At 59.7% G+C, this 112392-nt stretch carries 119 protein-coding genes, 8 pseudogenes and 1 riboswitch (2 of these 128 running past the window's edge); of the genes and pseudogenes, 65 read left to right on the top strand and 62 right to left on the bottom strand.

Annotated features, from left to right (window positions below):
• Positions 1-267, top strand: partial view of a plasmid replication protein RepC gene (gene repC / locus AC1RKJ_RS22870; RefSeq protein WP_492793307.1) — the end only. Its footprint begins 966 nt before the window's first position; the window shows 267 of its 1233 coding nt (coding positions 967-1233); its start codon lies off the left edge, out of view; its stop codon occupies positions 265-267.
• 368 nt (positions 268-635) lie between these two features.
• A complete protein-coding gene (locus tag AC1RKJ_RS22865; RefSeq protein WP_198533589.1) occupies positions 636-1217 on the top strand; it encodes a single-stranded DNA-binding protein in 582 nt (193 codons plus the stop codon).
• A gap of 72 nt (positions 1218-1289) precedes the next feature.
• Here the strand turns inward: AC1RKJ_RS22865 and AC1RKJ_RS22860 are convergent, their stop codons facing one another.
• Both AC1RKJ_RS22860 and AC1RKJ_RS22855 read right to left on the bottom strand, forming a co-directional pair.
• Complete coding sequence (locus tag AC1RKJ_RS22860) at positions 1290-1661, bottom strand: helix-turn-helix domain-containing protein (RefSeq protein ID WP_042002421.1); 372 nt, start codon at positions 1659-1661, stop codon at positions 1290-1292.
• Positions 1662-1771: 110 nt separating this feature from the next.
• Positions 1772-2083 carry a helix-turn-helix domain-containing protein gene (locus AC1RKJ_RS22855; RefSeq protein WP_078864249.1) on the bottom strand — a complete coding sequence of 104 codons (312 nt, stop codon included), beginning with the start codon at positions 2081-2083 and terminating at the stop codon, positions 1772-1774.
• A gap of 329 nt (positions 2084-2412) precedes the next feature.
• Here AC1RKJ_RS22855 and repC (AC1RKJ_RS22850) point away from each other — a divergent pair, with 329 nt between their 5' ends.
• Entirely contained in the window at positions 2413-3645 is a 1233-nt protein-coding gene (gene repC, locus AC1RKJ_RS22850) for a plasmid replication protein RepC (RefSeq protein ID WP_078864251.1), read from the top strand.
• Positions 3646-3725: 80 nt separating this feature from the next.
• Here the strand turns inward: repC (AC1RKJ_RS22850) and AC1RKJ_RS22845 are convergent, their stop codons facing one another.
• The 3 genes from AC1RKJ_RS22845 to AC1RKJ_RS22835 form a co-directional block, all read right to left on the bottom strand.
• Entirely contained in the window at positions 3726-4139 is a 414-nt protein-coding gene (locus AC1RKJ_RS22845; RefSeq protein ID WP_078864248.1) for a hypothetical protein, read from the bottom strand.
• Positions 4136-4837: a ParA family protein gene (locus AC1RKJ_RS22840; RefSeq protein WP_042002420.1), complete on the bottom strand. Its 702-nt coding sequence runs from the start codon at positions 4835-4837 to the stop codon at positions 4136-4138. The genes AC1RKJ_RS22845 and AC1RKJ_RS22840 overlap by 4 nt, the downstream gene beginning before the upstream one ends.
• Positions 4838-4909: 72 nt before the next feature.
• Positions 4910-5188, bottom strand: a complete 279-nt coding sequence (locus tag AC1RKJ_RS22835; RefSeq protein ID WP_157874603.1) for a hypothetical protein — start codon at positions 5186-5188, stop codon at positions 4910-4912.
• Positions 5189-5436: 248 nt separating this feature from the next.
• Between AC1RKJ_RS22835 and AC1RKJ_RS22830 the strand changes: the two genes are divergently transcribed.
• Both AC1RKJ_RS22830 and AC1RKJ_RS22825 read left to right on the top strand, forming a co-directional pair.
• Positions 5437-5862 (top strand): hypothetical protein, encoded by a 426-nt coding sequence (locus AC1RKJ_RS22830; RefSeq protein WP_042002419.1) that lies wholly within the window; start codon positions 5437-5439, stop codon positions 5860-5862.
• Positions 5859-8204, top strand: a complete 2346-nt coding sequence (locus AC1RKJ_RS22825; RefSeq protein WP_042002418.1) for a relaxase/mobilization nuclease domain-containing protein — start codon at positions 5859-5861, stop codon at positions 8202-8204. Before AC1RKJ_RS22830 ends, AC1RKJ_RS22825 begins: the two co-directional genes overlap by 4 nt.
• 111 nt (positions 8205-8315) lie before the next feature.
• Here the strand turns inward: AC1RKJ_RS22825 and AC1RKJ_RS22820 are convergent, their stop codons facing one another.
• Entirely contained in the window at positions 8316-9050 is a 735-nt protein-coding gene (locus AC1RKJ_RS22820; protein ID WP_056302060.1) for a helix-turn-helix transcriptional regulator, read from the bottom strand.
• 250 nt (positions 9051-9300) lie between these two features.
• Here AC1RKJ_RS22820 and AC1RKJ_RS22815 point away from each other — a divergent pair, with 250 nt between their 5' ends.
• The 6 genes from AC1RKJ_RS22815 (at position 9301) to AC1RKJ_RS22790 (ending at position 13811) form a co-directional block, all read left to right on the top strand.
• Complete coding sequence (locus tag AC1RKJ_RS22815) at positions 9301-9960, top strand: response regulator (RefSeq protein ID WP_042002417.1); 660 nt, start codon at positions 9301-9303, stop codon at positions 9958-9960.
• Positions 9957-11270, top strand: a complete 1314-nt coding sequence (locus tag AC1RKJ_RS22810) for an ATP-binding protein (protein WP_042002416.1) — start codon at positions 9957-9959, stop codon at positions 11268-11270. The genes AC1RKJ_RS22815 and AC1RKJ_RS22810 overlap by 4 nt, the downstream gene beginning before the upstream one ends.
• A 133-nt stretch (positions 11271-11403) precedes the next feature.
• Entirely contained in the window at positions 11404-11721 is a 318-nt protein-coding gene (locus AC1RKJ_RS22805) for a PepSY domain-containing protein (protein WP_042002415.1), read from the top strand.
• A 79-nt stretch (positions 11722-11800) separates the two neighbouring features.
• On the top strand, positions 11801-12559 hold the full coding sequence (locus tag AC1RKJ_RS22800; protein WP_042002414.1) for a COG4705 family protein: 759 nt from the start codon (positions 11801-11803) through the stop codon (positions 12557-12559).
• Between the two features lie 165 nt (positions 12560-12724).
• Positions 12725-13519: a COG4705 family protein gene (locus AC1RKJ_RS22795; RefSeq protein ID WP_042002413.1), complete on the top strand. Its 795-nt coding sequence runs from the start codon at positions 12725-12727 to the stop codon at positions 13517-13519.
• Positions 13520-13559: 40 nt separating this feature from the next.
• Positions 13560-13811: a PilZ domain-containing protein gene (locus tag AC1RKJ_RS22790; protein ID WP_078864246.1), complete on the top strand. Its 252-nt coding sequence runs from the start codon at positions 13560-13562 to the stop codon at positions 13809-13811.
• Positions 13812-13901: 90 nt separating this feature from the next.
• Here AC1RKJ_RS22790 and AC1RKJ_RS22785 read toward each other — a convergent pair whose 3' ends face one another.
• Both AC1RKJ_RS22785 and AC1RKJ_RS22780 read right to left on the bottom strand, forming a co-directional pair.
• Positions 13902-14105: a hypothetical protein gene (locus tag AC1RKJ_RS22785; protein WP_042002412.1), complete on the bottom strand. Its 204-nt coding sequence runs from the start codon at positions 14103-14105 to the stop codon at positions 13902-13904.
• 9 nt (positions 14106-14114) lie between these two features.
• Positions 14115-14876 carry a TMEM165/GDT1 family protein gene (locus AC1RKJ_RS22780; protein ID WP_078864245.1) on the bottom strand — a complete coding sequence of 254 codons (762 nt, stop codon included), beginning with the start codon at positions 14874-14876 and terminating at the stop codon, positions 14115-14117.
• A 297-nt stretch (positions 14877-15173) separates the two neighbouring features.
• Between AC1RKJ_RS22780 and AC1RKJ_RS22775 the strand changes: the two genes are divergently transcribed.
• Positions 15174-15788, top strand: coding sequence for an undecaprenyl-diphosphatase (locus tag AC1RKJ_RS22775; protein ID WP_042002411.1), 615 nt, complete (start codon positions 15174-15176; stop codon positions 15786-15788).
• Positions 15789-15891: 103 nt separating this feature from the next.
• Here AC1RKJ_RS22775 and AC1RKJ_RS22770 read toward each other — a convergent pair whose 3' ends face one another.
• The 18 genes and pseudogenes from AC1RKJ_RS22770 to mbfA all read right to left on the bottom strand — a co-directional run bounded on the left by AC1RKJ_RS22770 (position 15892) and on the right by mbfA (position 31911).
• A complete protein-coding gene (locus AC1RKJ_RS22770; protein WP_078864244.1) occupies positions 15892-16557 on the bottom strand; it encodes a tyrosine-protein phosphatase in 666 nt (221 codons plus the stop codon).
• Positions 16554-16730 carry a hypothetical protein gene (locus AC1RKJ_RS22765; RefSeq protein WP_157874602.1) on the bottom strand — a complete coding sequence of 59 codons (177 nt, stop codon included), beginning with the start codon at positions 16728-16730 and terminating at the stop codon, positions 16554-16556. Before AC1RKJ_RS22765 ends, AC1RKJ_RS22770 begins: the two co-directional genes overlap by 4 nt.
• Positions 16727-17359 (bottom strand): 2,3-bisphosphoglycerate-dependent phosphoglycerate mutase, encoded by a 633-nt coding sequence (locus AC1RKJ_RS22760; protein ID WP_492793316.1) that lies wholly within the window; start codon positions 17357-17359, stop codon positions 16727-16729. The genes AC1RKJ_RS22765 and AC1RKJ_RS22760 overlap by 4 nt, the downstream gene beginning before the upstream one ends.
• Before the next feature lie 96 nt (positions 17360-17455).
• Positions 17456-17836, bottom strand: a complete 381-nt coding sequence (gene crcB, locus AC1RKJ_RS22755) for a fluoride efflux transporter CrcB (protein ID WP_042002410.1) — start codon at positions 17834-17836, stop codon at positions 17456-17458.
• A gap of 4 nt (positions 17837-17840) precedes the next feature.
• Complete coding sequence (locus AC1RKJ_RS22750) at positions 17841-18047, bottom strand: hypothetical protein (RefSeq protein WP_042002409.1); 207 nt, start codon at positions 18045-18047, stop codon at positions 17841-17843.
• 91 nt (positions 18048-18138) lie between these two features.
• Positions 18139-18202: riboswitch (Fluoride riboswitch) on the bottom strand.
• 370 nt (positions 18203-18572) lie between these two features.
• Positions 18573-21776, bottom strand: coding sequence for an efflux RND transporter permease subunit (locus AC1RKJ_RS22745; protein ID WP_492793306.1), 3204 nt, complete (start codon positions 21774-21776; stop codon positions 18573-18575).
• Positions 21773-22885 carry a multidrug transporter gene (locus AC1RKJ_RS22740; protein WP_492793305.1) on the bottom strand — a complete coding sequence of 371 codons (1113 nt, stop codon included), beginning with the start codon at positions 22883-22885 and terminating at the stop codon, positions 21773-21775. The genes AC1RKJ_RS22745 and AC1RKJ_RS22740 overlap by 4 nt, the downstream gene beginning before the upstream one ends.
• Positions 22863-24131, bottom strand: a complete 1269-nt coding sequence (locus AC1RKJ_RS22735; RefSeq protein ID WP_492793303.1) for an MFS transporter — start codon at positions 24129-24131, stop codon at positions 22863-22865. The genes AC1RKJ_RS22740 and AC1RKJ_RS22735 overlap by 23 nt, the downstream gene beginning before the upstream one ends.
• Complete coding sequence (locus AC1RKJ_RS22730) at positions 24124-24684, bottom strand: Chromate resistance protein ChrB (RefSeq protein ID WP_492793302.1); 561 nt, start codon at positions 24682-24684, stop codon at positions 24124-24126. The genes AC1RKJ_RS22735 and AC1RKJ_RS22730 overlap by 8 nt, the downstream gene beginning before the upstream one ends.
• A gap of 453 nt (positions 24685-25137) precedes the next feature.
• Positions 25138-25449, bottom strand: a pseudogene (locus AC1RKJ_RS22725) (FtsX-like permease family protein); the annotation flags it as partial.
• Between the two features lie 577 nt (positions 25450-26026).
• A complete protein-coding gene (locus AC1RKJ_RS22720; protein ID WP_100049829.1) occupies positions 26027-26821 on the bottom strand; it encodes a COG4705 family protein in 795 nt (264 codons plus the stop codon).
• A gap of 145 nt (positions 26822-26966) precedes the next feature.
• Entirely contained in the window at positions 26967-27113 is a 147-nt protein-coding gene (locus tag AC1RKJ_RS22715; protein WP_492793301.1) for a hypothetical protein, read from the bottom strand.
• Positions 27114-27505: 392 nt separating this feature from the next.
• Entirely contained in the window at positions 27506-27760 is a 255-nt protein-coding gene (locus AC1RKJ_RS22710; protein WP_492793300.1) for a PilZ domain-containing protein, read from the bottom strand.
• Positions 27750-28349 (bottom strand): phosphatase PAP2 family protein, encoded by a 600-nt coding sequence (locus AC1RKJ_RS22705; protein WP_492793299.1) that lies wholly within the window; start codon positions 28347-28349, stop codon positions 27750-27752. Before AC1RKJ_RS22705 ends, AC1RKJ_RS22710 begins: the two co-directional genes overlap by 11 nt.
• Before the next feature lie 122 nt (positions 28350-28471).
• Positions 28472-29185 (bottom strand): sensor histidine kinase, encoded by a 714-nt coding sequence (locus AC1RKJ_RS22700; protein ID WP_492793298.1) that lies wholly within the window; start codon positions 29183-29185, stop codon positions 28472-28474.
• A 16-nt stretch (positions 29186-29201) separates the two neighbouring features.
• A complete protein-coding gene (locus tag AC1RKJ_RS22695; RefSeq protein ID WP_492793297.1) occupies positions 29202-29624 on the bottom strand; it encodes a hypothetical protein in 423 nt (140 codons plus the stop codon).
• Positions 29625-29779: 155 nt separating this feature from the next.
• Positions 29780-30444 (bottom strand): annotated as a pseudogene (locus tag AC1RKJ_RS22690) (response regulator transcription factor).
• A gap of 495 nt (positions 30445-30939) precedes the next feature.
• Positions 30940-31911 (bottom strand): iron exporter MbfA, encoded by a 972-nt coding sequence (gene mbfA / locus AC1RKJ_RS22685; protein ID WP_492793296.1) that lies wholly within the window; start codon positions 31909-31911, stop codon positions 30940-30942.
• A 178-nt stretch (positions 31912-32089) separates the two neighbouring features.
• Here mbfA and AC1RKJ_RS22680 point away from each other — a divergent pair, with 178 nt between their 5' ends.
• The 4 genes and pseudogenes from AC1RKJ_RS22680 (at position 32090) to AC1RKJ_RS22665 (ending at position 34239) form a co-directional block, all read left to right on the top strand.
• On the top strand, positions 32090-32404 hold the full coding sequence (locus AC1RKJ_RS22680; RefSeq protein ID WP_492793295.1) for a ferritin family protein: 315 nt from the start codon (positions 32090-32092) through the stop codon (positions 32402-32404).
• Between the two features lie 41 nt (positions 32405-32445).
• On the top strand, positions 32446-32979 hold the full coding sequence (locus AC1RKJ_RS22675) for a cytochrome b (RefSeq protein WP_100554911.1): 534 nt from the start codon (positions 32446-32448) through the stop codon (positions 32977-32979).
• Positions 32980-33155: 176 nt separating this feature from the next.
• A pseudogene (locus tag AC1RKJ_RS22670) lies at positions 33156-33904 on the top strand (COG4705 family protein).
• A gap of 116 nt (positions 33905-34020) precedes the next feature.
• A complete protein-coding gene (locus AC1RKJ_RS22665) occupies positions 34021-34239 on the top strand; it encodes a metal-sensitive transcriptional regulator (RefSeq protein ID WP_244626182.1) in 219 nt (72 codons plus the stop codon).
• Positions 34240-34369: 130 nt separating this feature from the next.
• Here the strand turns inward: AC1RKJ_RS22665 and AC1RKJ_RS22660 are convergent, their stop codons facing one another.
• Positions 34370-35872, bottom strand: a complete 1503-nt coding sequence (locus AC1RKJ_RS22660) for a multicopper oxidase family protein (RefSeq protein WP_492793294.1) — start codon at positions 35870-35872, stop codon at positions 34370-34372.
• Positions 35873-36190: 318 nt separating this feature from the next.
• Here AC1RKJ_RS22660 and AC1RKJ_RS22655 point away from each other — a divergent pair, with 318 nt between their 5' ends.
• The 10 genes from AC1RKJ_RS22655 to AC1RKJ_RS22610 all read left to right on the top strand — a co-directional run bounded on the left by AC1RKJ_RS22655 (position 36191) and on the right by AC1RKJ_RS22610 (position 43737).
• Positions 36191-36517 (top strand): ArsR/SmtB family transcription factor, encoded by a 327-nt coding sequence (locus tag AC1RKJ_RS22655; RefSeq protein ID WP_492793293.1) that lies wholly within the window; start codon positions 36191-36193, stop codon positions 36515-36517.
• Positions 36514-37035 carry a rhodanese family protein gene (locus AC1RKJ_RS22650; protein ID WP_492793292.1) on the top strand — a complete coding sequence of 174 codons (522 nt, stop codon included), beginning with the start codon at positions 36514-36516 and terminating at the stop codon, positions 37033-37035. The genes AC1RKJ_RS22655 and AC1RKJ_RS22650 overlap by 4 nt, the downstream gene beginning before the upstream one ends.
• A 19-nt stretch (positions 37036-37054) precedes the next feature.
• The gene (locus AC1RKJ_RS22645; RefSeq protein ID WP_492793291.1) at positions 37055-37855 is read left to right on the top strand and encodes a sulfite exporter TauE/SafE family protein; all 801 of its coding nucleotides are present in this window, start codon (positions 37055-37057) and stop codon (positions 37853-37855) included.
• Between the two features lie 31 nt (positions 37856-37886).
• Entirely contained in the window at positions 37887-38807 is a 921-nt protein-coding gene (locus AC1RKJ_RS22640; RefSeq protein ID WP_100554905.1) for an MBL fold metallo-hydrolase, read from the top strand.
• Entirely contained in the window at positions 38797-39186 is a 390-nt protein-coding gene (locus AC1RKJ_RS22635) for a rhodanese-like domain-containing protein (protein WP_100554904.1), read from the top strand. The genes AC1RKJ_RS22640 and AC1RKJ_RS22635 overlap by 11 nt, the downstream gene beginning before the upstream one ends.
• 220 nt (positions 39187-39406) lie before the next feature.
• A complete protein-coding gene (locus tag AC1RKJ_RS22630; RefSeq protein WP_492793290.1) occupies positions 39407-39892 on the top strand; it encodes a DoxX family protein in 486 nt (161 codons plus the stop codon).
• A gap of 188 nt (positions 39893-40080) precedes the next feature.
• On the top strand, positions 40081-40491 hold the full coding sequence (locus AC1RKJ_RS22625; RefSeq protein ID WP_100554902.1) for a DUF302 domain-containing protein: 411 nt from the start codon (positions 40081-40083) through the stop codon (positions 40489-40491).
• A gap of 10 nt (positions 40492-40501) precedes the next feature.
• Entirely contained in the window at positions 40502-41950 is a 1449-nt protein-coding gene (locus AC1RKJ_RS22620; protein ID WP_492793289.1) for a bifunctional metallophosphatase/5'-nucleotidase, read from the top strand.
• 159 nt (positions 41951-42109) lie between these two features.
• Positions 42110-42760: a c-type cytochrome gene (locus AC1RKJ_RS22615; RefSeq protein WP_100554900.1), complete on the top strand. Its 651-nt coding sequence runs from the start codon at positions 42110-42112 to the stop codon at positions 42758-42760.
• Positions 42757-43737, top strand: a complete 981-nt coding sequence (locus tag AC1RKJ_RS22610) for a c-type cytochrome (protein ID WP_100554899.1) — start codon at positions 42757-42759, stop codon at positions 43735-43737. Before AC1RKJ_RS22615 ends, AC1RKJ_RS22610 begins: the two co-directional genes overlap by 4 nt.
• Here the strand turns inward: AC1RKJ_RS22610 and AC1RKJ_RS22605 are convergent.
• The gene (locus tag AC1RKJ_RS22605) at positions 43644-44645 is read right to left on the bottom strand and encodes a type IV secretory system conjugative DNA transfer family protein (protein WP_492793315.1); all 1002 of its coding nucleotides are present in this window, start codon (positions 44643-44645) and stop codon (positions 43644-43646) included. The two genes, AC1RKJ_RS22610 and AC1RKJ_RS22605, sit on opposite strands and share 94 nt — an antisense overlap.
• A 9-nt stretch (positions 44646-44654) precedes the next feature.
• A pseudogene (locus AC1RKJ_RS22600) lies at positions 44655-44861 on the bottom strand (ATPase, T2SS/T4P/T4SS family); the annotation flags it as partial.
• Here AC1RKJ_RS22600 and AC1RKJ_RS22595 point away from each other — a divergent pair.
• Positions 44851-45219: a c-type cytochrome gene (locus tag AC1RKJ_RS22595; protein ID WP_492793288.1), complete on the top strand. Its 369-nt coding sequence runs from the start codon at positions 44851-44853 to the stop codon at positions 45217-45219. The pseudogene AC1RKJ_RS22600 and the gene AC1RKJ_RS22595 overlap by 11 nt on opposite strands.
• A gap of 290 nt (positions 45220-45509) precedes the next feature.
• Here the strand turns inward: AC1RKJ_RS22595 and AC1RKJ_RS22590 are convergent, their stop codons facing one another.
• From AC1RKJ_RS22590 to AC1RKJ_RS22575, 4 genes are read right to left on the bottom strand one after another with little or no spacing between them, the layout of a single operon-like run.
• Positions 45510-46835, bottom strand: a complete 1326-nt coding sequence (locus tag AC1RKJ_RS22590; protein WP_492793287.1) for a cation diffusion facilitator family transporter — start codon at positions 46833-46835, stop codon at positions 45510-45512.
• Between the two features lie 17 nt (positions 46836-46852).
• Positions 46853-50092, bottom strand: a complete 3240-nt coding sequence (locus AC1RKJ_RS22585; RefSeq protein ID WP_492793286.1) for an efflux RND transporter permease subunit — start codon at positions 50090-50092, stop codon at positions 46853-46855.
• 3 nt (positions 50093-50095) lie between these two features.
• A complete protein-coding gene (locus AC1RKJ_RS22580) occupies positions 50096-51313 on the bottom strand; it encodes an efflux RND transporter periplasmic adaptor subunit (protein WP_492793285.1) in 1218 nt (405 codons plus the stop codon).
• Positions 51314-51347: 34 nt separating this feature from the next.
• Positions 51348-51626, bottom strand: a complete 279-nt coding sequence (locus tag AC1RKJ_RS22575; protein WP_492793284.1) for a metal-sensing transcriptional repressor — start codon at positions 51624-51626, stop codon at positions 51348-51350.
• 72 nt (positions 51627-51698) lie between these two features.
• Between AC1RKJ_RS22575 and AC1RKJ_RS22570 the strand changes: the two are divergent.
• Positions 51699-51977, top strand: a pseudogene (locus AC1RKJ_RS22570) (metal/formaldehyde-sensitive transcriptional repressor).
• Between the two features lie 9 nt (positions 51978-51986).
• A complete protein-coding gene (dmeF, locus tag AC1RKJ_RS22565) occupies positions 51987-53264 on the top strand; it encodes a CDF family Co(II)/Ni(II) efflux transporter DmeF (protein ID WP_492793283.1) in 1278 nt (425 codons plus the stop codon).
• Positions 53265-54126: 862 nt separating this feature from the next.
• Here the strand turns inward: dmeF and AC1RKJ_RS22560 are convergent.
• Complete coding sequence (locus AC1RKJ_RS22560; protein WP_492793282.1) at positions 54127-55473, bottom strand: ATP-binding protein; 1347 nt, start codon at positions 55471-55473, stop codon at positions 54127-54129.
• A complete protein-coding gene (locus tag AC1RKJ_RS22555; RefSeq protein WP_492793281.1) occupies positions 55470-56135 on the bottom strand; it encodes a response regulator in 666 nt (221 codons plus the stop codon). The genes AC1RKJ_RS22560 and AC1RKJ_RS22555 overlap by 4 nt, the downstream gene beginning before the upstream one ends.
• A 101-nt stretch (positions 56136-56236) precedes the next feature.
• On the opposite strand from AC1RKJ_RS22555, the gene dsbD reads away from it, so the two are divergent.
• The 4 genes from dsbD to AC1RKJ_RS22535 are packed head-to-tail and all read left to right on the top strand — an operon-like array spanning position 56237 to position 59712.
• A complete protein-coding gene (gene dsbD / locus AC1RKJ_RS22550; RefSeq protein WP_492793280.1) occupies positions 56237-58063 on the top strand; it encodes a protein-disulfide reductase DsbD in 1827 nt (608 codons plus the stop codon).
• A gap of 27 nt (positions 58064-58090) precedes the next feature.
• Entirely contained in the window at positions 58091-58729 is a 639-nt protein-coding gene (locus tag AC1RKJ_RS22545; RefSeq protein ID WP_492793279.1) for a DsbA family protein, read from the top strand.
• Positions 58730-59416 (top strand): L,D-transpeptidase, encoded by a 687-nt coding sequence (locus AC1RKJ_RS22540; protein WP_492793278.1) that lies wholly within the window; start codon positions 58730-58732, stop codon positions 59414-59416.
• 47 nt (positions 59417-59463) lie between these two features.
• Positions 59464-59712, top strand: a complete 249-nt coding sequence (locus AC1RKJ_RS22535; RefSeq protein ID WP_492793277.1) for a hypothetical protein — start codon at positions 59464-59466, stop codon at positions 59710-59712.
• 148 nt (positions 59713-59860) lie between these two features.
• On the opposite strand, the pseudogene AC1RKJ_RS22530 reads toward AC1RKJ_RS22535, so the two are convergent.
• A pseudogene (locus tag AC1RKJ_RS22530) lies at positions 59861-60287 on the bottom strand (iron exporter MbfA); the annotation flags it as partial.
• Here AC1RKJ_RS22530 and AC1RKJ_RS22525 point away from each other — a divergent pair.
• Positions 60279-60587, top strand: coding sequence for a cytochrome b (locus AC1RKJ_RS22525; RefSeq protein ID WP_492793276.1), 309 nt, complete (start codon positions 60279-60281; stop codon positions 60585-60587). The pseudogene AC1RKJ_RS22530 and the gene AC1RKJ_RS22525 sit on opposite strands and share 9 nt — an antisense overlap.
• Before the next feature lie 314 nt (positions 60588-60901).
• On the opposite strand, the pseudogene AC1RKJ_RS22520 reads toward AC1RKJ_RS22525, so the two are convergent.
• A pseudogene (locus AC1RKJ_RS22520) lies at positions 60902-61084 on the bottom strand (heavy metal-binding domain-containing protein); the annotation flags it as partial.
• Between the two features lie 39 nt (positions 61085-61123).
• Here AC1RKJ_RS22520 and AC1RKJ_RS22515 point away from each other — a divergent pair.
• The 14 genes from AC1RKJ_RS22515 (at position 61124) to AC1RKJ_RS22450 (ending at position 73312) form a co-directional block, all read left to right on the top strand.
• Entirely contained in the window at positions 61124-61351 is a 228-nt protein-coding gene (locus tag AC1RKJ_RS22515; RefSeq protein WP_181206986.1) for a metal-sensitive transcriptional regulator, read from the top strand.
• 134 nt (positions 61352-61485) lie between these two features.
• A complete protein-coding gene (locus tag AC1RKJ_RS22510; RefSeq protein ID WP_492793275.1) occupies positions 61486-61965 on the top strand; it encodes a hypothetical protein in 480 nt (159 codons plus the stop codon).
• A 78-nt stretch (positions 61966-62043) separates the two neighbouring features.
• Positions 62044-62337, top strand: coding sequence for a hypothetical protein (locus AC1RKJ_RS22505; protein ID WP_492793274.1), 294 nt, complete (start codon positions 62044-62046; stop codon positions 62335-62337).
• Between the two features lie 9 nt (positions 62338-62346).
• Positions 62347-63813, top strand: a complete 1467-nt coding sequence (locus tag AC1RKJ_RS22500) for a TolC family protein (RefSeq protein ID WP_492793273.1) — start codon at positions 62347-62349, stop codon at positions 63811-63813.
• A gap of 11 nt (positions 63814-63824) precedes the next feature.
• Positions 63825-65204 carry a multicopper oxidase family protein gene (locus tag AC1RKJ_RS22495; protein WP_492793272.1) on the top strand — a complete coding sequence of 460 codons (1380 nt, stop codon included), beginning with the start codon at positions 63825-63827 and terminating at the stop codon, positions 65202-65204.
• A 47-nt stretch (positions 65205-65251) separates the two neighbouring features.
• Entirely contained in the window at positions 65252-65734 is a 483-nt protein-coding gene (locus tag AC1RKJ_RS22490) for a cupredoxin domain-containing protein (RefSeq protein WP_492793271.1), read from the top strand.
• Positions 65735-65766: 32 nt separating this feature from the next.
• The gene (locus AC1RKJ_RS22485) at positions 65767-66840 is read left to right on the top strand and encodes a lipid II:glycine glycyltransferase FemX (protein WP_492793270.1); all 1074 of its coding nucleotides are present in this window, start codon (positions 65767-65769) and stop codon (positions 66838-66840) included.
• A 12-nt stretch (positions 66841-66852) separates the two neighbouring features.
• Positions 66853-67158 (top strand): copper-binding protein, encoded by a 306-nt coding sequence (locus AC1RKJ_RS22480; RefSeq protein WP_492793269.1) that lies wholly within the window; start codon positions 66853-66855, stop codon positions 67156-67158.
• A 66-nt stretch (positions 67159-67224) separates the two neighbouring features.
• Positions 67225-68205: an FkbM family methyltransferase gene (locus AC1RKJ_RS22475; protein ID WP_492793268.1), complete on the top strand. Its 981-nt coding sequence runs from the start codon at positions 67225-67227 to the stop codon at positions 68203-68205.
• Positions 68202-69407 (top strand): OpgC family protein, encoded by a 1206-nt coding sequence (locus tag AC1RKJ_RS22470; RefSeq protein WP_244468599.1) that lies wholly within the window; start codon positions 68202-68204, stop codon positions 69405-69407. The genes AC1RKJ_RS22475 and AC1RKJ_RS22470 overlap by 4 nt, the downstream gene beginning before the upstream one ends.
• 170 nt (positions 69408-69577) lie before the next feature.
• Entirely contained in the window at positions 69578-71449 is a 1872-nt protein-coding gene (locus tag AC1RKJ_RS22465; RefSeq protein WP_043855043.1) for a DUF4396 domain-containing protein, read from the top strand.
• 29 nt (positions 71450-71478) lie between these two features.
• A complete protein-coding gene (gene copC / locus AC1RKJ_RS22460) occupies positions 71479-71841 on the top strand; it encodes a copper homeostasis periplasmic binding protein CopC (protein WP_043855042.1) in 363 nt (120 codons plus the stop codon).
• Positions 71841-72779, top strand: a complete 939-nt coding sequence (copD, locus tag AC1RKJ_RS22455; RefSeq protein WP_492793267.1) for a copper homeostasis membrane protein CopD — start codon at positions 71841-71843, stop codon at positions 72777-72779. Before copC ends, copD begins: the two co-directional genes overlap by 1 nt.
• A gap of 59 nt (positions 72780-72838) precedes the next feature.
• Positions 72839-73312, top strand: a complete 474-nt coding sequence (locus tag AC1RKJ_RS22450) for a DUF411 domain-containing protein (protein WP_043855048.1) — start codon at positions 72839-72841, stop codon at positions 73310-73312.
• Positions 73313-73509: 197 nt separating this feature from the next.
• Here the strand turns inward: AC1RKJ_RS22450 and AC1RKJ_RS22445 are convergent, their stop codons facing one another.
• From AC1RKJ_RS22445 to AC1RKJ_RS22400, 10 genes are all read right to left on the bottom strand, one after another.
• Positions 73510-73953, bottom strand: a complete 444-nt coding sequence (locus tag AC1RKJ_RS22445) for a DUF411 domain-containing protein (RefSeq protein ID WP_043855047.1) — start codon at positions 73951-73953, stop codon at positions 73510-73512.
• 23 nt (positions 73954-73976) lie between these two features.
• Positions 73977-75404: a multicopper oxidase family protein gene (locus tag AC1RKJ_RS22440; RefSeq protein WP_043855040.1), complete on the bottom strand. Its 1428-nt coding sequence runs from the start codon at positions 75402-75404 to the stop codon at positions 73977-73979.
• A gap of 118 nt (positions 75405-75522) precedes the next feature.
• A complete protein-coding gene (locus AC1RKJ_RS22435) occupies positions 75523-75915 on the bottom strand; it encodes a copper-binding protein (protein ID WP_298276172.1) in 393 nt (130 codons plus the stop codon).
• 131 nt (positions 75916-76046) lie between these two features.
• Positions 76047-79244, bottom strand: coding sequence for an efflux RND transporter permease subunit (locus tag AC1RKJ_RS22430; RefSeq protein WP_298276175.1), 3198 nt, complete (start codon positions 79242-79244; stop codon positions 76047-76049).
• Positions 79241-80626, bottom strand: a complete 1386-nt coding sequence (locus AC1RKJ_RS22425; RefSeq protein WP_043855037.1) for an efflux RND transporter periplasmic adaptor subunit — start codon at positions 80624-80626, stop codon at positions 79241-79243. Before AC1RKJ_RS22425 ends, AC1RKJ_RS22430 begins: the two co-directional genes overlap by 4 nt.
• Positions 80627-81035: 409 nt before the next feature.
• Positions 81036-81305, bottom strand: a complete 270-nt coding sequence (locus AC1RKJ_RS22420; protein ID WP_043855036.1) for a hypothetical protein — start codon at positions 81303-81305, stop codon at positions 81036-81038.
• A gap of 653 nt (positions 81306-81958) precedes the next feature.
• On the bottom strand, positions 81959-82600 hold the full coding sequence (locus tag AC1RKJ_RS22415) for an NrsF family protein (protein WP_043855035.1): 642 nt from the start codon (positions 82598-82600) through the stop codon (positions 81959-81961).
• Positions 82597-83151, bottom strand: coding sequence for a sigma-70 family RNA polymerase sigma factor (locus AC1RKJ_RS22410; RefSeq protein ID WP_043855034.1), 555 nt, complete (start codon positions 83149-83151; stop codon positions 82597-82599). Before AC1RKJ_RS22410 ends, AC1RKJ_RS22415 begins: the two co-directional genes overlap by 4 nt.
• Positions 83152-84177: 1026 nt before the next feature.
• Positions 84178-85425, bottom strand: a complete 1248-nt coding sequence (locus AC1RKJ_RS22405) for a porin (protein ID WP_492793314.1) — start codon at positions 85423-85425, stop codon at positions 84178-84180.
• A gap of 84 nt (positions 85426-85509) precedes the next feature.
• Positions 85510-85911 carry an SPW repeat protein gene (locus AC1RKJ_RS22400; protein WP_043855032.1) on the bottom strand — a complete coding sequence of 134 codons (402 nt, stop codon included), beginning with the start codon at positions 85909-85911 and terminating at the stop codon, positions 85510-85512.
• Between the two features lie 532 nt (positions 85912-86443).
• On the opposite strand from AC1RKJ_RS22400, the gene AC1RKJ_RS22395 reads away from it, so the two are divergent.
• From AC1RKJ_RS22395 to AC1RKJ_RS22380, 4 genes are all read left to right on the top strand, one after another.
• Positions 86444-87094 (top strand): methyltransferase family protein, encoded by a 651-nt coding sequence (locus tag AC1RKJ_RS22395; RefSeq protein ID WP_011505149.1) that lies wholly within the window; start codon positions 86444-86446, stop codon positions 87092-87094.
• A 109-nt stretch (positions 87095-87203) separates the two neighbouring features.
• Positions 87204-87554 (top strand): transposase, encoded by a 351-nt coding sequence (locus AC1RKJ_RS22390; RefSeq protein WP_043855031.1) that lies wholly within the window; start codon positions 87204-87206, stop codon positions 87552-87554.
• Positions 87503-88345, top strand: coding sequence for an IS3 family transposase (locus AC1RKJ_RS22385; protein WP_152648147.1), 843 nt, complete (start codon positions 87503-87505; stop codon positions 88343-88345). Before AC1RKJ_RS22390 ends, AC1RKJ_RS22385 begins: the two co-directional genes overlap by 52 nt.
• 129 nt (positions 88346-88474) lie before the next feature.
• A complete protein-coding gene (locus AC1RKJ_RS22380; protein WP_200894372.1) occupies positions 88475-88777 on the top strand; it encodes a hypothetical protein in 303 nt (100 codons plus the stop codon).
• 226 nt (positions 88778-89003) lie between these two features.
• On the opposite strand, the gene AC1RKJ_RS22375 is transcribed toward AC1RKJ_RS22380, so the two are convergent.
• The 10 genes from AC1RKJ_RS22375 to AC1RKJ_RS22330 form a co-directional block, all read right to left on the bottom strand.
• A complete protein-coding gene (locus AC1RKJ_RS22375) occupies positions 89004-90311 on the bottom strand; it encodes an OpgC domain-containing protein (protein ID WP_200894371.1) in 1308 nt (435 codons plus the stop codon).
• 780 nt (positions 90312-91091) lie between these two features.
• Entirely contained in the window at positions 91092-91409 is a 318-nt protein-coding gene (gene merP / locus AC1RKJ_RS22370) for a mercury resistance system periplasmic binding protein MerP (protein WP_492793266.1), read from the bottom strand.
• On the bottom strand, positions 91388-91663 hold the full coding sequence (locus AC1RKJ_RS22365) for a mercuric transporter MerT family protein (protein ID WP_244468597.1): 276 nt from the start codon (positions 91661-91663) through the stop codon (positions 91388-91390). The genes merP and AC1RKJ_RS22365 overlap by 22 nt, the downstream gene beginning before the upstream one ends.
• 114 nt (positions 91664-91777) lie before the next feature.
• Positions 91778-92476, bottom strand: coding sequence for a cytochrome c biogenesis CcdA family protein (locus AC1RKJ_RS22360; protein ID WP_298272459.1), 699 nt, complete (start codon positions 92474-92476; stop codon positions 91778-91780).
• The gene (locus tag AC1RKJ_RS22355) at positions 92473-92733 is read right to left on the bottom strand and encodes a thioredoxin family protein (protein WP_043854958.1); all 261 of its coding nucleotides are present in this window, start codon (positions 92731-92733) and stop codon (positions 92473-92475) included. Before AC1RKJ_RS22355 ends, AC1RKJ_RS22360 begins: the two co-directional genes overlap by 4 nt.
• A 3-nt stretch (positions 92734-92736) precedes the next feature.
• Complete coding sequence (locus AC1RKJ_RS22350) at positions 92737-93156, bottom strand: heavy metal-responsive transcriptional regulator (RefSeq protein ID WP_043854959.1); 420 nt, start codon at positions 93154-93156, stop codon at positions 92737-92739.
• Between the two features lie 117 nt (positions 93157-93273).
• Positions 93274-94524, bottom strand: a complete 1251-nt coding sequence (locus tag AC1RKJ_RS22345) for an MFS transporter (RefSeq protein WP_292619072.1) — start codon at positions 94522-94524, stop codon at positions 93274-93276.
• Position 94525: 1 nt separating this feature from the next.
• Entirely contained in the window at positions 94526-96979 is a 2454-nt protein-coding gene (locus tag AC1RKJ_RS22340; RefSeq protein ID WP_043854961.1) for a heavy metal translocating P-type ATPase, read from the bottom strand.
• Between the two features lie 67 nt (positions 96980-97046).
• The gene (locus AC1RKJ_RS22335; RefSeq protein ID WP_043854962.1) at positions 97047-97262 is read right to left on the bottom strand and encodes a heavy-metal-associated domain-containing protein; all 216 of its coding nucleotides are present in this window, start codon (positions 97260-97262) and stop codon (positions 97047-97049) included.
• A 391-nt stretch (positions 97263-97653) separates the two neighbouring features.
• A complete protein-coding gene (locus tag AC1RKJ_RS22330; RefSeq protein ID WP_052506854.1) occupies positions 97654-98124 on the bottom strand; it encodes a MerR family transcriptional regulator in 471 nt (156 codons plus the stop codon).
• A gap of 93 nt (positions 98125-98217) precedes the next feature.
• Between AC1RKJ_RS22330 and AC1RKJ_RS22325 the strand changes: the two genes are divergently transcribed.
• From AC1RKJ_RS22325 to merA, 3 genes are all read left to right on the top strand, one after another.
• Complete coding sequence (locus tag AC1RKJ_RS22325; RefSeq protein WP_043854963.1) at positions 98218-98619, top strand: mercuric transporter MerT family protein; 402 nt, start codon at positions 98218-98220, stop codon at positions 98617-98619.
• 17 nt (positions 98620-98636) lie between these two features.
• The gene (locus AC1RKJ_RS22320; protein ID WP_043854964.1) at positions 98637-98924 is read left to right on the top strand and encodes a cation transporter; all 288 of its coding nucleotides are present in this window, start codon (positions 98637-98639) and stop codon (positions 98922-98924) included.
• A 107-nt stretch (positions 98925-99031) separates the two neighbouring features.
• Positions 99032-100471, top strand: coding sequence for a mercury(II) reductase (gene merA / locus AC1RKJ_RS22315; protein WP_292619071.1), 1440 nt, complete (start codon positions 99032-99034; stop codon positions 100469-100471).
• A gap of 39 nt (positions 100472-100510) precedes the next feature.
• Here merA and arsH read toward each other — a convergent pair whose 3' ends face one another.
• From arsH to AC1RKJ_RS22290, 5 genes are read right to left on the bottom strand one after another with little or no spacing between them, the layout of a single operon-like run.
• A complete protein-coding gene (gene arsH / locus AC1RKJ_RS22310; protein ID WP_043854969.1) occupies positions 100511-101221 on the bottom strand; it encodes an arsenical resistance protein ArsH in 711 nt (236 codons plus the stop codon).
• Between the two features lies 1 nt (position 101222).
• The gene (gene arsC / locus AC1RKJ_RS22305) at positions 101223-101627 is read right to left on the bottom strand and encodes an arsenate reductase (glutaredoxin) (RefSeq protein ID WP_043854970.1); all 405 of its coding nucleotides are present in this window, start codon (positions 101625-101627) and stop codon (positions 101223-101225) included.
• Positions 101624-102679, bottom strand: a complete 1056-nt coding sequence (gene arsB, locus AC1RKJ_RS22300) for an ACR3 family arsenite efflux transporter (protein WP_043854971.1) — start codon at positions 102677-102679, stop codon at positions 101624-101626. The genes arsC and arsB overlap by 4 nt, the downstream gene beginning before the upstream one ends.
• 1 nt (position 102680) lies before the next feature.
• Positions 102681-103208, bottom strand: coding sequence for an arsenate reductase ArsC (locus AC1RKJ_RS22295; RefSeq protein WP_043854972.1), 528 nt, complete (start codon positions 103206-103208; stop codon positions 102681-102683).
• A complete protein-coding gene (locus AC1RKJ_RS22290) occupies positions 103201-103566 on the bottom strand; it encodes an ArsR/SmtB family transcription factor (RefSeq protein ID WP_043854973.1) in 366 nt (121 codons plus the stop codon). The genes AC1RKJ_RS22295 and AC1RKJ_RS22290 overlap by 8 nt, the downstream gene beginning before the upstream one ends.
• Before the next feature lie 40 nt (positions 103567-103606).
• On the opposite strand from AC1RKJ_RS22290, the pseudogene AC1RKJ_RS22285 reads away from it, so the two are divergent.
• The 10 genes and pseudogenes from AC1RKJ_RS22285 to AC1RKJ_RS22240 all read left to right on the top strand — a co-directional run.
• Positions 103607-103940, top strand: a pseudogene (locus AC1RKJ_RS22285) (TSUP family transporter); the annotation flags it as partial.
• 280 nt (positions 103941-104220) lie between these two features.
• A complete protein-coding gene (locus tag AC1RKJ_RS22280; protein ID WP_052506855.1) occupies positions 104221-104418 on the top strand; it encodes a DUF302 domain-containing protein in 198 nt (65 codons plus the stop codon).
• Between the two features lie 239 nt (positions 104419-104657).
• Complete coding sequence (locus tag AC1RKJ_RS22275; RefSeq protein WP_244468584.1) at positions 104658-105008, top strand: hypothetical protein; 351 nt, start codon at positions 104658-104660, stop codon at positions 105006-105008.
• Between the two features lie 58 nt (positions 105009-105066).
• The gene (gene ihpA, locus AC1RKJ_RS22270; RefSeq protein WP_043854975.1) at positions 105067-106338 is read left to right on the top strand and encodes a divalent metal ion exporter subunit IhpA; all 1272 of its coding nucleotides are present in this window, start codon (positions 105067-105069) and stop codon (positions 106336-106338) included.
• A complete protein-coding gene (ihpB, locus tag AC1RKJ_RS22265) occupies positions 106335-107282 on the top strand; it encodes a divalent metal ion exporter adaptor subunit IhpB (protein WP_292619070.1) in 948 nt (315 codons plus the stop codon). The genes ihpA and ihpB overlap by 4 nt, the downstream gene beginning before the upstream one ends.
• The gene (locus AC1RKJ_RS22260) at positions 107272-107634 is read left to right on the top strand and encodes a P-II family nitrogen regulator (protein WP_043854955.1); all 363 of its coding nucleotides are present in this window, start codon (positions 107272-107274) and stop codon (positions 107632-107634) included. Before ihpB ends, AC1RKJ_RS22260 begins: the two co-directional genes overlap by 11 nt.
• Positions 107627-110836, top strand: coding sequence for an efflux RND transporter permease subunit (locus AC1RKJ_RS22255; protein WP_292619067.1), 3210 nt, complete (start codon positions 107627-107629; stop codon positions 110834-110836). The genes AC1RKJ_RS22260 and AC1RKJ_RS22255 overlap by 8 nt, the downstream gene beginning before the upstream one ends.
• A complete protein-coding gene (locus tag AC1RKJ_RS22250) occupies positions 110833-111204 on the top strand; it encodes a hypothetical protein (RefSeq protein WP_043854953.1) in 372 nt (123 codons plus the stop codon). Before AC1RKJ_RS22255 ends, AC1RKJ_RS22250 begins: the two co-directional genes overlap by 4 nt.
• A gap of 143 nt (positions 111205-111347) precedes the next feature.
• Positions 111348-111680: a hypothetical protein gene (locus tag AC1RKJ_RS22245; RefSeq protein ID WP_043854956.1), complete on the top strand. Its 333-nt coding sequence runs from the start codon at positions 111348-111350 to the stop codon at positions 111678-111680.
• Between the two features lie 48 nt (positions 111681-111728).
• A protein-coding gene (locus tag AC1RKJ_RS22240) for a heavy metal translocating P-type ATPase (protein ID WP_292619063.1) crosses the window boundary here: on the top strand, positions 111729-112392 show its beginning. It continues 1523 nt past the right edge of the window; 664 of the gene's 2187 nt are visible here — the first part of the coding sequence; the start codon lies at positions 111729-111731; its stop codon lies beyond the right edge, outside the window.

Genomic DNA, 112392 nt, shown 5'->3' with positions numbered 1-112392 from the left:
AACTGGCGGGATTTGCTCGCGACCGCCGCAGTGGTTCGATCGATGCTGGGGATCAGTCCGAGCGCCTGGGAAGAGGCGCAAACTGTGCTGGGCGAGACGCCGGCTGCGATTGTCGTCGCGTGCATCCTGCAGCGCGGCGCTGCGATCAGATCCGCCGGCGGCTATCTCCGCGGACTGACCCGGAAAGCGGAGGCCGGAGAATTTTCGCTCGGCCCGATTTTGATGTCGCAGATCAATTCGCGTCTCAACGAAAAGCGCCGGGCGTGACGCGATGACGGCCTCATCTCCACATCCTCGTTTTGCCCTGCGTTCTCGAGCTTGGACCATGGGCGCACCTGACTGCGAACGGTTGATCGAGCGACCCGCGTGTCGCAGAAAACTGAAACTGCGCGGCCGTTCCACACTGCTCGATCTCTCTGCCGCGGGCCGTGCGCGTCCTGGGAATCGCCAAGACGATCGTACTCGTCAGGACAGGTCGGCGCTTCCGAAATGTCGTCCGTCGGCAAATGTGCGAAACGCCGCGATGCCCACATGGCCGTCCTTTTGGTTGCGCCGACCGAAGATCCGGGCACTGGCGGCGATGGCAGGTCGTTCTCCCGTTCGGGCTGTTGCTCCGGTTGCATGGCTGGATTCCTATGGCCGTCGACGGCACGTCGGCCCCTGGAGCCAAGAATTTTCCCCTGCCGGTTTCCCCCGCAAGCGGGGACCCCGACCGGCATTCCTCGCGCATGCGCCTGCGGCGCCAAAATTCGTGGCTCCGGCCGGGGCGCAGCGCTGCGCTTGCCCTCCGCTCGCCTCTGGCGGCTCCGGCTCTGTTTCGTCTTCCCGGCCATGAACGGATCGCCATCGCAACGGGGCACAGCCCCACAGAAGAGAGAAAGACAATGCGCAATATCGCCGAATTCACCCTCATCGGTCGGGTCGGAACCATCAAGCAAGTCGGCAAGACCCTTCGCGTCAGCATCTGCGCCAACTACCCATTCAAGGGCGACAAAGGCCAGTGGAGGGACGACGCGCACTGGAACGAGGTCACAATCTTCACGAAGGCGATCCAGTCCTACGTGAGCGAGCACGTCAGCAAGGGCGATCTGGTCCATGTGCGCGGACGGCTTCGGCAGAGCAGCTTCGAACGCGATGGCCAACGGGTCTACACGGTCGATCTCATCGCTCACGAGCTCGGCCGATTGGCGCAAGCCAGCGAACGCGCCGCGGCATAGCGAATACCGGGGAGGCTTCGGCCTCCCCGCCGCTCCTACCTGAAGGCCGGCGCCCGACGCGAATCCGGTCCGCTACGAAGGAAGTTTTCGCGATCGTGTCTGCCGCGCGAGACCGCGGTCGGCCCGATTTTTCTTGCCGATTGCGGAGACCAGCTCGTCGTAGTTGACGCCGCTTTTCTTAAGAGCGCGGCGCGCATCCGCGGCCTCGAAACCTAAGAGCTCGAGCACGCTCATGTTCAGGCTCGAGGCAATCCGCTCCATCGTCCTCAGCGTTGGATTCCCGATGCCGCGCACGATTGTGTAGTAGGTGCCGCGCGCCAACCCCGTCTTTGGCAGGAAGGCTTCCATGCCGCCGTTTTCGATCTCGAGCTGTTGCAGGCGGATCGCCAGCATCTCATTCAGGATCGAATGATCGACGGGCAGCGGCTTGCGAACAGGCGGCATCGTTTGACTGGCTTTCGGGTCCACGCGAGGAAACGACGGGGAACATACACGAATCCCGAGGTCCAGTATATTGGACGTTGGAAACTGTACAGGCAAGTCTTTGAAACGACTCACGTTGCCGCGTGTCTATCCCTGATGTCCGGGCGCCGGGCTCCGGCCGAATTGGTCAATTGGCGCAGCAGTCGCAAGGGATCGACCCCCGCCCGCTCAGCGATGAGCTCGATGTAATCGAGGCTAGGATTCGCCGCCGACGTCATCAAGTGAAAGTAGCTTGATCGCGGAATGCCGAGCTGCTCCGCGAATTCCCGCCGGCTCAGCCCCGATTCCAGCCTGAGCGCTTCCAATCCTGCCTGGAACGCACTCCGCAAGGTGCTGCCTTGCGCTGCGTGAGCTGCCTTTCGGCGGCAACGCTTGTCGCTCATCGCTGATTCCTCGCGCATTTCCAACGCAAACCGTTCCGTCGATCCGCCAAGCCTACACGTTGGACGGCAGACCAACATTCAATATAATAGACGGATTCGATTCAACCAAGATTCGATTCAACCAAGAGAGGTGCGTTCGGACAAAGAAAAACCCGGCAGAGCCGGGTCTCTCGTGAGGATGAGCGGGCTGGCGATGCCAATCGCCAACAATGCCCCTAACGCATGAAGGCATTTTAGCCCGCGCCATCCGACAGTTCAAGAGGACTCGCGTTTTTACGCCACGGTCTTTGTTTGCCCCGCGCTCTCCCAACGAGAGGACGCGAATGGAGATGCTTGACCAAAATCCGATCACGCCGTTTGGACGGCGACCGCTATCGCTCAGCACCGTAAAGGTGCAGCGCGACGTCAGAGATTGTCCCCACGGCAAGCCCGTACACAAATGGCAGGTGTTCCGAAACATCTGCGAGGCACGGACATCGCTGCCGGTTTCTGACCGCACACTCGCGGTTCTCAATGCGCTGCTCTCATTTCATCCTGACACGGTGTTGACCGCCGGCGCCGCCGATCTCGTCGTATTCCCGTCAAATCGTCTTCTCGCGTTACGCGCCCACGGAATGGCCGCCTCGACGTTGCGCCGCCACCTTGCAGCGCTGGTCGATCACGGGCTCGTTCTCCGACGCGATAGTCCGAACGGCAAACGCTACGCACGCAAGGCGAGCTCCGGCGATATCGAGCAGGCCTTTGGCTTCGATCTTGGGCCGATCGTGGCCCGGTCCGATGAATTCGCCGCTCTGGCCGAGGCCGCGATCGCCAAACGCCAGGCGCTTGGCATTCTTCGCGAACAGATGACCTTGGCGCGGCGTGACATCGCCAAGATGATTGCAACTGGTGTGGAGCAGGGCGTCGCCGCCGATTGGGCCTCCTATCATCGGACGTTCCGAGAGATCCTGACCCGGCTTCCTCGCGTCCCGAAATGTGAGATTCTTGAGCCCATCGTTGTCGAACTGGTGAGCTTGGCAAAAGCGATCGTCAAAGCTCTCGAACAACATCTTGATCCGATCGAGCCCGTCCCGCCAACTTCACCGGCCGATCGGACTCAGAACTCAAGCCCGGAGGAGCCTAGTTCATCCGAACCTGACCCGGCACCGGGCGCCCATGAGATGGCTGACCCCAGCAACGCTCGAACCGCCAGCGCAATCCCTATTCGCATGGTGGTCGAACTCTGTCCCGACATCGTCGACTATGCGCGCGGTGGCATCCGCACCCCGCAGGATCTCATTGCGACCGCATCCACCGTTCGTTCCATGCTCGGCATTAGTCCAAGCGCCTGGGAGGAAGCCCGCATCGCAATGGGCGATGGACAAGCCAGTGTAGTGCTCTCGGCCATTCTGCAACGGGGCAACGCCATCAAGAATCCAGGAGGCTATCTCCGAATCCTGGCCCGGCGCGCCGCAGCGGGCAAATTCTCGGTCTGGCCGATGCTCATGGCGCTTCGGCGGCAAGGGCAAGCTGCCCGTGACAGAGACCCACCCTCATCTTCCTTCCCGGACGACTTTTCGTAAAGGTGATCCTGCTTGTGTCGCTTCCCTCATTTGGTGCGTCGCGTGGCCGCGAACATGCGGCCTCAGCGCGGACATCTCTGTCAGGTTTCGCGCGACGGCGGCAAGCGGCCGATCCGTTTGAGGTGGTCGTAGACAATGCGGTCGATGATTCGAAGCGGATGTGTTCGCTCCTCGGCGGCCATTTGACGGACCACAAGGTCGATCGCATCGGGGAAGCGCAACGCGTAAGGTCGCGATGAGGATCGCTCGCCATAGGCATCGAATGGATTTCGATCGCGGGCTTTCTGAGGGCGCGACGGCGTGCGTGCGGACGCGCTATCCGTCGACGTCGAATGCGCTACTGGCGCGGCGACCTGATCTTCATACGCAGGCGTCACGACGACCGGCTTTGCCGCGGGGGTATCGGTCGGCGCCGTGTTTACGCGATGAGCGCGGAACGCGTCGCGGGGCAGGGGAGGACGATCGGGTTTCTCTGCAGAGGCGGGATCCGTCATGCGGCGCTGTCGCCCTCGCCGGCACCCTGGCTTGCCGCGAGCAATTCGCGGACGACCTGATCGGCGTTGTAACGGGCCTTGCGGACCGATTCGTCCTTGTTGCTCATCTGGTACAACGTGCCGTGTCCACTTGTCATGGTGCGATAGGTGACGCGCCGGTACAGGGCATTGGCGCAGACGGGAACTTTTTCTGCATCGAAATAGGCGACGACCTCCTTGAGGGGGCGGGTGTTTCTGTCGAGGCTGTCATATTCGTTGAACAGAACGCGATGCTGGCTCATCGGCAGCGTTGAACTGGCCGCATGCTGTTCGAGATTGCGGATGGTGCGCACGACCTGCGAGGCATCGAAGGTGTGCACCTTGCAAGGCAAGACGACGAGATCAGCTCGCAGTGTCGCCTGAATCAGGACGTCGCCATAATAGCCGGGGGTGTCGATCACGACGACGTCGTAGCCGTCCAGACGATCGATCGCCGGGGCGAGGGCCTTTTCATCAGGCGCGCGCACGAGGTCCACGCCCTGCGGGCTCAAGCCCCGCGCGATCGATGACGCATGCCATTGGTAAGACGACCCCTGCGGATCGGCATCGACGATGGCGGCCGAATAGCCGTGCTTGGCGAACTCGCCGGCGAGGATGATCGCGACGGTCGTCTTGCCGCTCCCACCCTTCGGGTTTGCCACGGCGAAAATGCTTGGCACTTGGACCTCCGTTCGGCGCTTCGCTAATTAGTGTGTGGAACGACAACATACAAAATAATGAACGTTCGGCAATCACGCATTATCTCTTTTCGGTAGATCGCGATTGCCGCCTTGCCGCAAGGCGCTGATGGGCCAATCGGGCATTTCGCAAATGCGGTGCTGCGTCATTGTCGCGATATCGGAAGCGGTTGTTACGGTATTGATGGGTTCGCATTCTGCGGGATTGCGATCTTGTCCAGTCGCGGTGTTTCCGTGTTTGGGTGGTTCGGCAATCGCGACATGAGACAACGCGGCAGTGCCATATTGCGGTATTGCCGCAATCGGGAGCTTATGGAAGGCACTGCGCGCCATAAGGTTGGAGAGTTCCTTCGGACAGCTCTTTCAGACGCGTGCGCCCTTCGTGCCCTGAGCATCTAACATTCAGTGTATTAGATATTGGTTGACAAGATACCGGTTTGTGGGCCAAACCGGGAAACGGCTGCTGAGCGCAGCCGAAGGCGCTTTGGCGCGACGCCGGCGTCCTGAGAGAACGCTCGGCGTATTCGGCTCCGGTCTGACGACCGACGAGCCGCTCAACCGGGAAGAGGGTGGGGACGCCGATGGCTGGCTCCGCAGGACTGAGACGCAAGCCGAGGCTTCGGACCGAGCTGTCCGAAACGGATGAGCAGCGTCTACAGGAGGCCGTCGCGTTGTTCGGCTTGCCGAAAGCCGAGGTGGTGCGTCGGCTGATCCGCGCCTCCGTCCAAGCAGGCCCCGCTTTGTCGACCGAAAACACGCGCGCTGTTGTGGAGTTGGCGAGCCAGGTGCGCATGGTCGGCCGCAATCTCGCGCAAGTCGTCAAGGCGATTCACCGCGGCCAAGCCGTTCGCATCGAAGACACCGAGCCGGTGTGGCGAGGGCTGCACGAGGTCATCGCGGCGATCAACGACGAGCTGACCGAGATGACGGTCGCCTACGGGTCGAAACTACGTCGCGAGGCCAAGCTCGCGCTGCCGGCGGAGATCTCAGGCGAGGAATTGACTTGAGCCGTGCCGCACAGATCGTCTGGTGGCTTGAACAGGTCGAGGCGGCGCGTCGGGCAGTCGCGGAGGCGCGCGCGGAACGTCGGCGGCCGCGTCAGCCGGGCGGGTTGGACGATAACGTCGGCGCACGGCAAGTACACGTCGCGCCGCTTCCCAAGATGCCGCCGGCACAAGATATCATTCGCGGCGCGACAATCACGGGCGAGCGGGATGAGGAGCGGGCTCGCTCGATCCCGGCCGCGAGCGGAGGTGCCGGCGCAGGCCCTGGGGCCTCACCTTCGCGTGGGGCGCGGGGCCCGATCTCCGGAGGAAGCAGCGCCGGTGCTGGAGCCGGAGTGAACTCGACCGGGGGAGGGCAGGGCGGTCCCCTTGGTCGAGCCCGGCAGCTCGCTGCCGGCTACCAGCCTGCCGTCATCAAGGTGGTTTCTTATGCGCGCGGTGCCGCGCGCGCCACGGCGACCGGCCAGTATGTGCAGCGCGAGGATGTTACGCTTGAGACCCATGACGGGCGGCTGTTGACGGACCGGGAGGCCGTGGCCGAGGAGATGAAGGCCTGGTCGACCGACTTTTCGAAGCGCGCGGAAAGCCAAGACGTCGGCGCATTCCGTCTCAAGGTTGCAGGTGTTGCAGATAACACCGAAGGCCGAGCGATTTACGAGAAGGCGATCGCGTCCGCGTTCTCCGGACATCGCCACGCGACCCGCATCGATGTCGACGATAAGGGACAGCTCGAGGCGCACGTTGTCGCGGCCATGGCCGGGAGCGGCAAGGAGCGGTTCCGCATTCGAGAGGCTCAGGCCGCCGATCAGGAATACGACGCCAGACCACGCCGTCTCGATTCCGTTTCAGATGCCGCGGTTCGTGCCAGGATCGCAGCGGCCACAGGCATTGATGCGGAGACTGTGGTCATTCGGCCCGGGGCGACGAGCCATGGCCGCGATGGCGTCACCTACAGGCTCAACAAGCTGATTGAGCGGGGTCCGGCGACCGACGATCGCGGGAAGAGCCTGTCCAACGTGGCGGATGCGCGGATTTCCGCCCGCGAATGGGGGCTGTCGCTTCGATCGCAATCCGCGCGCGATACCATGCACATGATCATTTCGGCGAAGGCCGGAACTGATGTGGCGGCCTTGATCGACGCAGCGCGCGCCTTCCTGCACGACCGCTTTGCCGATCACAAATTCATGTTTGGCGTTCACACGGATAAGGAATCTTCCGGGCACATCCACGCTCACGCCGTCATCACCGTGAAGAACGAATCCGGCCAGAAGATCCATCCCAATCGGGACACTTTTGCGGAGTGGCGCGAGGTCTACGCAAAGCATGCGCAGGCGCAGGGCCTGAAGATTGTCGCCACCTCGGCGAAAGAGCGAGCCTCGTCGCAAAGTTATGGCCCGAAGGACAAAGCGATCGTCGACGCCGCCGATCGGCCACGCCCGGCACGCGCAGCCCGCGATCGCGCCTACGCCGCGGATCCCGCCAATCAGCGTCTCATCGACAATGCCCGGCAGCGGATCCGGACGGCGAAAACCAACCCTATCCGCCTGCCGATGTCAGCGCCCGACCGCAAAGTCGTGAACGAGAGTATCGTCGCCTGGAAGGCTGTTGCGGTGGAGCAGCCATCAAACAGGATGGCAAAGGATATGCTCGAACGGCTGTTGATGGCGCAGACCGTTGGGGCCATCCTTCACACAATCGGCAAGCGTGTGGAGTTTTTGACCAGGGAGAGCGAGATGCCAATTACATCGGAGCAGATGGTCCAGGATTTACGCATCATGAATGATGCGGTCTCCCGGACTAGCGATCTCTTAGATGGAGAGACGAAGCCGCAATTTCGCGAAACGTCGGGGCGCTACCTGGAAACGCTCGCCAATCGTATTGATCTGCAACGCCTGCAGGAGCGTGGCGTACAGCAACTCAGCCCGGCGGACGTCGAGGCTGTAGTTGGCGCGAACGCCGATCGGCTCATCGAGCACGCCCAGGAAATCCGCGTCAAGGAAGAACGGGAAGCGACATCTGCGGAGCGTCTCGCGAATCGTGCAATCGACGTCGAGCGGGGGCAGGAGGCGCGAGGGAGTATTGATCCTACTTCGCAAGAGGAATTGAAAGCGGAAAGGGCCATCGTTGTTGGCTCGCAACAATCCGCGGCGCGTGAAGCTCGAGAGGCGGCCGCGGCGGTCGAGGCAGCGCAGGCGATCGCGGAACATCCGGCGCAGCCGCTGCCAATATCCCTGATCCAGACCGATGCCTTGGCGAAGCTTCGCGCGGAGCAGGAAAAAATCGTGCGTGAGCTCGAAGCCGAAAAGCCAAGCTTGCAATCAATCAAGGGCCAAAGGCGAAGTTGAGGGGCGAATATTACCAGCGATCTCTAAAAGGAATCGCAAATATGATTGCTACGCGTTTGAACGCGCTCGCTGAGGGTGACTGAAATGTTCCTGGAGTTTGCGACGGAGATCCTAGCCCAAAATCTTTAGACGCATGGCGATTGCGATCGCATGTGTCTTGTTAACAGCATCAAGTTTCTCGCGAGCGGAAGCGATGTGTTTCGCTACCGTCGGTCGAGAAATGCCGAGAATGACCGAGATTTCCCAATCGGTTTTTCCCTCCCCAGCCCAGAGAAGACAGTCAAATTCACGAGGTGAAAGCTTATTGCTGCGCGTTGATCTCGGACGACGCAAACACAACCAATGCCCGATGGCAAAATTTGCAAGAAACGTAAGGGCTGATCGGTCGTTACTGCTGAGATCGTCCTTTGCTCCGCCGAAGGACAATGCGGCTGACCGCTGATCAAGCGTCGTGACCGGGATCACGAAGCCTTCGACTAACCCGAAGTCGGCAGCTTCCCCTCCGATTATCCGCGCGTTGTCTGGCTCCGAACACGACTTGTAACTTTCAGCCCAGGAAAAGGCATTTCGATCCTTTTGAAGGCGACCAACGATCGGGTCGCGCGGAAGATAATTTTGAGCGACGTATCTGGTCGCCCAGGCTTTGGGAAAATGTTGCACCATAGAGCGGGTTCGAATCTCGGTCCTTGAATTTTGCATATCAGCTGGTGGTACGATTCCACCAAATACTGAAGCAAACCCGTAACTATTGGCGATACTTATAAGACAATCTTGAAGGGCGCTTTGGTCGACCGCTTGCTCTATCAGCGAGATAACTTCCCAGGTGCTCCAAAATAAGTCTGTCATTCTCAGGCCCCCCGCGACTGATCATGTTCCGAGTAGATCCGTCTCGCAAAAGGCGGATGAGAGGGTCTCCCGCGACGCGCGAGATTCTAAGTGCAGAAGTGGTTCGGTATAGCGGTCAGGCGGCGCCATTATCAAACCAAGAAAAATGTTACTGGAATTCGGCGAAAGAGGAGTGTGATATTTTGTGTTTATCGCCAGCTATAGAACCTGGTTCTCGTGTGTACGGTGCCTGTAGGTTCGGGGTTTAGCGATGCGCGTTCTGCTTTTGGAAGATGATGCGATGATCGGCGAGGGCCTTTCCCGGACGCTTGCGGAGGAAGGCATGTCGGTGGATTGGGTGCGCGCCGGCGGAGAGGCGGAAGCCGCGCTCGCCGATGGCGGACATGCGATTGTGCTGCTCGACCTCGGGCTGCCGGGCGCTGAAGGTTTCGATCTTTTGAAGGCGGCGCGGAGCCGGGGGTTCGATACACCTGTGCTGATCATCACGGCGCGCGACGGGCTTGATTCTCGGGTGGCCGGGCTCGATCTCGGCGCGGACGACTATCTCGTCAAACCGTTCGAGACACGGGAGTTGCTCGCCAGAATGCGGGCAGTCCTCCGCCGCCGGGCGGGCAGAGCGACATCCTATTTGGTGGCCGGCGCGATTGAGCTCAACACCGAGACTCATGAGTTGTCGCATGCTGGCATCGGGCAAGTTCTGCCTGCCCGCGAGTACGCTTTGATGCACGCCTTGATGGAGCGCCCGGGTCGTATTCTTTCCCGCGCACAGGTGGAAGAGCGTATTTACGGCTGGGGAGAAGAGGTGGAAAGCAACGCGGTCGATGCCCTGATCTACTCCATTCGACGCAAATTCGGGAAGAACATCATCTTCAATGTGAGGGGGGCGGGCTGGATGGTACAAAAATCATGACGACGGTATCGCTCCGGCGAGCAACCCTTGTCTCGATGACCGTCCTTCTGGCCTTGGTCGGCGCCGCCGCGATGTTGCTCGCCTACAAGCTTGCACGTGACGAAGCTGCTGATTTTCTTGACGGACAGTTACGCCAGGTCGCACTCAACGCCGGCTTGGGTCTTCCCGATGCTGACGCGCCGCCGGCCAGCGATCAGGATCCGGAAGATCAGATTGCGGTAACGATCTGGAAGCGCGGCGTCGTTGCCCACACCACGCTTCGCGGCGTCGAAATCGCGCGGCCGAGGAAGCCCGGCTTTGAAAATGTCGTCATCGCAGGCGAGCCCTGGCGGGTCTATTCGACGGACAACGACACCTGGACCGTGCAGGTCGCGCAGCGCGACACGGTTCGTCAGGAATTTGCCCGAAGTGCCGCCGTGGGGGCCGCGGCGCCCATTCTGATCGTCATACCGCTGTCCTGGCTCGTCGTCGGTTGGGCGCTGAACCGGATGCTTGGACGGCTGGACACTCTGGCGCGGGATATTGCGAATCGAAGCGCGGTGGCGGCCGCAGCCATTCCCCTCACCGGAATTCCGATCGAAGTGGCGCCCTTGGTCGAAAGCATGAACGGCCTGATCGTGCGCCTGCGCGCCGCCGTGGAAGCGCAGAAGCGATTTCTCTCCGACGCGGCGCATGAACTCCGCACCCCGCTCGCCGCGATGCAAATCCAGGTTGATAACCTCAAGATCAACAGTTCCGGCTCGGTCGGAGCGGAATTCGAAGCTGGCAAGGCGGCACTTGCGCAGGGCGTAAGGCGCGCGAGCGCCCTCGTCGGTCAACTGCTGCGGCTGGCTCGCCTTGATGAGCCCGTAGCACCCCTCAGCGAAACGGTTGAGGTGGGTCCGCTGCTGCTTGACTGCGTCGGCGATCATGTGGTGCTGGCCGAACACAAGGGCATCGATCTCGGGGCCCAGATGGAGACGTCCGCGACGCTGCATGGTTCGGTCGAGGAATTGCGCGTTCTGTTCGCAAATCTGATCGATAACGCCGTGCGGTACACGCCATCTGGCGGGCAGGTGGACATTTCCCTGACTCTGCGCGACGGGCGAAGCGTTGTCGAGGTTCTGGATACGGGTACCGGTTTGCCGCCCGGCGCCATTTCCCGCATCTTCGATCGGTTCTATCGCGCGTCGCCGCCGGACGTCGAGGGAACCGGTCTGGGGCTGGCGATCGCGCGGCGAATTGCCGAGCGCAATGGTCTTGTCCTGACCGTCGAGAACCGCCCCGACGGGGCAGCCGGCGTTCTCGCGCGTGTCACATTACCGGCATAGCGCCCTTTTCTCTTCTCGCCGCACCCAGGCTCATTCTGTCCTCAGTCTCCGGGGCCATGGTCACCTCATCGGAGCGGGCCGTCGCCGACGCGTCGCGCATCCGTCCGCAAGCGGGGGCGAATCGGAGAGACACATGATCAGGACTACCCCGTACCGCCTGGGCGCCTTGGGCGCCGCAGGTATCTTGCTGGCGCTCATGGTGCCAGCGCTGGCCTACACCGGTCAAAAGCTTGCCGGTCAAGCGAAGGTCACCATCACGCAGGCCCGGGAAACCGCCCTCAAGGCCCATCCCGGGAAAGTCACCGACGAAGAGCTTGAGCGCGAATCCGGAGGCAGCGGCCTGCGTTATTCGTTCGACATCAAGAACGGCTCGCGGACGCAGGAAGTCGGCGTCGATGCCGCGAGCGGCAAGGTGCTCGAAAACAAGACAGAAGGTCCCCATCCGGACTGACCCGCAGCATGGTCCCACGAACAAACCCGGTGCGTCCTCGCACGCGCCGGGTGGCCGGCTACATAACGGAAATGCAATCATGACCCCAGCCCAGAAATTCGCATTGAGCAAAGTCCCTGAAGTCACGCTCGGCTTCTGGATCATCAAAATTCTTGCCACAACGCTCGGCGAAACCGGCGGTGACACCGTCACCATGACGCTGAACTGGGGTTATTTGGCGGGGACAGCCTTGTTCGCGGTGCTGCTCATCGCCTTCGTGATAGCACAGATCGTAGCGAAACGCTTTCACCCCTTTCTTTACTGGGCGACCATCGTGGCCTCGACCACCTTCGGCACCACGATGGCCGACTTCGCCGACCGGTCGCTCGGGATCGGTTATACCGGCGGCTCATCGCTGCTGTTTCTCTGTCTCGTGAGCGTCCTCGGGCTTTGGTACTGGTCGGAAGGAACCGTCTCCGTCAATACCGTCTCCACGCCGAAGGTCGAGGCGTTTTACTGGGGAGCGATCACGTTCTCGCAAACCCTCGGGACTGCGCTCGGCGACTGGCTGGCCGACACCGGCGGCCTTGGCTATGAAGGGGGCGCTCTCGTCTTCGCGGCCGGGCTGGCCGTCGTTGTCGCACTCTATTATCGCACAAACGTGTCGCGGGTGCTGCTGTTCTGGGCGGCCTTCATTCTGACCCGTCCGCTCGGCGCGACGGTTGGCGACTTTCTCGATAAACCGGTCGCTGCCGGGGGTCTCAGTCTCAGCAGACCGCTCGCATCGGCCGTGATCGCAGCCTTCATCCTTGCGTGCCTGATCCTGTTGCCGCAGCGCGCGGGCAAGCATCCGGCGTGACGCTACTGCGTCGGCTCTCAAGCGATGGCGATCCTCATGAGCGTTCGCAAATTTTCAAGCCTGGCGCGTCGAGCGATGCAGGATCCGTAGCCGTCTGAGAACGGCTCCCACGTTCAATTTGTCAATTTGTCGTTCAATCTGCATCGTCGTTTCGGAGAAAGCCGCATGGACAGAATCTTCAGCACAGAAGCCAGCAAGGTGCCGGCAATCACGCTTGGATTCTGGGTCGTCAAGATATTCGCGACCACTCTGGGCGAGGTGGGCGGCAACGCGGTGACGTTGACGTTGGGTCTCGGTTATCTGATCGGCACCGCAATCTTTGCCACCGTATTGATTGTGGCCGTGGGTGCTCAGATAAGGGCGATGCGATTTCAGCCCTTCCTGTACTGGGCAGCCATCACGGCGACCACGCTCGCCGGAACGACGCTTGCCGATTTGGTCGATCGTTCGCTCGGCATTGGCTATCTTGGCGGCTCCCTGTCGCTCTTCACGATGGTCATGGCGACATTGGGCTTGTGGTATTGGTCGCTCGGCTCCGTCTCCGTCGAAACCGTTACGTCGCCCAAAGTCGAAGCGTTCTACTGGGCGACCATCATGTTCTCGCAGACCCTCGGCACGGCGCTCGGCGACTGGATGGCCGATGACACCGGGCTCGGTTACAACGGCAGCGCGCTTGTGATTGCCCTCGTCTTGGCAATCGTCGCCGTTCTTTATTTCTTCACGAAAATGTCCCGCACCACGTTGTTCTGGGCGGCTTTCATCCTGACGCGTCCGCTGGGCGCCACAATCGCCAACTCGCTTGACAAGCCGGTCGCCGCCGGGGGGCTTGCTGTCGGCGACTTTTCCGCCTCGGCAGCCCTCATCGTCGTCATCGCCGTTTGTATTCTCGTCATTCCGCAGCGGCCGGGGCGGCATCCCGGCGCATATTCGCGAGTCCCCGAAATTCGCGCACTCGATTGATAGCGGAATAGAAGCCCGACGTCACCGAAGGAGTTCTGGAATGGAGGAGCATCGTTCCACACCGCGCCGCCGGGTCTTGAAGGCTGCGACAATCTCGTTCCATGGAGGCGCGATCAGTTGCACGGTTCGGAATCTTTCCGAGTACGGCGCCTTGCTCGACGTGACGTCACCGATCGGAATTCCCGACGTCTTTTCGCTGGTAATGGACAGCGGCCCGCAGCATTGCCGGGTGATCTGGCGCAAGGAGAAGCGTATCGGCGTTCGCTTCACTGGGGCGAATAGCGAAAAATAGGAAAGACCATGTACGCTCGATCGCTTCGCGACGTGCCCGAAAGGCGCTCATCAGACGGTCGATATAATCGATCATGCCGTGACGAAATCCCTAGGCCCTATGCCGCCGGACACTCTCGGCGAGAATTGCAGCAAGACCGGCGAACAGGATTGCGCCACCCCAGGCCGAACCGGCCGTCAGCCGTGGCAGCACAAGCCACGCGATGCCAAGCCAAGCAACGATTGTGATAGCGAAGCTGCCGTCATCCACGAACAAACCGAAAAGCTCTCGAATGATCGTCCTGAACCAGCGCATGCGGAACTCCTATCGTTTCGCGGTGCCGCGCGCGCCCGAGCGCATCCGGCAAAGCGGGGTTGCGATCGATGCGACGATCAGGAAGCCAGCGACGAGACCGAGGATCGACCAATCCTGACCGGGCCATCGAAGTCCCATGCCTTCGCCGACCCAGAAAGTGCCAAACGCGGAGAGCAACACCCCGACCATAAACTTCAGCGTATTCTCGGGAATGGACGCCAAGGGCTTGTGAACGACAAAGCCAAGCAGCACGACGACAAGCAGCGCGGCGAGCGCCCCCATGCTCGCTGGAACAAGCAAGCCCACGCCGCCGGAACCGACAGCGATAACGATGAAAACCACCTCAATGCCCTCGAGCATCGTGATCTTAAAGGCCGTTGCGATAGCCACCTTGTCCCATCCCCGCCCACGCTTCCCAAACTTGCGCAGCGATTCCGTTTGCCTGGAATAGATCGCGTCCTCATCATGCAAAGGAATAACGCCGGCGGAACGCAGAATCGCCTTGCGGAGCCATCGCATTCCGAAGAGGAGCAGAAGCACTCCGACCGCGAGTTGGAGCACATCCAGCGGAATACGCGTGAGCGCTGGACCGATAGCTATCACGATAGCCAGCAGCACGCCAAGCGCGGTCCCGCTCCCAATCAATGCAGCGCTCCAGCCGCGAACGGCGCCAACCGCCAGCACGACGGTCAGAGCCTCGACGCACTCAACGAGCGAGGCCAGGAATGCCGCTATTACCGATGGCCAAACATGCGCCCAATCCACGATCACGTTGATTCTTCCAGTGAGAATTCGCGGACAGCGCCCGAACGCGATCCGATGAAAAACGAACGCAAGGACGCTGAGTTGTATCTTATCTATTTCGGTCGGTAGGTGCTTCGAGAACGATGCCGATGCTTGGCAACTTCGGAAATTGTGATGACTTGTCTTTCCGAAGAATGGCCGGTCGGCGTCGAAAGTGCCAAGATTGGCATCGATTTCGCTCTGGTCTCAGCCGGCACTCCATCTCGGACAAGATGACTTGAACCTTCCTCCCGCGCCCATGCCGGCGCATTCCTGAGAGGCGCAATGGAAACCTGGAATACCGCACTTTTTCTGGCCCTCAATGCCCCGGCTTCAGCGAATGTCGTAACGATAGCGTTCGCCAAGGTAGCCGCGGAATATCTCGTTTATGTGGCTGCCGTTTTGGCGGTCTGCTTGTGGGTGCGGGGATCGCGCGACCAACGCGATGCGTTGATTTCGATCGGGACCGGACTCCTGACCGCGTTTGCACTGAGCTGGACCATTAGCCTTCTCTGGTATCATCCACGCCCCTTCGCGATAGGCTTGGGCCATACCCTTCTGGCCCACTCGCCCGACAGCTCGTTTCCGAGCGATCACACTACATTCCTTTGGATCTTCGGCTTCGGTCTCCTCGTCACGCGAGTACAGCGCGGGTGGGGATGGGCACTGGTCCTCGCTGGTCTTGCGACGGCCTGGGCTCGAATCTACGTGGGCGTTCACTTTCCCCTCGATATGGCCGGATCCGCCATTGTCGCGGCCACAGGTGCTGTCGTGGCAAGGGTCGTTCACCTGCACGTTACAGCCCATCTCTTGCCGCTGATCGAGAGGCCTTACGAATACCTGCTTCAGGCGTTGCGTTTGCCCCGGGCGATTTTCCCCCGCGGCCTCTCGGATCGATGAAGCGGCTCGAGGTGATGCCCGTCAATGCGTACCAGCCGTTCGTAATCTCGATCTCAGCATCATCTTGCTTCGCTTCATGTTTTCTGCCTCGGCCTCGATTACATCACTCAGGTTTCGGCAAGCCACCGGCCGAAAGCCGCCCGTATGTTCGGTCCATGGCGATCGATCGGCTTCCGAGCCAGGGAAAATGCCCGTAGCGGAACGAGATTTGATGAGCTGCAATATCGGCAGGGCGCCTTTCGACAAACCGCTCAAACAAGGCTGCCGCCAGTCCAGTCCGATCGGAGCCGCTTTGACAGTGGATCAATATCGGTCGTGGCGCGGTACGCATCGTCTCCATCAGTTTAGCGATCGTCGCATCCGCCGGATCCTGTAGGGCCGACATTCGAACATCCGCGTGAGACGCTCCATGTGCGGTCGTAACCGCCACTTCGTTGTCGTACCACCAGGACCCGCTATTTGCGCCGCGCAGATTGATCACCGATTTGATGCCGTAAGCGTCCATCACATCGGCCAACTTCTGCCCGTTCAACTGTGCGGAGCGGTAAAGCACCCCGGGTTCGACGACGTGAACATTGCCGACCAGTTGAAGGCCGATGGCCCAACCGCCGGCAAGCCCGGCGCAAACGAGAAGCGCATTCGTCGTATAGGTCAGGCCGCGGCCAACCGGATGAAATTTCAAAAACTGGTTCGATGCCGCAATGCAAGCGAGACAGGACGTCCCGATATTCGTTTGGCGCGCCCACTTGTGCGACTTTCCCTCGATCATTGGGAGTTTCCGATATACGCCATCGGAGGCGCCGCGCGATCGAACTCGGCCTCCTGATTACGAACCCATGCGACGGCGTCGAGTCGCCGACCGATGGCGGTCGCGTTCTTCTCGATTGCATCGAGGGCGAAGCATTGGATCGGCATTGCCGATACGAATGTGGGAAATGTCATGTTTCACCTGATGCCAGTGAGACTTGCCTTTGCGCGACGGTCGTATCGGCAGCGAGGCGATAAAGATGAATATCGCCCGTCGCGAACTCGACCGAGGTGACAGATTCGGGCGATAGCCTGTCGAGAACCATGACCAGCGAGCGCAGGCTGTTTCCATGGGCGACAACTAACGTCCTGTCGCCACGCATGACTGCGGGCAAGATCGTTTGGATGAAGAATGGCAATATTCGTGCGGACGTATCCTTCAGGCTCTCTCCGCCCGGCGGCGCTACATCATAGGAGCGGCGCCACAGATGAACTTGATCGTCGCCCCAACGCGTTCGAGCCTCATCCTTGTTCAGACCGGTGAGATCGCCGTAGTCTCGCTCGTTGAGTGCGGCATTGCGACACTGCCGTACATTGGCTTGCCCCATGTTCTCCAGGATGATCGAACACGATTGCCATGCCCGTCGAAGCCTTGAAGTGAAGGCGATATCGAACCGAACATCCAACGCTTGCAACCGTTGCGCAACACCGCTGGCTTCGGCAATTCCCCGTTCCGTCAGACCGAGATCGCGCGAGCCAGTGAAGATGCTCTTCAGATTTCCCTCGCTTTGGCCGTGCCGGACGAGGACGAGACGCCGGTCGATCGATGGCTGCGTAGCAGGATTGTCAAAGGACATGCGCGCTCCTTTGCGTCGGCCAAACGGCGTCCCTCGCGACATGCCTTTGCCGATGTAACCCTTTCAAGAAATTAAACTCCGCGTCGCCCAGAGTCCGATGAACAACGCCGTAGCAGACGCCAACACCGAAGCCAGAACGTAAAAGGCGAGGACCACCAACTCGCCGCGCTCATAAAGCAGGGCGACGTCGAGCGAGAACGACGAAAAGGTAGTGAAGCCGCCAAGAATGCCGGTCGCGAGAAACAACCGCCAGTGCTGGGAGGCGCTTCCGCTCGCCATGAAATAGCCGGCGATCAAACCCATCGCCAGCGACCCCACGATGTTGACGATCAATGTGCCGTAGGGAAAATTCAGATCGAAGACGCGAGCGGACCAGACGTTGACTCCATGTCGGAAAGCACCGCCGATGCCAGCGCCAAGGAACACGATCAGATACGCTTGCATCGCGCTATCTTCGATTCTTCGCGCGCGACCGCGCTTCGAAGATAGCGGTGACTAGTCCGAGGACAAGCAGGCCGCCGACGAGGTCGTAGGCCACGCCCAATCCGAACGCGAGAAAACAGACCGCGGCGACGGCAGCAAGAATTGACGCGGCAAAGCCATCGCCCGCGATCAATTTAAGCCATTCGCGCAATTGCCTGGTAAGAATGTCCATGCGGCTGCCCTTGCAATCATCGAAGGGCAACAAAAAACCCGCCTATGGCGGGTTAAACAAAGCTCCCGCCATGACGGAGCTTTGCAGCCCCATCCCAGCAGGAGTCATCAGCCCACGACGGGCGGGTATCGGGGGACTCCATCCCCATCTGTACTCCAACACTAGTCGCTCCGACCAAATCGGTCAACGATCGATCCGAGTTCGATGCTCGACGCGCCGTCCGGCCATCGTCCCAGTGAAAGCATAAAGTTCCTAGAAGAGCGGTCGACGCTCCACGCCGCCGTCGCACGGGTTTGCGAAGGGTCGGAGGATGGGTGTGATGACCGAAACGTGACCTCGTTCGGATCGCGTCGATATTGTCGTTATATTCAGAGGACGGGTAGCCGCCGGAATGTTTGGCCTTTTCATCCGGCTCGACGTGGCTCGACAATGCATCGATCGCGCTCATTGCGGGGGTCGAGAGCACCAGATGGCCGATGAGTTCGCTCGTTCCGGAAACATTCGGCTGCGGGTACTGGTAAGATATTAGCTCGAGTTTTGTTTCGCCAATTCAGGCGAACCGCCGCCGAGTTCATCGACGGCCGACTCGAACCGCCCGAAGCGCAGGGCTAGGGTGGGTAAGACAAGCAAATTCAGGGTCATCGAGGTCAGCAGGCCTCCCAGGATCACGAGCGCCATGGGGCCTTCTATCTCACGGCCTGGATCTCCCATTCCGATCACGAGAGGCAGGAGACCGAGCGCAGTAACGAGCGAGGTCATCAGGATCGGCGTCAGCCGGTCGCCGGCGCCTTTGATTGCAGCTTCGAGACCCCAAAGCATGCCGTCAGTTTCGACCAGATGCTCATAGTGGGAGATCATCATGATCGAGTTGCGCAGCGTGATTCCGAACAGTGTCACGAAACCAACCATCGAACCGAGTGAGAGTACGCCTCCGGTCGCAAATACCGCCAGCACGCCACCAACGAGCGCGAAGGGCAGATTGACGAGAACGAGCAGCAGGTTTCGCCAGTTGCGCGTTACGATCGACAGCAGCAGCACCACGCCGATTGCGGCGATCGACGAATGAATCAGCAGGTCGCGCCGGGATTGCGCCTGCGCCTGCGCCGAACCGGCGAATTCCACGTAGACCCCGCTCGGGAGTTCTACGTTGGCAGAGACCGCGGCCTGAGCATCCCGCACGAACGAGGCGACGTCACGGCCGGCAACGTTCGCCGTCACCGTTTGGAGACGTCGGCCACCGAGATGAGATACCTGATAGCGCCCGGCGGTTTCGTATATGTCCGCGATTTGCTTGAGAAGCACATAGCTGCCGCTCGGGGCGCGTAGCGCGAGGTCACCGACCTTGGTGATACTATTGCGGCTCTCGGCGTCAAGCACCGTGATGACGTTGAAAACCCGGTTGCCATCATAGCTCTGGCCCACAACATCGCCCTGATAGGCGGTGCGGACCAAATCGAGGACGTCCACCGCATCGAAGCCCCAGCGCTCCACGTCCTTTTTCCGGAGTCGAATGGTCAACTGCGGCATGCCAGGCGGCGATTGCAATTGCACGTCCGTCGCACCCTGGATACCCCCAACGGTACGCGCGACGTCCCGTGCCGCGCGATCGAGCGTGTCGAGATCGTCGCCGAAGATGTTGACGACGACGGCAGCCGTGTAGCCTGACAAGGTTTCCTCTACGCGCTCGGTCAGGAATGGCGTGACCGCGAAATTGACTCCCGCGAACCCTCGGAGCGCCTTGCGTACGTCGGCCTGCGCTCCTTCCGTCTGGTCGCCCGATAATCCGGATTTGAGGTCGACTTCGAACTCGCTTTCATGCGTGCCCGCGGTGTCGTCGGCTTTCTCGGCGCGGCCGATGTGCTGGGCGACCGAGCGCACCATCGGTAGCGCGGTCAAAGCCTTGGTCACAAGCGCACCGAGGCGCTCGGATTCGGCGATCGAAGTGCCGGGCACAGCCGACATGTGAAGAATGAAATGCCCTTCCTGGAGTTCGGGCAGGAAGGCGCTACCGAAGAACGGAAGGGCGGCACAACCGGCCACGGTAAAAACCAGAGCGGCGGCGATCGCCATCCGCGGATGGATGGCGATGCCGCCTAAAATTCGCTCATAACGCCCGCGCGTCCAGCGAACGACGGGCGGCTCTCTATCATGGGCGACCGCACCCGCGCCTTCGCCCCCTCGTCCGCGGCCGGCGAGCAGCAGCATCGAGAGCGCCGGCGTCACCGTCAGCGCCACGACAAGCGATGCGAGAATGGCGAAGATATAGGCCATGCCGAGCGGCGCAAAGAACCGGCCGGAGAGACCCGGCAATGTCAGCACGGGCAAGAAGACAAGGATAACCGCGAAGGTCGCATAAAGGACAGCGCCGCGCACTTCGAGCGAGGCGTCGAGTACGACCCGGCCCACCGGCCGAGGTTCCGGCAAACGCCTGTTCTCGCGTAAACGTCGGACGATGTTCTCAACGCCGATCACCGCATCATCAACGACTTCGCCGATGGCGATCGCGAGCCCGCCCAAGGTCATTGTGTTCAGGCTCTGCCCCAAAGCGTCGAGGACAATGACGGCGGCAAGCAGTGACAGCGGGATCGCTGTGCAGGCGATCGCTGCGCTGCGTAGATCGAACAGGAACAGAAACAGCACCACAATGACGAGGATGCCACCAAGAACCAGCGAGTCCCGGACATTGTTGGTGGCCGTATCGATGAAGTTGGCCGGACGAAAAAGATCGCCGTGAAATTTAATACCGGCCTTCTCCAGCCTCGGCCGCAAGCTCGCCAGCGCCTCTTCGACGCGCTGGGTCACCTCGACCGTATTGGCCCCGTATTGCCCCGAGACATTCAGCATTACGCCGGGTTGGCCCATAATCGTCGCGCCGCCGATCGGCGGCTCCGGCGCATAGACCACCTCGGCGACGTCGCCGAGAAGCACGCTCGAAGCGCCCTGGTTCAGCAGAACAGTGTGAGCAACATCCTCCGCCTGGAGTGACTGGCCCTCGGTCTGGAAGACGATGCGTTGATTGGTTGTGTCGATAAAGCCCGCACCGCGCACGCCGGTCGCCTTCTTCGCCGCGGTCAGAACGTCGGTGAGGGTGAGATTATAGCGAATGAGCTGGTCCGGATGTACCTGAACCTGAAGCGAACGAAGATCGCCGCCGAACACCGCGACCTTGGCGACGCCCGGCACGGCGAGAAGCCGCAGGCGCAGCGTCCAATCGGCGATAGTGCGTAAATCCATCAGCGAGTGCGTGTCGGAGGTGAGCCCGGCGACAAGGATGGTACTCGTCGAAGAGGTCAGCGGCGTCATTCCCGGCGGCCCCGTCCCCGCCGGGAGCTGTTGTGCGGCGACCGCCAGACGCTCGGCCACCACTTGCCGATCCCGATAGATGTCACTTCCGGGCGCGAAGATAACCGTGATGACGGAGAGCCCCTGGATCGAGGTGGACCGCAACGATTGCACGCCGGGGACACCATTGATGGCATTCTCGATCGGCTGGGTGACGAGAACCTCGATCTGTTCTGGCGTAAGGCCGGGCGCCTCGGTCTGGATGCCGACCTGGGGCGGTGCGAACTCCGGGAAGACGTCGTATTTAGCGCGAACAACCGAGAGGACGCCGTAGCCGAGCAGCACCAAGGCCATAGCCACGACGATGCCGCGGAAGCGGATCGCGAAGCCGATGACATTCGCTTGCAAGCCCGACGGCGTTGAGGGACCGGGGGTTGCCTGCGTCATTTGTTGTCCTCGCCGACCTGGATCTGCGCGCGGAATTCTTCGGACAACAAGATCTGCGCCCCCTGTGCCACAATCTCCGGAGTGGGTTGTGGGAGGCTCTTGACGGAAACGATGAAGCCGCCTCCGGGCGCGGGCACATCGGTTGGAATTTCGTGGCGGGTGAACGTGTCCGCGCCGGTGCGCAAATAGACCCAGGCGCGCCCCGTCCACCACACGACGGCGGAGGCCGGAATTTCGATTCCGTCGATGGGAGCACCGGCGGGCAAGAATGCAAGGACGTTCATGCCCGGCAACAGATTACTCGCGGCATCCGCGGAATAATAAAAACTCAGACCTTGGATCTTCGGGTCCGTTTGCGTGGCGGGCGAGATGAATTGGACTTGATGGCGCGTGGCGCTTGCACCGAATTGGACCATCGCGTTCGGTGCCCGGGTTATGAATTTGTCTGGAGGTAGCGTGATCTGAAGCAGGAAAGTCTGGCGCTCGATTAGCGCGGTCACCAATGGGTCGCCCTCGACGAGCGCCTTGCCAATCACCGTTCCCCACTCTTCCAGTGCCGTCGCCCTTAGCGTCCTGACCTGAACCTCTGTTGTAGCGACGCCAGCTTGATCGGCGCGGAACGTGGCCTCGGCCGTCTGGAGTTGTGCCAGGGTCGTGACCTTGTCCCTGGAAAGCGCCTGCGCACGCTCGAAGGCCGCCTTCGATGCAACGATCCTGGCTTGGGCGCTCTGAAGCTGAGCGACGGCACTCACATAACTGTTGTCCAGCGTGACCAGCTTGTCGAGGTCAAGCACGGTCCCGTAGGCGCGGACCTGATCCTGGTACTGGGTCGACTTTGGTTTGGTGACTTCAATCCCGTTCTGCTGGCGCGTTGCGGCGTCGAGCGTCACGACGGGTTGATCGCGGCCGTTATCCGACACGCGCAAGGGAGCTTTGACCGGACGTTCTCGCTCGGCTTCCAACACCGCTTCGCCTCGTCCGGCGAGGAACCCCCAAACGACAAGCGCGCCAAGCGCTCCGACCGCCGCCAGGATAACCAAAAGCCGAACGACACGACGTCCAGGTCCACCGGGGTTCTTGTGCTCATCACCGGTCATGCTCATATCCATCGACATTTTCCGATTGCTCTACGTTGATGAGGTGCTCGCTGAAATCCTTCCGGAATTGCTTTCGTAAGCCGAGCAGACCGGCCAAAGCGATGGCGGTAAACGCTGCGCCGGCCAGGAAGGTCGCGACCGGTCCGTAGACATCCCACAGCGCTCCGGCGACCACGCTGGCGATGAGCAGGGCAATTCCGCTTGCGAGGTTGAAAACTCCAAACGCGGTTCCGCGCAGATCGGCAGGCGCGGTGTCGGCCACCAGCGTTGCAAGCAGCCCTTGCGTTAGGCCCATGTGCAGGCCCCAAAACATCACGCCGAGCAGAAGGATGGACACCGATGTCGTGAGTGCCAGAAGCAGATCAGCGATCACGAGTGCGGCGACGCCGACGATCAGGACGCCCTGACGCCCGAACCGATCCGACAGTACGCCCGCCGGATAAGCCGCGAACGCGTAAGCGATGTTCATAACGACCATGACGACCGGCACGATCGCAATGGCGAGGCCTACGTTCAGCGCTCTGAGAACCAGAAAGGCTTCGCTGAACCGAGCCAGTGTCAGCACTACCGCAACCGCCACCACGGCCCAGAATGGCCGCGAGAGCCGTCTGGCATCGGCGAAGTGCGGCTTGGGTCTTGCAGCAACGCCACCAACACGTTCCGGCTCCTTCACGGCGAACGCCATCAGGCCAAACGCGATGAACGCCGGGATGACCGCGATCCAGAACACCGCGGCGTAATTGTCGCCGGTGAAAAGCATAAGCCCGATTGCGGCCAGCGGGCCGAGGAAGGCCCCGATCGTGTCGAGGGACTGTCTTAAACCGAAGCTTGCTCCTCTCAACGGAGCGGGCGCGAGATCGGCCACCAGCGCGTCGCGCGGCGCCCCGCGAATTCCCTTGCCCACCCGGTCAAGGAAGCGAGCGGTCACGACCCATTCAATCGTCGTTGCGAGCGGGAAGATCGGCTTGGTGAGGGCGGCAAGACCGTAGCCGATAACGGCCAGCAGCTTGCGGCGACCCAGCCAATCTGACAGCGCGCCGGAGAAAATTTTAGTGATCATCGCCGTCGCTTCGGCAACACCCTCGATGAGCCCGACCATGAGCGTCGAGGCTCCAAGCACGGTGACGAGATAGACCGGCAGGAGAGCGTGGATCATCTCGGATGAGAGGTCCATGAACATCGAGACGAACCCAAGCGCCCAGATTCCGCGCGGCAGGTCTCGAACTAACGTGGAGGCGGCAAGAACCCGGTCAGCCATCCCGCGGTCTCCCTCGCTTCTTGAGAGGGGGATTCGGAGTCGCGGTATCCGACGAACCAGTGCGGTCATCAGCCGCGTCTACAATGCCCTCTTGCGCATAGACCGCGTCGGCGAAGGTTCGCAAAGCGGTGCCACAGGTCTCGAGCGTTTCATTCGCCTGCTGCATTCGGGCGTCGGGGAAAAAGTCGCGCGCCTTGATCTTGGAGAGCCAGGTAGAAAGCTTGTCGAGGTCATCCTCAATCTCCTCAAGCTCTGCAAACGTGAACTTCCGGCGCCGGGTCTCCTTTTCGATCTCGGCAAGAAATTCGCCGGACCGCTCGGCAAACTCGTCGTATTCGCGTGCTCGGTCAGCCTGAAACCGGGCAACGATGGCGCGCTCTTCTTCGTCGCTGGTTGCAGCGGTCGCAAAAACGGTGGCGCTGCCGCCTTGCGCGCGAACCATCTCGACGAGTTGCGCATAGAGCAGTTTGTGCTCGTCCGTGACCGTTAGAATCCAGGCCCCGTTCAGCACGCTGGCGGCTCCGGCGGCACGAAGACGGCGCCACAGTGCCACGCGCCCGCTGGAGGGAGCGGCAGGAAGTTGCCCCAAGAACAGAAGCCACTGATTTGGAATCAGAATATTCCCCTGTTAAAACACCTGTTGCATATCCGGAAGGCTAGATGAATGCAACACCTGTTGCATTCATCTTATGGCTCTTCAAATGTCTAGCGACCGCGTTTTCACTGCTGACGCGGTATATCTTCGCCGCAATGCGCGTCGACGCTCGCCATCTGGCGTGAAACGGCAGGCTGGCGGTGGATGCCGGTCACGTTCGCCTCTATGTTTGCGCTGGCCTATGTGGTGAGCCTGCTGACAACGCCGCGCATGCCTTTAGCCGGGGGACAGATAGTGGCTGGTTCGCGAACTTATCGTGCTTGGCGCACTCGTCGCTCATCGCATTGTTCGCAAATTTGACTGGAAACGATCCAATCGTGACAGCAAGAATTGCCCCTTTTGATGCAAACACTATCCGGCGCGAAGCGCTTCGAGATCAGGCTTGCTGGAACGCGTTTGCATCAAGGCGATTGCGATGGCGCCGCAAGCAAAGCTTGAGACGATCGCGACCATCAAATACAGCCAGGGAACCGACAAGGCTTCCGGAGGGGGATCGAACACACCTGCGAGGATCGCCACCATAGCCGCCGCGATCGTGAATCCTGTGATCAGTCCAAGGGTCGTGCCGCCGGCGACAACGAGCAGTCCTTCGACCCATAAGAATCCTCCGAGTTGCGAGCGTGTTGCGCCGAGCGCGGTCAGGAGCGTGAAACTGCGCTTGCGCTCCGCTAGTCCTGGCGACGTCGATCGCTTGGATGAATGGTTTAGGCATCGACAATACGTCCGTCTTCGAGGCGAATGACCCGGTCCGCCCGTCCGGCGAGCGCCTAGCTATGTGTCGCAATCAAAATTGCAGTCCCGGCCGCGCGTTGTCTGCCAAGAAGATCCAGCACGCGCTCCTCTGTCGCGGCGTCGACTTGCCCTGTGGGCTCATCGGCAAGAAGAACGCGCGGGGAGGTGGCCAGAGCGACGGCCGCCATCAAAGCCCTCCTCCGGCGGTCGTTCTGACTTTTTGGACGCACCATTGGCGCGATCCGGATTCACATTGTTTTTGAGATATGTCGGTTTCTCGTGCGAGGTGCCTGTTCGAAAACATAATAGTCGGGACTTAGTGGCGAATGAGGGGTTCGGCTGCTCGCAGACTCCCGTCTGCCTCTGATCGCGGATGGATCGCGGAATCCGACCCATATTCAAGCCAATGGCTATCGCCGGAGGACACGAACACCAGGCCCTGCACGAACCCGGCGACCTTCAAACGAACTTGTGCTCGTTTGAAGGTCGCCGGATCTGAATGCAAACTTCAGCTTTGACCGGATGCTTTATAGGACAATCCGCGATTGCCATGTCTGATAGTCATAAAAACAATGAGGCCGAAAATGCATACGAAGAAGATCACGCTGGTGAGCGTCGCGCCGAGCCCCAATCCGCCCTTGTCGAGCGGCTGCGAAAGCAGATCACCGAACGAAGCTCCCAACGGGCGGGTCAGAATATAGGCGAGCCAGAATGACAGAACCGCATCCATCTTCAGGAAATAGTAGGCGAATGCGGCGACCGCGATTAGCGCGCCGAATATGAGTCCCGCCTGTGCGTAACCCAGCCCCAGCCCTTCTGCTGTGAGATCCCCGCCCGCCGTGCCGAGAGCGAAGGTGAGCAAAATAGCGAGCCAGTAGAACGCTTCGCGGCGCGTCGTATAGATTGTATGGATCGACAGTGTTCGCTCAACCGCATACCACACGGCGAATGTGACGAGCAGCGCCATGCCGAAAAAGAGCGTGGTCGCCTTGAGACTGATGCCGAGGTTGTCGACGAGATTATCTGTAGTCAAGGTGCCGACGACGCTGATGAGCACGACGGAGATCCAGTAGATCGACGGGACATATTTTTTGCGCGCGAACTGTACGATCAGTGCGACGGCAAGAAACGCACTCATAATCCACGAGGTGACCGTGAGTCCAAAACCCAGATTTGTGTTCAGGAAATCGGCGGCCGTCTCGCCGACGGTCACGGCCATGGCCTTGATGATCCAGAACGAGATAGTGATTTCCGGAACCTTGTTGAGCATGGTCGAAACACGCTGATTTTCCATCGCGATCATAGGATGCGCCCCATTGATTGTTCAGTTTGCAGCTCTCTCATCGCGCAGCGAACGGCCAGCTTCGTCGCGAAGCCTTGCGGTCGCCAAATGACGCAGACGATGTTGCAACGATATTCGCAGCTTTGCGTCGTCGTGGTCGTTATCATCAGAGCCACCTAAAGCTCTTCGCCATCAGGAGCCACTGATCGGCGTTGTCCGCGCCGTATGGCGCCGACAGAGTCAAGGTGGCAAGCTTACCGCCCTTCCAGAAGAAGTAACGTTCGTTCTCCAGACGGATCGCCTTATTGGTCACCGGATTTGCATCCGAATTCGAAGCGTATGAGATGACGATGGCCGGCCCCGAAGGAACACTCGTTAATGTGACCCCCGATTGTGCCCGGCTGCGCCTTCGTTGCGGCGGCGCGGGCCTGATCGAGGGTGATCGCAGCTTCCTTTGCGAGGCTGCTGCCGCCCATGGCGTACGAAGCGGTCGCGGTCAGAAGAGTAAGTCCGATCAAGGTCGCGCGGGATAGATTGTTCGCAAGCTGTGGCATGTTGATTTCCTGGATGCCGTAAGTCGCCACCGTCAGGGGTCTGTAGCCATCAATTGTTAGGGGCGAATGAGGGACTCATCGAAAAGGCATTTAGAGATTGCTTAAAATTCAACTTTGTTCCACACGGCAAGGTTTCCGCGCGAACCATATTTCAGTTTTCCGGGTCGTTGTCGAACACGACACCAATGCGCCGCTCCTTCCGCCAAACGACATGGCAACCCCGCCGGATGCGATCCGATTCGATCACCAAGGTGAATTTGTGAGGAATGCCGACGGGGCTCTCGACTTCCAACGCCGCGCCGGTTTTTGAAAGGTTGCGAACGGTGCAATCGATCACACCACCATCAAATGCTATTTTCCCCGCTTTGAAAACGCGATGTCGCGATGCAGTCCGCTTATCGTTCATTTGACATGCCAAACAGTTTCAGATCGAAGACGGGACTTCGATTTTTAAAAGCGTTGCCGTAGATTCTTAGCGATCGACCAGCCAAAAAGATGCTCCCCCAAACGGTCAGGCGCGCGCCAATTGTGCGGCCCCCCGGCGATGCAACGACCAATACGGCTATCGCGGCTACCACGGCAGCGCCGACAATATCCAATGGATAGTGAGCGCCGAGAAAGATTCGAGCCCAGCCCACCGAGACGCCCAGAACCACAGCCAGAGCTCCAAACTGACGACCTGGCCTGGATGTGGATATCAAGAGTGCGAAGCCCAGCGCGAATAACAGGGTGCTGTGATCGCTTGGAAAGGAACTGTCCGGAGCGTGATTGAGATAGTTGCGGATTGGCAGAACCGTGAAGGGACGAGGATGCATCCATACGGACGAGACGATGACCGCCGTCATCAACGCCAGAAGCGACGAAAAGCCGGCATCGACGGCAGCCCGCCGCTCGGCGTGCGCCCCAAAAATCCAGAGGAGGACGAGCAGGCCAAGGACCGAGATACACAGCAGATTGAGCCCACAACATTGCGAAGGTGAGGCTCCCTCCTGCAAGCATTGGCGCTGCCGCGATTGCGTCGAAAAGGCGATCGGTCAACGCTTCGAACATCACGGAGAATTCCAATAGCGATCCATCAGCAAGGATGGACTTACTGGCCCAAAGTAGTCGCGAAGACTTAGGAGGGAATGAGGAAGCTTGGCCCGGTGACCCGCGCGATCATGCCCGAGCGATCGGTCCGGTTTTCGACCGTCACGACCCATCCGTGACGCCTGGCGATCGCGTGCACGATCGTAAGCCCCAATCCGCTGCCATCGATTTCAGCCGGAGCCGCCCGAAAAAATTGATCGAAAAGGCGAGGCAAATCGCTCTCCGCCACCCCGTAGCCGGAATCCACAAACTCCACAACGGCGTTGCCATGCGCAAATCGCACCGAGACGTCGATCATCCCGCCGCGCGGAGTGTAGCGGACTGCGTTGTTCAGAAGGTTTCCAAAAAGAATCTTCAGTTCGCTCGGCGCGCCCGAGATTTCAACGGGATCCCGCGCAACGATGCCTAGATCGATCTCCTTGCCGGTCGCGATCGCCATCTGGTCGGCCACGCATTCGGTTATGTGGCCCGACAAGCTGATCCGTGCCCAATGCTCCAGCCCGACAGGTGCTTCGAACCTCGCCATCCGGAGAAGTTGTTCCAGCAGGACCGAGGCGCGGCGGATCCCGTTGCCCAATTCCAAAGCTGCCTGCCCGATTTTCCCAACGGGGGCATCGTTCCACAAGTTCTCGATCTGAAGCTGCAGTGCCGTCAGGGGCGTTCGCAATTCATGCGCGGCATCGGAAACGAAGCGCCGCTGTTGATCGAGCGCGATTTGCAAACGTCCAATCAAAATATTCATCGCGTCAACAGGGGCCTCACCTCCCTCGGCACTCCCTCGACGGAGAGAGGTTCCTTGCTATCGCCGCCGCGATCGGCGATCGCCTGCGCAAGCTGCGCCAACTTCCCATTACGCCGCCAAGCGACCAGCCAATAACGAGCCAGGTCAACGGAATGACGGTCAGGATCGGCGCGGCCGCGGCGATCGCAGCGCTCTCGGCAAGCTCCTGTCGAACGACCATGCGCTGTGCGACCTGCACGGTACGTCGGGCATCGCCCAATGTGTAGACTCGCCACTCTTCGCCGCTTGCCGAAATTGTCGCAAAGCCCGGACTTGCCTGAAGAGGCACCTCTATTTCGCCGGTAGAATTTCTGATCTTCTTTGCCGCAGCGTCCCATATCTGAATAGCGAAGTCGTCCTCCGGATCGTAGTCTGCCGGGGGTGCCGCGTCGGCGACCAATCCCTGGCCGGCGTTGAGTGCGATCTGACGTACCTGGCTGTCGAGGAAGCCTGCGGCCTCGTTTCACGCCAGTTGATACGAAATCACGACTGCTAATATCCCCACGACTGTCAGGAGCGAGGTCATCCACACAAGCGCAGTGTTTCGTAAGGATTTCATGGCGAGGTCTTGATGATCATCCACCCGGCCCCCGGACATTCTGGATGATGTCTTTGTCAAACTTTTTGCGGACCGAGTGGATCAAGACATCGACCGCATTGCTTTCCGCTTCCTCGCCCCAGCCGTAGAGCCGCTTCTCGATCTGTTCGCGAGACAGGATAGCGCCGGGTCTGTCCATCAGAGCTCGCATCAGCGCGAACTCGCGAGCGGGAAGCAGGACGTGGTTGCCTCGGAAGGCCACTTCATGAGTCTCCATATCTAATGTAATCCCACCTGCTTCGAGCACCGATCTGGCGGAACCGCTTTGCCTTCCCATGACGGCGCGCATGCGTGCGACGAGTTCGCGTACTTCAAATGGTTTGGTGATATAGTCGTCGGCTCCCAGGTCCAGACCAGCGATCCTGTTGTCCAGGTCGTCGCGAGCCGTCAGCACGACGACAGGAATTTTGTTTCCGGCCGCTCGCGCGGTCCTGAGAACATCCAGTCCTGATTTGCCAGGCAGCCCCAGATCCAGCAGCACCAGCGCGTGGCCTCCGACGGCCAATACTTCTTCGCCCTCAATGCCGCTCGTTGTCCAATCAACGGACATGCCTTGATCGCGCAACGCACGGACCAGGCTTTTGCCGATCATCGGGTCGTCCTCAATTAGCAGAATTCGCATATGCTGCTTCCGTCAAACGACAAACCGTCGATAGCGATTAGAGGCGTCTGATTGCTGTCAATCAAATATCTTGCAATCGGCGCAGTCGAGCCGCATGAGCGACGGTTGGGCCTCGTTCCGTCGGGATGGGTCACTCCGCCGGCGCATTATTAAGCGCGCCACGCATCATAAACAGACCTACTAAAGAGAATGAAGAATGCCCCGGCCAGAAAACTGGCGGCTGACCATGAATATCCCACAACGGTCCCGCGACAACACCGGCGACGGCCATCGAGAGCCCGGCCGATAGAAGTAGCCGAACGCTGTGACGCGCAGTTCAGCTGGAGATGCGTCCGCGACCAATCTCGCGAACAAACCCTGTGTCACACGGCACCCGCAACCAGGCCTTGGACGATTTCCGTCCTTGATCGCCGCTTAAATGCCGCGGCGGCTATCGCCCGAGCGTCTTCACCCGTGCTGACGAGGGTGGTCGGGTATGCTCACTTCACGCCGACACTAGGCGGCTCCGATAAGAATGCCGACCGCAAGCACAATCGCGCCTCCGAGCACAATCTGGAAAACGGCTTGGAGGAACGGCGTGTCCATGTATCGGGCCCGGATGTATGCGATCGCCCAAAGCTCGAAGAATACGACGACACCGGCGATGGCGGTTGCGATCCAAAACGCGTTCTGCCAGGAGTCGGGAACGAGATAGGGGATCGTGTGACCCAGTCCTCCCAGCGTCGTCATTAGCCCGCAGATCCCCCCGCGCAACCATGGCGAGCCGCGCCCGGTCAATGAGCCGTCGTCCGACAGCGCTTCCGCAAAGCCCATGCTGATACCGGCTCCGATTGATGCCGCCAAACCTACCAGGAACGTCTGCCAGTTGTGATGGGTGGCGAAGGCTGCAGCGAAAAGCGGCGCCAAAGTTGAGACCGAACCATCCATCAGACCGGCGAGGCCGGGCTGCACATATTGAAGGACGAACATGCGTTTGCGTGTCCTGTCCTCCTCCTCGCGGACATTCGGCGTGAGAATCTTGTCGGTAAGCTTTGCCGCCAGGCTTTCGTGGCTTTTCTCGATTTCCGCCAGGTCCCCCAAGAGCTTTCGGACTCCCACGTTGGTAGCCTGCTCCGCTGCCTTGGAATAGAAGCGCTGCGCTTCGAACTCCATGATCTCCGCCTCCTTGCGGACGACGTCGAGCGACAAGTTCTTCGTCAACCAAACCGGACGGCGTCTCAGGAAGCCTTTCACGTCGGTGCGCCGAATAGGGGGCAGATTCGGACCAAAGCTCTTTTCGTACATTTCGAGCAGGAGATGACGATGGCCCTTTTCCTCCTCTGCCATCCCCTCGAACAGTTTGGCAGACTCCGGATAGCGCTCGCTGAGATCTTCGGCGAAGCTCATATAAATGCGGCTGTCTTCTTCTTCGCCGGAAATGGCAACAGCCAAAACTTCGCGCTCAGACAGATCGGCAAATTTTTTCACGACGCACCCATTATTTTGTTTAGAATGATTCTAAATCGTGTATAGGGGGGAGCGGCGCCGCGATCAATCCTTCTTTTTGTCGTTACGGCACCCCGTCTTCGCGGAGCTGCATAAACCGATGTAACCCGTAGTGCGGCCAAAAATGGACTCTCTCAACCAACGATCATAGGAACCGAGTATGGCCACCGAACAGTATCATGAGCCTGCTGCAGAACTCTCTTCGGAGACACGCACCTTTGCGCGGATGATCACCGGGCTTGTCGAAGAAGCCGAGGCAATCGGCTGGTATGAGCAGCGAATTTCACTGGAGAAGGACAAGGAAGCTCGCGCGATCATGGAAAATGCCCAAAAGGAGGAGTTCAAGCATTTCGGCATGGACCTGGAATTTCTACTTCGACGCAAGAAGGAGTGGCGAGAGATTCTCAAGGGCATTCTGTTCACCGACGGGGATATCGTCGAAGCGGCGGAGAAGGCCGAGAAGAAGGCAGACTGAGACTGCGATCCATTCCTTCTCATTGAGACTTAGATTGCCGAATGACAAAACAACTCAGCTACGGAAATACCGCCAAGGTCTTCCATTGGATGATCGTGGCGCTCCTCCTGGTCCAGTTCCCGATCGGTTGGCTGATGCCCGACATTCGGCGGGGCGCGACGCCCGGAAAAGCCATGACTTTGCACATCTCGATCGGGCTTATCATCCTGATGCTGATCGTCTTGCGCTTTGTATGGCGTCTGTTCCACCCTGTCGCACCGGCGGATACGCTGCCGCGCTGGCAGCGTCTCATGTCAGAGAACGTTCATTGGCTTCTCTATGGATTGGTCTTTACAACCACCGTGACAGGCTGGTTCTTTGCATCGTTTAGGGGCTGGCAGATATCATTCTTTTTCGCTGTGCCGCTGCCGATGCTGACCGCTCCCGAATCCGTCGCTGGCCGCCTGATCGGTGGCTGGCATCAAACAGCCGAATGGGGACTGCTCATCGCCATCGGCATTCACGTTATTGCAGCCCTCATACATGTCTTCGTCTTGCGCGACCGGATCATGCAGCGAATGCTTCCCGGGTCATGATCACTTCGGGCTCCTGTCAAGGCGGCGGGCTAATTCGCTCCTAACTCTGTCGGGCTAACTGTTCTCAGGCACTTGCAGCCAGACGTTCGCGCTTCGGTTAGTCTCGTTGCGCAGCGGAATAGGTGCGACAAAATTTGGCCTACGGTTCCCGGATTAACGACAAGGTTGATCAAATAATGGAAGCTCCTCGCAAAACAGTCAGTGTTATCGATCTTCATGCAAGCAAAGTTCCGGTAGTCACTTTGGGTTTTTGGATCATCAAGGTCGCCGCCACGACGCTCGGCGAAACTGCCGGTGATGCCGTCTTAATGTCGATGCATCTTGGCTACGCAATCGGCAGCGCGATTTTTATCAGCATCTTCGTTGCAGCCATCGCCGCACAGGTATCCGCGAAGAAATTCCACCCGTTCCTTTATTGGCGTAATCGTTGCAACCACGACCGCGGGGTCCACCATGGCCGATTTTGCGGACCGATCGCTCGGCATCGGTTATGCCGGCGGCGCATCGATCCTTTTCCTGTTCCTCATGGCAGCCCTAGGCGTTTGGTATTGGTCGGCCGGCTCGGTATCCGTCGACACCGTGAATTTCGCCGAAGATCGAGATGTTCTACTGGGGCGCTATTCTGTTTTCTCAAACCTGGGTACGGCGCTCGGTGATTGGATGGCTGACACGACCGGGCTCGGTTATGAAAGGGGTGCGCTCGTATTCGGTGCCGGTCTTGTCGTGATTGCTGGAGCTTATTTCTATACAAATGTATCACGCACCCTGCTGTTCTGGAGTGCGTTCATCCTTACGCGGCCACTGGGAGCCACCGTGGGCGACCTGCTCGATAAGCCGCTTGCTGACGGCGGCATGGCCTTTAGCCGCTTCTATCTCGGCAATTCTCGCGGCGTTTATCGTCGCCTGCATACTGCTGCTGCCGTAGAGGGCTGGCAGGCATCCAGGCGAGAGCCGAATAGAGGTGGGAACATAAACGTAATCGAGCAGCTTGCCCTGTCGGACCAGCCCTGTCAAAAACACCTCAGCCGGATCGAAGGCTAGGTGCGCGGCCTTTCCAGGATGGTGGAGGAGGAGCGTTACTGCATCGACATCGTCACGCAGATTTCAGCGGTCCGTGCCGCGCTGCGGCGGGTCGAGGAAGAAGTCCTGAAAGACCATGTCTCCCACTGGGTCGAACACGCCATCGCGAGTGGCGACAAAGTAGACCAGCGAAAGAAGGTCGCCGAATTGATGGCCGTCATTGGCCGGACGGAACGATGAGCGGCGATGCAAGTTCCATCTTGGCGGGTAAGGGCTTCTATGCACTCCCCGCCAATGAGCATGCAGGCACGGGGTCGCATGGCTGGAAAGAGGGATCGAATGGAACGGCGGTGCAGCTATTCGATCGATGTCAGATTGTGCGAAACTGTCCCATCATGCCGTTGTCCTCGTGCTCCAGGATATGACAGTGATACATAAATGGCGCTATTTCGGCAGGCTGATTGAAATGCACGAGCAATTCCACCGGCTCTCTAATGACTACGGTGTCACGAGTACCGGCGTCGCGAAGAATCGGCTTGCCGCCGTTGCGACTAAGGACCTCGAACTGCACTCCGTGAATATGGAAGGGGTGGAACATCATCTCTCCCGATACTTCCCAGATTTCAGTATCACCCAGCCGGACTTTTTCGTCGATGCGGTTCATATCGAACGGACGGCCGTTGATGACCATGCCGCCACCCGAGTCCGTCCCTCCGCCCATCATACCCCCCATGCCCATTCCACCCATCCCCATATTCAGAACAAATCGGCGTCGTGTGTTGGCTTTCGACGGATCCGCACGCGGCCGTTCCACAACGCGCTCTGGAATCTTGCTAGGCGCGCCATGGCCTCCAACGGGGTCAAACTGCAATACTGTCTCGCCCTGACCGCCAAGAATTTCCTTCGCGAAATTGCGTGCTTTTGCCAGCGGTCCCATCATCATCGGCATGTTGGTGTCCGGAGCCGTCTTGAGGGACACGGCTTGGCCATTCGAAAAGTCCACCAACACCTCGGCGCGCTCGCCCGGCGCAAGTGTGAGCGAGCTGACGCTGATGGGGCGATCGAGAAGACCGCCCTCGCTTGCGATCCAGTGAAACGTTCGATTGTCGCTGAACGAAAGGTCATAGATTCTGGCATTAGACCCATTTACGAGCCGCAGACGCACCAATCGATTTGGAACACGCGCCGTGGCGTTCGGGGTGCCATTGGACAAGATGGTATTGCCACGACGTCCCTGCATCATCGTCATCATTCCTTGCGGGACCACCATTAGCCCGTCCTCGAACTGCCTGTCTTGAATGACCACGGGAAGGTCATCGACACCGTACTCAGAGGGTAAAGCAAGAGCCCGCTCGGCCTCATCGGTAACAAGCAGCAAGCCTGCCAGCCCGGAATACACCTGCACTCCAGTCCGCCCGTGAACGTGGGAATGATAGAACAGCGTGGCGGCTGGCTGGCGAATAGGCAGCACCGGACGCCAGACGTTACCAGCGGTGATGATCCGGTGGGGTCCGCCATCGAGTTCGGCTGGAATGAGAAGGCCGTGCCAATGAACCGTGGTGTCTTCGTTCAGCGTGTTGGTCACGGCAATCTCAACGTCGTCCCCCTGATAGACACGGATTGAAGGACCAAGGTAGCTCCCACTGTACCCGAGACTAGCGCTCGCTCGTCCCGGAAAGAATTCAGTCGTGCCCGCTTGCACGCGTAGCGCAACCGCGTTGCCTTCTTTCCGCGCGTCAATAAGTGGAGGCATCCGCAGGGGCTGCCGTTCCGCTGCCGCATCCGCCGCGGTCCAATCGGCATAATAGGACGTGAAGGCGCCTGCGCCGATAACCCCAGCACCGGCAAGAAAGGATCGGCGGTTGAATTTCATCGGTACGCCTGCGGTTCAATGGATGTCATTCGAACGCCCACGTGCTGATGAGAAACAGATATGGCGGCCGAAAAAATTAGCAATATCTAATATTATATCAGAACCCTGGGCTCAATCGCGGGAGAAGAACCCAACGGTCATCCGAGATATCGACCAGGCGTCCCTTTGCGGCTAACGCGCATTTAAGGCCTGTTTCGGCCACCTTCCGTGACGCGAATAGAGTATCCGGACTGGCATCTGCACGAGGCCTCTTGAATTAATATCATAACACACTAAATTAGCAATTACTAATGCAATGCAAGTGACAAAGTGACGACTATGCTGAATCTCGCGGACTTTGAGAAAAGCGCCATGGAAGTGGCGGGCATTCTCCGCGCGCTCGCGAATGAGCGTCGGTTGATGATTCTTTGCCAGCTGGTCGAATACGGCGAAGCGACCGTGGGTTCCCTCGTCGATGCAGTCGGCATTAGCCAATCCGCGCTGTCTCAACATCTTGCGAAAATGCGCGACGAGGGAATCGTCACGTTTCGACGAGATTCCCACACGGTTTGGTACCGAATCGCGGACGGGCGGATTGAAGAGCTTTTTGCAACGCTTCATCGGCTGTTTTGTAAGCCGGTCAGAAAATCAGGAAAACGCAAATGACCACACATCATGATCCACAGGAAGCATTGCGCTTGATCAATGAAGAGGGGGCCTTGCTCATCGACGTGCGCGAACCGGACGAACATGCGCGCGAGCGTATCCCAAATGCCAAGCCTGTTCCATTGTCCCGCCTTACCGCTCCGCTGGATCGGCACGAGGCGCAGCTGCTGATCTTTCACTGCCGGTCAGGAAGCCGAACCGGTGCAGCGGCGGAAAAGCTCGCGGTCGCTGCCGGCGGCGACGCACACATTCTACGTGGCGGACTGAACGCCTGGAAAGCGGCCGGGCTGCCGGTTCTCAAGGATACCCGCCGGCCGATCGAAATAATGCGGCAGGTGCAGATCGCGGCAGGCAGTCTCGTGGTTCTTGGCGTTGGTTTGGGCGCGCTGCTGCATCCGGGGTTCTACGCCCTATCGGGATTCGTCGGCGCCGGTCTGATCTTCGCAGGGAGCACCGGCACCTGCGTTATGGCCCGAATTCTCGCGTTTGCTCCGTGGAATCGAATGGCTCAGGCGTAACAGGGAGCGTTGCTGAGCCATGATGGACTTTCCCGTCGGCATTTCGACAACGATTTCGGGCGGAATTGTTGGTCTGGTGCTCGGCCTTGTCGGAGGCGGCGGTTCTATCCTCGCAGTTCCTCTTCTGGTTTACGCTGTCGGGGTCACGTCGCCACATGTCGCTATCGGCACAAGTGCTATTGCGGTCTCACTGAGCGCACTCGGCAACGTGGTGAGCCATGCCCGCGCCGGAAATGTGAAGTGGCGCTGTGCGGCCGTCTTTGCGTCAGCCGGCGTGTTCGGGGCGGTTGCGGGCTCTACGGTGGCCAAAGCGCTCGATGGGCAGAAACTCCTGGTCCTGTTCGGCGCGCTGATGATCATCGTGGGAATCACCATGCTGCGCAGCCGCAGTACGGCGGGGAATCGGGAGGTGCGATTGTCGATGACAACGGCACGCGAGCTTTTACCGCTGCTGCTGGGCATCGGTTTTGCGGTCGGACTGTTGTCGGGTTTCTTCGGAATTGGAGGCGGTTTCCTGATCGTGCCCGGCCTCATGCTTGCGACCGGGATGCCCCTGACGATGGCGATCGGCACCTCTCTCGTTGCCGTCGCAGCATTCGGGGCAGCAACTGCAGCGAGCTATGCAATCTCCGGAATGATCGACTGGCCGATTGCCAGCCTGTTCGTTCTCGGCGGCCTGGTTGGCGGCGTCGCCGGTGTGGCGTTCGGAAAAGCGCTCGCAGCAAGGAAGCGGTCACTCAATCTGACGTTCGCTGGCCTGGTTATTCTGGTCGGCCTCTACGTCGTCGCGCGCGGAACGGTGACGCTGTTCGCGGCTTGAACATCTCTTATCTCCAGGAAAGGACGGTTGCATGGTGAAGTCAGCGTTGCAGGGGCGTCCAATCGTCAAGGGGTTCTTCGACAAACGCACCTTCAGTGTGCAGTATGTTGTCGCGGATCCCGAGACCCGGCACTGCGCCATCATCGACCCTGTTCTCGATTTTGATGAAAAGTCCGGTTCAACAGCTACGTGGTCGACCGATGAGCTACTCGATCATGTGCGGAACGAGGGCTACACGCTCGAATGGATTCTCGACACGCATCCGCATGCCGACCATTTCTCGGCAGCGGCCTATCTCAGGGGCAAAACGGGCGTCCAGACCGCGATCGGCGAAAAGGTCGTCGAAGTGCAGAAGCTCTGGAAAGAAATCTACAATTACTCCGACACCTTCCCGACCGACGGCTCGCAATGGGACAAGCTGTTCGTCGACGGCGAGCGGTTCAAAATCGGCAGTTGTGATGTCGAGGTGATGTTTACGCCGGGGCATACGCTTGCCTCGATCGCCTACGGTGTCGGAGATGCAATCTTCGTTCATGACACCCTGTTCCAACCAGACTTCGGAACGGCACGCGCCGATTTTCCGGGTGGGGATGCGCACGCACTTTGGAGAAGTATCCATAGGATTCTTGCGTTGCCAGAGGACACCAAGGTTTTCACCGGACACGACTACATGCCAGGCGGGCGCCAGCCCGCCTGGGAAAGTACGGTGGGACAGCAGAAATCCGAAAACATTCATCTTAGAGAGGCGAAGACCGAAGCTGAGTTCGTGGCGCTTCGGCAGACTCGTGACAAGAAACTGCCTATGCCGAAACTGATATTGCAATCCCTGCAAGTGAACATTCGAGGCGGTCGGCTGCCCGATCCAGAGTCGAACGGCCGGCGTTATCTCAAAATCCCCCTTGGGGCGCTCGAAAGCGCGCCCTGGAATGAAGGAGACCTCCATGAACATTAAGAGCGCAAAAGAACTCGTCGCCGAGGCCACGGCGGAGGTCGAGACGCTTTCGGCGGACGCCGCCGTGAAACTGATGGACGACCCGAATGTGGTATTCGTCGATGTCCGGGAAACCAACGAGCGACGCAAGACTGGCGTTCTCAAGGGATCGGTGCATGCCTCACGCGGATTCCTAGAATTCCATGCCGACCCCAACAGCCCAACCCATGTCAAGCCGTTGAGCAGCGGCAAGCGGCTGGTGCTCTATTGTGCTTCCGGCAACCGATCAGCGCTGGCTGCGAAGACGCTCAAGAGCATCGGTATCGCCAACGTCTCGCATGTAGCCGGTGGATTCCCGGCGATGCAAAAGGCGGGCGGCGAAACCGAAAGCGCGGCGTGAGTCGGATCGTGACGTACTAGTGCAATCTAAACAGAAGGACCCAAGACAATGATGGACGGTGCAGGCGGAGGAATGATGTTTGGCATGGGCCTCACATGGATTGTCGTCATCGTGGTGCTGGTGTTGGCAGGTGCAGCGCTCGCCAAGTACCTGTCCTCTGGCCGATAAACGAGAGCGTTAATTGGCGTGCGCCTGGGCCGTTCATCTCAAAGATTGAAGAGTGACATTTATTGCGCAATTACAGCGGTTCTCGAAAACAAACTCAAGCTTCTCGGACCTCATTTTTCGCGGTTGCCTCAGCCTCATTTTCATCGTTGGCGGGCTCGGACATTTCGTGGAGCATCGTCAGATGCTTGAGCGGATAGCTGAATCGCCGTGGGCAAATACAATCAACACGATCGGCAATCCATCTGTTTTGCTCTGGGTTTCCGGAGCTATTTTCGTTCCGGCCGGGGTCGCGCTTGCTATCGGTTTTATGACCCGGCTGTCGTCCGTCGCGCTTTTCATGACTCTGGTGCCGATTACGATTACGCTGCACGTGGCTCCCGGCCACGCCGGGCCGTTGTTCACGAATATAGCTATCCTTGGCGCGTTGATTCATTTCGCCTTTAACGGATCGGGTGCGATTGCAATCGACCGCGCGTTAGCTTTAGCCGTTGAACCTACTGTGGACGGGAGTGCTACGAATCGTGCGAAGGCGAGCTAGGAAATAGCTCTCGGTCGCGGCTGGAGTCACCGCGACGGCCGGTGCTGCTGCCGCCGACTGAACGCGGCTAGTGGTAGGCGTGCTGTCGTTCGACCCGAGCCATTCGCGATGTCAGTGAACCTTAGCTGTCGAACGGCGTTAACAGCGAAGCTAACCCCGCATATTTTACCGCGCCTGGAGAAACGCTCATGAGCTACCATTTTTCTAAGACTGTCGATTTGCCGATGGAAGCCGCCGTTTCTGCGACTACCGAAGCCTTGAAGAAACATGGTTTTGGTGTGCTCACCGAGATTGATGTGCAGCAAACATTAAAGAAGAAGCTGGATGTGGACTTTCATCCTTACCGTATCCTAGGCGCTTGCAACCCAAAAATGGCGTACCAAGCGCTCCAGGCTGAGGATAAAATAGGCACCATGCTTCCTTGCAATGTTGTCCTGCAAGAGCGTGATTCGGGTCGTACTGAAATTTCAGCTGTGGATCCGGTAGCGTCTATGCAAGCAATCGAGAACCCCAAGCTCGCTGGAATTGCAGCAAGCGTCCGCGCTGCGCTGCAGGAAGTAATTGCAGACATTGGAGCCAAGCAAGCTCCGCCAGCGTAGCGGAGGTCGAATGACACAATCCTGCAATCTGACAGTTATTCAGATCAACGACACACATGGCTACCTGGAACCCCATCCAGAGCTTGTCTGGAGCGGAAGCAAAGCGTCTTACCCCACGCTCGGAGGATACGCGCGAATCGCTTCGCTGTTAAATTCCGCGCGTCGTGAAAATCCTGGCAATGTCTTGGTTCTCGACAATGGTGATACGTTTCATGGGACATACCCCGCCGCCGTAAGTCGCGGTGAAGCTTTGATCCCGCTCGTCAACGCGCTGAAACTCGACGCTATGACGGCGCATTGGGAGTTTGCCTGGGGCCCCGCGCACTTCCGCAAGGTGGTCGATCGGCTTGACCACCCGATGCTCGCCATCAACTGCTACGACAAGGCGACCGGTGATCGAGCTTTTCCCGCATCCGTGGCTCTCGAGTGCGCCGGACTGCGCGTCGGCGTGATCGGAATCGCAGCCACAATCCTTGACAAAAGCATGCCGCCACATTTCAGCGAGGGCCTCCGCTTCACCTTGGGTCTAGATGAGCTACCTGCAGAGATCAATCGGCTAAAGTGCGCCGAGAGAGTCGACCTGATTGTCGTATTGTCGCATTTGGGTTTTCCTCAAGATGTCAAACTCGCGGCCTCCGTTAAGGGCATCGACATCCTCGTCAGCGGTCACACGCACAACCGGCTCGAACGCCCCGCCCGGATCGGGAACACACTCATCATTCAGTCCGGTTGCCATGGATCCTTTGTTGGACGGCTGGACCTGAACGTAACCGACGGAAGGATTTCTGATGTACAGCATCAGCTTATTTCCGTCAGCGATGCTATAGAGCCGGACCCGGTGATGCAGCGCCTTGTTGACGAAGTAATGAGTCCCCATCGCGCCATGTTGGCAGAGATTGTCGGCAATACACCTATCGGATTGCACCGCGACACGATCCTTTCCGCGTCGATGGACGATGTGCTCCTTGCGGCCGCTGCGAAAGCCGGGGGAACGGATATCGCATTTTCAAATGGTTGGCGATATGGTGCACCGGTCCCACCAGGCCCGGTTACCATGAACGATCTCTGGAATATCATTCCGAGCAATCCGCCGATCTCGACCGTAGACCTTACCGGCGTGGAAATCCAAGAGATGATGGAGGAGAGCCTAGAGCGGACATTTTCAGCCGATCCTTTCGGGCAGATGGGCGGCTACCTCAAGCGCTTCAGGGGATTGACCATCTACGGCAAGCTTGAAAATCCTCCGGGCCATCGAATCGAGCACATCTTTACGGTAGACGCGGCCCTAGCGGCGGACCACAGCTACAAAGCAGCCTTCGTGACCGCCCAAGGTGTGCCTCAGAAATTTGGTCGGAATCGGCAAGACTTGCCGGTCAAGGCGATCAATGCACTACAAGACTATTTTCGGAGGCAATCAACTCATCCGAACGAGGGTCTGGGGCGGTTTATTCCTGTGTGATGAAATCGCAGGACTTACGGGACATACATTTTGGCATTCCAGTCGCTACCACCATCCGGGGATCAAAGGGCAGCGGAACGCGCGGAAGCTCCCGAGAACTTGCCTGCTCGGTCGACGACGTCTGTCAACCTTCTCGCGCTAGTCTCGGCTGGCTGTTTCATGATCTTGCTGGCAAGACTGTTCATCGCGACCGCGATTGCGGCGGACGGCAGCGGCATAGCAGCGAATGGCAACGATAAGGGGGCGCCTGCCTGTTCCGCCTGCCATGGCAATCAAGGCGAGGGGCGGCTCGATGCCGCTTATCCGAGGCTTGCCGGACTTGATAGCGGATATCTTCTGCGCCAGCTCAACGATTTTGCCGACAGAAAACGCGAAAGTGAAACCATGCACCCCATCGCCAAGGCGCTTGGCGCGGACGAGCGCGGAGCGGTGGCGTCCTTTTACGGCGCATTGTCGGCCCCCAAAGTGCAGGAGCCGAAAAAGCCGGATGACAAGACCCTCGCCATAGGTGCTGCTCTCGCGCTGCGAGGAGATTGGTCCAAGGGCTTGCCGGGCTGTGGGCAATGTCACGGCCGGGCCGGACAAGGTGTTGGTGATTCGTTTCCGAAGCTGGCCGCCCAATCCGCCGAATATATCGTAAAAGAGCTGAAAGCGTGGAAGGAAGGAAAGCGCGGCAACGATCCGTTGAATTTGATGACGGGGATCGCGAGCAAGCTCGATGAAGCGCAGATGGCCGCGGTCGGCGCATACTATGCCAGCCTGCCAGTAGTCGCTTCGGCATCTGCAGGGCAGAAAGGAACGAAGCCATGAGCGAAAGCCGACCCAACCCGCAAACCTGGGCAGCGGGCTTGCTCTTTCTCGGGCTGGCCGGATTTGTCGGCTATTCGCTTCCGCGGCCAGAAAACCCGAAGACCGCGGGGACATCAACGAAGGACACAAATGCGACTGACAAGGGCGCGCAGGCGAAGCAGGTCTTCACGCCTCCGCGCGACGACGAAATACCCGACGACGATTTCGGCAAAATGGTCAGGCTCGGCTCGGATATTTTCCATGATACTCAGAACAATGCCAAGGAATTCGTCGGTAACGCGCTTCAGTGCGCGAACTGCCATATCGACAGAGGCCGGCTCGCGAACTCCGCGCCTCTCTGGGCCGCATACGTCGCCTATCCGGCGTACCGCGACAAGAACGGTCATGTGAACACATTTCAGCAGCGAGTACAGGGCTGCTTTCGTTATAGCATGAACGGGAAGGCGCCCCCCTTGGGCGACAACGTTCTCGTCGCCATCGAAACCTATGCCTATTTCCTGGCGAAGGGTGCGCCGACCGGCGTCGATTTGCCCGGTCGCGGTTATCCGAAACTACCGAAGCCTGCCAAGCTCGACTATGGTCACGGGGAGCAGGTCTATGTGCAAAAATGCGCTGTCTGCCATGGAGTTACGGGGCAGGGACAAAACTCGTCCGACGGCACGGTGGTGTTTCCGCCCCTATGGGGAGCGCGCTCGTACAACTGGGGAGCCGGCATGAGCTCCATTACGAATGCCGCCGGCTTTATCAAAGCGAACATGCCGCTGAGCCAGGGCAACACGCTCAGCGATCAGGAAGCCTGGGACGTGGCGACCTTTATCGATAGCCAGGAGCGTCCTCAGGATCCGCGATTCTCGGGCTCGGTTGCCGAAACCCGCAAGAAGTATCACGACTCACCCATGTCGATGTATGGCCAATCGGTGAATGGCGTCGTGCTTGGCCAGAGCTCCTCACTCGGGGCACCTGCAAAGAATGAGTGAGTCAACGCACCGCTTGAGCTTGACGACCTCTCGAAACGCCCGGTGGCCGCACGGCTCCACGCAGGCGTGGATGGCGACCCGCGGTGCCAAGCGCCGTGACGTTCCCATGAATATAACAGGAGTTTTGACGCACCGTTGAGACAACGGCGGCGCGACGGTCGTCCTTCTTTGCGGCCAGCGTGGGCGTCTAGTGTCGGATTTTGGTCAGTTCGAACGATCGCGAGTTTTTCACCAGCAGGATTGAACGCCGTGCCGACATCTCGCGCAGCTCGAGCGGGCTGCGCAGCGGCCGCGGCGTGTAGTGGGGAGACCAGACGCGCGGCGCGAATATCCCCTGCCCGGGCCGCTGGATTGGTGTCTGGTAGACCTGCGTTGTCTCGCCCAGCACCTCCGACACGAACTCCGACGTCACGAGGTCGTTGATCTGGATGAACAGCTTGATCTGGGAACCGGACACCGTCGTGATGCGCGTGTTCGTAGAGCTCATCGAGCTGCGCAATGTCCTGCATGATGATGGCCATGCGGAAGCCATAGCCGGCGCTGATCGTGATCTTCGAGATCAGCGAGTCCATCCTTCCGACATGATAGAACTCGTCGAGCATCAGCAGCACTTGGTGTGGCTCGTCCTCGCGGGGGATCTTCACCATCATCAGATCATGGACCTGCTGAAACAGGATGCGGATCAGCGGTCGGAAGATCGATAACTGTGCGATGGTGCAACCGATGAAGATCGTCATCGGCCGGCGGCGTAGCTCGCGAATGTCGAAGTCTGAGGTCTCCGTTGCCGCTGAAATCAGCCCGTTGTTCCAGAGCGACATCGCCATGTTGACATTGAAGACGGCGCTGTTGCGCGTCTCCGGCTCGAGCGCGATATATTGATTGAAACTGTCGACGACCCATGTCGGCAAATGTTGTCGCTCTCCTTGGTCGCTCTTGAAGGCAATGAGCGGCAGGTAGTTCTTCTGGACCGGGTTGATCTCCCGCGTATCCTCGATGGTGATGATGCGCTCGTCGACCGGCACTTCCTTGAGGATCGCATTCACGAACGTGGTCTTGCCCGAGCTCGTCCCGCTCGACAGCAGGATCGAATAGCGGTTGATCACGGCGAGGCGGATGAATTGCCATCTTGCGCCGGAGCAATCGGATTCTGAAATCCGGCCCGGCCTCTACCTGAAGCCCCCGAATCTCACGGAGCAGCGCATCGATCCAAAGACGGCGTTCTGGGTCACGAAGCATGTCTTGAAGATGAGTGGCATGCCGGCCTGGGGGCTCGGGCACGATGATGCGGCCATCTGGAGTATCGTCGCTTTCGTCACCAAGCTGCCCGGCCTGTCCGCAGAGCACTACAAGGACATGGTGGCGAGGGCACCGCCGGACGAAGAGATGGAGTCGATGAACAAGGGCGGCGATAAGAAACCGGATAAAGGCGGGAAGGCCGGGGCCGGGATGCAGACTGCGCAGAGGGGCGAACACAAGCACTGAGCCGAAGGCGAGCGTTGGTCGGCCGGAGGAAGCGGAGGATGTGGATGGAAGACGACAATAGATCGGCGCCGCGCCACCGGATCCCGAAGGCCGCGACGATTTCCTTCGGGGGAGGGGCGATTAGCTGCACGGTGCGCAACCACTCGGCAACCGGCGCGTCGCTTGGGTGGCGTCGCCGTCCGGAATTCCCGACACTCGGCGTTCGGTTCAGCAACCGGAATGGCGAGGCCTGAGCCGACGTCTTAGCTAGGCGGATACCCAAGTTGCATAGCGGGCGGCTGCTCGGAGTTTCAATGACCGTGGCCCGCCGGCTCCTCCATACGAAATTCCTGAATGTCCTCTTTGCCGTCCGCCGACAAAATAAGCCGCGCGTCAAACTCATGTGGCTCGGCGGGCGCCGACGCGCTTTCGAGCATCGAAGGATTTGACGAAGAGGTGAAGAGCACAAGCGTCTCGGCCTGTCCGGCGCGGTCAATGATCACGGTCGCACTCAGCTCGTCGACGAAACGATTCAGCGTGAGTCGCATCCGCTCGCCCGCCGGTGTATCCGCGATTGCAAGCTTTCCCTCCGCCAACTCGCTGCGAACCTGGAACGGCTCCGGAGCGTGATGGCCGGCGGAAATCCCGGCGTCTTCACCGGTTCGAGAGGAAACACGCACGTTAGCGACGCTGAGCGCGGGTATGTGTTCGAGCATCTCATGCCGGAGGCTTTCGGCCAAACGGTCGGCGTCAGCCACGGCCATGTCAGGGGCGACCTGAACACCGATGTCGGCAAGCAAGCGATGCCCAATCCAGCGTGCCTTGACGTCGAGAATCTGGCGGACATCTTTGACATGCACGGCAGCGTGCCTGATTTCGTCGATGATTGCGGGATCGACGCCGTCGAGCATCCGGACAAACACCGCCTTGGACGACTGCCAGACGATGCCGAAGATGGCGACGGTGATGAGGAGACCGACAATTGGATCGGCCAATGGGTATCCGAGCCATACGCCGATCGCACCCAGGACAACCGCAAGGCTTGTGAAACCATCGGTGCGAGCATGGTAGCCATCGGCGATAAGGGCGGCGCTGTTGATCTCGCGGCCGACCCGAATGCGGAACACTGCGACCGCTTCATTTCCGAGGAATCCGATGATGCCGGCGGCCATCACCCAGCCAAGTAAATTGATACGCTGCGGGTGAAGCAGGCGGTCGATCGCCTCATAGCCGGCGAACACGGCACTGAAAAGGATGATCGCAACAATGATCACACCCGCCAGATCCTCGACGCGCCCCAGACCATAGGTAAAAGTCTTGCTCGGCTTGCGGCGCGCCAACATGAAGGCAATCCAGAGAGGAATTGCGGTCACCGCGTCTCCGACGTTGTGGATCGTGTCGGCGAGCAGCGCGACGCTACCAGAAATTGCGACGACTCCAAGCTGGAGGATGGACGTGATCGCCAACACGACGAACGACCATTTGATGGCCCAGATGCCCCGCGTCGTCGTCGCGATGGTCGGATCTATCGTGCCGTGGGTGTGGCCGTGACCCTTGCCGCCGGCATGCCCGTGACCAAGACCAAGTGATTGTTCCTGCGGCGACAGACCGAACCAGTCCTGAATTTCCTTCAACATGTCGTGGCTCCCAATCTCTATTCGGCCGCACGGCGCGGAATGAACGCGTTAGTGGGTTTTGCCGATCTTTCGGCAGATGCGAAGTAGGAATAGAGCGCCGGCAACACCAACAAGGTCAGCAGCGTCGCGCTCAGCAGGCCGCCGATCACCACGGTCGCCAGCGGCTTCTGCACTTCCGCCCCTGTTCCCGTCGCGAGAGCCATCGGCACGAAACCCAGCGATGCGACCAATGCCGTCATGACGACCGGACGAAAGCGCGTCAGAGCGCCTTGGCTGATGGCGGCGCCGGTACTGACACCTTCCGAAACCAATCTTCGAATCTGGCTGAGCATCACCAATCCGTTCAAAACGGCGACGCCTGAAAGTGCGATAAAGCCGACGGCGGCCGAGATCGAAAACGGCATGCCGCGCAGCCACAGCGCAGCGATACCGCCGGTAAGCGCCAGGGGCACCGCGCTGAAGACCAGAAGTGCGTCGCGTGCGGAGCCAAGGGCGCCGAACAGCAGCAGGAAGATCAAGAGGAAACAGCCGGGGACCACGAACATCAGACGCTGCCGGGCGATGGAGAAATTCTCGAATTGACCACCCCAGGAGAGCCAGGTCCCGGGCGCCAGCTTGACCTTCTCTCCGACGACCGCCTGCGCCTCGGCAACCAACGATCCGATATCCCGCCCACGGACTTCGGCCGTCGCGACGACACGCCGCTTGCCGTTCTCACGACTGATCTGGTTTGCGCCCTCGGTTTGCTCGAATGTCGCCAGAGCGCGAAGGGGGACGGATGCCACCGCGGCATTTGCAGTCAGTCGCGGCAGTTGGACCGGCAGGTTTTCCAGCGCCGCGATGTCGTTGCGCAGCGCGTCATTCAGCCGGACGATGATCTGGAAACGCCGATCCCCCTCGAAGACCAGTCCAGCGACCCGGCCGCCGATCGCTGCCTCGATCACATCCTGGACCGCGAGCAGGCTCAGTCCTCGGCGGGCGATTTCGGCTTTGTCGATCTTGATCTCCAGGAACGGAAGACCGGTGGTCTCTTCCACCTTGACGTTCTGGGCGCCGTCGATGTGTCGCAGCACACTGGCGATGCTGCTCGCGGTTCGCTGCATCTGCTCGAAATCATCGCCGAACACCTTGACCGCCAGATCCTCGCGCACGCCGGCGATCAGCTCATTGAACCGCATTTCGATGGGCTGGGAGAAGCCGAGTTTGTTCCCCGGCAGTTTCGAGGCTTCCGCTTCGATCTGCTTGATGAGATCGTCCTTGGTCAGCGACGGATCCGGCCACTCGGCCTGCGGCTTGACGATGATGTAGGTGTCGGACGCGTTCGGCGGCATCGGGTCGGCGGCGAGGTCCGGCGTTCCGGTGCGGGAGAATACGAACGCCACCTCGGGAAACTTGCTGACGACGCTCTCGATCTGGAGTTGCATCGCCTGCGATTGGATTATCGACGTACTCGGGATCCGCTTGACCTCCATCACGATGTTCTTCTCATCCAGCGTCGGCGTAAACTCCTGTCCCAGCCTGGTGAACAGCAAACCCGCCGCGATGAACAAAACCGAAGCAACGCCGATCGCCGGGAGCGGTGACGCGATCACCCGCGTCAACAGCGGCGCATAGCCGGCCTTCAGCGTGCGGATGATGGCGTTTTCTTGCTCGTTCACGGGTGTGGTGACGACCAGTGCAATCATGGCCGGGACGAACGTCAGCGAGACGACGAAGGCCGCGACGAGCGCGATGATGACCGTCAGCGCCATCGGCTCGAACGTCTTGCCCTCGACGCCCGTAAACGTCAGCAGCGGCAGGTAGACGAGAATGATGATGAGTTGGCCGTAGACCGTCGGCCGGATCATTTCGATGGCGGATTCCTTGACGGTCTGGAGCCGCTCGTCCAACGCCAGCGCTCGCCCGAACTCGCGCTGACGCTCGGCGAGGTGGCGCAGACTGTTTTCTGCGATGATCACCGCGCCGTCCACGATCAGTCCGAAATCCAGCGCGCCCAGGCTCATAAGGTTGGCGCTGATCCTGCCCTGCAGCATGCCAGTTGCGGTCAGCATCATGGTGACCGGAATGACGCACGCGGTCACTACCGCGGCCCGCAGGTTGCCCAACAAGAGGAACAGCACGACTATAACGAGCAGAGCGCCTTCCGCCAGATTGGTGGCGACGGTCTCGATCGTGGCATCGACCAATTGCGTGCGGTTGAGCACGGTGTGGGCATAGATGCCGGGCGGTAGGGTGCGACTGATCTGCTTGATCTTCGCATCGGCCGCAGCCGCAACCGTGCGGCTATTGCCGCCGATCAGCATGAGCGCCGTTCCGAGGACGACCTCGCGGCCGTTGACGCTGGCACTGCCGGTCCGCAATTCCTTTCCAATCACGACCTCGGCGACATCCTTGACGCGGACCGGGACGCCGGTCCGCGTGGCCACGACGATTTGCGAGATGTCCTCGATGTTTTCGACGCGCCCGCTGGCGCGGACCACGTACCCTTCGCCGTTTTGCTCGATGTAGTTGGCGCCGCGGCTTACGTTATTTGCTTCGATGGCCGCGATTAGCTGGTTAAGCGACAGTCCGAAGCTGATCAGCCGCGACGGGTCGGGCTGCACCTGGAATTGCTTGACGAATCCCCCGATGGCGTCGGCGCCAGCCACCCCCGGAACGGTCTTCATCTGCGGGCGGATGATCCAGTCCTGCACGGTGCGCAGATAGACCGTCCGCTGAAAATCGTCGGTCAGGCGCTCACCTTCGGGCGTCAGGTAGGTTCCGTCCGATTGCCATCCGGGCTGCCCGTCGAGAACCGGAACAATTGCGCCAGGCTTGGCGTACTCGACCGCCCACCAGTAGATCTCGCCCAAACCCGTCGAGATCGGCCCAAGCTTGATGTCAACGCCAGGCGGAAGATTGGCCTTGGCCTCGTTGATACGCTCCGAGACCTGCTGGCGCGCGAAGTAGATGTTCGTGCGGTCGGCGAACACGGCCGTGATCTGGGCAAAACCGTTTCGCGAAAAGGACCGCGTCGATTCCAAACCGGGCGTGCCGGCCAGCACTGTTTCCAGTGCCACGGTGACCTGCTTCTCGATTTCGACCGGCGTCAGCGCCGGGGCCACTGCATTGACCTGGACCTGAACGTTGGTGACGTCCGGAACCGCATCGATCGGAAGTTTGGTCAGCGACCAGAAGCCCGACACGACTGCCGCCAGCGTGATCAGCAAGACGAGCCATCGGCGCCGAACAGAAAAATCGATGATGCGTTCGATCATCGCTCAGTCCTCGTCCCGCGGCTTCGACAGCTCGGCCTTGAGCGGGAACGTATTCGTCGCGGCGATGGACTCGCCGGGCGTCAGGCCGGACACGATCTCGAGGGATTGATCCTCCCTCTCGCCCAGCACGACGTCGCGCTTCTCGAAACCGCCTTTGGTCCGGACAAATACGATCGGCTGGCCGTCCAACTTCTGAATTGCGGTCGCCGGCACCACGACGGGCACGGTCCGCTCGTTGAGAGCGATCGCCGCCGTGACGAACGAGCCCGGACGCCACATCCGGTCGGGATTCTGTATTTCGGCGACGACGCGCGCCGTGCGCGTATCCTTGTCGACCAGCGGGCTTACGAAGACGACCTTGCCGATGGCTGTCTCGGTGAGACCGCGCGCGGAAATTTGAACCGGCTGGCCTTCCTTGATCGAAGGAAGGTCGGAGGAGGCGACAGACAATTCCACCCAGACACGGCTGAGGTCGACCACGACGAACAATTCGGTCTCCAGACTGTCCCGGCCGACCGCCGTTCCCAACTCGACCTTGCGTTCGGCCACACGCCCGGAGATTGGTGAGCGTACATCCTGGCGTCGAAGCGAAGCTTCCGGAGCCCCGGGCACCGCGGTGATTTCCCCTTCGCCGAGTCCCAGCGCGAGTAGTTTCTGCCGCGCGATTTTCAACCGCATTTCGGTTTGCGCCGCGGCGTTGCGCGACCGCAGGTATTGCTGTTCGGTGCCTACACGGCTGTCCCAGAGTGTCTTGTCGCGCGTGGACAAATCCTGTTGCAGATCGTTTGTAAGTCCGGCTGCCAGATATTCACTCTTGGCATCCGCGACCTCGCGGCTCTCGAGGACGGCGATTACTTCGCCCTTTGCGACATCTTCACCGATATTCTTGCGCAGCTCCGCGACCGTCCCGGACAGCTTGACCGAGACATGCGCGATCCGGTCCGCGTCGGGAACAACCGAACCCGGAACGACGAGACGCTTGGCGATTGCTGCCGGTCCTACATCGACCAGATCGATCTGCGCGAGCTTGATCTGCTCATCACTCATAGGAAGAAGGCCGGAGATCGGCTCAGGCGCCGACGGCTTCGGCGAGAGTGCTATCTTCGTCTGCGGTCCCATCCCGACTGCCCGTTGGACGGTCGTCGACAGCCCCGGCGCGAGCGCGAAAATCGCGGCTCCTGCCGCGAACGCAAGCACAACGATCGTCGAGCGACTCATCATGATACTCTTCCGACGTGGACCAGCGCGGACACCGTCACAGATATTTGGAAATGGCTTTGAACTCGTCGACGACGGTTCTTGTCGATTTGCCGGGTCCGCTCACGGCGAGATCGAGGCAGTGGTCGACGTGGTCATGGATCAGCGTTCGCTTCGCCTCGCCGACGGCCTTCTCGACCGCGTGAAGCTGCTGAGCCAGATCCAGGCATGACCGACCTTCGTCGAACATGCCGATGACCCGGCGAAGATGTCCCTCGGCGCGACGGAGCCGCTTGACGATATTGGAATGAGTTTCGTGAACGTGAATTTTTGCCATCCACGGAACATATCCTCCCCGGGGGGATAAGCCAATCCTTGAAAAGGATAGGGGGGTCGGCTATATTGTCGCATGAGCCATACCATCCGAGAGAAGAAGAGGCTGCTTGCGCGCGTCCGCCGTATCCGCGGGCAAGTCGAAGCCATCGAGCGTGCCTTGAGCGAAGAAGCCGAGTGTGAACGCATCATGCACATGATCGCCGGCATCCGGGGGAGTGTCGCGGGGCTGATGGCCGAGGTGGTCTAGGATCATATCCGCACCCATTTGGTCGACCCCCAGAAGAACCCCGGTGCGCTCAATTCGGACGCGGCGGATCAACTGATCGAAGTCGTTCACACCTACCTGAAGTAAGGACACGCCATGGACGCCGACCGAACGTTCGATCCTCTCGCCGCGCATAATCACGTATTTTTAGGAGAAGATCACGACAAGGCCGCGCGGCGGACCTGGGCGGTCATCGCGCTGTGCGGCGTCATGATGATCGCAGAGATCGTCGGCGGCGCACTGTTCGGATCATTGGCTCTTATCGCCGACGGTCTGCACATGTCGACGCACGCCGGCGCGCTTCTGTTGGCGGCGTTGGCCTATACATATGCGCGCCGACATGCCGGCGACAGGAATTTCACCTTCGGCACCGGAAAGTTCGGGGATCTCGCCGGATACAGTAGCGCAATCATATTGGCGATGATCGCGTTGCTGATCGGTTATGAGGCGATATCGCGTTTCCTGTCCCCGGTCGCCATCAGTTTCAACGAGGCTATTCCGATTGCCGTGCTCGGTCTTGGCGTCAACCTGGCAAGTGCGTGGCTGCTGTCCGGCGGTCACCACGGACACAGTCATGGCCATGGTCATTCACATGGCCACGAGCATCCACACGGTCATGGTGAGGATGTCCGCCGGATCGACCTAGGAGCCGGCGTCATCGAACTTGAGGTTTTTGAAAACGGCGTGCCGCCGCGTTTCCGATTGCAGCTTCCGGATGGTTTGCAGTTGCATGCCTCGCATGTCACCGTTGAAACTATAAGACCTGCTGGCAGCAGACAGACATTCACATTCGCGGATCGTGGAGGATATCTGGAATCGATCGACGAAATTCCGGAACCTCATGAGTTCGTGGCCAAGGTTCGCCTGAAGCAGGGCGATCAGTTCAAGGAATTTGAAGAGAGTTTCGAAGAACACGATCATGATGCGCCTGCGAGCGCCCATCATCGTGACAACAATATGCGGGCCGCGATCGTTCACGTCGCGGCCGATGCAGCGGTTTCGGTGCTGGTGATTGTCGGACTTCTCCTCGCGCGCACCTTTGGGTGGCTCTGGATGGATCCGCTCGCCGGTCTGATTGGCGCGTTCGTTATCGCAAACTGGTCGTTCGGCCTGTTGCGGGACACAGGCGGCATCCTGCTGGACCGCAATCCGGATCCGCGCATGGCGGAAAAGGTCAGGCAGACGATCGAGAGCGATGGAGATCGGGTGACCGACCTGCATCTCTGGCGGCTGGGACCGGGGCACCTCGGAGCAATCGTCGCCGTCGCGACCGAGAAACATCGCGGTGCCGAATATTATCGCCGCAACCTCAGCAAGTTCGGCGATTTGTCCCACCTCACAATCGAGGTCAGCAATCAAGCCGCAGCAGGCTAGTGCGACGGGATCAATGAGGATCTACGAATCAGGCTTCACTATCGTGCGCGGCGGATAGTTGCGGCGCCTCGTCGAGGTTCGCGCGAACGGAAGTGAAAGCGATGCCTGCGCACACTTCGCCAGTGTCAAAACCAACGCGCCGACCTCGCCAAGTTAGAACAATTCAGCATGACAATCACTCGATGCAGTGAACATCCGTCGCCGACTTGCCCGGTGTGCGAGATGCCTGACCAGAAATCACTGGCCAGAATGCTTGGCCCAGCAATGGTCAGCATCATTGCCCTTTTGATGCAGCCAAAAAAAGCCCCGCCGTGTGGGCGGGGCGAAAGTAGGCGCAGCGTTATTGCTGCGCCGTTAGTCTACCCATAAGCGTTCCGGGATAACAGTTGAAATTAAACCTTATGACGGCTTGTTCGTAGCAGGCATCGACATTTAAGGTAGCATATGGCAGACAATTCACACAAATTGATAAGTTTGTTTGTAGCTCTGGCGAGTGCGCCTGCACTGGCCTACGCCGTTGCTTACGTCGCGCATTTCGAGTGGCACTTCTCTCGGGCTATCATTAGGAGGGACGCACTTGTTATGGCGGCTTTGATGGGAGTTGTAGTCGGCGTCAAATTCTTGTTTCAAAGACGGAGCAGGAACGGTCCGTAGGCTTTTGGCTGTTTTGCCTTCACAAAATTCCGCGCCTTGTGAGAGATTCCGAATACGCCGCCGCTGTGCTTGTGGTCCTAATAAAGCCACTCGGCATGACCTTGCCGCCATACGCAAATTCAGTCAGCAGGATCTTGCCGGTCGCATCAGTGAGCGGTCGCTCGTTTCGCAGAGTGACCAATCCCGGCTGGTAGAAATGCTGCGATTGCTATCCGTTGGGCAGAGACAGCGTGACGCGAAGACCATTTCCATCGCTCTGGTTCTTCAAGACCAACGAAGCGTCAAGCTTTTCAGCCGCAAGCTGGACGATCGAAAGTCCCAAGCCGCTGCCGTAAGGACTTTTGTGACGGCCGCGAAAAAACCGCGTTGTCACAAGCCCCAGTTCGGAGTCAGGAATACCGGGCCCGTCGTCATCGACAACAATTGTGACGCAAGTTTTGCTGCAAGAAACACTCCAGTCTACGCTGCCGTTGTTATTGATATGCTGAACTGCATTTTCATGAAGATTTCGCAGTGCCAACGTCAGAAGATCGCGATTTGTCGCGATACCAATCTCGTAAAGTGCGGGATCCAAAACGACCTTGGCTGAGTTGGCGAGGGGGTCGGTCGATATGATTTCCTCGAGAATTTGGCCGAGGTTGACGTCATCGGTCCGTTGGACGTCATCCTGTGCGTCGATCCGTGCGACTGCCAGCAATTGACGCACCAGTCTGGAGGTTTGATCCACCGAGATCACAATGAGACGAAGTGCTCTTGCTCGCGCCTCAGGATCCAGCGTTGCGATGGCGACTTGCGCCTGTGTCTTTAATCCGGCAAGCGGCGTGCGCAATTCATGAGCGGCAAAGGCTGTTATCTCGCGTTCATGGCGGCGTGCAGTTTCAACCTTTGAAAACAGGCTGTTCAGGGAGTTTGCGAGAGGAGCCAGCTCGGGAGGTGCGTGACTTGCATCGACGGGACTCATGTCGTCGACGTTTCGATTCGTCAAATCAGCCGCCATGAGTTGAAGCGGTCGCAGCCCCCGTCCCAGAATGTTCCAGATCAGAAATCCGAGCAACGGAACGATCAGCATCGCAGGCCAGAGCAGACCTTTGATCAGGTCGCTCACAAGCCGCTCTCGCAGTCCGAGCCGATCTCCGACGAGCACGCGGATACCCTTGGCCGAATCGGAAATGGCATAGACGCGCCATGTCTCGCCGCCCACGTTCTGATCGGAGAAGCCATCCGTCTCATTGCCGAGGCGGTCGTTGGGTGCACCGCTTGATCGTGCAACCAGTCGACCATCCAGCGACCAGATCTGGCACGACAACTGTCGCTCGTAGCTTGCAGCCTCGGGCAACGGCTGCACGCCGGGTCGCGATGTACTTGATGCCACCCCGGCGCCGTTGATGGCCAGCGAGCTAACCATGCGGGCCGCTTCCTGGAGCCGGGTATCCAGCACATGCTCGACCTCGCTGCGGGTCTGGAAAAACACCCATGCGCTTGCGCATAGCCAGATCAGCCCAGTTGCGGCCGCTAGTACGATGAAGAGGCGACCTCTCATGGAACGGGTAATCATGATCTGGCGTCCCGCATTCGATATCCTATGCCACGCACGGTCTCGATGAGATCGCGCCCAATTTTATTGCGAAGATTATGAATATGCACTTCGACGGCATTGCTTTCGACCTCGTCCTGCCAGCCGTACAGTCGCTCTTCAAGATCGCTCTTCGAGCGGATCGTTCCTGGCCGCTCCATTAACGCGGAAAGAAGCGCAAACTCGCGCCGAGACAGGCTTATCGTTTTTCCGGCCGCGGATGCGGTGAGTGTCGCCGGATCAAGCGTGATCCCGTTGTACGCAAGATGCGGCGCGGCACGGCCTGCTTTTCTCCGAACGATGGCGCGCACGCGCGCGGCCAGTTCATCCAGATCGAACGGTTTTCCCAAGTAATCGTCGGCGCCAGCGTCGAGCCCTTTGATCCGATCGGCGACCTCGTCAAGCGCGGTCAGGAGAAGAACGGGCGTGGTATTTCCCGCGGCGCGAATGTTTGACAGCAAATCGAGTCCGGAACCGTCCGGCAGCATCAGGTCCAGCACAACGGCATCAAATGATGCCGTTGCCAGCGCGGTCAGACCGTCCGCGCACGAGGTGACCGCGTCGACGGTGGCGCCCACCAGGCTCAAGCCAGCTTTTAAACCGTCAAGCAGAATCGGATCATCCTCAACAACCAGAATTCGCATCACGTCCTCGTTTCACCAAACCGGCACGTCGCAGGCGAGCCTTAAGGCTGCCTTAAGGTAGGGCAGCGAAATCAGCCTCCACCCTATTTTTTTGGATTGTCATGCGAAACGCCTGTCTACGGATACTCTTCGGCTTTCTTCTGTTCACCTCCGTGGCTGCATCCGCGCAAGCACAGAGCCCGCCGGGGGCTGACAAGGTTTTTCAACTAAACGTCGCGCACGGCGCGCACGGTGCTTTGATCCTGAACTGGGCGATAGCGCCAGGCAATTACCTCTATCGCGACAAGATCAAGGTCACGAGCCAGCAAGGTGCCCCGGTCGAAGTAAGTACACCTGCCGGAGCCATGAAAGACGACCCGTCATTCGGAGAGACGGAAATCTATCACCGGCAGGTGCAGGCCACAGTGTCTGCGGAATCGCTGGCCGGCCGGAGCGAGGTCGTGGTGTCCTTTCAGGGGTGTGCCGAGCAGGGGATTTGCTATCCGCCGGTGACCAAAACGATCGATTTGAAAACGCTGTCGGTTGCCGAGCCGGCTGGTCGGACCGCGCCAGCGGCACAGTCGAGCAGCAACTGGATTTCCGATCCGGCCTTGGGACGGCCGAGCGAATCGCGTGGCGAAGGAATAGGGACACAGCCGGACAAGCCCGATCTTAGCGGAAGTTTTACTTCAATGCTTGCCGCCTTTGTCGGGTTTGGCTTGCTGTTGGCCTTCACGCCTTGCGTATTTCCGATGATACCGATCCTGTCCGGGATGCTGGCGCAGTCGGGCGAGAAGCTGACGGCCCAACGCGGCTTTGTGCTGTCAGGCGCCTACGTCGTAGCGATGGCGCTTGCTTATGCATCTCTGGGAGTGGTCGTCGCCTGGTCCGGACAGAACCTGCAGGCTGCGCTACAGACGCCGCTCGCGCTCGGCCTGATGAGCGCAATTTTCGTGGCGCTCGCGCTCTCCATGTTCGGTCTCTACGACCTGCAACTTCCGCAAGCGTGGCAGAGCCGTATCGTCGGCGCCGGTAGCCGCCGTGCCGGATCGCTTGGCGGGGCCGCGATGATGGGATTCGGCTCCGCATTGATCGTAGGCCCTTGCGTGACGCCGCCACTGGCGGCGGCGCTGGTCTATGTTGCTCAGACCGGAAACGCCTGGCGTGGCGCGTCGGCGCTGTTCGCATTAGGCATCGGGATGGGTTTGCCGTTGCTGGCGTTTGGCACGTTCGGCGCGAGTATCCTGCCCCGGTCCGGTCCGTGGCTGGCACAGGTGAAGCACGTATTCGGCTTCGTTTTTCTCGGAGTTGCGATCTGGGTGATATCGCGCGTTATTCCGACCTGGATGGGTTTGGTTTTGTGGGGCGTGGGCCTCGCTGGTGCCGGCGTCTATCTGGCGGTGCCGCAGCTTCGCGCGCGAAGCCGGGGGCAAGCATGGCGCAGGTGGCCTGTCGTGACAGGGATAACATCGCTGGGTTTCGGGGCGCTTCTGATGATTTCCGCCGTCGCTGGTTCGTTCGGCTTGCTGGGACAACTCGCTGGAATTACCGCATTCGCGCCTTTCACCGCTGCTCATGCGGCCAAATTCGAAACCGTCACCACATCGCAGGCGCTCGATGAGGCGATTGCAAGAGCACGCCAGGACAGCAAGCCCGTGGTGCTCGATTTCTCGGCCGATTGGTGCATCGAATGCAAGGTCATGGATCGCACCGTCTTTTCAGACGCGGCAGTTTTAACTCGTTTGCGCGATTTCACGCTGATCCGTGCGGACGCCACCAACTACAACGAAAACACCCGGTCATTGATGAAGAGATTCGGCGTTGTCGGACCCCCAACAATTATTTTTCTGAACGCGCGAGACAGCAGGGAAATATCCGCTGCAAGAATCGTCGGACCCGTCGATTCAGACACGTTCCTGAAGCGGCTCAATCAGCTTCAACCATCCTGAAACGTCAATTCACTGAGGAGAGATATCATGCTCGTCGCACGTCTAAACAATTTTGCTATTCGCTCGATCCTGTCGTTGGCGCTGCTGACGCCGATGGCCGTTTCCAATGCGTTCGCGCAGGATCCCGATACGTCTGCGGAGGCGATCCTAAATGATCCGGCGACGCCCGTTGCGGGAAATCCGAAAGGCGATCTGACGGTCGTGACATTCTTCGATTACAATTGCCCCTTCTGCAAGAAGGCAGAGCCAGCCCTTGAGAAGGTTGTAAAAGAGGATGGTCATATTCGCCTTGTCTACAAAGACTGGCCAATCCTCACCAAAGCGTCCGTCTACGGCGCGCAGTTGGCGCTGGCCGCAAAGTATCAAGGCAAATACGATGCGGTTCATGCCGCGCTGATGTCGATTTCCGGCACCAAGATTCCTGAAGACCAGATGCTCGCGGCGATTCGCAAATCGGGTGTCGACATGGACAAGCTCGACGCGGATCTCAAGGCTCACGGTGACGAGATCACGGCCTTGCTCCGGCGCAACCTTGCCCAGGCCGACTCACTGGGATTGCAGGGAACGCCGGCTTATCTCATCGGTCATTACAAAGTGACGTCAGCTCTGACCTATGACGGTTTCAAGCGTGCGGTTGCCGACGCGCGTAGCCAGGCAATGAAATAAATGACACCGTTTGAGACGAACTCCGTTGCCCGCTTTCGACGAGCCGGCAGCGCAGCTGTGGTTTTTGCCGGGATGGCGATTTTGGCTGGATGTACCACAACGTCGTCCACGCCGGCTCCCGTTGCATTCTCAACTCAGGCGAATCCGATGGCTGCCCGGGCTTACGCCGCGCCGACCAACGAGCCATATAAGGTCGATGCCGTCGATGTCGCTGACATCGACCCCAAATATCTTCGGCAGGTGGTCGATTTTCCGACCCGCGAGCCGGTCGGAACGATCGTCGTCGATCCGCATGAGCGTTTCGTTTACCTGGTGCAAGAACATGGGAAAGCGTTGCGCTACGGTGTCGGCGTCGGGAAAGCGGGTCTGGAATTCACCGGGACCGCGACGGTCGAATACAAAAAGAAATGGCCGCACTGGACACCGACCAGCGACATGATCAAACGCGAACCCGCCCGCTACAAACCCTGGCAAAAGGGCATGGATGGGGGTGCCCGAAATCCATTAGGCGCGCGTGCCTTGTATCTTTTCAAGAATGGCAAGGACACGTTGTTTCGTATTCACGGCACGACCGAGCCGTCGAGCATCGGCAAAGCCGTCTCGTCGGGCTGCATTCGAATGGTCAACCAGGACATCATAGACCTTTATAGCCGCGTGCCTGATGGTTCGAAGGTCGTGGTTCGGTGATGCGCATGAATGCTGGCGCAAGTCCGTTAGCAAACTAGGAAATCCGGATGAATGTGGATGAAAATCAAAGTCCAAATTCAGTGCCGTGGCCGCCGCTCATTCTGACCATGGCCGTGGCGGCAAGCCTGGGACTTGGCATGTTCAGGCCTTTGCTCGTCCTGGGCAATCTCTGGGTATGGGTTACGGCGTACGTCGTTGCGTCCATCGGCATCGCCCTTGATCTCATGGACCATCATGACCACGAAACGGGCTCAAACCAATATTCCCCCCTCATCAAGGCGCCACCCAGCGGGTGACCACCGGGCCATTCCGGCTCCCGCGTAGTCCCAAGGCATGCGGAGTTGTTGAGAGATGCGATCTGCGTGCGAGTCCAAGAATTCCTGGCTAATCGGCGTCGCGTTCGCCAATGCTGCAGGCAACAAATTGCTCGCGGAGACTTCCCGGTCAGGCGCCACCAATGAGGATACCCACACCCAAGACAATGGTCCCTCCGAGTACGATCTGGAAAGCGGCCTGGAGGAACGGCGTATCCATGTATTTCGCACGCACGTACGCTATAGCCCAAAGTTCGACGAACACGACCGCGCCCGCAGGAGCCATCGTCGGATAGCGCCTCGGCGAAGCCCATGCTGATACCCGCTCCGATCGACGCCGCCAGACCTACTAGAAACGTTTGCCAGTTGTGATGGGTGGCGAAAGCCGCCGCAAAAAGCGGCGCAAGTGTCGACACCGAGCCATCCATAAGGCCTGCGAGACCGGGCTGCACGTATTGCAGAACGAACATGCGCTTGCTGGTTTTGTCTTCCTCCGCGCGGACGTCCGGGGTTAGAAGTGTGTCGCTGAGCTTCGCTGCAATGTCTTCGTGCCCCTTGGCTCGGAAGGTTCGCATTGGCTGCTCTATGCGCTGGTTTTTATCACCACATTGACGGGTTGGTTCTTCGCATCGTTTCGTGGTTGGCACATTTCGTTTTTATTTGCGGTGCCGCTACCGATGCTGACCAATTCCGACGCTACGGTTGGTCGTGTGATCGGCGGTTGGCATCAAATCGCGGAATGGGGCTTGCTCATCACTATCGTAATTCACGTCGCGGCGGTATTGATACATCTGTTTCTGATTAGAGACCGGGTCATGCAACGGATGCTTCCTCTCGCCCGGACCTTTCGATCTTGAATTTACGCGAGCGCGTACTTCCGCCGCAGGTCTACCTCGAAACCGATGAATTACCGGCATTTCAAGAATCGCGCTGCGCAGCTGATGCTTCTCGCATAGGTAGTTTTCTCCAGTCTCATCGCTATGGATGGCGACGGGCAAGATCGGAAGCTTTTGAAGAGGAGCCCGACCGACGCGCGCGACCCAACGCCGCGCCGATACGCCCCAACTCGGCCAGGCGCAAATGGCCCGACCGGCTCACTTCCAATTTTGTAGCGAACCTATCTAGCCTCAGTCAGTGCCTGGGATAATCGCACAGCGGAGACGGGTCATGTCGGCTGCAGCGCCATTCCACAGATGGGACAGCTACCCGGGCCTATCTGCCGGATCTTCGGATGCATCGGGCAGGTGCAGATGGTGCCCTCGGGAACGTCCGCCGACCGTAGGGTCACGGACTTGTCGAGACACTGTTGCGGCGTGGCCGCGAACTTGGTGCGGCAACCAGCCGAACAGAAATGACGTCTCGCCGCAACCCATACCTGTAGGGGCATATGGAAATGTGCAAAGACATCAAGACGTCCTGTCAAAAACGCCTGAGCCCAATCGAGGGACGAGTGCGAGGCTTGTCCAAGATGGTCGACGAGGAACGGTACTGCATCGACATCGTGACGCAGATATCCGCCGTCCGGGCCGCACTGCGGCGCGTCGAGGAGGAGGTCAAGGATCACGTCTCGCACCGCGTCGAACATGCGACCGCGAGTGGCGACAAGGCGAATCAGCGCTAGAAGATTGCGGTACTGATGGCCGTCATAGGACGTGCGGAACGATGATCATCCGGTCCGGTTCCGTCTTGGCGGCCGGAGCTTTCGCGGCTATGTTTCCGAATCCTAACTGGGTAAATCGAAAGTATTGACGCGGAATGTTCGTCGGCCTTACCAGGACGCAGCGGTTGAGGGCAGGATGGCTGGTTGCCCTAGCCTATCTGTTTTGCGTGCTGGCCCCGACGATCTCCTTCGCGTTGCCCGGCGGTCATGCCACACCCTATTGTCTGACCGACGACGATCAAGGGCCCGGCGTGGTCCATGTGCACAACGAAGGCATCGTGCCGCATGTCCACAAGGACGGACATCTCCATGATCACTCCGGCATCCAAAGCCATGCGCATGCCGCAGGGGAGCATCACGCGAATCCGATCGCGTTGAATGACGGCTCTAGCCCCGCGAAGGCACCGCATTCGTCGGACGGAAAATGCTGCGGCCTGATGTGCGTCACCGCGCTTCCTGCGACGCTCGTCGACGTGGCAAAGCCATTGGTGCCGAAGGCCGTGCGCGAGGCCGAAAGCTACCGGAAGCTGACCGACAACGCGCCCCCACAGCGCTATCGCCCCCCCATTTCCTGATCTGACCAAGTGTGACGCGGTGCTGCGCCCGTTCAGGGTACGCGCACCTGTAGTTCATCGTCAGTTCAGGAAAGTATTATGTCAGCGCAGATTGGGGCGACTTCCGCCGCCGTTGGTTCGGTGGTGGGCAGACTATTCGAAATCAGGTTTGGAGCATTCGCGGGACTGGCCTTTGCGGCCATGATGCTCGGCGGCTGCGTGCTGCCTACTGCGCCGCTGGTCGGCAAAGATCCCGCGGATCCCGGCGCGAAGGTCGCAGGCGTCGGCTACCGGTCGAGCATAGCGCCTTACAGCAGCCTGCGTCCGACGGTGCCGTCCGGTTGGAAGGAACAGAACCAACGCGTCACTCCGACGCCGAAGTCCGGGCAATAGGAGCGTCCCATGACAAACATCGACTACGTCGGGCATCGCCGTTCGCTCCCAGTCGCTCGCAGACATCGTGCAATATTGGCAGTCTCGATCTCGCTTTTGCTTTCCGGCTGCGCCACGTTTTCGCCTGATGGCGGCATGACGGCCGTGGCCGACATCGCCAGCAACACGATCAAGAAGGACGTGATCGCGATCCGCTCGGTGGACGACGCGCAACGGGCGGACGACAGCGTCAAGCGCCTGCTGCACCGGACGCTCAACGTCGAAACCGCGGTTCAGATCGCGCTGCTCAACAATCGTGGGCTGCAGGCGGCCTACAACGAATTGGCGCTGGCGGAAGCAGACCTTGTTCAGGAGAGTCTGCCGCCGAACCCGACCTTCTCGATCTCGCGGATCGCGGGCGGCGGCACGGTCGAGATTGAGCGTCAAGTCGTCGGCGACATTCTCGCGCTGGCAACGCTGCCGTTCCGCTCGGAGATCGCAAGACAACGGTTCCGGCAGGCGCAACTACGGGCCGCACTGGAGACGCTGCGGCTCGCGTCCGATGTTCGGCGATTCTATTACCGTGCGGTTGCCGCCAATGAATTGGTCGGTTTGTTGACCGACGCGAAATCGACGGCGGAGTCCACCGCCAAGCTGGCTTCGAAGCTTGGCGAAACCGGTTCGCTCAACAAACTCGATCAAGCCCGCGAGCAGGTGTTCTACGCAGAGACGACCGCGGATCTCGCTTCCACGCGTCAGGAGGCGACCAGCTCGCGCGAGCGGCTCGCCCGACTCCTGGGCCTTTGGGACGGAGGCCTTGCCTTCCGGCTTCCGAAGGCACTCCCGGTGCCGCCGCGCCGCCCATCTGCGCTGCCTCTGATCGAGGTCGATGCAGTGACGCATCGGATCGACCTGCAGATTGCCCGGATCGAACTCGTTGCGCTCGCGAAGGCGCTCAATCTGACGGAAGCCAGCCGTTTCGTCACACTGCTCGATGTTGCGGGAATTGCGAAGACCACCAGGGATCCCGATGGCTCCCGGTTTCGCGAGCGCGGCTTCGATATCCAATTCCAGATTCCGATCTTCGATGGCGGTGAGGTCCGGGTCCGGCAGGCCAGCGAGACCTACAACCAGGCCTTTAATCGGCTGACGGAGAAGGCCGTCAACGTGCGTTCGGAGGCAAGGGATGCCTACCGCGTCTACCGCTCGACCTACGAGATCGCCGGACAGTACCAGCGCGAGGTTCTGCCACTCCGAAAAATTATCACCGAGGAGATGCAACTACGGTTCAGCAGCATGCAGGTCGACGTCTTCGCCCTGTTGACCGAGGCACGGCAACGCATCGCCTCGCTGCGCGCCGGAATCCAAGCCAAACGCGACTTTTGGTTGGCGCAATCCGACCTGCAGACCGCCATCAACGGTGGCGGCTCTGGAGACACTCAGAAGGAATCCCGCCCCACGACCACCGCCCAAGCGGGCGGTGGCGGCGGCCATTGATGGAGACGAGCATGCTATCGCGAAGAGGATTTCTCGGTACCGCAGCGCTGATGAGCGCCAGCGCCGTGAGCGGTCGTGTCCAGGCGGCCAACATTCCGGAAGCGCCGATCATGGACAAGGTGACGATGCAGCCGCCGCTGCATCCGACCAGCGGTCCGGATTATCGACCGGTCGTGACGCTGAACGGCTGGTCGCTGCCCTGGCGGATGAACGGCGACTGGAAGGAATACCATCTCGTCGCGGAGCCCGTGGTGCGGGAGTTCGCCGACGGCATGAAGGCATATCTGTGGGGTTACAACGGCCAGGCGCCGGGCCCGACGATCGAGGCCGTCGAAGGCGACAAGGTCCGCATCTTCGTCACCAACAAGCTGCCCGAGCATACGACTGTGCACTGGCACGGCATGATCGTGCCGAACGGCATGGACGGCGTCGGCGGTCTCAATCAGCCGCATATCAAGACCGGCAAGACCTTCGTCTACGAGTTCGAGATGAAGAACAGCGGCACGTTCATGTATCACCCGCACTCCGACGAGATGGTGCAGATGGCGATGGGCATGATGGGCATGGTCATCGTGCACCCGCGCGACCCGGCGTTCCGTCCTGTGGATCGCGACTTCGTCTTCATCATGAGCACCTACGACATCGATCCCGGCACCTATCTGCCGAAGGTCAACGAGATGACCAACTTCAACATGTGGACCTGGAACAGCCGGGTGTTTCCGGGGATCGATCCGTTGCCGGTCCGTCTTGGCGACAAGGTTCGTGTCCGCATCGGCAATCTCACTATGACCAACCATCCCATCCATCTGCACGGCCACCACTTTGCCGTCAGCTGCACCGACGGCGGCTGGGTTCCTGAAAGCGCGCAATGGCCGGAGACGACGACCGACGTACCTGTCGGCGCGGTTCGTGCGTTCGACGTCGTCGCCGACAATCCCGGCGACTGGGCGTTTCACTGCCACAAGTCGCATCACACCATGAACGCCATGGGACACGATATGCGCAACATGATTGGCGTCTCGAAGAAGGATTTGGCCAAAGCGGTCGGCAAGCTCGCACCTGACGCCATGGTGATGGGTTCGACGGGCATGGCGATGGGCGAGATGGAAATGCCCGCGCCGGACAACACGCTGCCGATGATGACGGGCTCCGGACAATTCGGGCCGATCGAGATGGGTGGCATGTTCACGGTGATGAAGATCCGCGAAGGCATGGCGCGCGACGATTACAGCGACCCCGGTCCCTACAAAAATCCGCAGGGCACCGTCGCCTATGAGGTCGATGCTCCATCTGCGGAGCCTGCCCGGCAGGACGGCGGCAAAGACAAGGGCGGGGCGACGGAGATGAAAAGCATGAAGGGAATGAAAGGCATGAAGATGAAGGGGATGTGAGCGCGAGGTTCAGACCGAATGTTTCAACCGAACGAAGGAGACGCGACATGAAAGAACTGCATCGAACTGGCATCGCATTATTTGCAACGCTGCTCTTGGCGGCGCCGGCATGGGCCGGGGCAGGGCCTGCCGGACATCAGGACGACACGTTTTCGGCTGGTGAGCCGGGCGAAGCGAGCAAACCAGCACGGATCGTTCAAGTGACGATGGGCGAAGCCGACGGCAAGATGACGTTCACGCCGAACAAGATCGAGGTCAAAAAAGGCGAGCAGATCAAGTTCATGCTGCGCAACAACGGCGAACTCGACCACGAATTCATTCTCGCGACCACTGCCGAAAATCTCAAGCATGCCGAGTCGATGAAGAAGAATCCCGACATGGAACACGATGATCCGAACGGCAAGCGCCTCGCGCCGAAGAAGACGGGCGAAATCGTCTGGAGATTCACCAAAGCAGGAGAATTCGAATATTCATGCCTGATCCCGGGACATCGGGAAGCGGGGATGATCGGCACGGTCGTCGTCAAGTGACTCGCATGATGTTTGCCGCGCAAGGAGAAACCTTGGACGAATGCCAAATCGACTGCGTGCCGGACGACGGTTGGCACGCAGCGATGGGTGCGTTTGCCGACGTCCACTACGAACAGACGGCAATCTACGGCTCCGGACAACGGGGCGAACGATCGAGCCATATTCTGCTGCGACGCGAGAGCACTCCCGTCGCAGGTGCCCGGATCGGATTGTATCTCGTGCCTTATCTCGGCCGCGGCATGGCGCTCGTGCGCTTCGCGCCTTTCTGGCGCCCCTTTGACGTTGCTCCCGACCCGGGGCGCTACCGGACGGTGGTGGGAGCGTTGGTGGACGAATATTGTCGGCGGCGAAAGCTTTACCTCGTCCTCCGTCCGCGTCCCCATCCGGACTTCTATCCGATCGAAGCGCAAATTCTGACCGAAATGGGTCTTACGGACTCCAAGTCATCGATGCTTGACCGCTATTTCGTCGATGCGTCGCTCGACGAGGCGGAGCAGCAGAAAAGCCTGGATCAGCGATGGCGCTACAATCTCCGCAAGGGTCTTGCGCACGGCCTTGACGTTCGTATCGGTGACGCTCCGGCCGACATCAAGACCTTCCAGGACGTCTATGCCGAGATGGTTCGGCGCAAGAACCTGAACTATCCGGGCGTCGATCTGCCCGCATCCATTCCGGACCTGATGCGGCTTCCGGAGCGAATGAAGATGCGCATTGCCTTGGCGTATCACGGCGGAAAGCCGATCGGCGGCATCGCATTCAGCGTCGTGGGCGATCTCGCCTATTACGTCTTCGGTGCGACGAGCGACGAGGCGACCACACTGAACGCCGGCTACGTCCTGCAATGGCACGTCATGCGCTGGCTGCGGGAGAACACGAAGGTGCGCTGGTACGAACTCGGCGGGCCCGGCGATCCGGGAATCCGGCAATTCAAAAAGGGACTCGCGGGCAAACGTGGCGTTCTGCTTGCCGTCCGGGAATTTCACTACTGCCCCGACGTGACCGCGCGCGTGGTCGTGGGAGGACTGTTCGCCCTCCGCGACGCGCGCAACAGGATCCAGCGCTGGCAGCGTGAAAGAAGGCCTTCCGAGGGAAGGCGAAGTAACTGAAGAGGAGTGAAAATGAAAAAACGCAACTTCATAGCGGGAATTCTCGCGATCTCTTTCGCTTTGTCGTCTGCCGCTGTAATGGCGCAGGCCGACATGGCCAAGGGCGAAGTCAAGAAGATCGACGAGTCCGCTGGCAAGATCACCTTGAAGCACGGGCCGATCAAGAACCTCGACATGGACGAAGACGGCATGACGATGGTGTTCCGCGTTCAGGATCCGGCGATGCTCAAACAGGTCAAGGTCGGCGACAAGGTGCAATTCCAGGCCGAACGGGCAACGGCTGGCATCACCGTCACCAAGATCGAGAAGCAGAAATAGCACCCGGCTTTTCGACGCCGTCGGCCTCAGGTTCGGCGGCGTCGAATGCGGCGGAGCAGGAGTTTTATGATGGAGGGATCGTTGCGTCGTAACAATGGGGCCAATGCAGAGTTTTTCTACGACCGCCAGAGCGGCAACCTAAGTGGGGCAAGCCTGGTCGACCAAATGGCGGTCTACGCACTGCAGATCGGCTCCGTTGTTACGCGGCCCTTCGGTCACCGCGGTTACGGATGGGGGTGCGACGTGGTTTCCTGCGCCGTCGCGCAACGCGACATCGTCGTTGGATTGAATGCAGATGCAAGATTTGCGATTCCGTTTTGTGATCGATACTGGAGCCGAATCCTCAACGGTCGATACGACTACGAAGAAGAGATCGAGGCGTTTCTGAAGAGCGTCGCCGACATCAGGTACAGCTTCGTCGATTGCGGGGCCAATTTCGGCTATTGGTCGGTTCTCGCATCGAGCGAACCGTTCGGCCGCCAGACCGTCCTGGCGATCGAAGCCTCACCCGATAACGCCGCGCGGCTCACATTGAACGCCGGATTGAATGGTAACCGGTATCGCTGCGTGAACGCGGCCATCGGCGGCAGCACAGGCGGATTCGTGCGTGTCGCGGGACGACGACATGAGGCATTTTCGACTTATGCGGTTGCGGATGACGATCACGGAGCGGTGAGACGAGTCTCGCTCGACGGCCTACTTGGCAGCGTCCTCGATGCACAGGCGCCGACGGTCATCAAGCTGGATGTCGAAGGGGTTGAGATCGAAGCAATCGAAGGCGCAAAGAACTTGTTGTCCGGAGATTCGCTTTTGATCTGCGAGGATCACGGCTCGGATCGGGCGCACGGTGTTTCGTATCATTTGATGAATGAGGCCGCGTTGAGGCTCTACATATTCGACCCCGCCGATTGTCGTTTCGTTCGCGTCGAAGGTCCGGCGGTGCTGGATCGCGTGAAGCGATATCGTTGGGTCGGCTACAACGTATTCGCCACGCGAAGCCCGGTTTGGGAAGACCGATTGCAGTCTGCGCAATGGATTCGCCGATGACCGAGGGCGACATGCGGTGCGCACCGAATGCAGGTTCGCCTGGCGGAGGCACGGTCGAAGGCCATGGAGTACGCAGATCATCATCCTTGGGGCGCGACTTGCGGCTGGATCTGTTCCGCGGACTGGCGAACTGGGCGATCTTCCTTGACCACATTCCGAACAATACGGTGGCATGGGTGACCACGCGAAACTACGGCTTCAGCGATGCCGCGGACGTTTTCGTGTTCATTTCCGGTTACACCGCAGCGTTCATCTACGCACGCAGGATGGCCGCGCAGGGATATCTCGCGGGGACGGCCTTGCTGATCCGCCGGGTGTGGCAGCTGTATGTGGCGCATGTCCTATTGTTCGTGTTCTACGCCGCGGCCATCGGGTACGTGGCGCAGGACTACGGACATTCCCACTTGCTGGATGAGTTCAACGTGGCCGGGCTTATAGAGCGGCCGGTGGCGACGCTCACACACGGCCTCCTTCTCCAGTTCAAGCCGCTTAATCTGGACGTCCTGCCTTTATATATCGTGTTGATGGCGGGCTTTGCCCCGTTGCTGATGCTGATGATGCGGACTCCGAATACGGCGCTGGCTGCCGCAATCGCGGTCTATTTGCTGGCCCGCCATTTCGGTTGGAATTTTCCTGCCTATCCCGCGGGCGGCTGGTACTTCAATCCATTCACATGGCAGCTTCTGTTCACGATGGGAGCATGGGCGGCGTTGGGCGGCGCCGCCCGGGCGCAAGCGTTGGCTCGGACCCGAACAGTCCTGATCGCGAGCGTGGCTTTCGTGGTTTTCGCATTCGTTGTAACGGTCGGCGCTCGCCTCGGTCTATCGACGTCGTTGTCGCCTGTTTTCGATGTGCTCAGCGAAAAAACCAATCTTGCCCCCTACAGAATCCTTCATTTTCTGGCGCTTGCTGTGATCGTGGTTCGTGTCGTTCCGCGAGACTGGAACGGCCTTCGTTCGAGGCTGGCGCGTCCGATCATCGTATGCGGTCAGAGGTCGCTGGAGGTGTTCTGCATAGGAATTTTCCTGTCGTTCGTCGGGCATTTCATTCTGGAGATGTATTCGGACCGTCTGCTTACCCAAATCGGGGTGAGTGTTGGCGGACTTCTGCTGATGACGGCCGTGGCGTTCTATCGGACATGGTCCCGAACGCTTGATGCTCGCGCCCCCAAGGCGCCGGTTACGCGCGCCGCCATCGACTGAAAGGAGAACGTTCAATGACGAGGGACAAATTCACACGCCGCGCGATTGCGGCTTCGTTCTCGCGAAGAACGATAAGTCGGCTCAGGCGTTGAGACGGCAACGCCGCAACAAGCCGCAGGCGATGCTGCGATCGCTGAACGCGGCAGCGATTGTACGCGAGTGAGGTCTCCATGATTGCACTTCCTTATGATTATTTCCTGATCGCCTGGTTCGTCATCGCGGCCGCCTCCACAGCGTACGTTGCATTCGACCAGTTCAACGGCAATCCCGAACCGACGGTCATGAAGTGGGGCTTCATCCTCGTCACGCTCTACATGGGGCCGTTCGGCCTACTGATCTACGTGCTGGCGGACAAAGAGCCGCATCCTGGTGAGCACGAGCAGTTCACGTCGCCGCTCTGGAAGCAGGGGATCGGAAGCACCATCCATTGCGTCGCCGGCGATGCCACGGGGATCATCCTCGCGGCCACAATAACGGCGCTCATGGGCCTTCCGATGTGGATCGACCTGATCGTCGAGTACGTTGCCGGGTTCTCGTTCGGCCTCTTCATTTTCCAGTCCCTGTTCATGAAGAAGATGATGGGCGGAACGTACTGGGAGAACGTGCGCAAGAGCTTCATGCCCGAGTTCATCAGCATGAATGCCATGATGGCGGGAATGGCGCCGACGATGAGCTTTCTGATGATGGGCCGCGACATGCGCGCCATGGACCCACTTGAACTGGTGTTCTGGGGCGTGATGTCGTTGGGAGTGATGGTCGGGTTTGCGACGGCGTATCCATTCAACGTCTGGATGGTGAAGAAGAAGATCAAGCACGGTCTGATGACCGAGCGGGTCGGGGACGCGGCATCGCGGACGCATCACGAAGGGCATGAGGAGCAGCATGATGCCGGACATCACGGCGGCGGAATGCAGCATGGCGGCGGTCACCGGATGGACGGCGAGGCCACCGTCCCGCAGTTGGTGGCATTGGCCGGGGTAACCTCGTTTCTTCTGATCTCCGGAATGGTGGTGCCGGGATTTTCGGTGAACTTGGGCCTGAGCGCCCGCGACGTCGATGCCTCCATCATGCCGCCGGGCATGATCAACACGTTCGACCTTCCGGGCGAGGCCATGAAGGACATGGCCGCGGTGAAGCCACGACAGGTTACCTACATTGCTCCGCGCGATGCAAAGGGCGACCAGGTGCTGCAACCGCGGATTGAGAACGGCGTCAAAATCTTCGACATCGAAGCCTCTATCATCCGCTGGAACATCCTGCCCGACGTCGCGGTCGATGCCTACGCCTACAATCATCAGGTGCCGGGCCCCCGACTACAGATGACCGAGGGAGATCACGTCCGCATCAACTTCCACAACAATCTTCCGGAATCCACCACCGTGCACTGGCATGGCCTGATCGTACCCAACGAAATGGATGGTCCGGCGAAGATCACCCAGGATCCGGTGCCCCCGGGCGGGTCCTACACTTACGAATTCACGGTTGGACAAAGCGGCACGTACTTCTATCACAGCCACGATCATCCGGATCGGCAGCAGGCGCTCGGACTCTACGGCGCGCTGCTGATCGCGCCCAAGGACCCCAGTGCCGAAGTCAAGGCCGACCTCGATTACACGATACAGCTACAGGAATGGCTCAAACGCGAGTGGCTGACCTATCCGGCCATGCTAATGGAGGGGGCGTTGCCGAACTATTTCACCATCAACGGCAAGGCCTATCCATCCACCGACACGGTACCGATGAAGGTCGGTCAGACCATCAAGCTGCGATTCATAGGCACCAACAACAATTTCGTGCACCCGATGCATGTCCACGGTGGGCCGTTCGAGGTCGTTGCCGTCGATGGTGTGACTCTTAACGAAAGCGCCCGGTATCAGGCGGACACCGTCAACGTCGGGCCGGGCCAGCGTTACGATGTCGTCTGGACGGCCCGCAAACCCGGCAAATGGCTGGTGCATTGCCATATCCCGCATCACACGGCGAACAACAATGTCGAGCAGCAGGGCGGCGGAGGCCTGATGCTCGTCCTCGACGTGAAATGAGCTTCCGCTTCACCGCAACAGGAAAACAAATGTCGAAGACTTCAACGGCCATGGGATTGATCGCAGTAATCTTTTCAAGCGGAATAGCTCTTGCTCATCCGCAACTCGAGGCGTCCGAACCTGCTGCTGGCGCAACGACGTCGTCGCCCAAGCAGATCAGGATCACTTTCAATGAAGTGGTGATACCCAAATTCTCCGGCATCGAAATCAAGGACAAGGCGGGTCGGACGATCACGACCGGGAAGTCTACGGTCGATCCGGCCGACAAGAAGCGATTGGTGGTGCCGGTCAAAGAGGAATTGTCTTCCGGCGAGTACAAGGTCGATTGGCACGCAGTCTCGGACGATACCCATCGCGTCAAGGGGACCTATTCGTTCAGCGTGACCCGCTGATGATCGAGGTCGGACTCATCATCGCGCGGCTCCTGCATTATGCAACGACGATCACCCTCGCGGGGCTGTCGTTGTTTCCGCTTTATGCGTTTGCGGGAGCCGAACCTGAAGTCTTGAGTCACTGGCGGCAAAGGTGGCTGTTGTGGACCGCCGTTGCAGCGTTGTTGAGCGGCCTCTGCTGGTTCGCGTTTACGGCCGCAAACATGAGCGGCAGCATGAACGATCTCGCCGATGTGGAGACGGTTTGGGCGGTCGTCCACGACACGGGTTTCGGTCACGTCTGGACGCTGCGCATGCTCCTTGCCGTCCTCACGGTTGGCGTGGCGGCATGGGGTATCCGTTCGAAGGCGGCGGCGCATCGCCTCAATTGGATGATGCCGCTCCTGGCCGCGCTTCTTTTGACATCTCTGGCCGGAACGGGTCACGCCCAGATCGAGGAAGGGTGGGCAGGCGTCATTCACGTTGTTGCCGACGCCGCGCACCTTCTCGCCGCTGGGGCTTGGCTCGGCGGTCTCATTCCGCTGGCCCTGATCCTGCATCGTTACCTTGGGACGGACCTGAACGTCGGACCGAAGGACATGGATCGAATTCTGATGCGGTTCTCCGGCACGGGATATATCGCGGTTGCCACCTTGATTGGGTCGGGCCTCGTCAACAGCTGGTTCCTGGTCGGATCGTTGTCCGGATTGAACACGCCGTACGGCCAAATCCTTCTCGGGAAGCTTGCCCTGTTCGGTGGAATGCTCGCGCTGGCGGTCGCAAACCGGTTCTGGCTCGTGCCGTCGATGCGCAACGTCCGGACAGACGCGGCCGAGGAATTGGCAATGTGGTCTGCAAGGCTGCGCAACCATGTGCTCGGAGAACAGGTCTTGGGGTGGATGGTTCTCCTGGCGGTAAGTATCCTTGGCACGATGCAGCCGGCCGTGGTCGGGCCGTGACAATGGATTCACGCAAAGGGATCGGCGATGAAGGCGATAGGCTTGGAAGGAGGATCAAGATGAACACATCTGACGTATCGCGGCGGAGCGCACTCGGAATTGGCGCGGCGGCATTGATGTCTCCGACGGTTTCCGTGGCCGCACAAAGCCCTGTCATTCGTGTCCACAAGGACCCGAATTGCGGCTGCTGCACCGGTTGGGTGCGCCATCTCGAATCCGCGGGATTTCACGTCACGGTTCAGGAAGAGAGAAACCTTCAGGACATCCAGAAGCGTCTTGGCGTCCCGGCCGACCTGGCCGCATGCCACACGGCCGAAGCGGGCGGATATGTCATCGAGGGACATGTTCCGGCGGCGGCCATCCAGCGTCTGTTGAAAGAACGCCCCGCTGCTACGGGCGTGGCGGTTCCGGGAATGCCGGTGGGGTCGCCCGGCATGGAGGGCGGCACACTTGAACGATACGCCGTCGTTCTCTTCGGGCCGGATGGTCGGCGTACCTTCATGGAGTTCGAAGGCCTGCGCCCCGTCGGTTGATTTAATCGCCCTGGGATTGCTCACATAAAATCCGTTCAGGCAACGACGTCAATTTTGCGCGGGTTCAAGGGAGCGTCGACGATATCGGCACCGATCGTTTGACGCCCCGAGTATGATCGGATGTCTCTGAATGGGTTCATTGATCTGAACGTCCGAATCCAAGAAATCCCGGACGTGTGGAGCGTCGACTCCGTTGTTCATTCGGTTGCAAAAACGGTTGGCGCCGTCCCATCCTTGGCGACGGCATAAATCGTAAACGGTCCTCTCTTCTGGCCCACCATGCCCGGAGACCCGGTCGGCATCCCCGGCAGGGTGATGCCAGCGATCGCGGGCCTTTCGGTCAGCAGTTTCCGGATCGTCTTGACCGGCACATGTCCGTCAACGACGTAGCCATCGATAAACATGGTATGACACCCCTGCAAGTTCTCCGGGATCCCGGCGTTGAGACTGATCTGGGCGAGGTCATTGGTGGGCTTGACGTCCACCGCAAATCCGTTCTCGCGCAGATAGGCAGCGTAGCCGTCGCAGCAGCTGCAATCGGGATTTTTGTACAAGGTGGCATGGAGCGTCTCCGCACGAGATGTCAGCGGCAATCCGACCAGCGCGGCGGCCGTCGTTAAGCAAAAGATTCGTCTGTTCATGGTCGCTCTCCTCTTTCGGGATTTCATCTCACGTCCAGGACGGACATCATTCCCGACACCTGATGGTCCGTGATATGACAATGCAGCATCCACTTGCCGGGATTGTCGGCGACAAAAGCGACATCGACGTTGTCTTTCGGCGCCATGAGCACGGTGTCGCCCCACTGACGGTGCGGAACAGGGGTCCCGTTCCGGCGCAACAATTTGAAGCTGTAGCCATGCAGGTGCATCGGATGCCACCACGCGGTCTTGTTCTGCATCTTCAATATGATGCTCCGTCCCCGAGGCAGCGTCAGGAGTGAGGGCATGCTCGCTTGGCCGTCTCCGATCATGGAGTGGCCATTGATGCTCCAACTCGCGTCGTGCGCCATTCCGGACATGCCGCCCATGCCATGCATCATCCCGCCGCCCATCATCCCGCCTTGCAAGACGATCTGATGCGGTTCGGCGCCCTGAAGATCCGGTTCGGGCAGGGGATTGCCCGGAAGCGGGACGTCGTTGTCGTCGCGCGCGGTGCGCAACGCTGCGTTTGCACTATAGTTGAGATGGGTGACCGTATAGGCGAGATTCTCGTAGAAATCGTCGCGGACGGCATAATGATGGCCGGGCTTTCCTCGCAAATTGAGCACAATGTCGATGCGCATCGCTGGCCCCAGTAAGAGCCGGCCGTTGGGGGGCTGGTGCGGTTGGCAGGGCTGGCCGTCAACGGCGATGATCACCGGACGGTGGCCTTCGAAACGAAGCGCCATGATGCGCGCAAGCGCGCCATTGATCAGCCGCAGGCGGATCCGCTCCCCGGCGTGGACTTGTTCGCCGCTCGAAATAGCGCCGTTGACCGTAACGGTGTTGCCGACACGACCGGACATCGCGGCTTCCATGGCGTTGCCAAATCCGGATGCAATCTGCGCATCCGTGGTGAGCCGCCAATCCGCGAACATCCAGACCAGATCGCGATCGACCGGATAACGTTCCGCCTCCTCGACAATCAATGGACCAGTGAGGCCCCGGCCGAGTTGCTGCAAGCTGTTGCTGTGTGAGTGGTACCAAAATGTTCCGGCGTCCGGCGGCGTGAATTTGTACGTGAAGGTTTCGCCAGGAGCGATCGGACGCTGCGTCAAGCCCGGGACGCCGTCCATGTTGTTGGGAAGCCGTATGCCGTGCCAATGGACCGTCGTCTCTTCCGACAGACCGTTGCGCACGTTGATACGAACAGGCTCGCCCTGACGGACTCGGATCTCCGGACCCGGAATGCTGCCATTGTAGCTCCAGACCTCCGTCCAGGGACGCGATGCGCCCAGGATCGGTGACTGCGCGCTCGCTGCGGTCAGGTTGTACTCGGCGCAGGGTGCTTCAGCGCGTCCGGAGCGCGGCAAGAGTCCGGCGGCGGCGGCGCCAGCACCCGCCAGCAAAAACGCGCGCCGATCAACAATTGGACTACCGAGTGAAGACATTGCAAATCGGCTTTCCATAAACGCGGCGTCCCGTACCGTGATCGGGAAGGGAGGTGCTTCGTCAACACCTCCCTCGTTGTGGCGGACCGGATCCAATTCGTTCCGTCCGCCACGTTCGTCAGGGCATCGGCATGATCGATTGGACGGTATAGGTGCCGCCGGAGCCGCTCAGGGTGAAATTGACCTTGTCGCCGGTCTTCACCTTCGCGAGATCGACCGACGGAGCAACGGCGAACTCCATCTTCATGGCGGGCCAGTTGATGGCGGGAATCGGACCGTGATCGAAGGTGATCTTGTGGTCGGCGGCGTTGAGCGCCGTGATCGTGCCGGTGGCGGTCGCGGTCGTCGCCGCCTTCGCGTCGCTCATCGGCGGCATCTTCTTCATGTCGGACATGCCCGCGCTTCCCTGAGCGAACGCGGCTGCCGCCGGCAGCGTCAGTGCCGCGCCGAGCAGCGCGGCGGTCATAACTCCGGCACGGCTGGCCCGGTGATGGCTGTCGATGAAATGCATGGATACTCTCCTGTTCTGGTGTGACGGTTGTTGAGCGCAGGGCTCGGAACGAATGAACCGATCCCACGAGGATGGTCCTCGCGCCCATTGCCGCCGTTTCCGGCGCGCAATTCTTGTGTGGCCGCTCGGCGTCACTGCACGTTCTCCGCACGATGCAGGTCGAGCTTCGGCGTCGAATCCCGCCGCCGGCCGCCTTTCTCTTCGCCGTCCTGCGGCGCTGCGGGCAACCCGAATCCCTTGACGACCGCAAAGATCGCGGGAATGACCACGAGGGTCAGCACCGTCGACGAAACCATGCCGCCGATCATCGGCACGGCAATGCGCTGCATGACCTCCGAGCCGGTCCCCGTGCTCCAGAGAATCGGCACCAGGCCCGCCATGATCGCGACGACCGTCATCATCTTGGGCCGCACCCGGTCCACCGCGCCGACCATGATCGCGTCGTACAGATCGGCGCGCGTGAAAGGCTCGCCCGTGGCCGCGCGTTCCGCCTTCAATTCGGCCATGGCCTGTTCGAGGTAGATCAGCATGACGACGCCAGTCTCGGCGGCGACGCCGGCCAACGCGATGAAGCCGACGGCGACCGCGACCGACATGTTGAATCCCAGCGACCACATCAACCAGATGCCGCCGACCAGCGAGAACGGCAGCGACAGCATCACGATGAGGGTGTCTGCCAGTTTCCGGAAATTCAGGTAGAGCAGCAGAAAGATGATCAGCAAGGTGACCGGTACGACGATCTTGAGCCGCGCCTCGGCGCGCTGCAGATACTCGAACTGTCCGCTCCAGGACACGTAATATCCCGGTGGAAACTTTACCTTCTGCGCGACCGCCTGCTGTGCCTCGGAGACGTAGCCGCCCAGATCACGACCGGTAATATCGACGTAGATGTAAACCGCGAGTTGACCGTTCTCGGTGCGAATCGACGTGGCGCCGCGGGTCAATTTCACGCTGGCGACCTGGCCGAGCGGGACGCTCCCGCCGGACGCCAACGGCACCTGGACATCGGTGCTGATCGTTTGCGGGCTGGAGCGCAACGCACGCGGATACCGAATATTGACGGAATAACGTTCCCGGCCTTCGACCGTCGTGGTGACCGTTTCACCGCCGAGTGCCGTCGAGATCACGTCCTGGATATCACTGATCGTCAGCCCGTAGCGGCCCAACGCCAAACGATCGGGGATGATCTCCAAATAGTATCCGCCGATCACGCGCTCGGCGTAAGCGCTTGAGGTACCCGGCACCGATCTGACCACCCCTTCGACTTCGCGGGCGATCTTCTCCATTTCCGCAAGATCCTTGCCGAAAATCTTGATCCCGACGGGCGTGCGGATTCCGGTCGACAGCATGTCGATGCGGGCGCGGATCGGCATCGTCCACGCATTCGACACGCCCGGAAACTGGAGCGCCTTGTCCATCTCGGCCTTGAGGCTGTCGATCGTTACGCCAGGCCGCCATTCCGACTTCGGCTTCAAATTGATGATGGTCTCGAACATTTCGGTCGGCGCCGGATCGGTCGCGGTCGAGGCGCGGCCCGCTTTGCCGTAGACCGATGCAACTTCGGGAAACGACTTGATGATGCGATCCTGGGTTTGCAAAAGCTCAGCAGCTTTGGTGATGGACAGCCCCGGCAGCGTCGTCGGCATGTACATCAAGGTGCCTTCATTGAGGCTCGGCATGAACTCGCTACCGAGTTGGCGGGCGGGCCAGATCGTCACCGCAAGCGCAACCAGCGCAAGCATGATCGTCAATGTCTTGGCGTTGAGAACCCACCGGATCACCGGTCGATAGACCCAGATCAGGAACCGGTTCACGGGATTCTTATGTTCCGAGATGATCCGCCCGCGGACGAAGACGACCATCAGGGCAGGCACCAACGTGATCGAGAGTAGGGCGGCCGCGGCCATCGAAAATGTCTTGGTGTAGGCGAGCGGCCCGAACATGCGTCCTTCCTGGTCCTCCAGGGTAAAGATCGGCAGGAACGCGACGGTGATCACCAGCAAACTGAAGAACAGCGCCGGTCCGACCTCGCTCGCCGCATCGATGAGGATTTGTGCCCGCGGCGTGCCGGGCTCCGCGCGCTCCAGGTGCTTGTGCGCATTTTCGATCATGACGATCGCCGCGTCGATCATGGCGCCGACCGCGATGGCGATGCCGCCAAGGCTCATGATGTTGGCGCCGAGTCCCATGAATTTCATGGCGGCGAAGGCCATCAGGATGCCGACGGGAAGCATCAGGATGGCGACGAGGGCACTGCGCAGGTGAAGCAGGAAGACAAAGCAAACCAAGGCAACGATGATGCTCTCTTCGAGCAGGGTACCCTTGAGTGTTTCGATGGCCGCTTTGATCAGTTCGGAGCGATCATAAACCGTGACGATGTCGACGCCCTTGGGCAGGCTTGAGGCAATCTCCGTAAGACGCGCCTTGACGTTGTCGATGACGGTGAGGGCGTTGGCGCCAAAGCGCTGCAGTGCGATGCCGCTGACGACCTCGCCGTCGCCGTTGAGTTCGGTAATTCCTCGCCGCTCGTCGGGACCGAGTTCGACGCGAGCAACGTCCCGCAATCGAAGCGGAGCCCCCGCGTCGGTCTTCAGCACGATATTTTCGATGTCTTCGATGCCTCTCAGATACCCGCGGCCGCGGACGACGAATTCAAACTCGGACAGTTCTACGGTGCGCCCGCCGACATCCATATTGCTGGCCCGAACGGCACTGCGGAGCTTGTCCAGGGAAATGCCCTGGGCGCGCAGTTTTTGCGGATCGACGACGATGTTGTACTGCTTGACGAAGCCGCCGACGCTGGCCACTTCCGCGACGCCTTCGGCTTTGGAAATGCCGTACCGGATGATCCAGTCCTGGACCGACCGCAGTTCGGCGAGGGTCATGTTCTTGGCCACGACGGCGTATTGATAGACCCAGCCCACGCCGGTTGCGTCGGGCCCAAGAGTGGGTGTCACGCCGTTAGGAAGCCGGCGCGCTACGGTGTTGAGATATTCCAGCACGCGACTTCGGGCCCAATAGGGGTCGGTGCCGTCCTCGAAGATAACGTAGACGAAGGACACGCCGAAAAACGAGAAGCCCCGCACCACCTTCGATTTCGGCACCGTCAGCATCGCCGTGGTCAACGGATAGGTCACTTGATCTTCGACGACCTGCGGCGCTTGCCCGGGATATTCGGTGTAGACGATCACCTGCACGTCGGAGAGGTCGGGGATGGCATCGAGCGGCAGGGTGCGCAGCGCATAGATGCCCGCCGCGATCGCGAACACTGTCCCGATCAGGACGAGCATCAGATTTCGCGCCGACCAGGCGATCAGGCGGGCGATCATTTCGATTTCTCTCCGTCTGTAAATGCCTGCAAGGCCGATTTCAGGTTGCTTTCGGCATCGATCAGGAAGTTGGCGGCAACGACAACGCGATCGCCTTCGCCGACGCCTTCGCGGATCTCAGTGTAGTCCTCGCCGTGCGTGCCGACCTTGACTTCACGCGGCTCGAAACGGCCTTCGCCTTTGTCGATGAAAACGATCTGCCGGGCTCCGGTATCGATCACCGCGCCGTTGGGTACCGCGACGACGGGCTTTTCCGCACCCGACGCGATTTCAACGTCGGCGAACATGTCGGGAAGAAGCACGTCGTCCGGATTGGGTAGTTCGATACGTACCTTGGTGGTGCGCGTCTCGGTGTTGACCTGGGGATAGATCAAGGCGACTGATCCCTTGAACTCCCGACCCGGCAGGCTCCGGACCCTGATCGTCGCAGCCGCGCCGATCTTTACGGCATCGATATCCTGTTCGGCGACGTCGGCGATGATCCAGATTACAGACGTGTCAGCCAACCGAAACAACACGTCGCCGGGCATCGCCCGCATGCCCTCGACGGCCGTTCGCTCCAGAATCACGCCGTCGCGCGGAGCCGTCCAGGTAATGGTCAGCGGGACCGTTTTGGTGCGATCGATCTCGGCGATTACGTCGGCGGGCACGGCCAGGTTTTCGAGTCGCCGCCGCGCGCCCTCGATCAGTTGCTTGCGTCCCGCGAGATTGGCAGTTCCAGCGCTGTCCCCGACGATGGAGAGATATTGGGCGCCGGCGGATGCCACATCCGGGGAATAAAGCTTCAGAAGGGGCTGTCCCTTGGTGACATGATCGCCTGTCGTGACGTTCTCGACGCTTTCGATGAATGACTGGGCTCGCAGCGAGATTACCGCCACGCGCCGCTCATCGAGCTTGATCGTTCCGGGCGCGCGGATGGGCCGCGTCACGGTGCGCAGAGCGGCGGGCTCGGAGCGCACGCCGGTGCGCTGCAATTTGCCTGGTGAAATCTGGATTGTGGAGGCGTCGTTCTGGCCTTCATAGACGGGGATGTAGTCCATCCCCATCGAGTCCTTCTTCGGAACGGGAGAGGTGTCAGGGAGACCCATCGGATTGCGATAGAAGAGAATACGCTTGGCCCCGGAGTTTGCGTCCTGGGTCGGCGTTGCAGCTTCGACGGGCTTGGCGGGCTGGGATCCGAGGAGGGCTGCGACACGAAGCGGGACCCAGCCAGGCAACGTTTGGTTAGAGTGGCCGAGTCGATAGCCAACTCCCAGCATTGCGACGAGTGCGCTTGTAGCAAACGCAACGAGCACGATCCGTTTCGCGGTCGATCTTCCGGTTTGGGCGCGGGGCCTCACGTATCCATCCTCGAATGGACGGTGTTCGGTCAACTTATCCATCAGTAGTGTACCCCTTGCACTGCTGCGGAATGCCGCAACTGAACCTGATTGCGTCTTTCCGGCAGAAACGATGTCAGCCCGGGAAGCGATCGCAAGCGGGTCGCCCGTTTCTGGCGATCCCTCCGTACCCGACCGCAAGCGGGTCGCCCGTTTCTGGCGATCCCTCCGTACCCGACCGAGCCGTGCTCGGCCGGGCACATCAGTCCACCGGTCGAAGATCGTACAAACGAACCACCGATTAGATCGCACCGGACACCGGACCGGTTACAGGCTCACGGCGATGTGAAAGACCCACTTGAATGGTCATTCGATGCCCCGAAAGCCGATTGATGCCGAGGCCGAACGATTCATGGACGCCTTTCCGAATGCAAAGTTCATCGATTGGCATGATGATCGGACGGCGGCTGTTTCAGCCGTGACGGTCTTTTTGCTTCGGTGCATCTTGCTTGTCGTGACGCTCGTTGCTGGCCTTCATCATTTGATTGCAGCTTTCCATCATCTGCTGCATTTGGCTCATCATGCCCATCATTCCCTGCATGCCTTGTGAGCCGTTGCCCATCATGGGTTGATTGGTTTCCGTCGGCGTCTTCGGTGGCGTGGACGTTTCGTCCGCCTGGACGGCGGCGGAAGCCGCTAACGACGCAATCAATGCGAGCGGGATGAGAGTGGTGATCTTCATTTTGTTGCCTTTCTAAAGAATGGCGCGCGTCGGTGGTGAACGCGGGCTGCGGTGCGGTTTGGAGTAGATTGCGACGCTTCGCGTCGCTCGCATCCCGAGGCATTGTTGCCACGAGAACATAGGTGCAGGGCGCACATGGCCAGACAGGGGAGGACTGGCAGGAGGAATGGCAGGGCACCTGATACCACGAGCCACCGCCAGTTGAACGCGATTCCGGCAAGCAACGCCGATGCAGCCAAGACCAGCCACAGCGTACGGCTGCGAGAATCAAACGTGCCAAGCATTCGGCGTTGGACGTCCAACGTTGGCATTAACATGGTCACCGTCGCGTCTTCCCGATCGTTCATGCACTATGCACCCACGTCTTGGCGCTCACCCTGGAAAGCGAGCGTCATCTGTTAGTTCGGGAAAAGGGTGCGTCCGGTTACAAGCTCACGATCTCGTGAGATCAGGCAGCCGACAGGAGTCCATCGGCATCAACGAACCCGAGGTCAGGTATCGTCTTCGCACTTACGTCCGCCGATGGCACGGCTTCCCGTCTCGAGATGAAGCCGATCTGGAATCCAAACACGCAGCCGATCTTGTCGAGGGTTCCGCGGGTCGGATTCGCGCCGCCTTCGGGAGTTCCGCGACCTGACGGATGGTCCGTCGATTTACCAACGCAGCAATTTGGGCCCGAGCACGGCGCCGGTGACCGTACATAAAACGATTGTGCCACCATACCAGAGCGCAATGAAGGGAAGCAGGTCATCCATGCAATGCAAAGCGTAGGCGGTTGCGCTGACGCCGCCCGCGACGAGTCCTGCAAGCGCGCCGGTGCGGACCAGGTCCGTAGGCGCGGCGCGGCGAACCGCCGACATGATGGCGGCGAACGGCACGACCGCGACCGTCGGGATGGCGATCAGACACTCAAGCCAATAGCTGCCGAATACCATGGTCTCCCAGTGCGACCGCGGTGCCGTGGCCAGACTGATCGCCGCGATGATCATGGCCGCGAGAAACGGCAGGACGGTGAGGGCGAACCGGACCCGGAATTCGCCGCCGGGACGGATGTACTTGACCAGGTAATGCGAGGCCAAAATCACGACCGACAAACTGAAGGCCAGTTTTGCGACCAGGAAGACTTGGGCGTGCATCTCGTTGAGGTCGGTGCGAACGCCGAGGACAAAAACCACCGCCAGCAGGGATGCCGCGGCGCCAACCAAGATTGCAATCCGGACGTTCCGGACAACTTCCCGCGTATCGACCGGGTCGACCTGCGAACTGAGCATGGAAATCAATTCATTGGTTTTCACGCTTTGGTCTCCCGTGCAATCAATGCGGTGAGGATCTTCAGCCCTCGGTGAATGTTGACCTTGACGGCGGATGGCGACATCCCGCTACGATCGGCGGCCTCGGCCACGCTCAGGCCGTCGAGCTTCACGTATTGGAGCGAAAGTCTCATTCGTTCCGGTAACCTCTCAAAGAGCTTGGCGAGATCGAGTTGGCTTTCAGCGGCGGCGTTGTCGTCGGATGCCAGGATGTATTCGGCGTTTTCCAATGGCACGTCCGCCGTCGTGGTCCTGGTGCGCCGCAAATGGTCGATCAGCTTGTAGCGGGCAATGGCGTACACCCACGGCGTCAGCGGCTGCTCCGGATCGTAGGTGTGACGTTGCGTGTGGATGACGATCAAGGCTTCCTGCACGAGGTCTTCAGTTTCCTCGGCCGGGCGTCCGGATCGCAAAAGTCTGCTCTTGTAGTAGCTCCGCAGATGTCCGCTCAAAGCCGTCAGCAGCGATCGATGCGCGATGGAGTCGCCTTGGAGGCTCGCCGTCATGAGCGCTTTGAGGTCGGACTCCTTCGTCATTTCTCCCTCTTTGAATTCGAATGAAGAATGCCCACGGTTACACTCTCACGAGATCGTGAGGCCCGCGCGGCGCGAAAGCCATGCTCAATCGCGAAGTGGGGGTCGGATGGAAATGCGTCCATTGATCAAACCGTTCGGACTTCAAAAACTCTGCTGGGAGTATAGCTTGCATCTGACTGCGCGCGGGTTGCGGATTCGCAATGTCTCGGGCCGTCAGATGAACCGTTAGCGACCTACGTTAACACCATCTTCCATCTCACAGGCCAAGTCAGGCGACTACGTGGCGCCCGACCGACTTCGGCACCGAGCGAAAGCTGCTGATCCGGCGTCAGTCGGGACGGCGGGTTGAATGCAGGTGTGGATGCGAAGTCGGCCGGAAATGATACCGTTCCGTCCGATCTCCCAACCTCTTTCCTTTCCCGCAACTTCCGTCTGCGCGGCGAGGAATTCAACCGCGCTCACATAGTCGTGACCTGTAACCGGCGCAGCTTCGTTTCCGAATTCATTCATGTGCGGTCCATTCAGGATCGGACGGCTGAGGAATCGTGGGAGGTAAAAATGTGCAGATCAAGCCTGGTTGCATTGTTGTCGTTGTTATTGGTCGCTTCAGCATCGCCAAGCTTTGCGCGCGCGACCGGGACCGAGGCACGCTTGGGTCCTCAGAGGACCTCGACCGCGGAGCAGATGGCACCTGTGATGCCCCGCACCGATCGGGCCGCTGCTCCACGTCCGCGCCCGAAAACTTGCAACTATCGCGGAGGACCCAAAACGGGTATCTGGTCGTGCGAATAATTTTCCCGGCCTCACAAGGGCAAGGCCACCCGCAGCACGGGGCGGGCTGCCTGACTGCTCCGCGAAGTGCAATCGATCGGTCCGATCCCGATAAAGAGACCTACGTCTTTTTTGAGAACGTGCGGCAGCGCCGCGCAGGGGATCAAACCAATGCGATGGGATCATCGCATCGGGTCTTAACGATCGAGTACCCGATTCAACACCCACTGTTTCGCGCAACCACTCGTGGCGTAATCATCTGATTTTGATCGGGATGATGATGTCGCCGCCGAACGTAAATTGCGAACGCTTCGTTCCGGCGCCGAATGGCGTCGTTCCGTTCAACGAAGTATCGTAACGAACTTCGGGCCTGACAACCAGGCCGTCGAATTCTTTGGGTACCGGGGGCCTGATCGCAAGTCCGACCGTCAGGGCGCCGTAGGTGGTCGCGCCGCCGCCGATCGCCGTACCCAACGGATTGCCATGCTCGACCCTGACAAAGTCTAGGTTGCCGGGGAATGCGGCAACGAAGAAACCACTGTTGTCGCGCCAGACTTCTCCGCGTCCGGTGATCTTGAGCCAATCGTTGAGGGCATAGGTGACGTATTGCGCGACGCCGCTTCCGACCGCGTTGAAGCCGTCCTCACGAATATAGTTCAGGTCGGTGGTGAGCGTGAGCTTGTCGGTTGCCTTCCAGACGATCGTCACATCGTTGAGATAACGCAGAGCCCTATTCGGATTGACACCCGCAAGCACGGCCGACGAGACATTGGGATTTTCCGGGCCGATGTGGGTCGTCGCCAGCACGGTCAGCGCGCCGTCCATCAAATTGAGTCCGATCCCACCGTGGAACGCCGCAGCCGTGTTGTTGTCGCCGCCATTGAAGCGGTCGAACCTGTTGCCGAAGGTTGTATTCACACCGGTGTCGATGCCAGCATAAACATCGAGGAGGTGCGTTAGATGGGTGGTCGTCATGATCCCGGTGTGCTTGAACGGAATGCCGAAATTGAAGATGTAGGAGTGCGAGTAGAGCGCATTGTCCGGCGCGTAAATAACTTCGGCGCCTTCCAGGGTTACGTATTGTCCGACCTTCACATCCACGCCACCCGACGTGAGCCACGGCAAATGAAACAGAGCGTGGGCCTCGACGATGTCAAACTGATTGCGGCCGCTGATCGATTGATCGAACTCACCCAGAAAATGCGTGTACCGGGCATCCGAGCCGTACATCGCCTGGAACTTGAATCCGAAATCGTATCCGCTCGCTTTGGGATCGAGCGGACGCTGAACCGTCAGCAGCGCCTGGTTCATCAACAGGGAATTGGCCTTATCGGTGAAGAGGTGGCCAAAATTAATGCCGCCGGAAGGCCCCTCATTGAAGGTGATCCCCGCTTGCACATGGCCGGTTATGGTGACGGTATCCCACCAGGACGGCAACGCGGGTACGGAAGTGCGCGCCTTCGTCGTCAAATCTGCACCCGCCGCGCCGCCGACCGAAAACACCAAAACGACCAGTCCGAGCAGTACACCCTTCCGCATTGTAGGCTCCCCCGCGCGACTACTTGCAATTTCGTCCTGTCTTGGAATTCAACAAAGCTTATCACGCTCCTTTTCCGCGGGGCGGTGATGGATCACCCAGAGCTCGACCGCGCCAATGGCTGCGACGACGATCCCCACCACGAGATGCACCTGCATCGCCATGGTATCGTCGTTGAAGTTGAGGACCCACGGGCATATTGCCAACCACGATCCGATCGTCAGATTGATCCATTCTTCCGATTCGAAAAACGCCGGAATTGAAACGGTGTCAAAAAGGTCGGCAATCGAAAAGATTGCGACGACGCCAATGGCGGCGCCGGCCATCCATGATGTGTGCCATCCGAGTTGCGATTTGAATCCGAGTAACCACGGCGACAAGATCAGAAAGCCGCCCAATGCGAGATTGATGAAATCGACGAAAGCTTCGGTTTTCCGGTTTCGCTGGAACATGGCGACCTCGCTTCGTGAAGGCCACACCACACTATTGTAACGACAGTATAGTCTCGTTCGACGGAAATGTGCCAGCGGTTTCCGCTTGGGAGCCCAGAGGACAACGCCATAGCATGCTCCATGGCCTAATCGTTCGCGGGGCTGGAGAGGCCGGCATGAGCCAAGCCGGCGCGGGGCGTTCCTGCGATGACGGGTTTGAAGCCGATGTTCAAAGAATCCGACGACGGCCTGTAACCATGCGTTCGCTCTGTTCGAACTAACTTAATAACAGGCGCGCGAGGAGCGATCGAGGTTCGCGAAAAGACGGGCCGCGAGCGGTGAGGACGCATAGCTTTGTCGTTTCGGGCGGGAGCCGAGAAAAGAAACGATATGCACTGCTTCTATTGTTCCGACTCATTGATTAAAACGCGGGGTCGGGCATCGCGTTGAGGCCATCGGATGGCCGTCCATAAACGCGGCGATTGCAGAGACAAACGCGCGCGTCAGGAGACGGGGCGTTTTGGCCGATCAAGAATCGGTACGAGGCAGATAAATGAACGAAAATATACTCTGGGGAGGAGCCACGATTTCAATCGTTGTCGTATCGTGGTGTTTCTACCGCCTTGTCGTGCCGAAGGGCTGGCGGGAGTGGACTCGCGCTGGAATCGTGCAGGCATTCGTCATCGCATTTTATGCCGAGATGTATGGATTTCCCCTCACGATTTACCTATTAGCCCGAGTCTTCAATCTGGACGTCGCGGGAAATCTTTGGGATGGCAATCTCTGGGTTTATCTGACGGGCAGTTGGTGGGTAATGCCAGCTTCCATGGCTCTCGGTTACACTGTTGTCTTTTTTGGAGCCGCTCTGATCATCGCCGGCTGGCGTGAAGTGTATCGAGCGAGAGCGAGAGGGCGGCTCGCCAGGGGTGGCCCTTACAGCTTGATGCGCCATCCACAATACGCTGGCATCTTTCTGGCGCTGTTTGGCGAAAGTGTTGTGCATTGGCCAACGCTATTCTCACTGACGGCCTTCCCTATCATCGTCGGCGCGTACTGGCTCCTGGCCAGAATGGAGGAGAAGCAGATGATCCAACAGTACGGTGATAAATATCGGAGCTACCAAAGACGGGTGCCGATGTTCTGGCCGGATCACCGCGGTTGGCGCGTAGCCTTTAGAAACTACTCGTTTCGACGGATGCTTTGAAGGCGGCAAAGGACCGCTCAATCTGACCAGTGTTTGGAGTGGGCCCCTGGTGCCGGACAGGTAAGCAGAGTTGAATTGACTGGGTGGCCGGGCTTTTGGAGAAAAGCCCATGCCGAGACACCGATCCCACAGCGTTGAGTTTAAGCGCCAGGTCGCCCAGGAATTTCTGAGTGGCGAGACGCTTCACGGCCTGGCCAAGCGCCACGACCTTTCGCGTAACCTGATCCGTATCTGGGTCGAAAAGTACGAGGCCGGCGCGCTGGGCGACGACGCGCGCGCTGCGGATCTGGTCCAGGAATATGAAGCGCGCATCGCCGCGCTCGAGCGGTTGGTCGGCCGTCAGGCGCTCGAACTGGAGTTTTTAAAAGGGGCTCTGAAAAACGTACCCCGGCAGAGAAGCGCGACTACATCCGTGATCACCGGCCCCGCGGCCTGTCCATCGCTGAAGGATGCCGGCTGATGGGCATCGCGCGATCAACCTATTATGATGCGCCTGCGGCGCGCACTGGCGATGTCGAGCTGTTGAACGCGATTACCGCGATCTGCGACGAGTTCGAAGCCTATGGCTGGCGCCGCGTGCAGGCGGCGCTTCGCCATCGAGGCGTGATCGCCAACCACAAGCGGATCAAGCGCCTGATGCGCGAGCACGATCTTCAGCCGCGCCGCCGCAGGCGTTATATCGCCACCACCGACAGCGACCATGATCAGCCCATCTTCCCGGATCGTTCGAAGGATATCATCCTTGATGGCCCGGACCAGCTCTGGGTAGCGGACCTGACCTACGTCGCCATCATCGGCGGCTTTGCCTATGTGGCGATCATCCTCGACGCCTGGTCACGCCGCGTCGTCGGCTATGCGATCGGCAGGTCGATCGACGCGCGGCTCGCGCTCGCGGCGCTGAAGGTGGCGATCGAGCGACGGCGTCCGCGACCAGGATGCATTCATCATTCGGACCGCGGATCGCAATACGCATCTGGTATCTATCAAGCATTGCTGGCGGCCCATAACTTAGTCGGCTCGATGAGCCGGCGCGGAAACCCGTACGATAACGCCAAGGCGGAGAGCTTCATGAAGACACTCAAAGTCGAGGCGGTCTATCCGATGGCATTCGAGACCTTCGACGACATCGCCGAGCAGCTTCCCAGGTTCATCGACGACGTTTACAATCAACGCCGCCTGCATTCCGCGCTCGGCTACATCAGCCCCGTGCAGTTCGAGGAGCAACATACCCGGCCATGGTCAAATCAGTAGTCTGATTTCTGTCCGGCACCAGGGGCCCACTCCAGTTGTCGTCCAATGGAGCGTCGAGGCCGAGAACCAGCACCCTGACCTTCCAATTGTTGGAGAGATTACATTGTCCTCTTGAAAGGAGATGAAACAATGGAACTGAATAGAAATCTGACGACCCGATCTTCTGGCTCTCCGGCGGCCGGCAGAAAGCGAGGTTGGCTCAGTGGATGGAGCGGGCTTGCGGTCTGCGCGGTCGTTTTCGTCGGTGCGATCCTTGTGTTCAGTGGCGCGTTCGGCACGCAGAGCGCTGGAAAACTGCTGCCACTGCTGTTCTTGCTGCCGTGTGCAATCATGATGTTGTGCATGAAAAATATGGGTGGCAATCAGAACGACACGGGCAGTTCAAATGTCAAAACTGGTGTTCACAAAACCGATTCTGACGACAGACATTGACCCTGAGGCTCAGGAAAAACGTTGCCGGGTAAATTGTGGCTGTCGGTCCGGAGAGAAGGCGTCGTGTCTCGTGAACGCGCGATCCTAGTGTCGTTTGCGACATTACCTTTCCACCCGACCGAGTATCAATCATTGCGTAACCAACCTGCGAGAAATTGTTCGCGATTTTATCAGCGCAGAGCATTGAAGCCGCCGTTGCCGGCGATCAGTAGGATATCACGGCCAGCTATTGACACTTCAAGTGAACGTTTTTGCGACTGCCGATCCCCACGTACCCGCCGTTCTTACCTTTCGTAAGAAAAGTCGGGTCGCTCCAGGCAAGTACGGTTTTGGAGCGCACTTCAGCATCATCGCTGTCAGCGGTCTCGATCACATCGCTCCCGGAGTGCCCTAAAAATGCGAGCGATCGTGGCTTATCGAACGTCTTGGACCAAGACGCGAAGTACGCAATTGCCGTCATTATCGAAAGTCCAGCTACACTGACGAGGATTTGTGCCAACACGGTCTGCGAGCCTGACTCCAATACGAAATGGGCCAAGAATGACAGGATAATTCCTGAACAAAAGACATGGAGAGACTGTTCTCCGCATTTGATCAGAGGTTGAAGAATACTGCATTGCAAGCCGCTCCAGTTCACGGGCAGAAGCCGTGTCGCCAACAGTGCAATGAACGCAAAATGGATCACGCGGTAAGGAGCGAGGTCGGTCTTGTCATTTGGATTGAATGCGTCAAAGAGCCATTTTGGAAATTCATTCGCCAGATTCGGGATATGACCGGCCATCGTCATTGCGAATGAAAATAGCAAATAGACGACTCCAACATAAAGAAGACTTCGTGAACGAATGAGACGGCGTGATCGCTTTGCGCCGCCCACAGCAAACCATGCGCCAAGAACGAACAGCAGCTGCCACGTAAAGGGATTGAAATACCATGCTCCTTCGGGGTAGGCGGACAAATTCCAGCCGAAATGTCGCGCAGCGAGGTAGAGATACAATGATCCCAACATCGTAGCATCGGGCAACCGCAACATGAGCCATAAAATTGGCAAGATACCTGCCAAAAGGACAATGTAGAGGGGGAGAACGTCCATGTTAAGGGGCTTGAAACGGAGGAGCAAGCCCTGGGTAAGGACGTCGAAAGGGTTGCTCACCAAACCGGCAATATTGAATTCATTTATGAGCGTAGGATTATCGTAACTTTGTGCGATATGGCCGATCATGGCCGCATACAACACAAACAAGAAAATGTGAGCGACGTAAAGCTGCCAGACGCGCTTCATCAACCAGGACATTCCCGCAACAAAGCCGCGCCGCCGCATAATATTCGTGCAAACCAGCGATGTCATATATCCTGACATAAAGATGAAAAGCTCAGCCGCGTCACTGAAGCCGTAGTTTCTGATCGTGATCCACGCGACAACGTTGTTTGGAATATGATCAAGAAAGATCGCCCAGTTAGCGATGCCGCGAAACAGATCAAGACGATGATCGCGTCCGCTGATTGGAAGAGTGTTGTTTGCCGGCGTGTGTACCATTTTAACTTCCGACTGCTTGCGTGCGGTGGCCCTGTTTGCGCTCGAACGACTATTCGAAGAAGCGGAATGCATTTGGAGAACCGATGTCGGGGATCCGGGCGCATTGTGGAGGGATCGTTTTGTAAGTAGGTCGGTGTAGCCCGAAAATTGTGTTTGGCTCGATGACGATAGCCCCGTTGTCCAGAGTGATAACCTTATGCACCCGCTGTGAAGGCTAACCCTCACGGCGATCTCGCGATGTAGTCTGTCAGCGCGGTGATTTGACAATCCCCACAAGGAAGTTCGAAGAGATCACCGTGTTGGTTACAAGTTCACGCTGATGTGAGCGGCAGGGCGACTCTCTCAGCGGAAAGTGGTGGTGATAAATTGATGTCCTGGAATTGTCTCGAATGACGGGACACTCGATCAGCGGGCGACCGATCCGCAGCATCTGGTGCCGGGGTAATGAAAAGCCGTTCGACGGCAGCAAGGAGGATGGGTGATCGTGTCGCGGTGATCTTCGCCGAGCCGGGAAAGACCGACAGGCTTATCGAGCAGCATTGCTAGACCAGATGGTGAGGTCGGGCTCCCGTCGATGCCCAGCTTTTTGTCAGGAAGGCACCGCCGTTTTGCAATCGCGCCGGATTGTTCCGCGAAATGATAGAAGAGACGTTGCGCATGACGCCGCGTCACAAGACCGATTCCGACATCAGTCAAGAGGTAGGGCTTCGTCGCGAGACGATCGTAAGCGCCCTCGAGAGGCACACATTGGCGAAAGTTGGATTATGCCGCCCCGGACGTTCAGCGTTTCGGCGCCGAAGGAAAGCCGGCGCTGGTCGTCGCATTCGTCAGATCTTTGACCTCTGCCCGCGCGTCATCGAACACAACGATCGCCGTTTTTTCCTTAAACGAAACGGTGACTTTTGAGACGCCGGAAACCTTCTCGATGGTCTTCTTGACCATGTAAGGACAGGCTTCGCAGTACATGTTGTCCACCGCCAGGGTGACGGTTTGTTGCTCCGCCATTGCCCCGCCGGAGGAAATGATAAGCAACCCGAGCGCAAGCGAAGTGGGGAACTTCGTCATTGATCTCTCCATCATGATGTCAGCACGGGCCAAAGGACGTTGAACGCGATCGCAGCGACAACCAATATCGTCGCGACGACGAGCGTGGGATTTACGAATTTACTCGCCGATCGAGTTGAGCATGCCGCATCTCTTTTTTGGTTCGATGAGCGATGCCACAGCCAGTATCCACACCCAAGACAGGCAACCGCTACGGCAATGAAATAGGGCTGATAAGGGGCGAGCCGAACCAGCGTGCCTATCCATGGAGCGCTGGCTCCCAAGGTAAAAAGAAGCAGCGGCAACATGCTGCACGACGCCGCCGCGACAGCGCCCAAGGCACCACCCGCCGCGGCGGCATTTTGTAGGCGCGTTACGTCGCGAGAACTATCGGCACCTCTGCTCGTCATAACGCCAGCCTGTCAGACCGCCAGTTCGGGAATCCAGATGTACACCGCGTTCAACATGTAGAAGCCCATCGCGATCAGGAGCACGCCACCAGCAATCTCGAAACCTCGCCGGTATCGGGCAAAGTGGCTGAGGTTTTCAAGCCAACTGACGGCGAAGGCGCCGATGGCGATGGGCACGGCGCGGCCGAGAGCGAACGCAAGAAGCAACACCACTCCAAGCCAGACCGACCCGATTCCCGCCGTGACACCGAGCAACACCACCAAGGTTGGCGTGCAGATCGGGCACACCGCGATGGCGAACGGGATTCCGAGAAGGAAAGCTCCCCACGCGGCGGCTGGGCGGCTTGCCCGAAAGCCGAACGACGGCAGCGGTATCCGAAGCCAACCAGCCCACATGAGGCCCAGGATGATCAACAACGGCCCGAGAAAAAGCCCCCAGCCTCGTCCAGCGATATCCGCGACCCATTTCCCGCCCAATCCTGCGATCAGGCCGAGAACCACATGGGTGAGAACCATGCCCAGGATGAACATGGCGCCGAACAGGAATGCCTGGTCCTTGTCCCGACCCTTGGTGACGTAGGCGAGCGAAACCGGGATCGAAGCCAAAGCAACAGGATTGAAGCTGAACACAAGCCCGGTCAGAAACGCGACGCCCGCGGCGGCGCCGCCCGCATGCTCCACTGCCAGCCGTAGCGATTCTGCATCCATCATTCGCGCCCTTTACTTCGCTCGATCAGCGCCGTGCGCAGTTGCGCTACAGTCGGCATTGACGTGAAAATGAGTTTTCCGTCGACCGCGATGGATGGGAGCGTCAGCACGCCGAGTTCGACCGCATAATCGAGTTCATCGAGAACATTCAATTCTCGCCACACCAGATTCTTCACCGCTTCCTGAGCGGTTGTCCGGAGCCTGGCGTGCGCAACGACGCATTCGGAGCAGCCGGGGGTATAGAACATCTCGACTTTCATGGATCAATGCACCGGTGTCTTGACGTTGGCTCGTTCCAGAGCGGCGATAATCGTGCACTCGTTTACTGGCTGGGTTTCGTTCGCGCAGTCGGCTATCAGTTGATCGAGCGCCTTGGACATCGCCTTCATCGCGCGAATCTTGCTTTCGATCTGCAATTTCTTTTCGACGGCTCGGGTGCGGACGTCGCCGCAACAAGCCTTGTCGCGTCCCCGCAAGACAAGGAGATCGCGTATCTCGGCAAGCGTGAAGCCGCAGTTCTGGGCATGCTTGATGAAGCGGATGCGCCGTGCCGAGTCCTTGTCGTACAGCCGATAACCAGCAGGACTTTTCCCTGCAGGTTCGACCAGGCCTTCCTGTTCGTAATAGCGCAACGTGTCGTTGCTGACGCTTGTGAGGGAAGCCAATTTGCCGATGGTGAACATGCAGTCTCTCCAGCGTGTGTTCTAGACCCCGGAGTATACTCCAGGGTCAAGCGCATCATTGGGGTGTCAGCCGCCTGCCGCGCATCGGTCTGGATATGGTATCCAGGCCAGCCTGCATCACCCTTGGATGGATATCGTTGGGCGCGCGGACGGGACCTCGGAACGGAACAACGCCAAGGACAACAAGGCGAGGGTCATCTCGACGACTGCGAACACGCCCAACGCGGCCGCGAAGCTGTAACGAAGCAGTTCGCCGAAGATGAGGCTTCCTAGTCCGAAGCCGATGAAGAGCATGAAGACGTTCAAGCCCATCGCCTGCCCGGCACGTTTGCCGCCGAGCGAGGTAACAATTCCCGCGAAAAGCGGTTGGGTCATGTCGTAGCCCAAAGACAGGACCATCGCGACGATGGGGGCGAGAACCATCGGGAAGCCGAGCATCAGTGCCGCCGCCGCAAGAGCGCTCAGCGACAGACCAATGGGTATCAGTCTGGCCCGGCCGAAGCGATCCGCCGCCCGACCGATCAGCGGCCCGAACAGGAGGCCGGGCACGCCATAACCGAGGAGCGCGAGGCCAATTCCGATGGGCCCGACGCCGTATCGTTGCTCGAAGTACACGCCAAGCCAGGTGAAGACGCCGGAATGGAATATCGAGTTGACGAGGACAAAACCATAGGTGCGCTGCCCACGCGGCGTGCCGAGTAGATCCTTGTAGCCGCGGACCAGATCCCGGAGCGTACCGGTCACCGATTGAGCCGTGGCGGCAATGACGGATCGATAGGGCAGAAGGACAAGCAGAAGCACCGCGCCGACAGCCCCGACCACGACGAACAAGCCTTGCCAGCCGACGAACGGCACAATCATCGCGCCCAGTGGCGAACCGAAGGCCATGCCGCCAGCCATCGCGCCGAACAGCCAACCGAGCGGTCGGCCCCGCTGTTCGTAGGGATACAGCCGTCCTACCAGTGCTAACGCAAGCGGAACGACGCCGCTCGCGCCGATTCCAGTCACGGTCCGCCACAGTGTGAGCTGCTCAATGGACTGCGCGGTTGCCGTCAGCATGGTGAGCGCCGAGAAAGCCATCAAGGACACGAACATCACGCGATGGATACCGAGCCGATCCGCCAGAATGCCGTACGCGAGGGTCGCGATCCCATAGGGGATCAGGTAGGCTGGCACGATGAGACCGACGGTTTGGACCGAGGTTCCGAAGGCGTTCGACAGGACGGGTATGATCGGCGCCACCATGTAGGCCTGAAAGAAGATGATGAAGGTCGCCGCGGCGAGCATCCGCAGGAGGCGCTCGCGCCGCCGACCGTCGATCGCGCCCAGCGCCATTCGCTGCACTCTCACAAGATCATCCTGTGCCATGTCACGCCGCCTGCGATGTTGTGCGAGCAATCGGACGCCCGACACTCCGGATCGCATCAAAAAAGAGCCGCGGCGTTCCCCATAGCGAGTTGATGAAAATCGCAGTGACGCTGACGGCCATCGCCACCATCGCCCACACCGGATGGATCAGGCCGGTGGCGGCGAGCGGAATGCCGAGGCCGTTGAAGAGAAAGGCGAGGGCGACGTTCTGAACCATCTTGCTGTAGCTCCGGCGGCTGATATCGCGGGCGACCGGAAGCGCATCGAGACGATTGGACAGGATGATGATGTCCGCTGACTCGATCGCTATATCGGTGCCGCTACCCATGGCGATGCCGATATCAGCTTGCATGAGAGCGGGGGCGTCGTTGATGCCATCGCCTACCATCGCGACCCGGGCGTTGATCTGAAGCTCTCGAACGATTCTGGCCTTGTCCTGTGGCAAGACTCCCGCGTGAATCTCGTCGATGCCAACGTCCCGGCCGACCCGCTGTGCCGCGCGCTCGTTGTCACCGGTGACGAGGATCGTCCTGAGACCTGCTTTGCGCAGCGCGGCGACGGCCGAGACGGCGTCCGGTCGGAGTGCATCGCCCAAGGCGACAATGCCCAGCGCGCGTCCATCCCGAGCGACGGCGATCACGGTGCGTCCCGCGGCCTCCAGGTTTTCGATGGCCTCACGAAGAGGCGTGAGGTCAATATCGAGGTCGGCGAGGAAGCGCGGACTGCCGACGAAGACCTCGCGGGCGTCGATGCATGCAATGATACCCCTTCCGGGGAACGCCTCGAATGATTCAACGTCGCGAGGCGTTGCGCCGTAATCGAAAGCCGCCTTGATCACCGCCCGTGCCAGCGGATGCTCCGAGGATGCCTCGGCGGCGGCGGCAATGGCGAGAAGTTCCTGCTCACTTACATCCACCGCTCTGATCTCGCGCACCGTTGGACGGCCTTCGGTGAGCGTACCCGTTTTGTCGAGGATGATTTGCGTCACCGTTCGGAAGCCCTGGAAGGCCTCGCCAGTCCGCATCAGAATGCCGCGCTCGGCAGCCTGACCAGCACCGCGTACGATGGAGAGCGGCGCTGAGATGCCGATGGCGCAGGGGTAACCCATCACCAGGACACTCAGACCAGCAAACACCGCACGTTCTACGTCCACAGAACCCGTGCCGAGCCAGGAGCCGATGAGCCAGCCAATGAAGGCAAGGGCGGCGATCAAAAGAACGGTCGGCGTGTAGACCCGCAGCACGCGATCAACGAGATGAAGAAGACCGGGCTTCAGTGCGCGTGCGTCCTCAACGTGACGGATCACTTGATGCAGGAAGCTGCCTTCTCCGATCGCCGTGATCCGCAGCAGGAGGGTGCCCGTGCTGTTGATCGAGCCGCCGATGACGGAATCGCCTGCGGTCTTCTCGATCGGGACGGCCTCGCCGGTCACCAATGATTGGTCAACGCCGGAATGACCGTCGACCACCGTACCATCTGCGGGGATGCGCTCGCCGGGGCGAATCCGCACAAGATCGCCGATCCTCACCTCATCAATCGGCAGTTCCAGTTCCTCGGTGCCGCGCACGACGCGCGCGGTCTCAGGTTGCAGGTCCAGCAGGCGCTTCACCGCCTGGGAACTTCGCGTCTTCACGATGAGTGAAAGCCACTCTGAGAAAATATGATAGGTGCCGACCATCACCGAAACGGCGAAGAAGGCCGCGGTGGGATAGCCGGGCCGATCGAGGACCAGCCCGATGACACCACCAGCTATACCTGCGAACGCGCCGATCTCGAGAAGCACGTGCTGATTAAGGATGCCACGGCGTAGCGCCTGAATGGCCATGTAGAGAATGTGCCGTCCCACTCCGAAGACAAGCATCAGAGCCAAGGCACCCGCAAGCCAAGGTGCCGCGTCCGTCAGATATCCCTGCAGATTGAGGTAAAGCAGGCTGAGTGCCATGACCGTTAGGCCCAACGCGGCGCCGATGGCGGTCCACAATCCGCTTGATCGCAACACCAGGAATACAAACCCTCCGAGACTGAGGCACACCATGGCCGGTAGAAATCCGATCCAGCCCACGGCTGGATCGGCAATGATGGGAATAGCTGCGACGCTGAGAACAACCGCGAGAACAAAACGCCGGGCTTCGCGCACCAGATCGTGCTCTTCCTCTTCAAAGGCCCTGAGCTTGCGGGGGTCGGAAATCGTGTAGCCGATGTCGCGCAACGTTTGGAGCAGATGTTCGGGGCGCGCGATTGTTGGATCATACTCAACCAGCGCCTGTTCATGCGTCAGGCTCACGGCCACCTTGTCGACGCCCGGCATTCGGCCAAGCGCTTTCTCGATGGTGCCGGTGCAAAGCGAGCAATGCAGACCTCCGATCCGGGCGCGAATCTTTCTGCGATTTGGTCGCGTCGACGGTTCCTCTGTCCAAAGCGCAAATGGGGAGGCGGTTGCCGTTGAAAGAGCCATCGGAGTCTCCGTGAGTGCGCGAGCACGCGCTGAATGGGAAAGCGAGACGGGGCCGTGACGACCATGCCTAATCGCGTGCTACGACCCGAAAGCCGGGCTTTTGAATCGTATCGACGAGGCGATCCTCCTTGACGGATTTGGGATCGTAGAGGATGCGTGCCGACCCCTCGTCGAACGACACCTCGGCCACTCGTACCCCAGGTTCCTTTTCCACGAGCTTCTTGATCGTGTTGGCGCAGGCGTCGCAGTTCATGCCTTCGATTTTGAATGTTGTCGTTTTCATCCGATGCTCCAATTTGAGATATCGCGGTATTGGAGCGATGCTAACCCCTGGAGTTACCTCCTAGGTCAAGTCGCTGAGTCTCGAATCTTTTCGCTAGGCCCGCCCTCCGTCCTTTGGGTCGCTGCGCTTGACCAAATGACGACCTTAAAAATTAAACGGCGGCCACATCTGGCAACTCGTCGGTCGACTTCTCCATTTGTGAGCTCTTGCAACGGCAGGCATCAGCCGCTTGGATCGGGCTACGCTGCAGCTCCATAGTCTTCAAACGGATCAAAGCGCTTGGCCGCGTCGATCTAGGTTTGCCGCTGCAGGCGTCGCAAGGCGGCCGGCGCTGCAGTTGGCTGGCCGATGACGCGCAAGCGAGGCGCTCTCGCGCCAAGCGGGCTTCGGATCATTTGCTCTTCGAGCTTCTCTCAGCGCGAACTCTTGCATAGCCCGTTTCGTAGGCGCCGGGCCGCATCTCGAAGAGTGCATCGATGATCGGACACTCCGGTACCAGATCCCGCGTGCACTGCGCTGCCATATCCGACATCACTCGTTCCAGGCGCCGAAGATCTTTAATTTTCTGACGAATATCGGCGAGATGCTGGACTGTGAGTTCGTGCACCTCTCGGCAACTGCAGGTATGGCCGTCGACAACAAGCAGCAGCCCCCGCAGTTCGTCGAGACTAAAGCCCAATTCCCGGCCGCGACGCACGAAATGCAATCGTCTCGCGTGCTCCAGCCGATAGACGCGGTAGCCGCTTGCGCTACGTACCGGCGACGGCATGATTCCGATCTTCTCATAGTAGCGGATCGTTTCGACGTTCACGCCGCTGCGTTCTGAGAGAACTCCAATCGAAAACCCATCAATCTGTTTGATCATCGACGTCACGCATTCGTGAGAGATTTCGCTTGACCCTGTAGTCGCTACAGACTCTAGGGTCACCATAGACCGATTGCGAGAGAATGCTCAATGGTGGTACGCGACGAGACCTCGGCCCTACCACCAGCGCCAAAGCGCTTGGACGGCGTTGCGTTGCTGTCGGTTGGCGGCATCGTGGCGGCACTCGGTGCCGCTACGTGCTGCGTGGTGCCGTTCGGTTTGTTTCTCGCTGGCGTTAGCGGGGCGTGGATCGGCAATCTGACCGCGCTCAAGCCATATCAGCCCCTGTTCGTCGGACTCGCGGTCGCTTGTCTTGGATGGGGCTATTATATCGTTTACCGCAATTCGAAAGCGAATGATTGCGTCGAAGGCTCCTACTGCGCCCGTCCATCGTCCAGCAGAAACGCGAAGATCGGGTTGTGGGTGGCGACGCTCTTGATCGTCATCGCCGTGGGCTTTCCTTACATCGCTCGTCTTTTCCTCGACACCTGAAAATAGGGAGATCATCCGTGAAGATTCTACCGCTCGTCGTACTGATTGCTGTCCTTGTGTCATCCGGAGCAGCAGTCGCCACCGAGCAAACCGTGACGCTCAACGTCGCCAACGCTACCTGTGAGCTTTGCGGTCCGATCGTGAAGCGCTCGCTCAGCAGCGTATCTGGCGTGCTTGATGTACAGATATCGGAGGCTGAGGGGGCTGTCATTGCAAAGGTGCGCTTCGAGGATAGTCGCACGGATGTTCCCGCGCTGATCACCGCGACCACCAATGCCGGCTATCCCTCGCACATCTTGCAGTAAGGCCGCATCAGAACGATCATCGGGATGGATTCTATCGAAGTAACAATTTCATTCCGTCTGCCACCGCAGATTCCTGCAGGCGATCTAAACATACGAAAGTCGAAGCGATGACCGACTCCCGCAACCCGAGTGCCAACAACGGCAATGGCCGGTACGACCTTATTGTCGTCGGCGCCGGCTCGGCCGGCTTCTCGGCCGCGATCACCGCTGCCGAGCAGGGCGCGCAGGTCGCGCTCGTCGGGCACGGCACGATCGGTGGCACCTGCGTCAATTTCGGTTGCGTACCCTCGAAAACGTTGATCCGGGCAACCGAGGCAGTGCATCACGCCAATATTGCATCGACCAGGTTCGACGGCATCGAAAGCGGCGCGCGCGTCACCGACTGGGCTGCGCAGGTCGCGCAGAAGGACGCGCTGGTCGCGAGCCTGCGTCAGGCGAAGTATGCCGACTTGCTCTCGGAATATAACAACGTTGCCTACCATGAAGGTCGGGCACGGCTCGTCGAGGGAGGCGTCGATGTGGGGGCGCGGCTTCTCGCGTCGGAGCGCATCATCATTGCAACTGGTGCACGTCCCGCGCTGCCTTCAATTCCAGGGATCGGCGAAGTGTCGCCGCTCGACAGCACGATGGCGCTTGCCCTGACAGAGCTGCCGCGCTCCTTGATCGTGATGGGCGGGGGCTACGTAGGGGCCGAACTTGCGCAGACCTTCGCTCGCGCCGGGGTCGCGGTGACACTGGTCTTCCGCAGTCGCCTTCTGCCAGAGGCCGAGCCGGAGATTGGGCAAGCGCTCGCGGACTATCTGACCGATGAGGGGGTCACGATCGTGAGAGGCGTGACCTACGATTTCGTCCGCAAGACCGATGACGGCGGCGTCGCGCTCGCGATCACTCGGAATGGCGGCCTCGAGGTATTGACCGCCGAGCAGATTCTTGTCGCTACGGGGCGCACCCCGAACACCCAAGGCCTGGGACTTTCCGAAGCAGGCGTCGCGCAGACATCGTCCGGCGCGGTCGTCATCGACGACCGTATGGGCACTTCGAAGGCAGGCGTCTATGCGGCTGGTGACGTGACGGGCAAGGACCAGTTCGTCTACATGGCGGCCTATGGCGCAAAGCTCGCGGCCAGGAACGCACTGAATGGCAACAGCCTGCGCTACGACAACACTGTCATGCCCGCAGTTGTCTTCACCGACCCTCAGGTCGCCAGCGTCGGGGTCACCGAAGCGCAAGCTCGTGCTGCCGGGCACGCCGTGCGTACCTCAGTGCTCTCGCTCGACAACGTGCCACGCGCGCTCGCGGCCCGCGACACTCGGGGTCTGATCAAGCTTGTCGCGGATGGGGCGACCCGCAAGCTTCTTGGGGCGCACATTCTTTCTCCGGAAGGAGCCGACAGCATCCAGACGGCGGCGCTTGCAATCCGCTGTGGGCTGTCGATCGACGATTTGGCAGAAATGATCTTTCCCTACCTGACAACCGTCGAGGGCTTGAAGCTTGCGGCGCAGACGTTCGACCGGGATGTGAAGAAACTCTCCTGCTGCGCTGGGTAATGGCGGGGATTGTGCCATCTTCACGTCGGTCCCCAGTCCTTACACTGCCTGATCGAGATTCAATCGCTTCGCGAGTTTTTTGGCCGCTTCTTTGCGCTCGCTGTAACGATCCGTGAGATATCCGGATACGCCGCGCGTCAACAGCGTGAACTTCATAAGCTCTTCCATGACGTCGACGATCCGGTCGTGGTAAGGCGACGGCTTCATGCGCCCGGTTTCTTCGAACTGTTCGTATGCCTTGGCGACCGACGACTGATTGGGAATCGTAATCATTCGCATCCATCGACCGAGAACGCGGAGTTGGTTGACGGCATTGAACGATTGAGAACCGCCGCACACCTGCATCACGGCCAGCGTTTTGCCTTGCGTCGGCCGCACCGCGCCGATTGACAACGGAATCCAGTCGATCTGCGCTTTCATGATCCCAGTCATCGCGCCGTGGCGTTCCGGACTGCACCAGACTTGACCTTCCGACCACGCCGACAATTCGCGAAGCTCCTGGACCTTCTCGTGGGTCGCAGGTGCGTCGTCCGGAAGAGGGAGGCCGGAGGGATCGAAAATCCTGGTTTCCGCACCGAACGCTTGAAGGAGACGGGCCGCTTCCACCGTAGCGAAACGGCTGAACGACCGTTCGCGCAGTGATCCGTACAGCAGAAGAATGCGCGGACGGTGCGTTGGCATTGGACGATGCAGCAATTCAGGATCGGGAAGGGCGAAAGCTTCGTCATTGACGTTTGGCAAATCTTGCATCTCAGTCCGCATTTATGATCTCACCGTCTTCCTTCACGAACCGTCCGATATGAGGATTCGAAAGAATGGACAGCACTTCTTCGGACGGGCGACAGAGCTTGACGCCCTTGTGCGTCACGACGACAGGGCGGTTAATCAGAATGGGATGCGCAATCATGAAGTCGATCAGTTCGTCGTCGGTCCACTTGGGATCGGCCAGTTCGAGAGCGTCGTAGGGCGTACCCTTTTGGCGAAGCAGGTCACGAGGGGAGATACCCATTCGGGTCATCAACTCGATCAGATTTTCGCGCGACGGCGGTTGCTTCAGGTATTCAATGATTTCCGGCTCGACGCCGCTTTGACGGATCATCGCCAAAGTATTGCGGGACGTTCCGCAATCTGGATTGTGATAGATAGTGACGCTCATGAGTGAATCTCAACGCTTTTGGCTTTGTCCGGATCGCGGGATTCATACCAGCCGCGAGACATCTGCACGATCTTCACGACCGAGAGCATCACGGGCACTTCGACGAGGACGCCGACGACCGTCGCCAGTGCCGCTCCGGAATTGACGCCGAATAGGCTGATGGCCGCCGCCACGGCGAGTTCGAAGAAGTTGCTGGCGCCGATCAGCGCAGCGGGCGCGGCCACGCACCAGGCCACTCCGAAACGGCGACTGAGCCAATAGGCGAGGCCTGCATTGAAGTAGACCTGGATCAGGATCGGGACCGCGAGAATGGCGATGACGGCGGGCTGTGCGACGATCTGCTCGCCCTGGAAGGCAAACAGGAGGATCAAGGTGGCGAGGAGGGCGATCAGGGACAGCGGCTGAAGTCGGCTCAGGGCCCGGGTGAATGCGGCCGAGCCGATGTTGAGCAGGGCCCGCCGCCACACCTGCGCAATGATGACCGGTGCGACGATGTAAAGCGCGACGGACAGCAACAGCGTTTCCCATGGCACCGTAATCGACGCCACACCGAGGAGCAACCCGACCAGCGGCGCGAACAGGAACACCATCAGGACGTCATTGAGGGCGACCTGGCCAAGGGTGTAGTGAGGTTCGCCGCCAACGAGGTTGGACCAGACGAAAACCATCGCGGTGCAGGGTGCCGCCGCCAGCAAGATGAGTCCGGCGATATAGGACTGAATTTGGTCGGCCGGGAGCATCGGCGCGAATACATGGCCGATCAACAGCGTCCCGAGCAGCGCCATCGAGAAGGGTTTGACCGCCCAGTTGATGAAGAGTGTCACGCCAACCCCGCGGGCATGCTCTGTGACTTTCCGCATGGCGGTGAAGTCGATCTTCAAGAGCATCGGGATGATCATCAGCCAGATCAGAACTGCGATCGGCAGGTTGACCTTCGCGATTTCCGCGCCTGAAACCGCGACAAAGAAACCTGGCATCAGATGGCCGAGACTGATCCCGACCACGATGCAGAGCACAACCCATAGAGACAGATATCGTTCGAATGCGCTCATGTCATGCCACGCGCGGTCGGCCCAACGTCGAGCCCTCTGAATTTCCGATGTCGCGAAGCTTGGTGCCTAGCGCCATCGCATCGATCGAGCCGAGCGGCAGGGCGAGGAATGGCGCAATGCGGTTTTGCATGTAGCGAAAGGCGGAAACGAAGGCGGCCTCCTTCTGGAGGTCGGTGCCTTCGACGGCCGCGGGATCTTCGATGCCCCAGTGCGCGGTCATTGGCTGTTCCGGCCAGACAGGGCAACTCTCCCCCGCTGCGCTGTCGCAAACCGTAAAGACGAAGTCCATGACGGGTGCATCTGGAGTGGCGAATTCTTGCCAACTCTTCGAACGCAAACCGCCGGTAGGATAGTCGAGGCTCGACAGCACACGCAATGCAATCGGATTGACCTCTCCTTTGGGCTGACTGCCCGCCGAGAAGGCGTGGAAACGGCTATCGCCGTCCTTGCGCAGGATGGATTCGGCCAGAATTGAGCGTGCGGAATTCCCCGTACATAGGAACAGGACGTTGTAGATGCGGTCAGGCACGGGATTTCTCCTTCTTCCTCGGAGGCGGACAGCAAGGGACGAGGCTTTCGAAAATAGGAGCGCAAATTTCCTGACGGCCGCCGCAACAGTCCTGCAGCAGGAAGACGGTGATTGCCTGAAAGGTGGTTAGGTTTGCCCGATACACGATCGAACGGCTGTGCCGCTCGGATGTCACCAGATCGGCTCGCGTCAGCACGGAAAGGTGGGCCGAGAGCGTATTCTGCGGCACCTCCAGCAATCGCGCGAGATCGCCGGCGGCCAATCCATCGGGTTCATGTTGTATCAGGACCCGGAAGGCCTGGAGGCGGGTTTGCTGCGCGAGGGCGCCCAGCGCGAGGATGGCTTGTTCGTTTTCCATATATCCAGATGTATGGAAATACAGAGATTTGTCAATCCGTTTCAGAGAAATCGCGGGTATCGGCGGTGGTTTCCCTCATCGTGCCGGGCTTGATGTTCGCGACCAGCATGCCGCTTATGTATGCAATCGGCACTTCGCTCGTCGCCGTCACCGCCTTCGGCGCAGCCACGGCGGCAAGCTACGCGGCTTCCGGACTGATCGACTGGAGGATCGCGGCACTTTTCATCCTCGGCGGCGTTGTGGGAGGAGCAATTGGTGTTGCGCTTTGCCGCGTGCTGGCGTGGCGAAAACGCGTGTTCGCCTTTCTCTTCGCAAGCGTTGTTCTGAGTGTCGGCGTTTACGTGGTGGCACGCAGCATCATCGCACTCGCGTGAGTCCGGTCTGGCAAAGGAGAAAAGCAGATGATGAACGACATGATGGGCGTTGGGATGTGGGGCATGGGGTTCGTGTGGCTCCTTATCCTGGTCCTCGTGGTCCTCGGGATTGTGGCTCTCACCAAATACATCCGGCGATGACGCTTCAGGCCCGCTTAGCCTCTCACATAGGAGAATGGGACAATGAGCTACTACTTCGCGCAAACACTCCAGTCATCCTTCGATGACGCAGTCGCCAACACCACTACTGCACTGGAGGAGGGCTTCGGCATCATCACCGATGATCGACGTGAAAGCGCTCAAGCGCAAGCTCGACGTCGATTTCCGCCGCTACAAAACCCTTGGGGCGTGCAATCCGAAGCTGGCAGACGAGGCGCTGAAGCTGGAGGACAAGGTTGGTACGATGTTCAGGAGTCGGGGTCGACGCCGCGACGGGCAGGTGCTCGAAAACGAGATCGAAGGGCCTCTTCCGGATTGACGCCAGTCCGGGATGCGGCATCCCGATGCTGACCAAGCCGATCGCGTCCGAGGCGGGTTTCGATTTTGAAAGGCAGCGTATTGCCTCCGCAGGAGTGCAGGGACAAATGATAAAATCTCTTTAAAATCAGTTTCCGTGGTTGGTCGGCGTCAAGTTTACCAACTGATTTGCGTAACGTAATAGTATTCTCAAATTCGATCTGCTATTTCTGAATCATGGAACGCCGACCGCTCCAGGGTTTGTCGAAGCTGAAAGCGCCCTACCTTCGTAGGGCGACGCTGCTTTTGCTTGCCCTGATGTATCTATTCGTCGGCTTGGGCAATGTCGCTTTTTGCACCGAGGAAACGGTCGCCGCGACTGTTTTCTCGCAAGTTGGCACCGTAACCGGCACTGCGTCGGATGAGGGCGATTCCACGAAAGCGCCCATTCTTGCAGAGCATTGCCCTGTTTGTACACCGGTCGTGATGCCGACGTCCATGCCCCTGGCCTCGCCAATGGAGCATCCGGTCAAGATCGCCTTCGTCGCGCCTCAACGCTTGCTTGAGGACCCTCCCAAGCTCGACACGCCGCCCCCCAAGCACCTGACCTGAAGACCGCCATCACGCGCGCCAGGCCGCGCGTCGTCTTTACGCGTTTCAGGTTGATTTCATGCATCGATTCAATGGGGCAGTGCGCGTTGCGTGCGCATGGCTTATCCTCACAATTCCAGCGATTGCTGCGGAACGGTCGCGACCGATCTCATTGCCGCAAGCCTTACAGCGCGCGTTGGCTGCAAACCCGCGCCTCACCGCCGCCGAGCGGGACGTCGGCATCGCCGGCGGGTTGCGGATTCAGTCAGGCGCGTTGCCAAATCCTGAAGCCTCGTTCGAATTGGACAACGCGCTGGGATCTGGGCCCTACAGGGGAACGCGTTCCGCGGAAACTAATCTGCAACTCAGTCAGCTAGTCGAACTCGGCGGCAAGCGCGAAGCCCGCATTGCCGCAGGCCAGGCCGGTGTCGGTTCCGCGGTCTGGCAGCGGCGGGCGACACGGCTGGAGGTGCTGTCCGAGACCGCGATCGCCTTCATTACCGTCATCAGCGCGCAACGCCGGATCGAAATCTTCGACGAACAGATTGCGAGCTTCGATCAATTGATACCGCAATTGCAGAAGCGCGTGGAGGAAGGCGCGTCGTCGCCCGCGGAAACCGAGCGCGCCCAGGTGGCCGCCGACCTGTTCCGGGTCGAGCGGGAGCGCGCCAAGACGCAATTGGCGACCGCCCGGCGGGATCTCGCTATTCTAATGGGCGAAAGTATTCCCCATTTCGGCAAAGCGATTGGTCGGCTGGCCCTTGTCGGGCAGCCCCCATCGTTCCAGTCGGTCCTCAAGGCGATCGAAGCCAATCCGCAGTTGATGCGCTGGACCGCCGTGACCGCGCAGCGCAATGCCGAGTTGCTGATCGCGCGTTTGAAAATCATTCCGGACGTCCGCCTGTCTGCGGGATGGCGTCACTTCCAGGACACCAACGACAACGCGGTACGGCTGGGAATATCGATTCCGTTACCCGTGTTCGACCAGAACAGGGGCAACGTCATCGCGGCTCAGGAAACCCTCGCCAAGACCGCAGCCGAACGTTCGATCAACAAACTGGTTCTCATCAGCATCGCCGGACGAGCCTACGATTCGATCAACGGGGCACTGGCGGAAATTAAACTGTTGCGCTCCTCGGTCATTCCGAAAGCCCGTAGCGCCGCCGCAACCATCCAGAGCGGCTATGCCCAGGGCCGCTTCACCCTGCTTGAATTACTCGACGTCAAGGGCTCGGTCCTTCAGGCCCTGGTGCGCGAGCAGGAAGCCCTGCAAAACTTCCATATCGCTGTCGCGACCATCGAAGGTCTCGTCGGCAATCCGTTTTCGCTTACCCATCAGAGTTCAAGATGATCAAGGCATTCGCCCGCTATTTCGTATTTCTCCTGGTCGCCGCCGGACTGGTCTATGGCGGCTACCGGCTGTTGAAGCCCGCCACGTCGACGCCGACGCCAACCGAAGCCTCGGAAAGCGAGCACTCCGACAGCGTGGCTCTCAGCGACGCCAAAGTTGAGGCGTCGGGCATTGAGCTTGCCAAGGCGTCGTCTGGCGTGTTGCGCAACAGCATGTTCTTGAACGGAATCGTGCAACCCAACCAGGAATTGCTGGTGCAGGTGACGCCGCGGTTTGCCGGGATCGTCCGCGATGTTCGCAAGCGCATCGGCGACAAGGTCCAGAAGGGCGACATTCTCGCGATCATCGAGAGCAATCAGAGCTTGACGCCTTACGAATTGAAGGCGTCGCTGGCTGGAACTGTGATCGATCGCCAGATCACGCTGGGTGAATACGCCTCCGAGCAGAAGCCAGCGTTCGTCGTTGCGGACCTGTCGACGGTGTGGGTCGATTTTTCGGTGTATCGGCGTGACCTGAACCGGGTCAGCGTCGGCGACGAAGTGCTGATCGACCCCGCCGATGGCGGGACGCCAATCGGCGCCAAGATTTCCTATCTGTCGCCGGTCGGTAGCAGCGACACCCAGAGCGCCATCGCCCGGGCCGTGGTCCCGAACACCGGACAGCGGTTGCGTCCGGGCCTGTTCGTCACCGGGCGGTTGACGCTGTCGGCAAAGAAGGTCGGCGTCGCGGTGAAATCGTCGGCGCTTCAGACTGTCGAGAACCGCACGGTGGTGTTCGTGCGCAACGGCGACAAGTTCGAGGCGCGCGACGTCGAAGTCGGCCAACGCGATCCGCAACTCGTCGAGATCACCTTCGGCGTCCTTGAGGGCGACGTCTACGCGGCACAGAACAGTTTCATCGTGAAGGCGGAAATGACCAAGGGAGCGGGCGGCGATGAGCACTGACAATGGAATGATTTTGATCACCGCGTTGATCAGGCCTCATATGGAAGGTCACGTCGTCCGCGCGCTTCACGATCTGGCGGATTTTCCAGGCTTCACCTTCGATGAGGTTCGCGGCCAGGGCCGCGGGCGGGGACAAGGCGGGACCTACGTCGCGAGCGACGAGGACATCACCTATCACCAGTGCCTCGAATTGAGATTGGTGTGCCGGACGGATCAGGCCGACGGGATTTGCCGCCGGATCGAAGCGGCGGCTTGGACAGGACGAAAGGGCGACGGCGTGGTCTACACGATGCCGGTCAACACCTTCGCCCGGATCAGGGAAGCGGGAGCAAAGGAGCACCGCAATGATTGATGCGATCCTTTCATTTTCCATTCGGCAGCGGTGGCTGGTGATGATCGGCGTGTTGCTGATGGCCGCGTTCGGCGCATGGAATTTCACTCGCCTGCCGATAGATGCCGTTCCGGATATCACTAACGTTCAGGTCCAGATCAACAGTAGCGCGCCCGGCTATTCGCCGCTCGAAGTCGAACAGCGAATCACGTTTCCGATCGAGACCGCCATGGGGGGCCTACCGCATCTCGAGAGTACGCGCTCGCAGTCCCGCTACGGCCTGAGCCAGGTGACCGTCATCTTCAAGGACGGCACGGATATCTATTTCGCACGCCAACTGGTCAACGAACGAATTCAACAGGTCAAGGACCAGCTTCCCACAGGCGTCGAAACCGGGATGGGGCCGATCTCGACCGGTCTTGGAGAGATCTATCTGTTCACGGTGGAAGCCAAGCCCGGCGCGCGCAAGGCCGGGGGCGGAGAGTATACCCCGAGCGACCTGAGGACCATCCAGGACTGGATCATCAAACCGCAATTGCGCAACGTGCCGGGCGTCATCGAAGTCAACACCATCGGTGGTTTCGAACGGCAGTTCCAGGTGCTGCCGGATCCGGCGCAGTTGATGGCCTACAAGCTCAACTTTCGTGACGTAATGACGGCGCTGGCCGCGAACAACGCCAACGTCGGCGCCGGCTACATCGAACGCAACGGCGAGCAGTACCTGGTCCGGACGCCCGGTCAAGTGGCTAACGTCGAGGAAATCAAGGAGATCGTCATCGGGTCGCATAACGGTGTGCCCATCCGAATCTCCGACGTCGCGGAAGTTACCGAAGGCAAGGATCTGCGGACGGGCGCGGCAACCATCAACGGCAAGGAAACCGTGCTCGGCACCGCCATGCTGCTGATCGGCGAGAACAGCCGCGCCGTGGCGCAAAGCGTGGCCGCCAAGCTCAAGGAGATCGGCAAGTCATTGCCGGACGGCGTGATTGCGCACACGGTCTACGACCGCACGCACCTGGTCGAGGCGACGGTCGCGACCGTCGAAAAGAACCTCGTGGAAGGCGCCCTGCTGGTGATCGTGATCCTGTTCCTGATCCTCGGGAACTTCAAAGCGGCAATTGCCACGGCCTGCGTCATACCGCTCGCCATGCTGTTCACCATTACGGGCATGGTGGAGAACAAGGTCAGCGCCAATCTGATGAGTCTTGGCGCGATCGATTTCGGCATCATCATTGATGGCGCCGTCATCATCGTCGAGAACTGCTTGAGGCTGCTCGCAGCGGAGCAACACCGCTTGGGTCGTCTGCTCAGTCGCGAAGAGCGTTTCGAAACCATTCTCGCGGGCTCGCGCGAAGTCATCGGCCCCAGCCTGTTCGGAACGCTGATCATTGCCGTGGTCTATCTGCCGATCCTGACCCTCACCGGCGTGGAAGGAAAGATGTTCACGCCGATGGCGCTGACCGTGCTGATGGCGCTGACCGGCGCTGCCATCCTGTCGATGACGTTCGTGCCCGCTGCCGTGGCGCTGTTGGTGACGGGCAAGATATCGGAGCACGAGAACTGGTTCATGCGCGGCGCGCGCCACCTCTATACGCCGCTGCTCAACGCGTCGATCCGCAACCGCTTCGGCGTCGCGGCGATCGCGGCATTGTTCGTGATGGTCTGCGGCATCGGAGCCACGCGCATGGGCTTTGAATTCATTCCGAGTCTCGACGAGGGCGACGTGGCGCTCCAGGCCATCCGGATTCCGGGAACGAGCCTGACGCAATCGCTTGAAATGGAAGCAATGCTCGAAAAGCGCTTGCTCAAGATCCCGGAGGTCAAGGAGGTGTTCGCGCGAACCGGAACGGCGGAAGTCGCGACCGACCTCATGCCGCCTTCGACCTCGGACGGGTATGTCATGCTGAAGCCACGGAAGGAATGGCCCGACCCGGAAAAATCGAAGGCGGTCGTGGTTTCGGAAATCCAGGAGGCGGCCGAGGAAATTCCCGGCAACGTTTACGAAATATCGCAGCCCATCGAGCAGCGTTTCAACGAGTTGATCTCGGGTGTCCGCAGCGACGTCGGCGTCAAGATTTTCGGAGACGATCTCGACCTGCTCGTCCAATCCGCCGCCAAGGTGCAGGCCGTGTTGCAGAACGTTCAGGGCGCTGCTGACGTCAAGACCGAGCAGGCGTCCGGGTTGCCGGTGCTGACGGTCAAGCTTAACCGCCAGGCGTTGTCGCGCTACGGCATCAGCGTCGGCGACGTCCAGAACCTCGTCGAGATTGCGGTCGGCGGCAAGAAGTCAGGCCAGGTCTTCGAGGGCGACCGCCGGTTCGACATCGTGGTCCGGCTCCCGGAACATCTGCGCCTGGACATCGAGGCGATCAAGGCGCTCCCGGTGCCGCTGCCACCGCTCGACAATCAAACCAAGGCCACGCCTGCGGTATGGAACAACTCTGCGCTCGCCCAGATCCGGTACGTGCCGCTTTCTGAACTCGCGCAAATCGATGTGGCACCCGGGCCGAACCAGATCAGCCGCGAGCAGGGTAAACGTCGCATCGTCGTCACTGCCAACGTGCGCGGGCGCGATCTCGGTTCGTTCGTCGCCGACGCGGAGCAGCAAATCGAGGCCAAGGTCAAGCTGCCGGCCGGCTACTGGATCGGATGGGGTGGCCAGTTCGAACAACTGGTTTCGGCGACGCAGCGGCTGACTATCGTGGTGCCGATCGCGCTGCTACTGATCTTCCTCCTGCTGTTCATGAGCTTGGGCTCGATGGCAGACGCTCTGCTGGTGTTTAGCGGGGTCCCGCTGGCCCTCACCGGTGGCATCATTGCGTTGCTGTTGCGCGGCATTCCACTGTCGATCAGCGCCGGAATCGGTTTCATCGCACTGTCCGGCGTCGCGGTGCTCAACGGCCTCGTCATCATCACGTTCATAGAGCGCCTCCGCAGGGAAGGACACGCCCTTGTGGATGCGGTGCGTGAGGGCGCGCTGACCCGGCTGCGGCCCGTCCTGATGACTGCGCTTGTCGCTTCCCTCGGGTTCGTGCCGATGGCGATCGCGACAGGCGCCGGAGCGGAGGTGCAGCGGCCGCTGGCTACGGTCGTCATCGGAGGAATCATCTCGTCAACCATTCTTACGCTGCTTGTGCTGCCCGCTCTCTATGTCCTGTTCCGGCGCGAGGACCTTGAGAACGGTGAATTGAAAACGTCGGAACCGAACGGAGTGAAATCATGAAATACGTTCTCCTGCTTATCGCCGCTTTGACGTTCGCCGCCCCGGCTTCGGCCGAAGAATACGAAAAAGGACCAAACGGCGGCCTCATGCTCGACGTCGCCGGCATCGACGCTGAGCTTCTTACCGCCGGGACTACCGTCACCATCAACGTCTTCGTCCCAAACACCCCAAAGCCGGTATCTACAAAGGGCTTTACTGCAGCAGTGCTCATCGCGGGCGGCAGCGGACGGGAGACGGTCACGCTCTCTCCTCAGGGCGAGAATTCCCTCAAGGGTGACGCGAAGGCAGCGATACCGGCGGGTGCCACGATCACTTTGACCATCAAGACCGCGGAAGGAAAATCCGGACAGGCAAAATTTAAGAAGTAGAGCGGACGGTGAGTACGGTTCCGATGTGGAGCGCACAGGAAACTTCAGGCTGCGACGGCCGCCACGCGACCGTCGCAGCCCATGGTGTCGATCGGAAGGTTCGACGTCCGATCCTGTGCTTCATATTGACGGCGTTTGCATTGATGACATCCTCCACGGCGGACCTGAGGGCAGAAGGGCGAACTGCCAAGATCGTCGGCCTGGGCGCCTCGACCTGCAAGCAGTTCAACGGCGACGTCGTATCCAATCCCATGGTGCGGAGGGAATATCTAGCTTGGGCCCAAGGCTTCATGAGCGGAATCATATTGAGCAGGCCGCCGGGCGTGGATGAAGGCCTCGATCTCAATCCGGCGACCTTCGACCTGATCACTCAATTGCGGTTCCTCGAAGATCTCTGCGCGCGAAACGAGGCGCTCGATTTTTCCGAGGCTGTCGAGGCGCTCTACAAGCGGCTCAGACGGGAGGGCAAGACGTGAACGCACGCTACGCTGCACCCTCGACCTCGCGCTCCGGAAGCCCCAACCATGACTGAAACCGCTATGCTCGCCAAAGTCCGTCTACGCGTGGAGGGCATGGACTGCACCTCTTGCGCAACAAAGATTGAAAATGCCCTGCACCGCATGCGCGGTGTCAGCGATGTGATCGTGTCCGTGTCGGCGGGGACGGTGACGGTCGTCACCGACGACGACGAAGACCTAATCCGAAATCAGATCGTGAAACTCGGATACAGGGTTACAGGCAGTGAATTTGTCGAGAATACATCCGCCCGAGCAACGGGTGGCGGAACGTCGCTGGAACCCCGTCCGGAAAGTCGTGAGCCCGCTGGCGACGGCCAAGCTTGGTGGCAAACAAGGAAAGGGAAGCTCACCATCGGGTCGGGGTTGGCGCTGGCGACGGCCTTCATAATCGGCAAAACCGCTCCGGCGACCGAGCACTGGGCGTTTCTGCTGGCGATGCTGGTAGGTCTCGTTCCCATCGGACGTCGTGCAGTCGCCGCCGCGGGCGCCGGGACGCCGTTCTCGATCGAGATGCTGATGTCGATCGCCGCGGTGGGCGCGGTCATCATCGGAGCGACCGAAGAGGCAGCAACCGTCGTTTTCCTGTTTCTGATCGGGGAACTGCTCGAGGGCGTTGCCGCGAGCCGTGCCCGTGCCAGTATCCAGGACCTCACCAAGCTCGTTCCGAAGA

Source organism: Afipia sp. GW822-FHT04G07 (assembly GCF_058800765.1).
This window is presented reverse-complemented; position numbering and strand designations above follow the sequence as displayed.

Bases quoted from the DNA above. Each gene is read 5' to 3' on its own strand.
- AC1RKJ_RS22660 (WP_492793294.1), bottom strand. From the start codon at position 35,872: ATGAAATTCAACCGCCGATCCTTTCTTGCCGGTGCTGGGGTTATCGGC.
- ihpB (WP_292619070.1), top strand. From the start codon at position 106,335: ATGATCAAGGCATTCGCCCGCTATTTCGTATTTCTCCTGGTCGCCGCC.
- AC1RKJ_RS22535 (WP_492793277.1), top strand. From the start codon at position 59,464: ATGAATGTGGATGAAAATCAAAGTCCAAATTCAGTGCCGTGGCCGCCG.
- AC1RKJ_RS22845 (WP_078864248.1), bottom strand. From the start codon at position 4,139: ATGACGGATCCCGCCTCTGCAGAGAAACCCGATCGTCCTCCCCTGCCC.
- AC1RKJ_RS22325 (WP_043854963.1), top strand. From the start codon at position 98,218: ATGGTGGTACGCGACGAGACCTCGGCCCTACCACCAGCGCCAAAGCGC.
- AC1RKJ_RS22625 (WP_100554902.1), top strand. From the start codon at position 40,081: ATGAGCTACCATTTTTCTAAGACTGTCGATTTGCCGATGGAAGCCGCC.
- AC1RKJ_RS22745 (WP_492793306.1), bottom strand. From the start codon at position 21,776: ATGACGCAGGCAACCCCCGGTCCCTCAACGCCGTCGGGCTTGCAAGCG.
- AC1RKJ_RS22395 (WP_011505149.1), top strand. From the start codon at position 86,444: ATGAACGAAAATATACTCTGGGGAGGAGCCACGATTTCAATCGTTGTC.
- AC1RKJ_RS22250 (WP_043854953.1), top strand. From the start codon at position 110,833: ATGAAATACGTTCTCCTGCTTATCGCCGCTTTGACGTTCGCCGCCCCG.
- AC1RKJ_RS22635 (WP_100554904.1), top strand. From the start codon at position 38,797: ATGAACATTAAGAGCGCAAAAGAACTCGTCGCCGAGGCCACGGCGGAG.
- AC1RKJ_RS22775 (WP_042002411.1), top strand. From the start codon at position 15,174: ATGGAAACCTGGAATACCGCACTTTTTCTGGCCCTCAATGCCCCGGCT.
- AC1RKJ_RS22350 (WP_043854959.1), bottom strand. From the start codon at position 93,156: ATGTTCACCATCGGCAAATTGGCTTCCCTCACAAGCGTCAGCAACGAC.
- arsC (WP_043854970.1), bottom strand. From the start codon at position 101,627: ATGAGCGTCACTATCTATCACAATCCAGATTGCGGAACGTCCCGCAAT.
- AC1RKJ_RS22795 (WP_042002413.1), top strand. From the start codon at position 12,725: ATGGACAGAATCTTCAGCACAGAAGCCAGCAAGGTGCCGGCAATCACG.
- copD (WP_492793267.1), top strand. From the start codon at position 71,841: ATGATCGAGGTCGGACTCATCATCGCGCGGCTCCTGCATTATGCAACG.
- AC1RKJ_RS22555 (WP_492793281.1), bottom strand. From the start codon at position 56,135: ATGCGAATTCTGGTTGTTGAGGATGATCCGATTCTGCTTGACGGTTTA.
- AC1RKJ_RS22450 (WP_043855048.1), top strand. From the start codon at position 72,839: ATGAACACATCTGACGTATCGCGGCGGAGCGCACTCGGAATTGGCGCG.
- AC1RKJ_RS22770 (WP_078864244.1), bottom strand. From the start codon at position 16,557: ATGATCGAGGGAAAGTCGCACAAGTGGGCGCGCCAAACGAATATCGGG.
- AC1RKJ_RS22615 (WP_100554900.1), top strand. From the start codon at position 42,110: ATGATCTTGCTGGCAAGACTGTTCATCGCGACCGCGATTGCGGCGGAC.
- AC1RKJ_RS22855 (WP_078864249.1), bottom strand. From the start codon at position 2,083: ATGAGCGACAAGCGTTGCCGCCGAAAGGCAGCTCACGCAGCGCAAGGC.
- AC1RKJ_RS22490 (WP_492793271.1), top strand. From the start codon at position 65,252: ATGAAAGAACTGCATCGAACTGGCATCGCATTATTTGCAACGCTGCTC.
- AC1RKJ_RS22515 (WP_181206986.1), top strand. From the start codon at position 61,124: ATGTGCAAAGACATCAAGACGTCCTGTCAAAAACGCCTGAGCCCAATC.
- AC1RKJ_RS22800 (WP_042002414.1), top strand. From the start codon at position 11,801: ATGACCCCAGCCCAGAAATTCGCATTGAGCAAAGTCCCTGAAGTCACG.
- AC1RKJ_RS22650 (WP_492793292.1), top strand. From the start codon at position 36,514: ATGACCACACATCATGATCCACAGGAAGCATTGCGCTTGATCAATGAA.
- AC1RKJ_RS22340 (WP_043854961.1), bottom strand. From the start codon at position 96,979: ATGGCTCTTTCAACGGCAACCGCCTCCCCATTTGCGCTTTGGACAGAG.
- AC1RKJ_RS22400 (WP_043855032.1), bottom strand. From the start codon at position 85,911: ATGTTCCAGCGAAACCGGAAAACCGAAGCTTTCGTCGATTTCATCAAT.
- AC1RKJ_RS22440 (WP_043855040.1), bottom strand. From the start codon at position 75,404: ATGTCTTCACTCGGTAGTCCAATTGTTGATCGGCGCGCGTTTTTGCTG.
- dsbD (WP_492793280.1), top strand. From the start codon at position 56,237: ATGCGAAACGCCTGTCTACGGATACTCTTCGGCTTTCTTCTGTTCACC.
- AC1RKJ_RS22790 (WP_078864246.1), top strand. From the start codon at position 13,560: ATGGAGGAGCATCGTTCCACACCGCGCCGCCGGGTCTTGAAGGCTGCG.
- AC1RKJ_RS22805 (WP_042002415.1), top strand. From the start codon at position 11,404: ATGATCAGGACTACCCCGTACCGCCTGGGCGCCTTGGGCGCCGCAGGT.
- AC1RKJ_RS22810 (WP_042002416.1), top strand. From the start codon at position 9,957: ATGACGACGGTATCGCTCCGGCGAGCAACCCTTGTCTCGATGACCGTC.
- AC1RKJ_RS22710 (WP_492793300.1), bottom strand. From the start codon at position 27,760: ATGAACGATAAGCGGACTGCATCGCGACATCGCGTTTTCAAAGCGGGG.
- AC1RKJ_RS22540 (WP_492793278.1), top strand. From the start codon at position 58,730: ATGACACCGTTTGAGACGAACTCCGTTGCCCGCTTTCGACGAGCCGGC.
- AC1RKJ_RS22620 (WP_492793289.1), top strand. From the start codon at position 40,502: ATGACACAATCCTGCAATCTGACAGTTATTCAGATCAACGACACACAT.
- AC1RKJ_RS22575 (WP_492793284.1), bottom strand. From the start codon at position 51,626: ATGGCAAAAATTCACGTTCACGAAACTCATTCCAATATCGTCAAGCGG.
- AC1RKJ_RS22735 (WP_492793303.1), bottom strand. From the start codon at position 24,131: ATGGCTGACCGGGTTCTTGCCGCCTCCACGTTAGTTCGAGACCTGCCG.
- AC1RKJ_RS22495 (WP_492793272.1), top strand. From the start codon at position 63,825: ATGCTATCGCGAAGAGGATTTCTCGGTACCGCAGCGCTGATGAGCGCC.
- AC1RKJ_RS22510 (WP_492793275.1), top strand. From the start codon at position 61,486: ATGTTCGTCGGCCTTACCAGGACGCAGCGGTTGAGGGCAGGATGGCTG.
- AC1RKJ_RS22610 (WP_100554899.1), top strand. From the start codon at position 42,757: ATGAGCGAAAGCCGACCCAACCCGCAAACCTGGGCAGCGGGCTTGCTC.
- AC1RKJ_RS22675 (WP_100554911.1), top strand. From the start codon at position 32,446: ATGACAAAACAACTCAGCTACGGAAATACCGCCAAGGTCTTCCATTGG.
- AC1RKJ_RS22750 (WP_042002409.1), bottom strand. From the start codon at position 18,047: ATGGACATTCTTACCAGGCAATTGCGCGAATGGCTTAAATTGATCGCG.
- AC1RKJ_RS22365 (WP_244468597.1), bottom strand. From the start codon at position 91,663: ATGTTGCCGCTGCTTCTTTTTACCTTGGGAGCCAGCGCTCCATGGATA.
- merA (WP_292619071.1), top strand. From the start codon at position 99,032: ATGACCGACTCCCGCAACCCGAGTGCCAACAACGGCAATGGCCGGTAC.
- AC1RKJ_RS22860 (WP_042002421.1), bottom strand. From the start codon at position 1,661: ATGCCGCCTGTTCGCAAGCCGCTGCCCGTCGATCATTCGATCCTGAAT.
- copC (WP_043855042.1), top strand. From the start codon at position 71,479: ATGTCGAAGACTTCAACGGCCATGGGATTGATCGCAGTAATCTTTTCA.
- AC1RKJ_RS22505 (WP_492793274.1), top strand. From the start codon at position 62,044: ATGTCAGCGCAGATTGGGGCGACTTCCGCCGCCGTTGGTTCGGTGGTG.
- AC1RKJ_RS22765 (WP_157874602.1), bottom strand. From the start codon at position 16,730: ATGACATTTCCCACATTCGTATCGGCAATGCCGATCCAATGCTTCGCC.
- AC1RKJ_RS22595 (WP_492793288.1), top strand. From the start codon at position 44,851: ATGAATTGCCATCTTGCGCCGGAGCAATCGGATTCTGAAATCCGGCCC.
- AC1RKJ_RS22245 (WP_043854956.1), top strand. From the start codon at position 111,348: ATGACATCCTCCACGGCGGACCTGAGGGCAGAAGGGCGAACTGCCAAG.
- AC1RKJ_RS22375 (WP_200894371.1), bottom strand. From the start codon at position 90,311: ATGGTACACACGCCGGCAAACAACACTCTTCCAATCAGCGGACGCGAT.
- arsB (WP_043854971.1), bottom strand. From the start codon at position 102,679: ATGAGCGCATTCGAACGATATCTGTCTCTATGGGTTGTGCTCTGCATC.
- arsH (WP_043854969.1), bottom strand. From the start codon at position 101,221: ATGCAAGATTTGCCAAACGTCAATGACGAAGCTTTCGCCCTTCCCGAT.
- AC1RKJ_RS22465 (WP_043855043.1), top strand. From the start codon at position 69,578: ATGATTGCACTTCCTTATGATTATTTCCTGATCGCCTGGTTCGTCATC.
- ihpA (WP_043854975.1), top strand. From the start codon at position 105,067: ATGCATCGATTCAATGGGGCAGTGCGCGTTGCGTGCGCATGGCTTATC.
- AC1RKJ_RS22785 (WP_042002412.1), bottom strand. From the start codon at position 14,105: ATGCGCTGGTTCAGGACGATCATTCGAGAGCTTTTCGGTTTGTTCGTG.
- AC1RKJ_RS22545 (WP_492793279.1), top strand. From the start codon at position 58,091: ATGCTCGTCGCACGTCTAAACAATTTTGCTATTCGCTCGATCCTGTCG.
- AC1RKJ_RS22720 (WP_100049829.1), bottom strand. From the start codon at position 26,821: ATGATCGCGATGGAAAATCAGCGTGTTTCGACCATGCTCAACAAGGTT.
- AC1RKJ_RS22360 (WP_298272459.1), bottom strand. From the start codon at position 92,476: ATGATGGATGCAGAATCGCTACGGCTGGCAGTGGAGCATGCGGGCGGC.
- AC1RKJ_RS22345 (WP_292619072.1), bottom strand. From the start codon at position 94,524: ATGGCACAGGATGATCTTGTGAGAGTGCAGCGAATGGCGCTGGGCGCG.
- AC1RKJ_RS22390 (WP_043855031.1), top strand. From the start codon at position 87,204: ATGCCGAGACACCGATCCCACAGCGTTGAGTTTAAGCGCCAGGTCGCC.
- AC1RKJ_RS22655 (WP_492793293.1), top strand. From the start codon at position 36,191: ATGCTGAATCTCGCGGACTTTGAGAAAAGCGCCATGGAAGTGGCGGGC.
- AC1RKJ_RS22700 (WP_492793298.1), bottom strand. From the start codon at position 29,185: ATGAATATTTTGATTGGACGTTTGCAAATCGCGCTCGATCAACAGCGG.
- AC1RKJ_RS22280 (WP_052506855.1), top strand. From the start codon at position 104,221: ATGATCGACGTGAAAGCGCTCAAGCGCAAGCTCGACGTCGATTTCCGC.
- AC1RKJ_RS22255 (WP_292619067.1), top strand. From the start codon at position 107,627: ATGATTGATGCGATCCTTTCATTTTCCATTCGGCAGCGGTGGCTGGTG.
- AC1RKJ_RS22425 (WP_043855037.1), bottom strand. From the start codon at position 80,626: ATGGATAAGTTGACCGAACACCGTCCATTCGAGGATGGATACGTGAGG.
- AC1RKJ_RS22590 (WP_492793287.1), bottom strand. From the start codon at position 46,835: ATGTTGAAGGAAATTCAGGACTGGTTCGGTCTGTCGCCGCAGGAACAA.
- AC1RKJ_RS22475 (WP_492793268.1), top strand. From the start codon at position 67,225: ATGATGGAGGGATCGTTGCGTCGTAACAATGGGGCCAATGCAGAGTTT.
- AC1RKJ_RS22470 (WP_244468599.1), top strand. From the start codon at position 68,202: ATGACCGAGGGCGACATGCGGTGCGCACCGAATGCAGGTTCGCCTGGC.
- AC1RKJ_RS22260 (WP_043854955.1), top strand. From the start codon at position 107,272: ATGAGCACTGACAATGGAATGATTTTGATCACCGCGTTGATCAGGCCT.
- crcB (WP_042002410.1), bottom strand. From the start codon at position 17,836: ATGCAAGCGTATCTGATCGTGTTCCTTGGCGCTGGCATCGGCGGTGCT.
- AC1RKJ_RS22820 (WP_056302060.1), bottom strand. From the start codon at position 9,050: ATGACAGACTTATTTTGGAGCACCTGGGAAGTTATCTCGCTGATAGAG.
- AC1RKJ_RS22410 (WP_043855034.1), bottom strand. From the start codon at position 83,151: ATGACGAAGGAGTCCGACCTCAAAGCGCTCATGACGGCGAGCCTCCAA.
- AC1RKJ_RS22865 (WP_198533589.1), top strand. From the start codon at position 636: ATGGCCGTCGACGGCACGTCGGCCCCTGGAGCCAAGAATTTTCCCCTG.
- AC1RKJ_RS22335 (WP_043854962.1), bottom strand. From the start codon at position 97,262: ATGAAAACGACAACATTCAAAATCGAAGGCATGAACTGCGACGCCTGC.
- AC1RKJ_RS22580 (WP_492793285.1), bottom strand. From the start codon at position 51,313: ATGATGAGTCGCTCGACGATCGTTGTGCTTGCGTTCGCGGCAGGAGCC.
- AC1RKJ_RS22380 (WP_200894372.1), top strand. From the start codon at position 88,475: ATGGAACTGAATAGAAATCTGACGACCCGATCTTCTGGCTCTCCGGCG.
- AC1RKJ_RS22560 (WP_492793282.1), bottom strand. From the start codon at position 55,473: ATGATTACCCGTTCCATGAGAGGTCGCCTCTTCATCGTACTAGCGGCC.
- AC1RKJ_RS22420 (WP_043855036.1), bottom strand. From the start codon at position 81,305: ATGAAGATCACCACTCTCATCCCGCTCGCATTGATTGCGTCGTTAGCG.
- AC1RKJ_RS22830 (WP_042002419.1), top strand. From the start codon at position 5,437: ATGGCTGGCTCCGCAGGACTGAGACGCAAGCCGAGGCTTCGGACCGAG.
- AC1RKJ_RS22355 (WP_043854958.1), bottom strand. From the start codon at position 92,733: ATGAAAGTCGAGATGTTCTATACCCCCGGCTGCTCCGAATGCGTCGTT.
- AC1RKJ_RS22585 (WP_492793286.1), bottom strand. From the start codon at position 50,092: ATGATCGAACGCATCATCGATTTTTCTGTTCGGCGCCGATGGCTCGTC.
- AC1RKJ_RS22640 (WP_100554905.1), top strand. From the start codon at position 37,887: ATGGTGAAGTCAGCGTTGCAGGGGCGTCCAATCGTCAAGGGGTTCTTC.
- AC1RKJ_RS22815 (WP_042002417.1), top strand. From the start codon at position 9,301: ATGCGCGTTCTGCTTTTGGAAGATGATGCGATGATCGGCGAGGGCCTT.
- AC1RKJ_RS22430 (WP_298276175.1), bottom strand. From the start codon at position 79,244: ATGATCGCCCGCCTGATCGCCTGGTCGGCGCGAAATCTGATGCTCGTC.
- AC1RKJ_RS22500 (WP_492793273.1), top strand. From the start codon at position 62,347: ATGACAAACATCGACTACGTCGGGCATCGCCGTTCGCTCCCAGTCGCT.
- AC1RKJ_RS22290 (WP_043854973.1), bottom strand. From the start codon at position 103,566: ATGGAAAACGAACAAGCCATCCTCGCGCTGGGCGCCCTCGCGCAGCAA.
- AC1RKJ_RS22645 (WP_492793291.1), top strand. From the start codon at position 37,055: ATGATGGACTTTCCCGTCGGCATTTCGACAACGATTTCGGGCGGAATT.
- dmeF (WP_492793283.1), top strand. From the start codon at position 51,987: ATGGACGCCGACCGAACGTTCGATCCTCTCGCCGCGCATAATCACGTA.
- repC (WP_078864251.1), top strand. From the start codon at position 2,413: ATGCTTGACCAAAATCCGATCACGCCGTTTGGACGGCGACCGCTATCG.
- AC1RKJ_RS22435 (WP_298276172.1), bottom strand. From the start codon at position 75,915: ATGCATTTCATCGACAGCCATCACCGGGCCAGCCGTGCCGGAGTTATG.
- AC1RKJ_RS22480 (WP_492793269.1), top strand. From the start codon at position 66,853: ATGAAAAAACGCAACTTCATAGCGGGAATTCTCGCGATCTCTTTCGCT.
- AC1RKJ_RS22740 (WP_492793305.1), bottom strand. From the start codon at position 22,885: ATGGATATGAGCATGACCGGTGATGAGCACAAGAACCCCGGTGGACCT.
- AC1RKJ_RS22835 (WP_157874603.1), bottom strand. From the start codon at position 5,188: ATGGCGCGCAGTGCCTTCCATAAGCTCCCGATTGCGGCAATACCGCAA.
- AC1RKJ_RS22680 (WP_492793295.1), top strand. From the start codon at position 32,090: ATGGCCACCGAACAGTATCATGAGCCTGCTGCAGAACTCTCTTCGGAG.
- AC1RKJ_RS22445 (WP_043855047.1), bottom strand. From the start codon at position 73,953: ATGAACAGACGAATCTTTTGCTTAACGACGGCCGCCGCGCTGGTCGGA.